Source organism: Collinsella sp. UBA1693, assembly GCF_002320115.1.
In the GTDB taxonomy this organism is placed as follows: domain Bacteria; phylum Actinomycetota; class Coriobacteriia; order Coriobacteriales; family Coriobacteriaceae; genus Collinsella; species Collinsella tanakaei.
In genome coordinates this window covers 56,841-172,183 of record NZ_DCJT01000013.1, presented here as the reverse complement: position 1 = coordinate 172,183, position 115,343 = coordinate 56,841, and the positions used below count along the sequence as shown (strand labels likewise).

General features: G+C 61.9%; 99 protein-coding genes and 2 tRNA genes (2 of these 101 cut by a window edge). 28 read left to right on the top strand and 73 right to left on the bottom strand.

Annotation, left to right across the window (positions count from 1 at the left end; translation table 11 throughout):
• The 37 genes from B3H65_RS09780 to B3H65_RS09600 form a co-directional block, all read right to left on the bottom strand.
• Positions 1 to 861, bottom strand: partial view of a DNA recombination protein RmuC gene (locus tag B3H65_RS09780; RefSeq protein ID WP_286685085.1) — the 5' portion only. Its footprint begins 489 nt before the window's first position; the window shows 861 of its 1,350 coding nt (coding positions 1-861); the start codon lies at positions 859 to 861; its stop codon lies beyond the left edge, outside the window.
• 21 nt (positions 862 to 882) lie between these two features.
• Positions 883 to 1,491 carry a hypothetical protein gene (locus B3H65_RS09775; protein WP_286685084.1) on the bottom strand — a complete coding sequence of 203 codons (609 nt, stop codon included), beginning with the start codon at positions 1,489 to 1,491 and terminating at the stop codon, positions 883 to 885.
• 68 nt (positions 1,492 to 1,559) lie between these two features.
• Complete coding sequence (locus tag B3H65_RS09770) at positions 1,560 to 2,036, bottom strand: hypothetical protein (RefSeq protein WP_286685083.1); 477 nt, start codon at positions 2,034 to 2,036, stop codon at positions 1,560 to 1,562.
• Positions 2,037 to 2,111: 75 nt separating this feature from the next.
• Entirely contained in the window at positions 2,112 to 2,888 is a 777-nt protein-coding gene (locus B3H65_RS09765) for a hydrogenase maturation protease (protein WP_286685165.1), read from the bottom strand.
• A 121-nt stretch (positions 2,889 to 3,009) separates the two neighbouring features.
• Positions 3,010 to 3,813 carry a cytochrome b/b6 domain-containing protein gene (locus B3H65_RS09760; RefSeq protein ID WP_270239702.1) on the bottom strand — a complete coding sequence of 268 codons (804 nt, stop codon included), beginning with the start codon at positions 3,811 to 3,813 and terminating at the stop codon, positions 3,010 to 3,012.
• Positions 3,814 to 5,478: a nickel-dependent hydrogenase large subunit gene (locus B3H65_RS09755; RefSeq protein ID WP_286685082.1), complete on the bottom strand. Its 1,665-nt coding sequence runs from the start codon at positions 5,476 to 5,478 to the stop codon at positions 3,814 to 3,816. It lies immediately after the preceding gene.
• Positions 5,478 to 6,851 (bottom strand): hydrogenase small subunit, encoded by a 1,374-nt coding sequence (locus B3H65_RS09750; RefSeq protein WP_117680027.1) that lies wholly within the window; start codon positions 6,849 to 6,851, stop codon positions 5,478 to 5,480. The genes B3H65_RS09755 and B3H65_RS09750 overlap by 1 nt, the downstream gene beginning before the upstream one ends.
• A 439-nt stretch (positions 6,852 to 7,290) precedes the next feature.
• Positions 7,291 to 9,066, bottom strand: a complete 1,776-nt coding sequence (locus B3H65_RS09745) for a discoidin domain-containing protein (RefSeq protein ID WP_286685081.1) — start codon at positions 9,064 to 9,066, stop codon at positions 7,291 to 7,293.
• A 30-nt stretch (positions 9,067 to 9,096) separates the two neighbouring features.
• Positions 9,097 to 10,278: a hypothetical protein gene (locus B3H65_RS09740; RefSeq protein WP_286685080.1), complete on the bottom strand. Its 1,182-nt coding sequence runs from the start codon at positions 10,276 to 10,278 to the stop codon at positions 9,097 to 9,099.
• Between the two features lie 75 nt (positions 10,279 to 10,353).
• Positions 10,354 to 11,406, bottom strand: coding sequence for a hypothetical protein (locus B3H65_RS09735; RefSeq protein ID WP_286685079.1), 1,053 nt, complete (start codon positions 11,404 to 11,406; stop codon positions 10,354 to 10,356).
• Positions 11,407 to 11,530: 124 nt separating this feature from the next.
• Entirely contained in the window at positions 11,531 to 12,673 is a 1,143-nt protein-coding gene (locus tag B3H65_RS09730) for an AI-2E family transporter (RefSeq protein ID WP_286685078.1), read from the bottom strand.
• Positions 12,663 to 13,523, bottom strand: a complete 861-nt coding sequence (locus tag B3H65_RS09725) for a glycosyltransferase family 8 protein (protein WP_286685077.1) — start codon at positions 13,521 to 13,523, stop codon at positions 12,663 to 12,665. The genes B3H65_RS09730 and B3H65_RS09725 overlap by 11 nt, the downstream gene beginning before the upstream one ends.
• A gap of 291 nt (positions 13,524 to 13,814) precedes the next feature.
• A complete protein-coding gene (gene rbr, locus B3H65_RS09720) occupies positions 13,815 to 14,354 on the bottom strand; it encodes a rubrerythrin (RefSeq protein ID WP_009141211.1) in 540 nt (179 codons plus the stop codon).
• Positions 14,355 to 14,542: 188 nt separating this feature from the next.
• Complete coding sequence (locus B3H65_RS09715; RefSeq protein WP_286685164.1) at positions 14,543 to 15,451, bottom strand: adenine glycosylase; 909 nt, start codon at positions 15,449 to 15,451, stop codon at positions 14,543 to 14,545.
• 49 nt (positions 15,452 to 15,500) lie between these two features.
• On the bottom strand, positions 15,501 to 15,989 hold the full coding sequence (locus B3H65_RS09710; protein WP_286685076.1) for an RrF2 family transcriptional regulator: 489 nt from the start codon (positions 15,987 to 15,989) through the stop codon (positions 15,501 to 15,503).
• Between the two features lie 376 nt (positions 15,990 to 16,365).
• A tRNA-Asp gene (locus B3H65_RS09705) sits at positions 16,366 to 16,442 on the bottom strand.
• A gap of 145 nt (positions 16,443 to 16,587) precedes the next feature.
• Positions 16,588 to 17,061 (bottom strand): metallophosphoesterase family protein, encoded by a 474-nt coding sequence (locus B3H65_RS09700; RefSeq protein ID WP_009141208.1) that lies wholly within the window; start codon positions 17,059 to 17,061, stop codon positions 16,588 to 16,590.
• A gap of 34 nt (positions 17,062 to 17,095) precedes the next feature.
• Positions 17,096 to 17,815 carry a LytR/AlgR family response regulator transcription factor gene (locus tag B3H65_RS09695; protein ID WP_117680032.1) on the bottom strand — a complete coding sequence of 240 codons (720 nt, stop codon included), beginning with the start codon at positions 17,813 to 17,815 and terminating at the stop codon, positions 17,096 to 17,098.
• Positions 17,816 to 17,916: 101 nt separating this feature from the next.
• Positions 17,917 to 19,275: a histidine kinase gene (locus B3H65_RS09690; RefSeq protein WP_286685075.1), complete on the bottom strand. Its 1,359-nt coding sequence runs from the start codon at positions 19,273 to 19,275 to the stop codon at positions 17,917 to 17,919.
• Positions 19,272 to 20,456 (bottom strand): glycosyltransferase family 2 protein, encoded by a 1,185-nt coding sequence (locus tag B3H65_RS09685; RefSeq protein ID WP_286685074.1) that lies wholly within the window; start codon positions 20,454 to 20,456, stop codon positions 19,272 to 19,274. Before B3H65_RS09685 ends, B3H65_RS09690 begins: the two co-directional genes overlap by 4 nt.
• Before the next feature lie 115 nt (positions 20,457 to 20,571).
• Positions 20,572 to 21,153, bottom strand: a complete 582-nt coding sequence (locus tag B3H65_RS09680; protein ID WP_117680035.1) for a QueT transporter family protein — start codon at positions 21,151 to 21,153, stop codon at positions 20,572 to 20,574.
• 93 nt (positions 21,154 to 21,246) lie between these two features.
• A complete protein-coding gene (locus B3H65_RS09675) occupies positions 21,247 to 22,503 on the bottom strand; it encodes an MFS transporter (RefSeq protein WP_286685073.1) in 1,257 nt (418 codons plus the stop codon).
• A 111-nt stretch (positions 22,504 to 22,614) separates the two neighbouring features.
• On the bottom strand, positions 22,615 to 23,349 hold the full coding sequence (locus B3H65_RS09670) for a LytR/AlgR family response regulator transcription factor (protein ID WP_286685072.1): 735 nt from the start codon (positions 23,347 to 23,349) through the stop codon (positions 22,615 to 22,617).
• Between the two features lie 44 nt (positions 23,350 to 23,393).
• Entirely contained in the window at positions 23,394 to 24,665 is a 1,272-nt protein-coding gene (locus B3H65_RS09665) for a histidine kinase (protein WP_286685071.1), read from the bottom strand.
• A 387-nt stretch (positions 24,666 to 25,052) separates the two neighbouring features.
• Positions 25,053 to 25,967 carry a zinc dependent phospholipase C family protein gene (locus tag B3H65_RS09660; RefSeq protein WP_286685070.1) on the bottom strand — a complete coding sequence of 305 codons (915 nt, stop codon included), beginning with the start codon at positions 25,965 to 25,967 and terminating at the stop codon, positions 25,053 to 25,055.
• Positions 25,968 to 26,242: 275 nt separating this feature from the next.
• On the bottom strand, positions 26,243 to 27,520 hold the full coding sequence (locus B3H65_RS09655; RefSeq protein ID WP_009141199.1) for a metal-dependent hydrolase family protein: 1,278 nt from the start codon (positions 27,518 to 27,520) through the stop codon (positions 26,243 to 26,245).
• Between the two features lie 177 nt (positions 27,521 to 27,697).
• A complete protein-coding gene (locus B3H65_RS09650; protein WP_286685069.1) occupies positions 27,698 to 29,152 on the bottom strand; it encodes an APC family permease in 1,455 nt (484 codons plus the stop codon).
• A gap of 440 nt (positions 29,153 to 29,592) precedes the next feature.
• On the bottom strand, positions 29,593 to 30,723 hold the full coding sequence (locus B3H65_RS09645; RefSeq protein ID WP_286685163.1) for an ATP-binding protein: 1,131 nt from the start codon (positions 30,721 to 30,723) through the stop codon (positions 29,593 to 29,595).
• Between the two features lie 191 nt (positions 30,724 to 30,914).
• Positions 30,915 to 32,912 carry a cation:proton antiporter gene (locus B3H65_RS09640; protein ID WP_286685068.1) on the bottom strand — a complete coding sequence of 666 codons (1,998 nt, stop codon included), beginning with the start codon at positions 32,910 to 32,912 and terminating at the stop codon, positions 30,915 to 30,917.
• Between the two features lie 274 nt (positions 32,913 to 33,186).
• Positions 33,187 to 34,149 carry a carbamate kinase gene (gene arcC / locus B3H65_RS09635; RefSeq protein ID WP_286685067.1) on the bottom strand — a complete coding sequence of 321 codons (963 nt, stop codon included), beginning with the start codon at positions 34,147 to 34,149 and terminating at the stop codon, positions 33,187 to 33,189.
• 573 nt (positions 34,150 to 34,722) lie between these two features.
• Entirely contained in the window at positions 34,723 to 36,138 is a 1,416-nt protein-coding gene (locus B3H65_RS09630; RefSeq protein ID WP_286685066.1) for a MurT ligase domain-containing protein, read from the bottom strand.
• An 83-nt stretch (positions 36,139 to 36,221) separates the two neighbouring features.
• Positions 36,222 to 36,959, bottom strand: a complete 738-nt coding sequence (locus B3H65_RS09625) for a glutamine amidotransferase (RefSeq protein WP_286685065.1) — start codon at positions 36,957 to 36,959, stop codon at positions 36,222 to 36,224.
• A 295-nt stretch (positions 36,960 to 37,254) separates the two neighbouring features.
• On the bottom strand, positions 37,255 to 40,797 hold the full coding sequence (nifJ, locus tag B3H65_RS09620; protein ID WP_286685064.1) for a pyruvate:ferredoxin (flavodoxin) oxidoreductase: 3,543 nt from the start codon (positions 40,795 to 40,797) through the stop codon (positions 37,255 to 37,257).
• Positions 40,798 to 41,446: 649 nt separating this feature from the next.
• Complete coding sequence (recR, locus tag B3H65_RS09615) at positions 41,447 to 42,043, bottom strand: recombination mediator RecR (protein WP_009141187.1); 597 nt, start codon at positions 42,041 to 42,043, stop codon at positions 41,447 to 41,449.
• Between the two features lie 29 nt (positions 42,044 to 42,072).
• Entirely contained in the window at positions 42,073 to 42,393 is a 321-nt protein-coding gene (locus tag B3H65_RS09610; protein ID WP_009141186.1) for a YbaB/EbfC family nucleoid-associated protein, read from the bottom strand.
• Between the two features lie 184 nt (positions 42,394 to 42,577).
• Positions 42,578 to 44,992, bottom strand: a complete 2,415-nt coding sequence (gene dnaX, locus B3H65_RS09605; protein ID WP_286685063.1) for a DNA polymerase III subunit gamma/tau — start codon at positions 44,990 to 44,992, stop codon at positions 42,578 to 42,580.
• A gap of 80 nt (positions 44,993 to 45,072) precedes the next feature.
• Entirely contained in the window at positions 45,073 to 45,282 is a 210-nt protein-coding gene (locus B3H65_RS09600; RefSeq protein ID WP_009141183.1) for a hypothetical protein, read from the bottom strand.
• 130 nt (positions 45,283 to 45,412) lie between these two features.
• On the opposite strand from B3H65_RS09600, the gene B3H65_RS09595 reads away from it, so the two are divergent.
• The 8 genes from B3H65_RS09595 to pknB all read left to right on the top strand — a co-directional run bounded on the left by B3H65_RS09595 (position 45,413) and on the right by pknB (position 57,880).
• Positions 45,413 to 46,054: a hypothetical protein gene (locus B3H65_RS09595; RefSeq protein ID WP_286685062.1), complete on the top strand. Its 642-nt coding sequence runs from the start codon at positions 45,413 to 45,415 to the stop codon at positions 46,052 to 46,054.
• A 355-nt stretch (positions 46,055 to 46,409) separates the two neighbouring features.
• Positions 46,410 to 47,366 (top strand): hypothetical protein, encoded by a 957-nt coding sequence (locus B3H65_RS09590; RefSeq protein ID WP_286685061.1) that lies wholly within the window; start codon positions 46,410 to 46,412, stop codon positions 47,364 to 47,366.
• Between the two features lie 339 nt (positions 47,367 to 47,705).
• A complete protein-coding gene (locus B3H65_RS09585; RefSeq protein WP_286685060.1) occupies positions 47,706 to 49,604 on the top strand; it encodes a serine/threonine-protein kinase in 1,899 nt (632 codons plus the stop codon).
• A complete protein-coding gene (locus tag B3H65_RS09580) occupies positions 49,601 to 50,641 on the top strand; it encodes an FhaA domain-containing protein (protein WP_117679882.1) in 1,041 nt (346 codons plus the stop codon). Before B3H65_RS09585 ends, B3H65_RS09580 begins: the two co-directional genes overlap by 4 nt.
• An 8-nt stretch (positions 50,642 to 50,649) precedes the next feature.
• Entirely contained in the window at positions 50,650 to 51,063 is a 414-nt protein-coding gene (locus B3H65_RS09575) for an FHA domain-containing protein (RefSeq protein WP_009141177.1), read from the top strand.
• Positions 51,060 to 52,916 (top strand): Stp1/IreP family PP2C-type Ser/Thr phosphatase, encoded by a 1,857-nt coding sequence (locus B3H65_RS09570; RefSeq protein ID WP_286685059.1) that lies wholly within the window; start codon positions 51,060 to 51,062, stop codon positions 52,914 to 52,916. The genes B3H65_RS09575 and B3H65_RS09570 overlap by 4 nt, the downstream gene beginning before the upstream one ends.
• Positions 52,913 to 55,804 (top strand): FtsW/RodA/SpoVE family cell cycle protein, encoded by a 2,892-nt coding sequence (locus B3H65_RS09565; protein ID WP_286685058.1) that lies wholly within the window; start codon positions 52,913 to 52,915, stop codon positions 55,802 to 55,804. Before B3H65_RS09570 ends, B3H65_RS09565 begins: the two co-directional genes overlap by 4 nt.
• An 84-nt stretch (positions 55,805 to 55,888) precedes the next feature.
• Positions 55,889 to 57,880 carry a Stk1 family PASTA domain-containing Ser/Thr kinase gene (gene pknB / locus B3H65_RS09560; protein WP_286685057.1) on the top strand — a complete coding sequence of 664 codons (1,992 nt, stop codon included), beginning with the start codon at positions 55,889 to 55,891 and terminating at the stop codon, positions 57,878 to 57,880.
• A gap of 710 nt (positions 57,881 to 58,590) precedes the next feature.
• On the opposite strand, the gene B3H65_RS09555 is transcribed toward pknB, so the two are convergent.
• The 9 genes from B3H65_RS09555 to B3H65_RS09515 form a co-directional block, all read right to left on the bottom strand.
• The gene (locus tag B3H65_RS09555) at positions 58,591 to 59,073 is read right to left on the bottom strand and encodes a hypothetical protein (RefSeq protein WP_117679886.1); all 483 of its coding nucleotides are present in this window, start codon (positions 59,071 to 59,073) and stop codon (positions 58,591 to 58,593) included.
• Positions 59,074 to 59,163: 90 nt separating this feature from the next.
• Positions 59,164 to 59,355 carry a hypothetical protein gene (locus tag B3H65_RS09550; protein ID WP_117679887.1) on the bottom strand — a complete coding sequence of 64 codons (192 nt, stop codon included), beginning with the start codon at positions 59,353 to 59,355 and terminating at the stop codon, positions 59,164 to 59,166.
• A 30-nt stretch (positions 59,356 to 59,385) separates the two neighbouring features.
• Positions 59,386 to 59,991, bottom strand: a complete 606-nt coding sequence (locus B3H65_RS09545; RefSeq protein ID WP_286685056.1) for a hypothetical protein — start codon at positions 59,989 to 59,991, stop codon at positions 59,386 to 59,388.
• A 67-nt stretch (positions 59,992 to 60,058) separates the two neighbouring features.
• On the bottom strand, positions 60,059 to 61,531 hold the full coding sequence (locus B3H65_RS09540) for an arylsulfatase (protein WP_286685055.1): 1,473 nt from the start codon (positions 61,529 to 61,531) through the stop codon (positions 60,059 to 60,061).
• Between the two features lie 102 nt (positions 61,532 to 61,633).
• Positions 61,634 to 63,127, bottom strand: a complete 1,494-nt coding sequence (locus B3H65_RS09535) for a sulfatase (protein WP_286685054.1) — start codon at positions 63,125 to 63,127, stop codon at positions 61,634 to 61,636.
• Between the two features lie 237 nt (positions 63,128 to 63,364).
• The gene (locus B3H65_RS09530) at positions 63,365 to 64,195 is read right to left on the bottom strand and encodes a PTS system mannose/fructose/sorbose family transporter subunit IID (protein WP_009141168.1); all 831 of its coding nucleotides are present in this window, start codon (positions 64,193 to 64,195) and stop codon (positions 63,365 to 63,367) included.
• Entirely contained in the window at positions 64,195 to 65,007 is an 813-nt protein-coding gene (locus B3H65_RS09525) for a PTS mannose/fructose/sorbose/N-acetylgalactosamine transporter subunit IIC (protein WP_009141167.1), read from the bottom strand. The genes B3H65_RS09530 and B3H65_RS09525 overlap by 1 nt, the downstream gene beginning before the upstream one ends.
• Positions 65,008 to 65,088: 81 nt before the next feature.
• The gene (locus tag B3H65_RS09520; protein WP_117679890.1) at positions 65,089 to 65,565 is read right to left on the bottom strand and encodes a PTS system mannose/fructose/N-acetylgalactosamine-transporter subunit IIB; all 477 of its coding nucleotides are present in this window, start codon (positions 65,563 to 65,565) and stop codon (positions 65,089 to 65,091) included.
• Positions 65,566 to 65,668: 103 nt separating this feature from the next.
• Positions 65,669 to 66,094 carry a PTS sugar transporter subunit IIA gene (locus B3H65_RS09515; protein ID WP_232205028.1) on the bottom strand — a complete coding sequence of 142 codons (426 nt, stop codon included), beginning with the start codon at positions 66,092 to 66,094 and terminating at the stop codon, positions 65,669 to 65,671.
• A 381-nt stretch (positions 66,095 to 66,475) separates the two neighbouring features.
• Here B3H65_RS09515 and B3H65_RS09510 point away from each other — a divergent pair, with 381 nt between their 5' ends.
• The 6 genes from B3H65_RS09510 (at position 66,476) to B3H65_RS09485 (ending at position 71,653) form a co-directional block, all read left to right on the top strand.
• Positions 66,476 to 67,243, top strand: coding sequence for a DeoR/GlpR family DNA-binding transcription regulator (locus B3H65_RS09510; RefSeq protein WP_286685053.1), 768 nt, complete (start codon positions 66,476 to 66,478; stop codon positions 67,241 to 67,243).
• 9 nt (positions 67,244 to 67,252) lie between these two features.
• A complete protein-coding gene (locus tag B3H65_RS09505; RefSeq protein WP_009141163.1) occupies positions 67,253 to 68,020 on the top strand; it encodes a DeoR/GlpR family DNA-binding transcription regulator in 768 nt (255 codons plus the stop codon).
• A 101-nt stretch (positions 68,021 to 68,121) separates the two neighbouring features.
• On the top strand, positions 68,122 to 70,209 hold the full coding sequence (locus tag B3H65_RS09500) for a serine hydrolase (RefSeq protein ID WP_286685052.1): 2,088 nt from the start codon (positions 68,122 to 68,124) through the stop codon (positions 70,207 to 70,209).
• A 216-nt stretch (positions 70,210 to 70,425) separates the two neighbouring features.
• On the top strand, positions 70,426 to 70,686 hold the full coding sequence (locus B3H65_RS09495; protein WP_009141160.1) for a hypothetical protein: 261 nt from the start codon (positions 70,426 to 70,428) through the stop codon (positions 70,684 to 70,686).
• A 139-nt stretch (positions 70,687 to 70,825) separates the two neighbouring features.
• Positions 70,826 to 71,326 (top strand): helix-turn-helix transcriptional regulator, encoded by a 501-nt coding sequence (locus B3H65_RS09490; RefSeq protein WP_286685051.1) that lies wholly within the window; start codon positions 70,826 to 70,828, stop codon positions 71,324 to 71,326.
• A gap of 3 nt (positions 71,327 to 71,329) precedes the next feature.
• Positions 71,330 to 71,653 (top strand): hypothetical protein, encoded by a 324-nt coding sequence (locus tag B3H65_RS09485; protein WP_286685050.1) that lies wholly within the window; start codon positions 71,330 to 71,332, stop codon positions 71,651 to 71,653.
• A 2-nt stretch (positions 71,654 to 71,655) separates the two neighbouring features.
• Here B3H65_RS09485 and B3H65_RS09480 read toward each other — a convergent pair whose 3' ends face one another.
• From B3H65_RS09480 to B3H65_RS09465, 4 genes are all read right to left on the bottom strand, one after another.
• Positions 71,656 to 72,750 (bottom strand): hypothetical protein, encoded by a 1,095-nt coding sequence (locus B3H65_RS09480; RefSeq protein ID WP_286685049.1) that lies wholly within the window; start codon positions 72,748 to 72,750, stop codon positions 71,656 to 71,658.
• Positions 72,751 to 73,205: 455 nt separating this feature from the next.
• A tRNA-Arg gene (locus tag B3H65_RS09475) sits at positions 73,206 to 73,281 on the bottom strand.
• Between the two features lie 5 nt (positions 73,282 to 73,286).
• Positions 73,287 to 73,658: a hydrogenase maturation nickel metallochaperone HypA gene (locus tag B3H65_RS09470; protein ID WP_286685048.1), complete on the bottom strand. Its 372-nt coding sequence runs from the start codon at positions 73,656 to 73,658 to the stop codon at positions 73,287 to 73,289.
• 82 nt (positions 73,659 to 73,740) lie between these two features.
• Entirely contained in the window at positions 73,741 to 76,533 is a 2,793-nt protein-coding gene (locus B3H65_RS09465) for an FAD-dependent oxidoreductase (RefSeq protein WP_286685047.1), read from the bottom strand.
• Between the two features lie 282 nt (positions 76,534 to 76,815).
• Between B3H65_RS09465 and B3H65_RS09460 the strand changes: the two genes are divergently transcribed.
• The 3 genes from B3H65_RS09460 to B3H65_RS09450 all read left to right on the top strand — a co-directional run bounded on the left by B3H65_RS09460 (position 76,816) and on the right by B3H65_RS09450 (position 79,094).
• Positions 76,816 to 77,457 carry a TetR/AcrR family transcriptional regulator gene (locus B3H65_RS09460; protein WP_009141154.1) on the top strand — a complete coding sequence of 214 codons (642 nt, stop codon included), beginning with the start codon at positions 76,816 to 76,818 and terminating at the stop codon, positions 77,455 to 77,457.
• 98 nt (positions 77,458 to 77,555) lie between these two features.
• Positions 77,556 to 78,530 (top strand): DUF5692 family protein, encoded by a 975-nt coding sequence (locus B3H65_RS09455; protein ID WP_286685046.1) that lies wholly within the window; start codon positions 77,556 to 77,558, stop codon positions 78,528 to 78,530.
• A 141-nt stretch (positions 78,531 to 78,671) separates the two neighbouring features.
• Complete coding sequence (locus B3H65_RS09450) at positions 78,672 to 79,094, top strand: hypothetical protein (protein ID WP_270479399.1); 423 nt, start codon at positions 78,672 to 78,674, stop codon at positions 79,092 to 79,094.
• 363 nt (positions 79,095 to 79,457) lie between these two features.
• Here B3H65_RS09450 and B3H65_RS09445 read toward each other — a convergent pair whose 3' ends face one another.
• The 8 genes from B3H65_RS09445 to dnaK all read right to left on the bottom strand — a co-directional run bounded on the left by B3H65_RS09445 (position 79,458) and on the right by dnaK (position 88,496).
• A complete protein-coding gene (locus B3H65_RS09445) occupies positions 79,458 to 79,640 on the bottom strand; it encodes a hypothetical protein (RefSeq protein ID WP_286685045.1) in 183 nt (60 codons plus the stop codon).
• A 185-nt stretch (positions 79,641 to 79,825) separates the two neighbouring features.
• Positions 79,826 to 82,432 carry an ATP-dependent chaperone ClpB gene (gene clpB, locus B3H65_RS09440; protein ID WP_286685162.1) on the bottom strand — a complete coding sequence of 869 codons (2,607 nt, stop codon included), beginning with the start codon at positions 82,430 to 82,432 and terminating at the stop codon, positions 79,826 to 79,828.
• Between the two features lie 215 nt (positions 82,433 to 82,647).
• Positions 82,648 to 82,815, bottom strand: coding sequence for a DUF6019 family protein (locus tag B3H65_RS09435; RefSeq protein ID WP_286685044.1), 168 nt, complete (start codon positions 82,813 to 82,815; stop codon positions 82,648 to 82,650).
• A 117-nt stretch (positions 82,816 to 82,932) separates the two neighbouring features.
• Positions 82,933 to 83,625, bottom strand: a complete 693-nt coding sequence (locus tag B3H65_RS09430; RefSeq protein WP_286685043.1) for an ATP-binding protein — start codon at positions 83,623 to 83,625, stop codon at positions 82,933 to 82,935.
• A 655-nt stretch (positions 83,626 to 84,280) separates the two neighbouring features.
• Positions 84,281 to 84,694 carry a heat shock protein transcriptional repressor HspR gene (locus tag B3H65_RS09425; RefSeq protein ID WP_009141146.1) on the bottom strand — a complete coding sequence of 138 codons (414 nt, stop codon included), beginning with the start codon at positions 84,692 to 84,694 and terminating at the stop codon, positions 84,281 to 84,283.
• 34 nt (positions 84,695 to 84,728) lie between these two features.
• The gene (locus B3H65_RS09420; RefSeq protein ID WP_278562619.1) at positions 84,729 to 85,694 is read right to left on the bottom strand and encodes a DnaJ C-terminal domain-containing protein; all 966 of its coding nucleotides are present in this window, start codon (positions 85,692 to 85,694) and stop codon (positions 84,729 to 84,731) included.
• Between the two features lie 124 nt (positions 85,695 to 85,818).
• The gene (locus B3H65_RS09415) at positions 85,819 to 86,580 is read right to left on the bottom strand and encodes a nucleotide exchange factor GrpE (protein WP_286685042.1); all 762 of its coding nucleotides are present in this window, start codon (positions 86,578 to 86,580) and stop codon (positions 85,819 to 85,821) included.
• Positions 86,581 to 86,606: 26 nt separating this feature from the next.
• A complete protein-coding gene (gene dnaK, locus B3H65_RS09410; protein WP_286685041.1) occupies positions 86,607 to 88,496 on the bottom strand; it encodes a molecular chaperone DnaK in 1,890 nt (629 codons plus the stop codon).
• Positions 88,497 to 89,413: 917 nt separating this feature from the next.
• On the opposite strand from dnaK, the gene B3H65_RS09405 reads away from it, so the two are divergent.
• Positions 89,414 to 89,599 carry a DUF362 domain-containing protein gene (locus tag B3H65_RS09405; RefSeq protein ID WP_009141142.1) on the top strand — a complete coding sequence of 62 codons (186 nt, stop codon included), beginning with the start codon at positions 89,414 to 89,416 and terminating at the stop codon, positions 89,597 to 89,599.
• Positions 89,600 to 89,835: 236 nt separating this feature from the next.
• Here B3H65_RS09405 and B3H65_RS09400 read toward each other — a convergent pair whose 3' ends face one another.
• The 5 genes from B3H65_RS09400 to B3H65_RS09380 form a co-directional block, all read right to left on the bottom strand.
• A complete protein-coding gene (locus tag B3H65_RS09400) occupies positions 89,836 to 90,378 on the bottom strand; it encodes a transcription repressor NadR (protein WP_009141141.1) in 543 nt (180 codons plus the stop codon).
• Positions 90,378 to 91,295 carry a carboxylating nicotinate-nucleotide diphosphorylase gene (gene nadC / locus B3H65_RS09395; RefSeq protein ID WP_286685040.1) on the bottom strand — a complete coding sequence of 306 codons (918 nt, stop codon included), beginning with the start codon at positions 91,293 to 91,295 and terminating at the stop codon, positions 90,378 to 90,380. The genes B3H65_RS09400 and nadC overlap by 1 nt, the downstream gene beginning before the upstream one ends.
• 8 nt (positions 91,296 to 91,303) lie before the next feature.
• A complete protein-coding gene (locus B3H65_RS09390; protein ID WP_286685039.1) occupies positions 91,304 to 92,758 on the bottom strand; it encodes an L-aspartate oxidase in 1,455 nt (484 codons plus the stop codon).
• A gap of 12 nt (positions 92,759 to 92,770) precedes the next feature.
• On the bottom strand, positions 92,771 to 93,727 hold the full coding sequence (gene nadA / locus B3H65_RS09385) for a quinolinate synthase NadA (protein ID WP_286685038.1): 957 nt from the start codon (positions 93,725 to 93,727) through the stop codon (positions 92,771 to 92,773).
• A gap of 201 nt (positions 93,728 to 93,928) precedes the next feature.
• Positions 93,929 to 94,510, bottom strand: a complete 582-nt coding sequence (locus B3H65_RS09380) for a hypothetical protein (RefSeq protein ID WP_286685037.1) — start codon at positions 94,508 to 94,510, stop codon at positions 93,929 to 93,931.
• Between the two features lie 175 nt (positions 94,511 to 94,685).
• On the opposite strand from B3H65_RS09380, the gene trxA reads away from it, so the two are divergent.
• The 4 genes from trxA to hypF all read left to right on the top strand — a co-directional run bounded on the left by trxA (position 94,686) and on the right by hypF (position 98,686).
• Positions 94,686 to 95,006: a thioredoxin gene (trxA, locus tag B3H65_RS09375; protein ID WP_117679909.1), complete on the top strand. Its 321-nt coding sequence runs from the start codon at positions 94,686 to 94,688 to the stop codon at positions 95,004 to 95,006.
• A gap of 356 nt (positions 95,007 to 95,362) precedes the next feature.
• A complete protein-coding gene (locus B3H65_RS09370) occupies positions 95,363 to 95,611 on the top strand; it encodes a hypothetical protein (protein ID WP_009141135.1) in 249 nt (82 codons plus the stop codon).
• 3 nt (positions 95,612 to 95,614) lie between these two features.
• Positions 95,615 to 96,061 (top strand): nickel-responsive transcriptional regulator NikR, encoded by a 447-nt coding sequence (gene nikR / locus B3H65_RS09365; protein WP_009141134.1) that lies wholly within the window; start codon positions 95,615 to 95,617, stop codon positions 96,059 to 96,061.
• Between the two features lie 84 nt (positions 96,062 to 96,145).
• Positions 96,146 to 98,686, top strand: coding sequence for a carbamoyltransferase HypF (hypF, locus tag B3H65_RS09360; protein ID WP_286685036.1), 2,541 nt, complete (start codon positions 96,146 to 96,148; stop codon positions 98,684 to 98,686).
• On the opposite strand, the gene B3H65_RS09355 is transcribed toward hypF, so the two are convergent.
• The gene (locus B3H65_RS09355) at positions 98,683 to 99,738 is read right to left on the bottom strand and encodes a ribokinase (protein ID WP_286685035.1); all 1,056 of its coding nucleotides are present in this window, start codon (positions 99,736 to 99,738) and stop codon (positions 98,683 to 98,685) included. The two genes, hypF and B3H65_RS09355, sit on opposite strands and share 4 nt — an antisense overlap.
• A 202-nt stretch (positions 99,739 to 99,940) precedes the next feature.
• The gene (locus B3H65_RS09350) at positions 99,941 to 100,933 is read right to left on the bottom strand and encodes a nucleoside hydrolase (protein WP_286685034.1); all 993 of its coding nucleotides are present in this window, start codon (positions 100,931 to 100,933) and stop codon (positions 99,941 to 99,943) included.
• 635 nt (positions 100,934 to 101,568) lie between these two features.
• Between B3H65_RS09350 and B3H65_RS09345 the strand changes: the two genes are divergently transcribed.
• The 3 genes from B3H65_RS09345 (at position 101,569) to hypE (ending at position 104,150) form a co-directional block, all read left to right on the top strand.
• The gene (locus B3H65_RS09345) at positions 101,569 to 101,886 is read left to right on the top strand and encodes a HypC/HybG/HupF family hydrogenase formation chaperone (protein ID WP_286685033.1); all 318 of its coding nucleotides are present in this window, start codon (positions 101,569 to 101,571) and stop codon (positions 101,884 to 101,886) included.
• Positions 101,883 to 102,977 (top strand): hydrogenase formation protein HypD, encoded by a 1,095-nt coding sequence (hypD, locus tag B3H65_RS09340; protein ID WP_286685032.1) that lies wholly within the window; start codon positions 101,883 to 101,885, stop codon positions 102,975 to 102,977. Before B3H65_RS09345 ends, hypD begins: the two co-directional genes overlap by 4 nt.
• Before the next feature lie 132 nt (positions 102,978 to 103,109).
• On the top strand, positions 103,110 to 104,150 hold the full coding sequence (gene hypE, locus B3H65_RS09335; protein ID WP_286685031.1) for a hydrogenase expression/formation protein HypE: 1,041 nt from the start codon (positions 103,110 to 103,112) through the stop codon (positions 104,148 to 104,150).
• Between the two features lie 41 nt (positions 104,151 to 104,191).
• Here the strand turns inward: hypE and B3H65_RS09330 are convergent, their stop codons facing one another.
• The gene (locus B3H65_RS09330; RefSeq protein ID WP_286685030.1) at positions 104,192 to 105,430 is read right to left on the bottom strand and encodes an FUSC family protein; all 1,239 of its coding nucleotides are present in this window, start codon (positions 105,428 to 105,430) and stop codon (positions 104,192 to 104,194) included.
• A 301-nt stretch (positions 105,431 to 105,731) separates the two neighbouring features.
• Here B3H65_RS09330 and B3H65_RS09325 point away from each other — a divergent pair, with 301 nt between their 5' ends.
• Positions 105,732 to 106,391 carry an HAD family hydrolase gene (locus B3H65_RS09325; protein WP_286685029.1) on the top strand — a complete coding sequence of 220 codons (660 nt, stop codon included), beginning with the start codon at positions 105,732 to 105,734 and terminating at the stop codon, positions 106,389 to 106,391.
• A 65-nt stretch (positions 106,392 to 106,456) separates the two neighbouring features.
• Here the strand turns inward: B3H65_RS09325 and B3H65_RS09320 are convergent, their stop codons facing one another.
• The 7 genes from B3H65_RS09320 to B3H65_RS09290 all read right to left on the bottom strand — a co-directional run bounded on the left by B3H65_RS09320 (position 106,457) and on the right by B3H65_RS09290 (position 113,690).
• Entirely contained in the window at positions 106,457 to 107,020 is a 564-nt protein-coding gene (locus B3H65_RS09320) for a hypothetical protein (protein ID WP_286685028.1), read from the bottom strand.
• Positions 107,021 to 107,236: 216 nt separating this feature from the next.
• Entirely contained in the window at positions 107,237 to 107,920 is a 684-nt protein-coding gene (gene pyrE, locus B3H65_RS09315; protein ID WP_286685027.1) for an orotate phosphoribosyltransferase, read from the bottom strand.
• Between the two features lie 108 nt (positions 107,921 to 108,028).
• Complete coding sequence (locus B3H65_RS09310) at positions 108,029 to 108,826, bottom strand: amino acid ABC transporter ATP-binding protein (RefSeq protein WP_349676001.1); 798 nt, start codon at positions 108,824 to 108,826, stop codon at positions 108,029 to 108,031.
• Between the two features lie 63 nt (positions 108,827 to 108,889).
• Complete coding sequence (locus B3H65_RS09305) at positions 108,890 to 109,543, bottom strand: amino acid ABC transporter permease (protein WP_117679919.1); 654 nt, start codon at positions 109,541 to 109,543, stop codon at positions 108,890 to 108,892.
• Between the two features lie 160 nt (positions 109,544 to 109,703).
• Positions 109,704 to 110,546, bottom strand: coding sequence for a transporter substrate-binding domain-containing protein (locus B3H65_RS09300; RefSeq protein ID WP_286685025.1), 843 nt, complete (start codon positions 110,544 to 110,546; stop codon positions 109,704 to 109,706).
• Positions 110,547 to 110,888: 342 nt separating this feature from the next.
• Positions 110,889 to 112,427 carry an S-layer homology domain-containing protein gene (locus tag B3H65_RS09295; protein WP_286685024.1) on the bottom strand — a complete coding sequence of 513 codons (1,539 nt, stop codon included), beginning with the start codon at positions 112,425 to 112,427 and terminating at the stop codon, positions 110,889 to 110,891.
• 222 nt (positions 112,428 to 112,649) lie between these two features.
• Positions 112,650 to 113,690 (bottom strand): branched-chain amino acid aminotransferase, encoded by a 1,041-nt coding sequence (locus B3H65_RS09290; protein WP_009141119.1) that lies wholly within the window; start codon positions 113,688 to 113,690, stop codon positions 112,650 to 112,652.
• A gap of 377 nt (positions 113,691 to 114,067) precedes the next feature.
• On the opposite strand from B3H65_RS09290, the gene cysE reads away from it, so the two are divergent.
• Together cysE and B3H65_RS09280 are read left to right on the top strand one after the other, a co-directional pair.
• The gene (cysE, locus tag B3H65_RS09285; protein WP_286685023.1) at positions 114,068 to 114,835 is read left to right on the top strand and encodes a serine O-acetyltransferase; all 768 of its coding nucleotides are present in this window, start codon (positions 114,068 to 114,070) and stop codon (positions 114,833 to 114,835) included.
• A gap of 96 nt (positions 114,836 to 114,931) precedes the next feature.
• Positions 114,932 to 115,343, top strand: partial view of a hypothetical protein gene (locus B3H65_RS09280; protein ID WP_286685022.1) — the 5' portion only. The gene runs 524 nt beyond the window's last position; the window shows 412 of its 936 coding nt (coding positions 1-412); its start codon is at positions 114,932 to 114,934; its stop codon lies beyond the right edge, outside the window.

Sequence of the window (115,343 nt, the reverse complement as noted above, 5' to 3'; positions counted from 1 at the left end):
GGCCTCTACCTTGATGCGCTGCTCGAGCACGCGACGCGCGGACTCCACAGCGGCGGCGTCCCCCGCCTCCACGGCATCGCGAAGGTGCTCGTAGGCATCACCGGGGAACTTGGAGTCGATGGGCAGCCAGATGGGTTCCGCCCCCTCCTGCGGCAGTTTAACGGCGAACTCCACGCGGTCGGCGCTGCCCGGCTTGGTTGCCACATTCTGAGCGTATTGCTCCGGCGTAAGGATATCCGCCAAAATGGCCCCCAGCTGAACCTCGCCCAAAATACCGCGCGTCTTGACATTGGAGAGCACGCGCTTGAGGTCGCCCACGCCCGCGGCGATGCTGCGCATATCGCCCAGACCGGTATAGACCGCCTCAAGCTGCTTGCTCACCTCTCTAAACGAGGTGGACAGGCGGTCGTTTAGCGTGCGCGAGAGTTTCTCGTCCACCGTCTGGCGCATGCGATCGAGCTGGATGGCGTTGTCTTGGCGGATCGCCTCGAGCTGGCGCTCCACCGTGGCGCGGACCTCGCCCAAGCGGGCATCGACCACGTCGCGGTTCTTATCCAGCCGATCCGCCGTGTCACGACGAAGACCGTCCACACGCAAGCCCATCTGAGCGGACTCGCGCGCGAGGCTCTCGTAGCGCTGCTGCGCGGCGGCGCCCTCCGCGGCGGCCCATTGCGCGATAGACCCCACGCCCGTCGACGCCTTCTCTATCGATGCCTCAAGCGAGGCCATACGTTGCACCAGAAGATCCTGCTGTCCCTGCTCGCGGCGAAGGCGAACCAGTAAAACCACGCATCCGCAACTCGCACCGGCGGCGACCAGCGCCAGCAGGGCGACCGCGAGGAGCAACCCGTTATCCATCATCGTCCCCTCTCCGTTCTTCCCCTACACGCGAACAGCCAGGTTATACCACGTGGCGAACACCGCCATGAGCACGGCGACGCCGGCGCAGGCAATGGTCCATTTGCGCTCCGCGGCGCAATACTCATCTGGCGACATGGTGGTGAGCACGCGCATGTAGCCCACATAGTTCGCCATGCGCGCATAGAAGAACATGAACGCCAGCGTTCCGGCAAGCGCCAGGGCGGCAAGCAACACGCTCGCCTGGCCGTGAATCGCCGCCCACAGCAGGTTGTCGACCATGAGCCACATGGGGTAGACCACCACCGCGAACACCTGCCCGTGGCCAGCGCCCCAAATGGGCGGCATCAAAAAGGCTCCCCAATTGAACTGGGGAATATGATAGATGGGCTTATCTACGGGCAGCTCCATGATAATCGCCATGTCGCGGCGCCGATGCCCGTGGGGATCGACAAGGCTCTTGTCCAGCTCAACAAAGCAGCGGCAAGCCTTGCAATACCCAACCAGCCTCATGCCGGGGCGGGCGCGCGGAGTGTCGCGAGCAGCACGCTCGAGCGATGGCGCCGGCGCGCCCTGCTCCATCCGCTCCACCTTGCTTACCTTGTGTCCCGTTTTCTTTGCGCGCTTAGCCATAACCCACGCTTTCCCATACCGCGACCCATATACGTGCAACCCAGTGTAGCAGCGCGCGGCCGTGCGGGTCATGACGCTGCAAGGGCCCCCGCCACAAAGCCGCCCATGCGCTCTAGCAGCGCCCCCAGCAGCCCGAGAAGTTCTTGGGGCGATGCGCCGTTAGCGATGCACGCCAGCGCGTACGCCGCGATAAACACCACCACAAGCGCTACAGGGAGCAGCAGCACAAAGAGCACCATCTTGAGCATGCCGGTCACCTTGCGCCTGCGGGCTCGCTGCTTGTCAAACGCAAGCTCGCGCTGATAGCTGTCCTGGGCAACCGAATACGGCTGCGCGGCGCGCGGCTGGGCGGCATAAGACCGATTGCCGGGACGATGCCGGGCAACGGAGTCCGGCTCATCCAAATCAAGCGAAGCGGCCATGGTCGACGCCGCACTATCCTGCACGCGAGCGATATCGCGAGCCGGAGCGGCGGCGCGCACGTAGCGCCGCTCGCGCTCAAGGCGTTCTGCAGCGCGTTGGGGCGTTTCGATAAACAGATTCATGCGATGCCTCCTTATGACGAGGCATGCGCGGTAAAAGAGGGTTCTCTAGGTGTACCCCCTGGGACACCGAGCCATTCACTCACTTGGCAAGGAGGCAAGGCAGCGGCCAATGGCATCGTCCGCCTCATAATCAGGCATCCCCGGGTACGCCAGATCCAAAAGCTGCTGCGCCTTGTCTGGGCGTTCCGCCGCATCAATCCCCGCCGCTTCCAAGGCATCCTTCATATAGTCGTGAGGGTTGGCTAGCTTGGCGCGCGTGTCTCCCGCCTCGCGCCAGCGATCAACGGCTTCGATCCCATATGCCCGCTCGAGATACCGCACAACCATGCGCGCCACCGGGCCAACGGCCGCCTGCACCTGCGGGGACAATCCGCGCTCCAACGCACCCGTACCCATGTCGACCACTTGCACGCCAAAGCAGTGGCCCGTGCACGCAACGCCCATAAAGGTCGCCGCCGCCAGCACATCTGCAAAGCGCACCTCATGAAGGGACGTTTTGCCGGTAGACACTCTCATGTCCGCAGGGTCAAAGGAAAAGATGGTTCCCGGCGCCGCGCCCGTGCCGTCGAGCGCATCGACCACCACCGCAACGTCGCACGCCTTGAGATCAGAGACGATACCGTAGCCCATAACGGCGCGGTCGAGCACCGTCACGCCCAAGGGAAACCGATAGCGATCATCCAGATAGCGCGCCACAGCCGGACCAAAGCCATCATCCAGCTGATATTCATTCCCCACGCAAATAATCGCGATACGGGGCGCGCTCGCTGCCGCCGGCACCGCCATCACAACCTCCGCATCCGTCGCCATGGGCGCTTCCGGAGCATCGTCCCCATACACTTCAGCCTCCATCTTATCCACGCACCTCTTCTCAAACGCTGCCAGCTTACCGCACCGCGCCAGGAAAAAGGGCCCCGGCGCACGTGCCGAAGCCCTTATTTGTCCTCATCCACATGAAACGCGGTGAGACACGCTATTTCTCAAAGCCGTTGTGCTGGGCATCGCCCGTGCTGATGGCCTCGTGCTCAACCACGCGAGCTCGGTCGACGGCGGCGCGCTCTTCGCTCTTGAAGGTCTCGCCGCAATCCGGCTCCTTGCCCATGCCATCGAAACCGACGATGTTCATGGTCTCGGGATCGTAGACCAGACCCGGCGTCTCTTTCCAGAAGAAGATCAACGTCGCGGGGGATACGCCCTCGATCAGCGACAGGTACACGTGGATGCACATGAACGCCAGGAAGCACCACATCATGAAGTAATGCAGGATGCGAACCTTCATAGCGCCGCCCATGAAGTTGAGTCCAACCTCGAAGATGGGCCAGCCGGCGGTGGTGCCCCACAGGCAGAATCCCGTGTAACCCGTAAAGAAGATCAGCAGCGGAATAAGCAGGTAGACGATCTTTTGCGGAACGCCCAGCTTAGCCGCGATGGGGTGCTCCTTGCGCAGGAACAGATAGTAGCTGATCCATGCCCACAGCTGGTGCTTGTTATCGCGCTGGGGCAGCCACGTCTTGTAGTCCGGAACAAGCTCGCGGGTACCCGGCGCCGGAGCGCTCTTGATGAAGAACGCCAGCACCATACGGACCACGCAGTTGATAAGCAAAACGATGCCGCAGAAGATGTGCAGGCCGCGAGCCATGGTCATCACACCGCCAAAGAGCGGGTAGTGGATGTAGAAACCCGTGAAGATCAAGAAGATCATAGCGACCAGGTTGACCCAGTGGGTCACCACAAAGGGCAGCGGATGCGCCTCGCGGTAGTGGGCCATATGCGCCATTTACATCACCCCCCAGGGAGACGTGACGGTATGGAAGCTCTTGCCCGTGGCGGGTTCGGTCACATGGCAGGCGCACGCGGTGCAGGGGTCAACGCTGTGGACGATGCGAACCGCGTCAAGCGGCTTGTCGATATCGGTGACCGTGGTGCCCAGCAGCATGTACTCCAGCGGACCGGGGTTGCCCTTGCCATCGGTGGGAGACAGGTTCCAAGTAGACGGGATGATCTCCTGGTAATGGGTCACCACGTCGTTCTCGACCTTCTCGGTATGCAGCAGGGCGCCGCGCGGAGCCTCCCACAGACCCAGGCCCTCGCCGGTGGTGCGGGCGGCGGGCGTGTAGTACTCCGCCTTGTCGTCCGCCATCAGCTGAACCAGCTCGTTGAAATTCTGCTCCATGACGTCGCAGACGTAGTCAGCCTCAAGCACGCGGGTCAGCAGGCGGCCGGCGACGCAGTCCAGCTGCGCCATGGTAAGACCGGTCTTTGCCAGGGCGTCGTCCATCAGCTTCACCACGGGCTCAACGCCGCGCACGTAGGCCGCTAGCATGCGGGAGATACCGCCTGCCTCATAGGCCTCGCCGTCGTAGCGAGGCGCCTTGCACCAGGTGTACTTGTTGCTAAAGTTCTTGCCGTCCTTGGGCCACATGGGGCGCGTCACGCCGTCGACCGGGTTGAGGGGCGCATGGTTCTCGTAGAACGCGTGGGTCACGTCCTCGGTGATCAGGCTCGCATCCACGTTGGCGATGGTCATGGTGCCGTCCTCGTTGAGCGTCACCATGCCGGCGGGCAGGTAGCGACAGTTGAGTTCGCGGCTTTCATCGTCCAAAACGCCAAAGGAGACAAAGCGGCCCTCGCCCTTGCCCATGCCCACCAGGTTGGGATACTTCTCAACGATCATGAACATGTCCGGGATCATAGTTCCCTGAATCCACGTCTTAAGCTCGCGGATGCGGAAGATGATCTCGTCCAGCTTCTCCGGCGTGGGCACAAAGGAGGTGCCGCCGGGGATGGATGTCATAACGTGGGGCATCTTGCCGCCGATGATGGCGCAGATCTGCGATGCCTTAGCCTGGTAGTCGATGCCCTCGAAGTAATGGGCGGTGCCAACCAGGTTCTCGGCGGGCGTAAGGTGGAACGCGGAAGCGCCGTCGGCGTCCTTGCAATCAAACCAGTTGCCGGAGAAGATCGACAGCTGGCCGTTCTCGGCAAACGCCTTGAGACGGGCGGACAGGCCCTCGAAGTCGGCGCCGGCGGTGCCGTACTTGCGGCAGACCTCGTAAGCGTCGGCCGGGTTGGCGTTCACGGCATCCAGCGGGTTGATGTAATCCAGACCCGCCAGGTTGTAGAACCACAAGATGGTGGAGTGCAGGATCTGGCCACCCTCGGAAAGGTTGCGGATCAGTCGCGCGGCGCTGGGGATCTTGATGCCGTAGGCGTCCTCGGCAGCGAAGCACGACGTGTGCACATGCGACACGGGGCAGACGCCGCAGATGCGCTCGGAAATAAGCGCGGCATCATAGGGCGTGCGGCCCACAAGCGCGTTCTCAAGGCCGCGATACAGGTTGCCGCAGCTCCATGCCTCGGTGACCTTGCCGTCCTCGACCTCCATCTCGATAGAGAGGTGTCCTTCGATACGGGTAATGGGATCGACAACAGAGCGAGCCATTACTCATCGCCTCCCTTCTCGGTGGATTCGCCTGCGGACGAGGATCCGCGACGCTTTTCGATCTCAGCGGCCTCGGCAGCCTCGTGGGCGGCCTTCTTAGCGGCGCGCTTCTTCTTCAAACGGTCGATGTTCTTGGGCTCCAGGCCGCGCTCGTCCAGCTCGTCATAGAGCTTGGCCGCGCGCTCGCCAGCCTGGTGCGCCTGCTCGGTGCCGTGCTTGACGTCCCAGCGGCGCTCCGCCTCAAAGTCCGCACCGCCGTCGACGCGGCCGGTCAGCTTCATGCCGACGCCGTGGACAACCAGCGCGGCAACAATAAGACCCGTGCACGCGGCTGCCGCCAGCGGGGGCTGGAAGTGAAAATCTCCCAGTGAAATGTTGCGATGGCGCTTGAGGAACGGCGTGTTCTCGTCCACCCAGTTGCGCTGGGGATGCATGGGGTTGATGACGCCGCAGCCGATGCACGGGGCGCCGGACTCCACGCACCAGGAAACCGACTGGTTCCAGCGCGTCACCGGGCAAACGGTAAAGGTCTGCGGACCACGGCAACCCAGCGGATACAGGCAGTAGCCCTTAGCCTCCTCCGCGCTGCCAAACTGGTAGACAAACTCGCCGTTCTCAAAGTGACCGCGGCGCGGGCAGTTGTCGTGAACGGTCTGGTTGAACAGCGCAGCGGGCTGGTTCTTGCTATTGAGCTTGGGCAGGCGGCCCATCAACGTGTACTCCACAATGACGGCGACCAGCCACTCGGGGTTAGCCGGGCAGCACGGAATGTTGACCACCGGGGTGGAGATTCCCTGCTCGGAAAGGAACTTCTGAACGCCCATGGCGTGCGCGTCGTTGGGACGAGCGGCCATCCAACCGCCGTCGCAGGCGCACGAACCAAGCGCGATCACGGCATCGGCATGCTCGGCGGTCTCCATAAGGGAGTCGATACCCTTTTCGCCACCGACCATCAAAACGTTGCCATCAAAGGCAGTGGGAACAGCGCCCTCATAGATGAGAACATATCCACCCGCCTCGATGGTATCGCGACGAGCCTGCTCCATTGAATGGCCTGCCGCCGCGGACAGCGTCTCGCTATAGTTCAGCGAGATAGACTCCAGCACCAACTGCGGAATGTCCGGCGTGTTTGTCTGGGCGAGTGCCTCGGTACACCCCGAGCACGATCCGCCCTCCATCCAGATCACAGGCAGAAGCTTTCCGGATTTCTCTCCGATTTCGAGGGCCTCGGCGATCTTGGGCGCCGCCGTAGCGGACATACCAAGAAGAACCGCGAGGCTGCCGCAATACTTGACGAAATCGCGACGGGTGAACCCGTGAGCCTCCAGGCGCTCGACAAGCGTCATGTCCTGCATCTGATGATCAGTAGCCATCCATACACCTCCCTGTTCTGTGCGGTGCGCATACTTTCGCGCACATAACTCCCTTGTCTGTACCTCATGCGCCGCGGGAAGTGGCGATACCGCCCGGGCGCAAATCCCCGCATGGCGAGGGCATAGACCAACTCATTATGACGGTTTTAAATTGGCTGTGCTATACATCTGTCCGCCCTCACTGGTGTGAACTTCTACTCGATTCGTAGCATCCCAATAGCCTTGCCGAATTTGGGAAGCCGTCTCAAATCCTAGCGTCACCCCCATCTCGGCATCGCTACATTCGATAACATCCCCAGCACACGGCTCCGTAAGCGCCCATATACGCCAAACGCCTGCACAGGCACCGCAAACGGCAAGCCCACGCAGGCGTTTAAGACATAAGACTCATTCGTATATTGATGCGGGATCAATCGAATGTATAAGATTTGGACGATGCCTAGCGCTTGGAGGCCCCGCCGTGCTGACGAAGACGCAAGGCCGCCCCCGCAATGATGCTGGCAACGCCCACCGTTAGAAGGGCGACCAAGGAGACAGGCGCGACATCTCCCGTTGTGGGGAGCGCGGAGTGCGCAGAGCCCAGGTCAGGATGCGTAGCCGACTCCAACTCTTCGGACGTGCTGCCCGCGTCCTCATCTTCGGCTGCTTCTCCCGCTTGGCCGCCGCCCGTGCGATCGCCGTCATCCGGACCCTCTTGATCTTCCTCCTGGCTGTCTCCCGCTCCGGTATCGGGGGATTCCTGCCCGCTGCCCTCATCTTCTGGAGCATCCGGCCCGTCAATGCCGGGAGCGTCTTCGTCATCGCCCGAGTCTTCGCCGGAGCCGTCTTCGGCCCCGCCGTCGGCACCGCCGTTAGAGCCGTCTCCGGATCCGTTATCAGAGCCGCTATTAGACCCGTCGCTCGAACCCCCGTCGTTGTCATCTCCCGATTCGCTGCCGTTTCCCAACCCGTTGTCCAAATCGCCAGAGCCGTTATCAGGCCCGTTGTCGGACCCGTTACCTGAACCATTGTCAGAGCCGTTATCAGGCCCGTTGTCGGAGCCGCCTCCAGAACCCGAACCACCAGAGCCGTTGCCCTGTTCGCTATCGGCATCTCCCCCATCGGCGTCCTCGACAACAAGCTGGGAGCTACCCGTCGACTCTTCCTCGTCCACACCGGAAATACCCAGCACCCGCGCGAACGCGTAGTACGTGGCTCCCGGAGTAAGACCGCTGAAGAGGGGGTCATCGGTCCACGCGTTCAACGGGTTGCCCTGAACCTGCTCGTCCTCTACTGCAAGAGCAAGAACGGAAGACGGCCTCTCGTTCTTCTCGCACAAAGCGTACTGGATGCGATAATCAACGCCCTCCGCACCGCTCACCGCGGCATGCAGCCTCACCGATGTCGCATCAACCTTTTCAAACCCAACTTCCACCTTTACCGGCTTTGCGGCAACCTCGATCTCCACAGGGATCTCGAGCTCGCGGCGCGACGAATCATGAGAGCCACGATAGGCGACGCGAAGCGTGGTCCTGTACGAGCCCGCAGAAAGCCCCGCCTTGGGTGCCACCTTCCACGAACGGTCAACAGCCCCCGCCTCGATGCCCTGAGCGCCCTGTTCAACGATCTCGAACGCATCGTCGGAGTCCAGGCAAACAGACTCGATAGTCACCTTCGCCTTGCCGGTGTTTGAAAGCTCGACCGTCTGCGCGGCAATGGACCCATAGCCAGCCTCGACGCGGTCGAACGCTATCGATGGAGCCTCCAGGCCAGGTTCTTGGACCTCCCAGAAATCAAACAGCGTGGCGCTGAAATAGATATCCGTGAGATGGATCTTGAAGTAGCGCGCCTTTATAGGGCCATTTGGGAATTGCAACGCACAGCTTAAGTCCGCATCGTTCCATCCAGCCATCGAGGTGCCGTTGCTGCCATAGCGACCAACTTCCACAAATGAGCTGGAGTCAATGGCGCTCCCGGCGGGAAGGCCCGTATCGGGCGCCGCGGAGACCGTCACGGTCATCCTTCCCCAACGGGGGATGCCGTTGGTGTTCAAGTTTTTAGGGCGCCAGTAGTCGATCGAGCTGATGGAGCGCTCGCGCCCAAGATCGATAACAATCCACGCATTGGCCGTTGGCTCTTTGGCTGTGATCCAAAATTCGTTTCCGGGACCGTAATAACCATCGATGACGCGATTCGCCATGGCTGCCCCGTCGCGGGACGAGGAGTACGAGTTCACGCGCATCTCCTCGTAAGGGACAAGGCTCGCCTATCCCTCGTTGGCGGTAAAGCTGAGCTCGCACTGCACCCGGCCCATAGTCGCGCCGGACGGGGCAGTGCGAATCTTCACCACTCGATCGCCCTCAAACGTACGGGTGACATCCAGGGGCTCCCACTTGCCGTCGTCCACCTTCATCTGGTAGCCGCTCTTGGGAACCTGTCCATCAAAGAAGTAGATGCGGTTGGCGCGATCGTTCGCCTCGCACTTCAAGGTTGCCTTAGCGCCCTCAAGGATATCGATGCAGTTGACCGTATTCACTCCGATCAACTGAATCATGATGTTGTTTTCCGCCGTGATAAGCTCGGCCTGCTCCTCCGTAAGCTGATACTCATACGACCCGTCGGTAAGCTCCGTCCACGTCTTGCCGCCGTCAAGGCTGAACTTCCAAGGAACCCCGCCGCCGCGCAAGTGTTCGCCAAGCTTGATCTTCAGCGCGTCCTCGCCATCGAAGGAAAACGTCGCGACGGATCCGTCTTTCTCGCCCATAAGCTGCTTGGCAACGCGAACGCACGCATCAGAATTCACCGTTTGGGACGAAGTCACGGTCGAGGAGCGCTGCAGACCGGCGAGTCGTACCGCCTCAAGGCGAACCTTCGATTCCTCGCCCGCCCGCTTCTCCATCTCCTTTATCAAGTCGTGCATGGCAAGCGGGTAGTACACCAGGTCTTCTGCGACCCCCTGGGCAAACACCTCCCAGTCGGTAGCGCTGGTACCGTTTTTTGCCATAACGTCAATCTGCATGCGAATGGCGTCGAAGTTGATCTCCTGAGCCCCGCGAGACGCCTGCGCGATCACGGAGCGGTCCTCCGCGTTCTCAAAGGTGGACGCAAGCAAGCGCGTTTCAAGACTGCGCACATAGCCGTCCCAGTCAGAAAGGGCGTCCTGAGAGTAGAGAATGTAGTTACCGGAATCGGAAGATGTGGACGAGGCGCCCCACCCGCACTGCCAATGCGCTGCGGACGGCGCTTTGCTCCTTCCCCATCCCGACACATCGTTTTGGATGCGATAGGTGGGGACCATCTTTCCGGAGGAATTTGCGCGAAGCTCATAGGTGAGTGTTGCGGCGTGACCGGGCTGGCCCACCACAAAAGACGGAACGCCAACCATACCGTTGAGATTCGCGAAGGTCTTGGCAAGGGCGCCGCACACGCCGCCCTTCTCAAACACCATCCATAAACGGTGGTACTTCGTTTTATCTTGCGTAGCGCCGGGAACCGATGAGGTGTCTCCGCATCCAATATGGAATTATTGACCCAAAGCGTTTGGGAAGTTCGCGTCGTCATACTCCAAACGGTACTTCTCTTTCCAACCGCCCGCCCACGTGCGAGGCGGCTTTCCCGCGCCGTCCGTTGGCTTCATCTCGGTCACGGGGCCCGAGAACAGCGCGTCGTCGTAGAACGCCGCGTTGCTGTAACCGTTATTGGCGGAGTAATCGCCCGTATACCAGATATAGGAATACGCGTTCAAACGACTATCCTCTGACTTTGCATCGTACGCCGAGAATCGATGCAGAGAATAGTTGGCAAGCCAGGGCAGTTCGGCGTCGGTGATCTGGTTTTCGAACACGTAGCGCATGGTCTCGACCGGAAGGTTGTCGAAAAGATCGCGCTTGAAGCGGTACCTGGAATCATCGCGGAAGATTCTCAGCGTGCGATAGCGCACCAAAGGATCGGACACAAAGCCCGGACCGCCGGTCCAGAGGCGGGAGCGACCCGAAACATCAAGCGAGGCCGCAACCATCATGCGCAGATGCACGTCGGCGTCCGCGCGCTCAAGATCGTCATGATTCTCCTCGCGAAGCCTTCGCAATATGTCCAGCGACGTAATGTAGTCAGAAGAGACGGGGCCCTTGCTGCTATTGGTCCACACCGTGCCGCCGGTTATGTAGTAGCGCAGCGCCGGCAGGTCTCCCATAAACCACGTGAGAAACTCTTTGTGCGCATCGGAACGATCGCTGTACTCGGTAAGACCATCGAAGCCGGCGCGGCGGACAAGCTCTCGCTGCAAAACCAAACGCTCGGCTTCAGGAGAAAGCGCGCCCGCGGACGCCGCGGCGGAAAGCTGGGATGCATCCCCAAGCGCCCTGATTGCAGCATCGAGGCTATCGAGCGACTGGATGGCATTGGAAGCGGCGGCATGCGCATGAGAAGGCATGAGCAACACGGGCGCTGTAACAGCCGCCGTCGCTATGCTTGCAGCTATAAGCGTTGCCTTAACAACGCCCACCGATGTACGGAAACCGGGTTCGGAAGAAGACAGAACAAGGCCTTTGCCCTCGTGCAAGTCGGGGGTGGTCATAATGCGTTCCTTTATGTTGTAGCGCGTTTAAAGTACGGCGATCGATTATACATAAAGTTACATCTGTTCAATTTGTTCTTTACTCGTCCATTTCAAACGGTACCGCCGGGTAGCGCCGAAGACTCTATTCCTCGATGGCCGTGCCCTGGCCCAAAGCGTCCTGCCCCCGCTTGCGTGCCAGCTTCGCCAGCGTGTCATCGCGCACCAAGGTGTAGATAACGCTAGCAAGCGGGATGAAGAAGACGATTCCCACCACGCCAAAGAGCTTGCCGCCCACAATCGCCGCCAGCAGCGCCCACATGGGAGCCAGGCCAACGGACCCGCCAACTACGCGTGGATAGATAAATTGGTTCTCGATAAACTGGGTCGCCAGGTAGACCACCAGGCAAATGGGCGCCTTTACGGGATCCGCCAGCAAGGTGAGCACCACGCCGGAAGCACCGGACAAAAATGCGCCCACATAAGGAACGAACGCGCACAAGCCAGTGAGGTAGGCGGTGATGCCCGCATAGGGCAGACCGAAGATCTTAAACGTGGTGTACATGAGGCAGCCCAAAATGATCGCCTCAACAAACTGGCCGGACAAGAACTTTGCATAGGTCTCGCACGCGAGATTGCCCACAAAGCGAATCTTCTGGACTACGCCCGCCGGCAGGTTTGCCCGCGCGATCATAAGGGCCTGACGTGAGAAGTTGTGCTTGCCAAGCAGCAAGTAGATCGCAATCACCATGCCAAGCATGGTGTTTCCGGCGGTCAAGATAGTCGACTTAGCGATAACGGCAGCAGACCCCACAAGCGAAGAGGCGCCATCGGCGGACACCTTCTGGCTCAGCTCGCTCAGCTGCTGAACCAATCCAGACAGATCGATGCCGTTCGCCTCTGCAAAAGCGATCCACTCGGGAATCTTCTCTTGCGCTAGAGGAATGATGCTGCGCGCAGACTCGATCAACTCGGGAATCACCAGGGCAACCGCACCCACAAACGCAAGCACAATGCACGCAAGCGTAATCAGCAGGCTCGCCACACGCACCGGAATGACCGGAAGCTCCCTGCCAAGGGACTTTCCAGCCTGGTGGAACATGCGCTCAAGACCAGACATGGGCACGTTGAGGACAAATGCGAAGATTGCACCTATCAGCACGGGCAGCAGCAGGTCGACCACGGAGGAGGCCGCGGCGAGCACCGTTGAAAGATGCGTCATGCCAACGTAGAGCACCACGCCAAATGCAATAAGAAACAGCGCATCCTTCAACTTTTTATCGTCCACGTTCTTCTCCCTCTGCCCAAGCGCGCTCTGCAGCGCGGGCGGCAATCATCATATAGTTCTTATACAGCGCGTCGAATCGACCATGATAGCCAACGTTCCATGGCTTATCCCTGCCGCAGAAGTGCAGGATCGAGGTGTTTTCCATCACCCACGCCATGGTGCTCTCTCCACCCGTTCTCACCAGGTAGTCCGTGTATTTGCGGGCATCGTAGTTCCACAGCTTGTCCGGAACCTCAAGGGTGGATGCGCCGTAGAGCGCGCAAAACAGGTCTTGATCGGGAAAGAGCATCTCCGCTTCATGGTCGCGAGCATATGCCATCATGCCCGCAGGGTCGATCGCGCGGCGAGCGACGGACATGTCCATCAAGATTACGCCCGTGTTGAAATACGCCCCCGTGGTATCCAGGCGAATCTTGTTGATGCCCGTAACGGGGTGCGCCGCATCCAAATGCGATGCCGCGGCGAACGCGCGCCCCTTAAGATCGGCCTCCACAAGAGGCCGCAAGGGATTGATTACCAGCACGTCCGGGTCAAGGTACAAGGCCCTCCCCTCAACCTCCGCAAGCACATGGGGCGCAAGAAGACGGTAATACACCTCTTGCGGATAACGCTTGCTTGCGTAGGCGCCATCAAACAAAGAGCGGTCTATGCCGTGGGCGCAAAAGTCGACGCCAAGGTAGCGACAATAGGCATCCATATGCAGCAGGCTCTTCTCGTCCACCGTGCTGTGCAGCAGGTGCAGGCAGAAGCTCTCGCCCGGGTTATTGATCACGCAAGAAGCCATGGCGCTTCGCAGCGGCGCCAGGTACGCCCCATCGCATGTTGCAATGAGCTCGATAGGTTTGCGCATCAACAATATCCCCCCTGTGGACGCCTGCGGCTACTGCACGGCCGCGCTCGCGCCCTGCTCCACACTCATACCCCGGGGCGTCCAACATATACCTCACGCTGCCGCGCCATCGCTGGATGCCAAGACGACATTCGCCGCACGCGCTTGGCCAACCCGCGCAATAAGGCCGCCCCGCCTGACACGACGTCTCAGGCGGGGCGGCCCCTATAAAGCTATGCGATGCATGCAGATAACATGGACGAGGAAGGCTGTCCCCCCATAACGCGCTATAGAGCGCGGGGACGAGAATCCCTAGTAGTTAACAACCTGCTCCTCAAAGTAAGCCTTGGGATGGGCGCATACGGGGCAGAGCTCGGGCGCCACGGGACCAACATGCAGGTGGCCGCAGTTGAGGCACTTCCACACCTTAACGCCCTCGCGGGTAAAGACCTCGCCCTTCTCAACGCGCTCGGCAAGCTTGAGATAGCGCTCTTCGTGAGCCTTCTCGACGGCTCCGACGCCGCGGAACTTGGCCGCGATCTCCTTGAAGCCCTCCTCGTCAGCGGTCTTGGCGAACTCATCATACATGGTGGTCCACTCATAGTTCTCGCCGGCGGCGGCATCCTTGAGGTTGGTCAGGGTGTCGGGCACCTCGCCCTCATGCAGGTACTTGAACCACAGCTTGGCATGCTCCGACTCATTCAACGCGGTCTCCATAAAGATGTTGGAGATCTGAACGTAGCCCTCCTTCTTGGCCTTGGAGGAGTAGTAACGATACTTGGTATGGGCCTGGGACTCGCCCGCGAAAGCGGTCTCAAGATTCTTCTTTGTCTGGGAGTTCTCAAAATCCATGGTGTACTTCCTCTCTGCGCGGACCACCGCGCACTACGCTTGCCGGATATGGCGAATAGTATCCGGCACCGTGCGGACACGCTTTTGCCGTGCCCGTCTTTGGATTATACCCCTAGCAGAGTCGCTCCAAGCACGCCATTGTCCAAATAATTAGGATTCATTCCTATCAAGTATCATAGCCGCGTTACTCACGAGCAGATGGCCCACACGTCCAAGCCCCCGCTCTCCCCGCGCACGCAAAAGCCTTCGCGCTCAAGGTCGTCAAGAATGGATGCAACCAGCTCGCACTCGACGTGCGGACGGCCCGCCTTGAGCTCCATATCATTAACCCCCGCCGCGATCTCATCAATGCCCAACAGCTCCCCGCACTTGGAGGCGTCAAGCAGCATGCGCACAATATGAGCGCGCTTTTGCCTGCGCGAACCCTCAAACGCAGACTGGCGCGTATAGGAGCTGGAGCGCCGTGAAGGATTGGGGACGGTCTTTTTAAGATGCGCACCGTAGTCCAGAAGCGCGTAATACCAAGATCGCGGCGTATCGTTCTCATCTTGAGCGATGGCAAACAAATCGCCCGCCGCATCCTCGCATGCGGGGCATGCCGCCTGAACAAGTGGAACAAGCTCGCGATCGGGCACGCCGGGCACGTCGGGAAAGAAATGATGCAGGAAGACGGTTCTCACGTTGGTCTCTAGGTACACGCCGGGAAGATCGAATGCAAACGACCGAATGCCCTGCGCCGTCGCCGGACCTATACCGGGAAGTGCGCAAAGCCGGCGGGCATCTTGCGGGATCTCGCCATCGTATTCGGCAACAATTGCCTCCGCCGCGCCCTTAAGCGCCAACGCGCGGCGGTTATACCCCATTCCCTGCCACTCCTCGAGCACGTCTGCCACGGGCGCCTGGGCAAGAGCTTGCACGCTGGGAAATCTATCCAACCATGCTCCCCAGCGCGTCAACACGCGCGGAACCTGCGTCTGCTGCAGCATGACCTCTGAAATCCAAATGCCATAGGGGTCGCGCGTGTTTCTCCACGGAAGGTCCCTATACAAACGAACCCCCTCCGCGCGAACCAGGGTGCGGAAGGGGTCACGATTCATCATGATGGCGAAGCTCCTTGTCCCTTGCGGCAAGGATCGCACATGCGGCCTATTCGGCAGCGCGGCAGCCCTCGCCACAGCTTACATACTCGTAAAAACGGTCGCGATCGGCAAACTTGGGATCGACCGCGGGGCTCAGGCGACGGTTCACCACGTCATCCAATGTGACGGAATCAAGATAGTCGTGAACCAGGGCCTGCGTACCAACCCACAGGGGATGATAGCAGCAACCGCCCATACGGGCGCAGTCAGCGGTGGGAGCGGTGCACTCGTTCATAACCAACGGGCCCTGAATTGCCTCGACAACCTGGCGAATGGTGATCTGGGCGGGATCGACCTTAAGGCGCATGCCGCCATGCACGCCGCGAAGGCTCTCGACAATGCCTGCAAGCACCAGCCCATGCTGGATCGAGCGCGCAAAAGAATACGGAACGTCAACCTTCTCGGCCGCCGTTCTCACAGAAAGGAGACTATCCCTGTCCTCTGCCAGCATCGCCAACATGCGCAGGGCGTAGTCCGTCTTCCTTGAAATGTCCATCTCTCCCCTATCCTTCTTGCTCGACCAACCCTTAGTTTGCGCGCGCGGAGAGACCACGCGCACAGATCAGGTCGGACTATGCAAACAGGTACCTGAAAACCAATGGATTTGACCTTACCATAACGGAGATTAAGTATTCAATAATCAATCGCCCCACATAACACGCAGGATTAACCTTCCAAAAGAATAATTCACGCGCTAGAGGATACCGTAATGATACAGCTGATATACCCAAGCGTCGGCAACATGCAAAACGATGCTCGTATATTCATCAAATAACACCAGCAAATCTATATCACGATGTCGCGCCGCCGGAAAAGCATTGACTTAAGATGCACTAAAAAAGCCCCACCGAAGTGAGGCTTACCATTTCAAATGGCGGGAAGTACGGGACTCGAACCCGCGACCTCCGACGTGACAGGCCGGCGCTCTAACCAACTGAGCTAACTCCCCTCAGCGAATTGCTGCGGGGACTAGTATATACAGAGGTGCGTTTTGCACGCAAGAACTTTTTTAGAAAAAGTTTGCGGCCATGCACAAGACGTCCACAACCAGCCGTAACGCAACGGTTTCGCCGTAAAAGCCGGCGCGCCCACCCCTACTTCAACGGAATGATCTCTGCCGACATAACAGCGCCATCACCTACATAGAGACGCGCGATACTCGGCGTCCTTGTCCCTCGCGGCAGCGTGGCGGAACCTGGATTGATCAGCAGGCGTCCGCAAGATCTCTCGATCTTGGAACGATGCGTGTGGCCGCACACGGCAACGTCCACGCCGGTAACGGGCAAATCCTCTTGATAGTGAGCGACGGCGAAACGCAGCCCCTCGTAGTCGAACTCGCACAGGCGCGCTACATCCGGACCGTAGTCGCGATAGTAGTCGTTGTTGCCCAGCACCGCGCGCACCGGGGCGATGCAGCACAGGTGCTCGTAATCCATCTCAGACGTAAGATCGCCGGCATGGACAATAAGGTCCGCACCGGCGATCTGCTCAAGGAGCTCCGCTGAGAGGTGTCCGTGCGTATCAGAAACAATATCGATGCGCTTGGCATGCCCTTCCTGAATCTGCATGGAAGCCTCTTTTCTATGCTCTTTCAATTCCTCGCTACAGATTGAGCGCCTTCTTGAGGGGAACCACCCTGCGACGAGAAACCGGGATACGGTCATCTACACCCGACACGCCCAGCTGAATAGCGCCAGAGGGCACCGTCTCGACGTCCTCGACGTTGGCGAGGTTAACAATGTAGCGACGGTGCACGCGAAAGAACCCAAAGTCGCCCAGCTTCGATTCAAACTGTGCCAACGAGGTGGTGGACAGGTATCGATCATCCTCCGTGAAGATGCAGGAATAATCGTCCTTGGCCATGATGTAGCGAATCTGGTCGACGGGAATAAGGACCTTGCGGCCACCCTTCTCGACGGGGATGCGCTCGATAGAGCTCTTGCTACTGTCCGATGTGGGCTTGACGCGCGCGAGCACCTTGTTGATCGCCTGATCCAAACGGGCTTCCTCAACCGGCTTCATCAGGTAATCGGTGGCATCGACATCAAACGCCTCAACGGCATGGTCGCTATAGGCGGTCACAAAGACCACGGCGGGCGGGTTCTTGAGCTTGTGCAGCGCCTCAGCGAGCTGAATGCCCGATGCGCCCGGCATGGAGATATCCAGGAACACAACGTCCACCCGATTCTCCATCAGCATTTCTATTGCCGAGCGAACGCTCGACGCCTCGTTGATCGAACCGATCTTCCCCGTCTGCTCAAGCAGGAACCGAAGCTCGGAACGGGCTGGCGCCTCATCATCAACGATCATTGCACGCAGCATACGTACATTCCTTCCAACAACAATATCCCGTGCGTCACGCCTCTCATCCAAGCACGAGCGATGAGACGGCGTTATACCATTCTACCCCGAAGTAAGAACCCTTACGCGAACATACTTTCTTGCAAATCAAGGTGCAGCGTAATGGTGGTGCCCTCGCCGGGGGTGGACGAAACCTCCGCGCTGGAGCGGGGGCCGTAGAAGCGCTTGATGCGCTCTGAAATGTTGCGCGTCGCCACGCCCGCGCCGCCGCCCTGGGGCGACTGGGAATCGGGCATGGGGAGTGACGCGTTGAACAGACGCGCAGCGGTGTCGCGATCCATGCCGGCGCCGTCGTCGCTCACCTCGATGCAAATGCCCTCGCCGCCCTCTGAGCGCACCCTCACCGTGATATGCAGCGCGCCCTCGTCCTTCATAGCGTGGCGCACGGCGTTCTCCACCAATGGTTGGATGATGAAAGCGGGCACCGGGGCGTCCTCGACCCCCTCTTCGACATCCATGGTCGCGATGATGCGGTCATCGCCAAAGCGAGCGCGTTCAAACGTAAGGTAGCGACTGGTCTGCGTGAGCTCACGCGACACGGGGATCAGCGAACCGGAGTTATCGAGCGTAGAGCGGTAAAACGCCGCGAAGTCGCGAAGCAGCTCGCGTGCGCGAGCGGGCTCCGTGCGCGTAAGAGCGGCGATGGTGTTGAGCGTGTTGAACAGAAAATGCGGGTTGATCTGCGCTTGCAGGGCGCGAAGCTCGGCGCGCGCCGTCAACTCGTCCTGGCGTTCCAGCTCATGCGTGGCCAGCTGGGTAGAGATCAGCTCCGCAAAACCAGACACCAAAGCGTACTGCGTGCGATTGACCGCGTGCGGGCTGCTGAAATAGAACTTGAGCGTTCCCACTGACTTGCCGCGAACCTTGAGCGGGGCGATGATGCCCGCCGGGATCGGCGGGGCCGTAAGGGAGTCGCTAAACGTGGGCGTGGCGTTGGTAAACGACTGCACCAAGCCGTGGTCCAAGGCATAACGCGTCGCGGGCGTATGGATGGGAGACCCAGGTGGAAACTGCTCTGCGAGCGTGCCCACGCAGGCGAGCACGCGCTCGCGGTCGGTCACGGCGATGGTCATCGCGCGGGTCTCGGGCAGCAGGCGCCGGCAAATGGCCTCGGCGCTCTCGGGCGTAAGGCCATCGCGTATATCCTCCAGCATCTCCGACGCGATGGAAAGCGTTTGCTCGGCGTACTGGGAGCGCAGGGTATCCGGGTTGAGGCAAAGGTGGGCGAAGATGAGCAGAAAGACGCACATAAGCGCGCACGCCACCAGCGTGAGAATGGATTCCGTCCCCTCGATAATGGAGTAGACAAGATAGACGGCGAGGGCAAGCGCGCACACCGCGGCGGCAACGCGCAGCAACGGAATGCTCGCCAGCAGCGCTGAACGCGCAGCCCCCCAAATAGACTTGTTTTTATCGTTCATCGGCGCTCCAGCATGGCGGCAAGCGAGATATCTCCCCACAAGCCGTCCATGATACTCGGCCAGAAGCTTTGGAATTTCAGGTATTGGTCGGCGTTGTCCGCGGCATAGCGCTCCGCATCTTCGCGACCATGGCGCCAGATATTCCAATACGCGCGGCGCTCGCGAGTGAACACGGCGCGGGCGAGGGACGTCTTGCGAACGCGCTCATCCAATCCCGGCGAGATCCACGGACCCGGATACGGCATGAGCGACGCCGGCGTTACCTGGTTGTATTCCTTCTGCCTGCTGGCATACGTCAGTTTTGCCCGTTCATAATACCAGCGGTAGACGTTTTGCATAAAGCGCGGCGCGCTCTCATGGCTCTCCGGCGGCAGGTGCTTGACCACCCATGCGTTATCAAACCACACGTCATAGCCAAACAGACGCATGTTGAACAGATAATCAAGATCCTCGCCACGGGTGATAAAGGGGTCGAACGCCACGCGCGTAAACGCCCGGGCATGCAGGGCCATGCAGCCGCCGCACACGTAGTTGGACCGCGAGATCCTCGTGGCAGAGAGGGCCTTTTTCATCCAACGGTTGAACTCGATGCGCTTGGTCCACCAGCGCTGGGTGATGCCGGCGCGCGAGGTATCCGCCAGCGGAGACCCCTCGCGATCGTAAAAGTAACCGCTCTTGGCGAGGATGGGCAGGCGCTGGCGCGTCTCCGCACCAAGCGCGTAGAGGGCTTTCTCCATGAAATCCGGGGCGAGGACCACCTCGTCATCGTCCAAAAACACCACCGCGTCATGGCCCAAGATGGCGGCGGCTGCCAGACCCATGTTGCGAATGGCGCCGTACCCGCGCAGCGATACGGCCTCGCCCTTGATCTTGGGCGCAAGCTCGTTCACGCGGTCCATGATGCGCGAGGCCTCGATGTTGGTGAGAAGCGTGACGTTAAGGTTGGGATGATGGTAGAGAATGTGCTCGATACGCAGCGTGACGTCACACGTGGCAGACAAGGGGCATATGACAAGCAAGATGATGCGTGGTAGCCCGCGAACCTGCTCGAGAGACGCAAGACAGCGCTCGAGCTCGGGGCGTTCCGCGGTAAGGCTTGTAGAGTGGTCGTAGGCACCGGGGGCCAGCGTGTCCTCATGATTGCCCGCCCAGTAGGTGGGAATCACGATCGCAGGTTTCATAGCCACTCATCCCTTTCCATTGCAGCTATCGAAAGGGGCGGCAAGCAAAAGCCGCCGCGCCAACGTGTTGGAGTGCGTACGCGTTGGCGCGGGGCTAAATGTGCCCGAGAGCCAACTACTTAGCTGTTGTACCCATCTGAGCGAGCTCGCGCTTCATAAACGGCGTATTTGCCAGCGAGCGCTGCAGCGGGTAGCCCAGCACATACATGATAACCGCTTCGCCCGCGCCCGTGGTCACAAGACCAAAGAGGTACATAAGGCCCCAGGAGCCATCTAGGGAAATCGACGTGAAGGGAATGGTGTAAAAACCAATGCCCTGCAGCAGCAGGGGCAGGTACGCCGGAACGATGAGCGCGTTGGCAAGCACGGGTCCAGCCAGCGCGATTAGCGGACGGGAGCGCATCTTCCACGTGAACAGCGCGCCCAAAAAGGTTGCCAGCGAACCAAAGACCACGTCGAGCATGCCCAGCATACCGGTGCCGGAAAGCACGATGTTGGCGACGTTGGCGATCACGCAGCCCAGCGTAAGGCCGGGGACGGCCGCGGGGGTGAAGAGCGCCAGCACGCATAGCGCCTCTGAGACGCGGAACTGGATGGGGCCCCATGCAAGGCTGCCCAAAAAGAGCATGGTCACCAGGGTGCACGCAGCGTACGCGGCCGCGATAACACCAACGCGGGCGATGTATTGAGATTTCAAATAAGGTCACCTTCTACTAAAAAACGGAGGGCTTTACTGTTGCCAGCAAGCCCTCCGTCCATAGAGAAGCGCACTCGTTGCGGCATGCGAGCTTTAGGCTGCCGCCTTCTGCATGCTGGAGAGCTTTACTAGCATGACAAAGCCCACAACCAGCAAGATCCCGATGGAAAGCACTCCTAAAGAAGGATCGTGCGTGAGCGATGTCACAACAGATACTAGCAGAGTGCCCATGACCGAAGCGTATCGTCCAAAAATATCAAAGAAGCCGTAGTACTCGTTTGAATGCTCCTTGGGGATGATCTTGCCAAAGTAGCTGCGCGAAAGCGCCTGCACGCCGCCCTGGAACATGCCTACCAGGATGGCGAGGATCCAAAACTCCGTAGCGGACTTCAAGAAGAACGCCGCAAACAGGACGATGCCCACGTAAGCGGCAACCGCCACGATGATCATGCGCAGGGTGCCAAACTTGCCGGCTGCCTTGCCGTAGATGATGGCGGACGGGAAGGCGACAAACTGCGTGACCAGAAGCGCCAACACCAGCTGCGTGGAATCGATACCTAATGCGGCACCGTAGCTGGTAGCCATGGAGATGACGGTGTGGACGCCGTCGATGTAGAAGAAAAACGCGATCATGAAGACCAGCAGCACGCGATCGTGCGCGATGCGGCGGCACGTGTCCAAAAGCCCGGTGAAGGTCTTGGCGATGTTGTGCAAGACGCCCTGCGCCCCGTGCTCGCGCTCCTTGCCGTAGCGCTGCTGGTAGGTACGAAGCAGCGGAACGGTGAACGCCAGCCACCATGCGCCGGTGATGATAAACGTCAGACGCGTGCAGGTAAGGGTATCCAGGCCCAGGATGCTGGGGCCGCCGAAGATGAGGGCGATGCACAGGATGAAGGGAATGGTGGAGCCCACGTACCCCCAGGCAAAACCGGAAGAGCTCACCCGGTCCATGCGTTCGTCCGTGGTGACATCTGGCAACATGGCGTCGTAAAACGTCATGGACGAGTTAAGGCCGATGGTGCACAGCACGTAGACAACCAGAAACGCCATAGCGGACATGGGGATGGCCTGCGCCAGGCACAGCACCACGCCTGTTAGGAAGAACCCGGTGAAGAACTTGATCTTGTTGCCCGCATAGTCTGCTAGCGAACCCAGGATAGGCATGAGCAAAGCGACAATCAGGGAGGCCACGGTCTGGGCGTTGGCCCACGCGGTCACCAGCTCGGCAGAAGACGCACCGGTGTTGATAGCGTTGAAATAGATAGGCACAATCGAGGTGTTGAGCAGGACAAGGGCGGAGTTGCCCACGTCATACATGACCCAGCTGCGCTCCATCTTGGTGAATTTCATCTATGGCTCCCCTCTTGGCGACGCTGCGCATTCATAACGAGACATGGTAGGGCACATCCGCGTCCCCGACTATCAGCTTTCGCTCAGCGTCCTGTAAAGGCGGTGCAACGTCTACGCCAGACCAAGGCGAACCTTGACCTCAGACGCGCGGCGGCGCGACACGGGCACCGAAGCATCCACCCGCTCGACCTTGAGGTCCATCAGGCCGGAACGCGACACCTCGACATCATGTACATCGTCCAGATTCACCAAAAAGCTGCGGTGCACGCGCATAAAGCCCTGCGGCGCCAGGCGACGTTCGAGAGACGAGATAGACTCGTTCACCAAATAGCTGCCAGCGGCGGTGATCACGCTGGAGTAGTCCGCCTTGGCCTCTATGTAGACAATGTCGCTCACGGGGATGAACGCGCGCTTGCCGCCGCGCTCGACCGACAGGCGCATAACGCGCTCCGCCAAGGGCGCGGGCGTGCGGGCCGACATAGCGGTAGCCACCTTGTCCAACGCCTTCTCCAGGCGCTTGGTCTCCACCGGCTTGAGCACGTAGTCGACGGCATCGAGCTCAAAGGCCGTGGCAGCGTACTCGGCAAACGCGGTCACAAACACCACCACCGGGGGCGTCTTGAGGTTCGATAGCGTCTCTGCCAGCTTGATACCGCTGGTACCCGGCATCTGTATGTCTAGAAACAGCACGTCCGGACGGCTGCCCAGGATCTTCTCGACCGCCTGCGTGGCGCCGCCCGCCTCATCCACTCTGCCAATGCGCTCGTCTTGCTCAAGCAAATAGCGAAGCTCTGCGCGTATGGGCGGTTCATCATCGACCACCAGAACGCTCCACTGATCACTCATGTCTATCCCCTCTCGAACGTGCTGGGCTCGAACGTGTTAATTGCCTAGGGCAGCAGGCTTTGCGCGGGCGCGGGCTCGTGTGGCTCGCCAATAAGCGCAACCGTGATCGCGGTGCCCTCGCCCTCTTTCGACTCGACCTTAATGCCCGATTCCTCACCAAAGAAGAAGTGGATGCGCATCAAGACGTTGCAGAGCGCAAGGCCGCACCCGCGCTTGATGGAACCATCTGCCGTCACGGTCTCCGGCTCATCTGGACGAGGAGCCTCCGGTGGGTCGAACAGGTGCTGCTGAACCTTCTCGCTCATACCTATGCCGTCGTCTGCGACCACTATCTCCAGGCCCCGGGCGGTTGTGCGCGACAAAACAAAGATCGACAGCGGCTCGACCTCGCGCATGGCGTGCTTGACGCAGTTCTCTAGCAGCGGCTGCAAGATGAAGGGCGGCACCTTGCACTCCACCGTACCTGGATCGATGCGCGTCTCCACCTTAAGGCGCCCCTCGCCATAGCGCGCCTGCATGAGGTTGATGTAGCGAATGCCCTGCTCCACCTCGCGCTCAAGCGTGGTGAGGCTCTCGGAATCAGACAGCGTTTGGCGGTAGTAGTTGGAAAAGTCGATAAGCAGCGAGCGCGCTTTCTCGGGCTCGGTGCGCACCAGCGACACGATGGTGCCGATGGTGTTGAAGAGGAAATGCGGATCCACCTGCGACTGCAGCGCTCGCAGCTCCACGCGGGCCGAGACCTCGGACTGGCGCTCGAGCTCAAAACTTGCCAGCTGCGTGGAGATAAGGTCCGCAAAGCCCGTTGCCAGCGCGGTCTGGCGCATGTCGATGTTGCTGAAGCGCGGGTAGTAAAGCTCCAGCGTGCCCACGCAGCGGTCGCGCACCGTAAGCGGCGCCACGATGCCCGCGCGTAGACGGGGGAAGAACTCGCGCTCCCGCGTGTCGTTGGCGTCGCGTGAGAACACGCTCATCACCTTGGACGAGACCACGTTGAGCGTGGTATCCAGCACCACGGGCTGGCCGGTGGGATAGCGCTCGCACCCCTCGCCCCAGCTTGCCAGCACCTGCTTGCCGTCGGTGATGCACATGGCGGACGCCAGCGTCTCCGGCAAGATGATCTGGCAGGCGCCCATGGCGGCGTCCGGCGTCATGCCCTTGCGCGTGTGCACAAAGATCTTGGACGCGATGCTAAGCGTGCGGTCCGTTGCACTAGAGGTAAGGTCATCGGGAACCACGAACACGTAGCTAAAGAAGAAGCACAGCATAACCAGGCCGGCGATGGTGACAACCGCGGGTACCGGACTGGGGTTTGCCATAAGGTCCCAAAAAAGGAGAATCAATAAAAAGGGGACGCACAGTCCCAAGAGAATGGTTGCGACGCGCTGGGCATTTCGCAATGTCCTGGTCATGTTGCGCGACGCCGATTTATGGAACACGTGAGGCTGGTTATCCACTCGGCCCTGCTTTCTCTCTCTTCTCCTTTATGCTTGCTCCCCCATTGTACAAAAGGGCGCTTGATCACCAGGCACCCATCCGACAGGCGATGCCACATCTTCGATGGGCGGGACGAGGTTTACCGATTTTGCATGCATAAAATGAACGGTATAGCCCGTGGGTTCAGCATAAATGAAGCGGCCCGAGAATAAGCCCGAGCCGCTTGCGCAAACCAATGACAGAAGCATTCAGCCAGAAGTCCAAAAAGCTTATTCCTCGCGGTCGAACTCCTCGTCCACGTCCAAGGGACGGCCGGAGTAGTTGACGTGGCCGGTGACATCGTCCATAGCGACGCCCTCGATGAAGCGGGCGGCGGCAATGGAGTAGTCATCGAGCGCACGGTTGAAGATATCCGGGAAGGACTCGTCCGACTGCGCATTGCTGAAGGGATTGGTCCACGTGAGGTGATCCAGGTTGCCGGCGCGGCGCGGAAGCTCCGCCGTGACGGGGTGCGCCAGGCTGGTAAACATGGCGTGCACCTGCGAGATGGGCGAGCCAGCGGGCTCGATGGCACGGTAGGCGAGCTTCATGTCCGCGACGGCGCCACCGTACTCGTTCGCCCCCATCTCCAGATCGTAGACGGTGCGTGCCATGTGGCTCATCAGCACGCCGGCGACCTTGTTGATGCGCTCGGTGGTGACGATCTCGCTCTCCGGTGGGTAATCGAGGACCGTGGCGTGGTCGCGCTTGAGCTGCAGCATGAGGATGTCCAGGTCGCTCTCTATGACGGCGTGGACGTGGTTTCCCTGATCCGCCAGGGTGGGGTCCGCCTCCATGATGCCCCACTGCTGGTCGTAGACAAAGGGATGCGCGTTGCGGTCGAGCGCGTAGTGGGACAGCAGGCCCAGCACGAAGGCGCGGCCCAGGGCGGCGTCATGCTTGTTGAGGCGGCTTACACCGTCGCGAAGCGCCGTGAACTGACGGGACATGCGGCAACGGTGCATGCGCTGGGCCAGGCCCATGCAATCGCGCATCTTAAGGGTGCGGACGCGGAAGAAGAACGGATCCGGTCCTTGGTTGGCCAGCAGGAACGCACAGCGCTCCTCGTCCGTAGTGATGATGCCGGCGGGCAGACGATCGATGCTCTCTTCGCCGAAGAGATGGTGGGTAATCAAAGCGGGCATAGAGAACCTTTCTAGAAGGTGACAGCTGTCTTTGATTATGCCCCTCCCCGCTGGAGGCTAACGCGTGAAATGAGACGGCTTCCACCGCTCGGCGGCTCCACCTGAAAAGGTTGCCGGACCGCGCGCCTACTCATCGGTGAACCGTGCGGCCACGCAACCCCCGGGAGCCAACCGCGAACCCCCTTGAGCTCCATCAAAAAGGACCCCGGCGGGCTGGAGTTCCGCCGGGGTCTCGATGAGGGAGTTGGTAAGGTTATCGTAGCTTGGAGGAGGTGCTACTCGGAGTACTTGTTGCCCTCGCCGAAGGTGCCGGGATCGACGATCCAGCCGTCCTTCATGATGACGTCCATGTTGTCGACGTTGAGGGTGTGGATGTCGGCAGCGACGTCGCCGTTGACAACCAGCAGGTCGGCGCACTTGCCAACCTCGAGGGAGCCGGTCTCGTCCTCGATGTGGCACATCTTGGCGCCGTTGAGGGTGGCGCAGGTGATGGTCTCAACAGGGGTGAAGCCGATCTTGTCGACGAACTCGTACATCTCCTCGATGGAGCAGGTGCCGTACGGGGTGACGAAGGAGAAGGAGTCGGAACCGATGGTCATCACGACGCCGCGCTTCTTGGCCTCGCGCAGGCAGTCGTAGTTGCGCTGCAGCTCCTTCTCGACCAGGGTGCCCTCGTACTTGTCATGCAGCTCGGGGACGTAGACGGGCGGATAGGTGGAGTACCAGGTGGGCAGGAAGGCGATCGTCGGGGTGAAGAAGGTGCCCTGCTCTGCCATGAGATCCATGGTGCGCTCGTCGATATCGAAGCCGTGGATCAGCTGCTCGCAGCCAAAGCGGACGGAATCGTAAGCGGCGGCGTGGTTGTTGTAGCAGTGGCTCCACACCGGGATGCCCACCATCTTGGCCTCGTCGATGACGGCCTTGATCTCCTCAGCGCAGTAGTGCTGGTCGCGACCGGAGTCCCAGCGCCAGATGCCGCCACCGGTAGCCCAGATCTTGATGGCGTCGGGGTTCTCGCGCAGGCGACGGCGAACGGCCTTGCGCAGATCCCACGGACCGTCGACCTGGTCGCCCCAGGGGTGGGAGTTCTTGTTCTCGAGCTGGCTGCAGTGGTGGGAGTCACCATGGCCGGCGACGCGGCAGAAGCCCAGGCCGGTAGCGAGAACGCGCGGGCCCTTGAAGACGCCCTTCTCGATGCAGTCGCGAACCTGGATGCCGAAGCGGCCTATCTCGCAGACGGTGGTGAGGCCGTGGGTGAGGCAGTCGTAAGCCTGCTTGACGGCGACGGCCTGCTTCTCGAGCAGCGGCTGCATGACCCAGTCGGTGTCATCGTCGGTGAGGTTGCCGGAGAAGTGCAGATGGGTGTCGATCAGGCCGGGCATAACGGTCTTGCCGGCGGCATCGATAACCTGGGCGCCCTCGGGCACGTCCTGCATAGCGCCGGCGTACTCGATCTTGCCGTTCTCGTCAACGAGGACGAGGGAGTTCTCGACCGGATCGGCACCAGTGCCGTCGATGAGCTTACCGCCAACGATTGCAAACTTAGTGGACATGGTTCCTCCTTATGGATCCAAATCACGGAAGCGAGGGGCCGCATATGTTGGGTAAGAGCGGCCCTTCGCAAGATAGCCTACAGATGCGTCCGAGCGCATGCGCATGGACGCGGGCAGGGTGCGGCGCTGCGGCGATAAGCCGGCGACCGCGCAGCATAGCTACCAGCTAGACAGTTGCTATGCCTTCGCCTTGGCACGGGCGTTGGTGATGAACATGAGCACCAAGCCAAGGGCGAGCCAACCGAGAACGATGATCCAACCGGTGAGGTCGAGGGACTCGGCGGTGATGGGAAGGACGATCAGGGCGATGATGATCAGACCAGCGGCGATAGCCAGGCCGATACCGAACTTGCCACCGGGGACCTTGTAGGGACGGGGCAGGTCGGGCTCGGTGAAGCGCATCTTGAGGCACGCAAGGGCAACCATGGTGCAGGAGAAGATGAACGCCAGAGCAGAGACCTTGGTCAGCGGAATGAGCATGTTCTTGCCCATGAAGGGACCAACCAGGGTGATGGCAGCGAGGACGATGCAAGCAAGCTTGGGAGCGCCGGACTTGGGATCAACCTCAGCGAACTTCTCGGGCAGCTGGCCCTTGCGACCCATGGCGAGCATGATGCGGCTCGTGGCTCCGTAGAAGGAGTTCATGGGGCCCATGGGGCCAAGCGTCGCGATGCAGAGCATGATGATGTAGAAGATGAAGTTGATGTCCTTGAGGCAGGCCAGCGCGGGCACAGGAGACTCGACGAAGGTGTGCCAGGGCAGGATGGTGCCGAAAGAGTAGATGCAGACCATGTAGAAGCCGCCGGAAGCAAGCAGGGCGAGGGAGATGATCTTGCCAAACTTGTTCCAGTTGAGGCCCTCGGCCGCCTCTTCTGCCTGCTGGGGAATGGTATCGAAGCCAGCGTAGAAGAAGGGGGTCAGCAGCAGGACGGAGAGGATACCGCCAAAGATGTTGTCGGCACCCGTCGCCGCTACGCCGCCGCCGGCGCCGGTGACCTGGGAGAAGACCTGGCCGTCGGAAAGGGCGTTCGCCGGGGAGCCGGTGAAGATGGAGATGCCCATAGCCAGCAGCATGCCGCACAGCAGCGCCTTGGTAAGGAAGGCCTGGAGCTTAGCAGCAGAGGATGCGCCGCGGAAGTTCAAGAAGATAACGTAGGCGGCAAATCCCAGGGAGATGATCGTGGGGAACAGGTAGACCTTGGCACCCAGGATCTCATAGAGCTCGAAAGCGCGAAGCCACTCGAGGCCGGGGATGGTGCCGAACATATCGGACAGCAGGGTGGAGATGGCGATAGCCTCCCACGGGCACAGGATGCCGTTACCCAGAGCCAGGAACCAACCGGTGATATAGGAAGGAACGCGGCCAAAGGTGCGGTCAACGTACTCAACGATGCCGCCCGAGATGGGAATGGCAGCCGTGAGCTCGCCGAACACTGCTCCGATGGGAACCAGGAAGATGGCTCCGATGAGGAACGCGATCATTGCGGGAACGGGGCCGCCACCGACGACCATCCAGTCGCCGACCTGAAGCACCCAACCGGTGCCGATGATCGCGCCGAAGCCGATGGTGAAGAAGTTCCAGAGCGACAGTGTTTTCTTCATTCCGCCCTGGTCTGCAGTCGTATCCGCCATATCACTCCTCCTTTCGTAATTTTGGGACGTGTACCTTCGTCCCTAGCCTTTGGGGCCGCCGTATGGCCTCCCCCTTCGCGGAGAGCGAGCCCGTACCGGCTTGCCCCTCCCCTCTCGCGCGACCGTGCGCGCTCGTTGAGTTGAACAATACGGGGAGCCGGACGGGCGGCGCGGGGCAAACCGATTGGAGGAAACGCCGCTAAAATGAACGGATGCAATTTACCGACCAACGGCGCTGCATTTGAATAAAGCTCCTGCTTGGGTGCCATTTTTACCTGCAGGTTTGTTCCCACTGTCGCACGCGTCCCCCGTGCAGTTTTTGGACGAGGAACCTCTACCGTGCGCGCAGGCGACTCAAAAACAGATCCACCCGTATGCCTATTTGCATACGGGTGGATCTATCTAGCAAAACACAAGGATGCCAAACAAATGAAACGACTCTAGTAGAACAGCTCCACATCGCCCGCGAGAGATTCTTCGACCGTACACGCGCCAGCGTCCGCACCTCCCACAACCAGTCTTTTTGCTTCTGGATGCTCATCGAGAAACGACGCCATGCCACTCTGCCCAGACTCCGCACCGCCCTTGACCTCAATAGCGGTAAGAGCGGATTCGCTGCGAATAACAAAGTCGACTTCTTTATTGCCCTCGCGCCACCACATAACCTCAAAGCCCTCGCATTCAGAGCGCGCAATGAGATAGGCACCGACAGCAGACTCAACCAAATGACCGCGAAGGTCCCCTCGTGCAAGGAATTCCTCAGGACCCCTATCGGACATCGCCGTCATGAGGAACGTGTTATGCACCATAAGTCGAGGGGAGCTACGGCGTTTTGCCACTTCCTTATCCGAAAACTTAGGAAGGGCGGAGAGCATGCCCGCTTTTCCCAGCAAGTCCAGGTAATGCGCCACTGTTATGGTGTTGCCCCGATCCTGAAGCTGACCCAGTATTTTTGTGTACGAAAGCTCTTGGCCCGAATACGCACAGCCAAGCCTAAACAACGCGCGCATAAGGGCGGGCCTGCGCACGTCCTCCATCTCCAGAACATCCTTGGAAATTGTAGGCTCCGCCATCGCATCGCGAACGTACGCCTTCCAACGCTGCTTGTCCGCGACAAGCGCCGCCGCACCCGGATAGCCACCAAAGTACAGAAACTGATCAAGCGAAAATCCAAAGGCATCCCTGCATTCCGCATAGCTCCAATGCGGAGAATGGATAAGCTCGAATCTACCCATAAGGGAATCTTCCAAGCCCTTATGAAGAAGCCGGGACGATGAGCCGCTTAGAACGGCGCGGACAGGCGTTCCGTTCATCCTGTCGCGATCGAAAAGAGATTTCACCTGTCGAGCCCAACCCGAGACCTTCTGGACCTCGTCAATGCACAGAACCACCTTCCTCGAACCGTTGCGCGTCATTCCCCTCGCAACTTGCCACTCGCGCTCAATCCACGACTCGTTTGGGTTGGCAGCGTCATCAGCACTAACATAATGCGAAATGACATCGGCAGCGCTAAGCGCCTGAGCGATCATCGTGCTTTTTCCTGTTTGCCCGGGACCAACGATGATCTGCATCGTCCAGACAGTATCTTCGACAAGGCGCTGAACAAGGGTGGAAACCTGATTCCTTTGATACATGCTCTCGCCTCTGCATACACAGTTTTACTAATTACAACTCGTATTTTTACTAGTTATAACTAGTATTTTTGGACGAGAATTGGCAGGTTCATGCGTTTACGCCCACCTCTACCTCGCCCGCATGCGCCCTACGCCAACAGATGCTCGGCCGCCTCGGTCTGCTCAACGGTGCCCATAAGGCCCAAGACATCGCCCGCCTGCAAGGGGGCGGCGGGGTCGACATACGGCTGCACAGACCCCGCACGACGCAGCGCGACCGCCTGGGCGCCGGTGCGACCGCGCACATCGAGCTGCGCCAGCGACTTGCCGGCAGCGCCCTCGCCCACGCTCGCCCATTGGATGTCGATGTCCGACATAGTAGATACCATGCGCTCAAACGCCTGGATGCGCTTGGTGCGCGACGTCTCGCCCAGCGCCTCGTAGCCGCTCTCGCGCAGGCGCTCCACGCAACCGGAGATCTGCTTGGGGCGATACCCCAGGTCGATCAGCGTATGGCGAAGCAGCTCTATGCCGCCTTCAAGCTCGGGACGAACAACCTCGTCCGCGCCGGCTTCCACCAGCGCGGCGACGCCGGCGGCGGTATCGGCACGCGTCACGATCTTGATGTTGGGGTTCGCCGCGCGTGCCTCGCTTGCGATCTTCTCGGCGGAATGCTCGTGACTCATCACGATCGCGAGCACACGGGCCTGGTCCAGGTGCGCATGGCGCAGCACTTCGGAGTTCGCCGCATCGCCCACAAGAATGTGCGCGCCGGCAGCCTGCGCCGCCTCCGCTATCTCCAGGTCGCGCTCGACCACCAAGCAGGCCACGTCCAGGCGCGTCAGCGCATCGACCACGCTTTCGCCAGCGTTACCGTAGCCGACCACTACCACATGGCCGCACATATCGCACGCTACCGGCTCGGGTGCTTTGGCATGGCGCTCGTAGAACCTCGCCAGACCCGGGCGGCTGTGGATCGCGTGCGCCGCCGGCCCCGCAATCTTGAACACAAAGGTGTTCAGTGCAATCGAAACCACGGCACCACCCAGAATAAGGCTGTATTGATCCGCGGATAAAATCCCCAGCGCCATACCGGTCTGCCCGATGATGAACGAGAACTCACCAATCTGCGACAAGCCAGACGCGATGGTAAGCGATGTCTCGACGCCCACGGAAAACGCCATGCCCAGCACCATGTTGATGAGCCACTTGCCCACCATAATCAAGGCGACCAGGGCGAGAAGCTCCGGTAGGTGCGCCGCCAAAATCGCCGGGTTGACCATCATGCCCACCGATGCGAAGAAGATAATCGAGAACAGGTCCTGGAACGGAATCGCCTCTGCGGCGATGCGGTGCGACAGCTTGTCGCCGGATACCACCACGCCCGCTAAAAACGCGCCCAGCGCAACCGACAGGTCAAACGCCGCCGACGCCAGCATAGCCGTTCCAAGCGCCACCACCACTACGGCAAGCTGGAATAGCTCGCGTGGACAGGAGCGCTCTATATGGTCGAGGAGCCACGGCAGCGCCTTAGACCCAACAACCAACATAAGCAGCACAAACGCCGCGGTCTTAGCCAGGGCGACGCCAATCTGCCCCGCAAGCTGCGCGGGCTCCACCTCGCCCGGACCAAACACCACCGGCAGCACCACCAAAATCAAGACGGTGGCAAGGTCCTCTACAATCAGCCATCCCGTAGCGATGCGTCCGCCGCGCGTTTGATACAAGCCCTCATCCGTAAGGTTCTTGATAAGGACCACGGTCGATGCAATGGACACGGAAAGACCCAGCATGATACCCGCCTGGGCAGACCAACCAAAAGCTTGGGCCAAGCCATAGCCCGCCAACGTGCCCAGCGCAATCTGGATGATGGCGCCCGGCACGGCGATACCTTTGACCTGGGCCAGGTCTTTAAGTGAGAAATGCAAGCCCGTGCCAAACATCATGAACATAACGCCCACTTCTGAGAGCTGGTTCATGGCCTGCGAATCACCAATGAAGCCGGGCGTAAACGGGCCCACCGCCAAGCCGCCCAACAGATAACCCACCAACGGGGGCAAGCGCAGGGCACGAGCGACCAAACCGCCGGCAAACGCGGCGACCAGGGCAAGGACGAACGTCATGAGCAAAATGGTGTCTCCATGCATGGGCGGCACCTTTCGAGATATATAGATGGGCAGCGAACGGGCACGAGGCGCATCCATGCACCCCGCGCACATGTCTTTTTATCCTACCCAGCTAGCGGCCAAATTTCCCGCTTTGCGACAGGCAATATCTCGGTTCATAAAATGTAACGAGCCGCGATGATGGACCCGAAGCATAGATGAAGATGCCATTTAAACGAGGACGCCCCCGCAGGGGGAGCGGGGGCGTCGAGGAGAGAGGTTAGCTTGCAGGTTGCCCTGCTGAAGGGAGACGGGGTTAGCCGCAGATGCGGGTGCCGGAGAGGCCGGCCATGGTCTCGGCGGCCTTGTCGAGGGCGCCGATGATGCAGGTGCGGCCCTTGCGGGAGCGGGCGAACTTGATGGCGGCGCGTACCTTGGGCTCCATGGAGCCCTTGCCGAACTGGCCCTCGTCGGCGAGGCGCTCGGCCTCGTCGGCGGTGAGCTCCTCGAGCTCCTGCTGGTCGGGCTTGCCGAAGTTGATGGCGACGTGCTCGACGGCGGTCAGCAGGAACAGTACGTCCGCGCCGCAGTCCTCTGCGAGCAGCTCGCCGCCCATGTCCTTGTCGATGACGGCGGCCACGCCCTTGTAGCAGCCCTTGTTGCCGTAGTCGCGGACCACGGGGATTCCGCCGCCGCCGCAGGCGATGACGATGAACTCGTTGTCGAGCAGGTTCAGGATGGAGTCGGCCTCGACGATCTTCTTGGGCTCGGGGGAGGCGACGACGCGGCGCCAGCCGCGGCCGGAGTCCTCGACGAAGACCATCTCGGGGTTCTCGGCCATGATCTCCTTGGCCTGCTCCTCGGTGTAGAACGGGCCGATGGGCTTGGTGGGGTTGGCGAACGCGGGGTCGTCCGGGTCGCACTCGATCTGGGTGACGACGGTGGCGGCGTGCCAGCGCTTGTAGCGGCGGTGCATCTCGCGGCCGATGCCCTGCTGCAGGTGGTAGCCGATGTAGCCCTGGCTCATGGCGCCGCACTCGGGCAGGTCCATGGCGGGGGTGCCGATGGCGTCGTGGGCGGCGGCGAAGGCGTTCTGGATCATGCCGACCTGCGGGCCGTTGCCGTGGGTGATGATGATCTCGTTGCCCTGCTCGATGAGGCCCAGGAGGGCGTGGGCGGCGTGGGCGACCTTCTCGATCTGCTCCTCAGGGGTGTTGCCGAGCGCGTTGCCGCCGAGGGCGACGACGATGCGATCGGGCTTGCCGAGCGGCTTGGACATGGTGGTTTCCTTTCTCACAGAGGAACATTGCTTCTTGTGCCTCTTACCACAAACGCCTAAGCGACGCCTGTGCGCTTGTCTAGGAGTATATTCTCAATATGCTTGTTTTTATTCATTTCTAGCAATAAGGACGGGTGAACGGTACTCTTTTGCCCCTCAGCGTAATCTTGGACGCTTATTTTGAAAGATACCTGCTAATCCTACATATTTCATCATAGTCGCTCATGCATATCTTCCCTGTTGGGCACTCTATATGACTATAGCGCTTGCTGCACTTTATACATCTTATGCATATTCAGCCCTCTGAGCGCTTACGAAATGAGTAAACGGCGCTCAGCATACGATACAGGTTGTTCTTGGTTTTATTCATCGGTTTGTCGGACGGTCCCCGCAACGTGCCGCCCGGCTGCCCGCACTGCCCCCATGCAACCGCGAGCCCACACAATGACATAGCGGGCCTAAACAACATAGATGCGCACAAAAAGAGAGGCGCCCTCAGGCACCTCCCCCCATCATCGTTATACAGACGGCTCGCCGCGCATCATGAACGCAGATGCCGCCGGCGCGCGATTCCTACCCGCGCAGGCGCTCCGCCACGCGCGTGCGAAACGCATCGGCCTGCTCGCCGTTAAAGATGTCATACGCGCAGAACACGCCATCGATACCGTCCAGCTCGACCATATCCGCAGCCTCCTGCTCGGTCTCAGCCAGATAAATGTTGTCCTTATCGATACCCGCCATCAGCAAACGCAGCAGCAAATCGTCCGAATTCGCACCCTGGACAATAACCTGCTTGATGGCTGGGTCCGCCAGATACTCGAAATCGGCCTGATAATACCAACCAGTGTACTCGGTCTTCTTGGGATTGGTGGCAAGGTAGTAATCCGCCAGCATCAGCACCACGGCCTTGTCGCCCGCCTCGCGGCAAATAGTCGCCAGGGCGGTCGAGGTGGCGGTGCTGTTCTCGCCCTTGGAAGCGGTGTTGACCAGGCGCATGCCCTTCACCGTCTCCTCGCTAAAGCGCGCCGCGGTGACGTTGACTTTGCCGTCCGCCAATGTGCGCTGCAGGTCCTTGGCCGAGACACCAAGTTCGCGAGCCGTCACCAACGCGGAAACCAAGTTATACAGATTGGTGATTGAGTACGTGCCGATGTGATAGGTATACTCCGGCGCCACGCCGTCTTTCGCATGGCACAGCTCGCGCACCGTAAAGTCATGCGCCTCTTTATCCACGCGGGTCACCAGATAGTCGGGCTCGGGATTCTTGAAACCGCACGACGTGCAGTGCGCGCGACCCAGATGGCGCAGGTGGCACCAGTCATACTCAAGCGCGCCGCCACACTCCGGGCACGCGGTAAGATCGCAGACAATACCCTCCGGCCCCTCAAGATCGTCCTCAAGATGGTCGATGGAAAAGTAGGTGCGATTGGTCGCCTGCGGCGCAAGGCGGCAGGAGATCAAGTCATCCGCGTTGAGCACCAGATGCGTCGAGGCGGGAATGTTCGCATCGATCACGCTAAAGATATAGTCAGGGTTAGCGTTACGGGTAAAGTTGTCGCGATACAGGTTAGCGACCAGCATCACCTCGGGAACCATATGGGGCAGCACGCGGCGCGAGGACAACTCGTCCAGCTCCATGCAGGCCACCTGGCAGCGCGGGGAGCCGCTCATACGCGCGTTCTTTATGAGAGAGCTCTCGATACCCGTGATGATGTTGCCGCCGGCGCGGTTGGTCACCAGATCGAACCCGCACGCAAGCAGAATATCGTCCAGCAAATTGGACGTGGTTGTTTTGCCGTTGGTACCCGTTACAAATACAACGCGGCGCGGCTTGGGGCAGCGGGCGAGAAAATCGGGGCAGATGGCCTCGGCAACGGAACCGGGAAGCTGGCCGCCGTTTCTGCGGGCAAGCTTAAGCGCGGCGGCCGTTGCCTTACCCGCGGCGAGCGCGAGGTAGAAGCGAGGCGTTTTGCTGGTGGAAGTACTCACTATTATGAACTCCTTGGCTAGGAGGGCGTGTAGTGCATGTTTGTGGACGAGGACAGGTCGCGGGCCTAAACCCAGCCTAGCGCCTAGACATCCATACCCGGGGTCGCGAAATCCTTGACGCGCTGGCTATAGGACCTCATCGCAACGTCTTCGAACGCCAGGGGCGCATCCGCCTCGCCCATGGTATCGAGCAACCAGCGGGTGAAAGGCGGATTGATGGTGAGAAGCGGGCCCAAAAACCAAGTGCCGATGAGGTTCTTGCGACGCACGCCCTCGTAAGCGCTTTTCTCGTTGATGCCAAAACCCTGTTTGAGCACGCAGAAGGGACATTTTTCATTTTTGCCCTCGGCCTGCGTGAATTGCATTTTGAAACCGACGATATCGATGGGGTCCGCCCCCGGCGCGGGCTCAAAGGTACCCAGGCCAACGCCGGTGAATCGCTGGGGCGTCAGTTGGTGCGTCACGATATCAAATAGCCCCAGGCCGGTGATGCCGCGGCCCTCCGGCGTAATGATCATGTTGCCCAGAAGCTCGACCGCGTTACCGGTAAAGAGCATGGGGACGCCGGCGTCTGCGAGTTCCGCCAAGCGGTCGCGATACGGCATGAGCGCCTCGAGCACACGTTCCTGCTGGCGCTCGGTCATGCCGCATAGCAGGACCAACGACAGGTCATCGCGCGTGGCAAACGCGGGAACCTCGCCAAACGCGGTTTCTATAAAGGTGGCATGAGGCAGGCAGGCGCGCAGGTACATCGCATTGCCGTTATCCCCCGCCTGGTTGCCAAATTCGGGATAGAGTATCTCAACTGTTGTTTGTGCCATTCAATTCCTCCCGTTCAATCCATCCGCATGCAATTATCCAACATGCGCGCGCATGAGGGCGGCGCAACCATATAAAGAGCAGAGCGTGCAAGAAGGCGACGCGAGAACGCCAGCTTGCAAACGGGACGGAAAACAGAGGATATACGGACGAGAATTGGCCGAAGGCAGGGCGCCGGTTCGACCATGGCCATCGTCCAAAAACAAAAGGGACCAACTCGCCCGCTAAGACGAGTTGGTCCCTTGTTCTACCGGTCAAGCGTTAAACGCATGCCCTAAAAAGCAGTCCGAAAAAGCTTTAGGCCTCGTTATAGAGGGTCTTGAGCTTCAGCAGGTGCTGGTAGCGCTCCATAGCCGCCTTCTCATTAGCAGCGAAGAGCTCCTCGGCACGCTCCGGGAAGGAACGGGTGAGGGAGGCGTAACGGGCCTCGTTCATCAGGAAGTCCTGATAACCGCCTGCGGGCTCCTTGGAGTCGAGCGAGAACTTCTTGCCCTCGTCGGCAGCCGGGTTGAAGCGGAAGAGGTTCCAGTAACCGCACTCGACAGCCTTCTTCATCTCGGCCTGGCAGTTCTGCATGCCGCCCTTCTTGATGGAGTGCATCTCGCAGGGGCTGTAGCCGATGATGAGGGACGGGCCGTCGTAAGCCTCAGCCTCCTGGATGGCCTTGAGGGTCTGAGCCGGGTTGGCGCCCATAGCGATCTGGGCGACATAGACATAGCCGTAGCTCATAGCGATCTCGGCGAGGCTCTTCTTCTTGATGGCCTTACCGGAAGCGGCGAACTGGGCAACCTGTCCCAGGTTGGAAGCCTTGGAGGCCTGGCCGCCGGTGTTGGAGTAGACCTCGGTATCGAAGACGAAGACGTTGACGTCGTTGCCAGAAGCCAGGACGTGGTCCAGGCCGCCGAAGCCGATGTCGTAAGCCCAACCGTCGCCGCCGAAGATCCAGAAGGACTTCTTGGTGAGGTATGCCTTATCGGCCAGGATAGCCTTGGCCTTGTCGCAACCGCAGGCCTCGAGCTGCTCGATGTAGGCGGCAGCGGTGGTCTTGGAGGCCTCGGCGTCGTTGCGGGCGTCCAGCCATGCCTGAGCAGCGGCCTTCAGCTCGTCGGTAGCGCAATCGCTGGCCATGAGCTCCTCGGTCTCGGCGACGAGCTTGCCCTGGACGGCCTTGTAGCCAAGCTCCATACCCAGGCCGTGCTCGGCGTTGTCCTCGAACAGGGAGTTGTTCCAAGCCGGGCCGTGACCGCCCTTGTTGGTGCAATAAGGAGCGGTGGCAGCGGGGTTGCCCCAAATGGAGGAGCAGCCGGTGGCGTTGGAGATGAACATGCGGTCGCCGCAGACCTGGGTGACCAGGCGCGCGTAAGCGGTCTCGGCGCAGCCTGCGCAGGAGCCGGAGAACTCAAGCAGCGGCTGCTTGAACTGGCTGCCCTTGAGGTTCTTGTTGATGAGAACGGGCTTCTCGGAGACGTTGGCGACGCAGTAGTCGAAGGTCTTCTGCTCGACGAGCTCGCCCTCGGCGGGAACCATGGTGAGAGCTTCCTTGGGGCAGACCTTGGCGCAGTTGGTGCAGCCCATGCAGTCAAGCGGGCTGATCGCGATAGCGAACTTGAGGCCGGTGTCCTTGGGGATCTTGACGTCGAGGGTGCGCATGGTATCGGGGCCGGCAGCGACCTCGTCCTCGGTCAGGCCGAACGGACGGATGGTGGCATGCGGGCAGACATACGCGCACTGGTTGCACTGGATGCACTTGGTCTCGTCCCAATGCGGAACCATAACGGCGACGCCGCGCTTCTCGTAGGCAGAGGCGCCCAACTCGAACTGGCCGTCGGCGCAATCCTTGAAGGCGGAAACGGGCAGGGAGTCGCCGTCCATGCGGGCGATGGGCTCCATGAGCTCCTTGACCTGCTTGGCGATGGCGCTCTTCTGATCGTCGGTGAGGATCTCAGCGGGAGCCTCGTCCGTGGCGTCAGCCCAGTCAGCGGGGACGTCGAACTTCTTGAAGGCGGTAGCGCCGGCGTCGATTGCCTTGTGGTTGGCGTCGACGATGGCCTGGCCCTTCTTCATGTAGGACTTGGTAGCGGCGTCCTTCATGTACTGCAGCGCCTCCTCGGCGGGCAGAACCTTGGCCAGCGCGAAGAACGCGGACTGCAGAACGGTGTTGGTGCGCTTGCCCATGCCGACCTGCTCTGCCAGATCGATAGCGTCGATCAGGTAAACCTGGATGTCGTTCTTGGCGATATAGCGCTTAGCGGTCGCCGGCATGTGGGAGGCGAACTCCTCGGGCGTCCACTGGCAGTTGACCAGAAAGGTGCCGCCGGGCTTGACGTCGCGGACCATCTTGAAGCCCTTGACGATGTAGCTGGGGTTGTGGCACGCAACGAAGTCGGCCTTGGTGACGTAGTAGGGGCTGCGGATGGGCTTGTCGCCAAAGCGCAGGTGGGACACGGTCACGCCGCCGGTCTTCTTGGAGTCGTACTGGAAGTAGGCCTGGACGTACTTGTCCGTGTGGTCGCCGATGATCTTGATGGAGTTCTTGTTGGCGCCAACGGTGCCGTCGCCACCGAGACCCCAGAACTTGCACTCGATAGTGCCAGGGGCAGCGGTGTTGGGAGCGTCCGGATCCTCAGCCAGGGACAGGTTGGTGACATCGTCCACGATGCCCACGGTGAACTCGCGCTTGGGAGCGTCAGCCTTGAGCTCCTCGTAAATCGCGAATGCGGAGGCAGGGGTGGTGTCCTTGGAACCCAGACCGTAGCGGCCGCCGATGACGGTGATGTCGCTCTTGCCGGCCTCGTAGAGAGCGGAGACGACGTCCTGATACAGAGGCTCGCCGATGGAACCCGGCTCCTTGGTGCGGTCCATGACGGCGATCTTCTTGACGGTCTCGGGAAGAACGTCAACGAAGTGCTTGATGGAGAACGGACGGAACAGGCGAACCTTCACCAGACCGACCTTCTCGCCCTTGGCGTTGAGGTAGTCGATGACTTCCTCGAGGACGTCGCAGAAGGAACCCATGCAGACGACGACGCGGTCGGCGTCGGGAGCGCCATAGTAGTTGAACAGGCCGTAATCGGTACCCAGCTTGGCGTTGATCTTGCCCATGTACTCCTCGACGACGGCGGGAAGCGCGTCGTAGGCGGAGTTGCAGGCCTCGCGGTGCTGGAAGAAGATGTCGCCGTTCTCATGGCTGCCGCGGGTGTGCGGATGCTCGGGGTTGAGAGCGTGATCGCGGAACGCCTGGACAGCGTCCATGTCGCACATCTCGGCCAGATCGTCGTAATCCCAAACGGCGACCTTCTGGATCTCATGGGAGGTGCGGAAACCGTCGAAGAAGTTGAGGAACGGAACCTTGCCCTCGATGGCCGCGAGGTGGGCGACCGGAGAAAGATCCATGACTTCCTGGACGTTGCACTCGGCGAGCATGGCGAAGCCGGTCTGGCGGCAGGCCATGACGTCGGAGTGGTCGCCGAAGATGTTGAGCGCGTGGGAAGCGACGCAGCGCGCGGAGACGTGGAACACGCCCGGCAGGCCCTCGCCAGCGATCTTGTACATGTTCGGGATCATAAGCAGCAGGCCCTGAGACGCCGTGTAGGTGGTGGTCAGAGCGCCAGCGCCAAGGGAACCGTGAACGGTACCGGCAGCGCCTGCCTCGGACTCCATCTCGACGACGTTGACGGGCGTTCCGAAGATGTTCTTCTTGCCCTGGGCTGCCCACTGGTCGACGTGATCGGCCATAGGGCTGGACGGCGTGATGGGATAGATACCCGCCACCTCGGTGAACGCATACGAAACGTATGCGGCGGCCTCGTTGCCGTCCATAGACTTGAACTTACGCGCCATATACCCCTCTCCTCTCGTGTGGGTGTACATGTGCGGGGGCGCGTCACCCCCGTTCGGACTCCCGCGGCGAGCGCGGAACTCCGGTGTTGCCGTTCGCATGTAGACGTGCCCAGGCGATGTCGGGAAACGCCCTCAGATCAAAATCTGCATGCAGACTCATTGTACCCCCATACTTCGGTTAGCCTTATCTAATTGCGAACGTACTCACCTCAGATGTTGAGATTCACGATTAGACGAGGTAGCCCCGCACGCCGGGGCCGCGCACGTGCAATTAGCAGTGTGCACCCAGGTATTACAGGGAACCGTTTCCGAGCTTATAAACGGTCCCCTGTAATACCTGGACGGATGCCGGCATTTTCTGAAATGACTCCTCGTAATACCGGGTATTGAAATATGCCGCTTCGAGACCCGAAAATGGTCTTCTTTAATACATATTTTGAGATTGGTATTAAAGAAGACCGCTGTTTCGATGAAAAATGGTAAATGGTAATACCCAGATTATCTGGATATTACCATTTACCATTTCTACAGCTAAAAGTAGCCAGAAGTAATACAAGTATCACTTCTGGCCAAAATGTAATCGCATGTAAGACGCGCCTTGAAACACCAACGCGACCGCCCCGAAGGCACCGCCCCTTTCCGGCTGTCGCTATAACGTGCGACGCGCCTCGATGGCACGCCCCAGGGTCAACTCGTCCGCATACTCAAGATCGCCGCCCACGGGCAGCCCACTCGCCAGACGGCTCACCGCCACGCCCAAGGGTTTAATGGTGCGGGCGAGATAGCTCGCAGTGGTCTCCCCCTCGATATTGGGGTTGGTCGCAATGATGACCTCTTGGATGTCCTCTGCGCCCAAACGTCCTATGAGTTCGCGGATGCGCAGCTGGTCCGGTCCGATCTTGTCCATGGGGCTGATGACGCCGCCCAGCACGTGGTACAGACCGTGATAGCTGCCCGTGCGCTCGATGGCGGACACGTCGCGCGGCTCGCCCACCACGCAGATGCGGGTGGTGTCGCGCGTGGAATCCGTGCAGATATCGCACTCGTCCGCCGTAGCGTAGTTAAAGCATCGACTGCAAAAATGAACCTGCTCCTTCACCTGCAAAATCGCATGGGCCAGCCGGCGCGCCTCCTCGGCGTCCGCCTCCAGCAGGTGATACGCGATGCGCTGGGCGGACTTAGGGCCAATGCCCGGGAGCCGCCCCAGCTCATCGAGGAGTATTTGCAAGCTGCGGTCTGCTGACATCTCCGTCTACTCGTCCAATCGCGCGGAAACTAGAAGGGCATGCCGGGGATATTGAGTCCACCGGTGATGGAGCTCATCTGCTTGCTGGCGACCTCGCTGACGCCGCGGATAGCCTCGTTGACGGCGGCGACGATCATGTCCTGCAGCAGGTCGACATCCTCGGGATCGAGTGCATCCGGGTCGATCTGGATGGAGACCAGCTCGAGATCGCCGTTGACGGTCGCCTTGACCATGCCGCCGCCAGCGGAAGCATCGATGGTGACGTCCTTCATGCTCTCCTGCGCCTGGGCAAGCTGCTCCTGCATCTTGCGGGCCTGCTTCATCATTTCCTGCATGTTCATTCCGGCCATGGGGACTCCTGTCTGGTCGAGGGGCGCGGGTGGCCCCGGCTTTCGCTTCTTTTACGTTTGGCATGGTACCACGCGCGCGAGGGCGCCGTAGCGCCACGTCCCCCGTAGGCGCGTCCGCAACGGAAACCGCCGGACCGCGGTAAGCGGCTTGCGATGGAAGACGGCAGCCGGAAACAAGGCGGGGCTACTCGCCAGGTTTGAACACGATACCGGGACCAAAGATGTCGCCCAACATGGACTTGGCCTCTTCCTCGTTCTTTGGAATCTGGTCCTCGGCGCCGGGGTGGGTCGCCCACGGCAGGGTTCCGGGCGCAGCCGCGGGGGCAGACGGGGCGACGGGGGCAGATGCGGGCAGCGCGGGATTTGGAGCCGCGGACGGGGCCGCCGTCGGCGCGGGCACGGACGGCGTCGCGGGCGCGTCTGCGGGCAGGTCCACGGGCGGAACGTCCGCGTCGCCCTCATAGGCGGCAATCGCGGCGTCGTCATAGGGAACCTGCTCATCCTCCCATGCCTTGCGATCCGCCTCGATATCGCGCTCGGCAACAACGGTGGGACCGCTTGTATGGTCAGCTTGGGGAGCTGCTGCGGGCACGGGGGCCGGTGCCGGAGCTGGCTGTTGCGGGACGGGAGCCGGGGAGCTCGCGGGGGCGGCGGCGGGCTCGGGGGCGGCGGCCGGTGCGGAAGGCACGGGCGCGGGCGCGCCAGCCATGGTGAACTCGACTTCGCGCTGCCCAAAGACCTGCACCGCAACGGGGATGATGACCGACTGGGAGTCCTTGCGAGCAAGCATCTTCATCGCAAAGCCGGACCCCGCGGGAAGCTCGACCACCAGCTTGGAGCCATCGTCCGAAGCCGCGTGAGCGCTCTGCAGCAGTGCGCCATGGGAAGGATGGGCGGCAACCACGCGCTTCACAACGTCCGTCCACTTTCGCTGCAGCTCGCCCGCATCGGTGACGGGCGCCGACGGCGAAGCCGCGGGCGCAGAGGCAGGCACCGGCGCAGGCTGTGACGCAACGGGCATCGGTGCGCTTACAGGCGCGGCGGCGGTACGAGGCGCAGGGGCGGCTGCCGGCTGCTTGGGTTGGGTCGGCTGCTGGGGCTGGGTCGGCTGCTGGGGCTGCACCGGGGCGGGTGCCGGCGCGGGCGCGGCCTTGGGGGCAGCGGGCTGCGACTGTACTGGCGCTGCCGCCGGAGCGACGGATGCCGCGGGGCGCTGCGCGTTTTTCATCCAAGGCAGGTCGCCAGAGCTTGATGCAGCCGGCTGGGGCGCAGGGCGCGACGGCGCAGTGGCGGGAGCGGCGGCAGACGCGCCGGCGGGGGCGGCAGCAGAAGCCGCGGGCGCCGAGGTAGCGGGGCGGCTGGCGCCGCTGGACGAAGCGGAGGCGACGGCACCGCCCAGCGCGGCGAGCGCCGCAGCGTCCATAGGCGCGCTGGGCACGCCGGAGGCGATCCTTGCCTCCAGGCGATCCAGGCGCTCGGCCAAAGCCTCAAGCGTCAAATCAGATTCCGGACGGGCCAACCTGGTGAGGGCGATCTCCAACACCAGACGCATATCGCTGGCGTTGCGCATCTCAAGCGCGGCATCGTCCAAAACCGTCAAGACGCGCGCCAAGCGGTCGGCGTTCTCAAAGAGAGAAGCCTCCTCCTTAAGCGCCGCCGCCTCCTCGGGCGTGCAATCTAGCAGCTCGGGCTTGGCGCCGGCGACAAAAGCGGTGTAAACGTCGCGCACGTGCCCCACCAGGTCGCGCGCGAGCTCCATAAGGTCGTTGCCCTCGTCCACCTGCGTGCGCACCAAGCCAAAGAGCTCAACCACGTCGCGCGACGCGATGCCGCGGGCGAACTGGGCGAGAATGGTCGAGGACACCTCGCCCAAAAGCGAGCGGGCATCTGCCAGGCGCACGGAGCCCCCACCAAAGACGGAGAGCTGCTCCAGGGTGGAAAGCGCATCGCGCATGCCGCCGCGGGCGTGCTTGGCCACAATCTCCAGCGCTTCCTCGTCATATGAGAATCCCTCTTGCTCGCACACGTAGCGCATGCGGGCCAGAATGTCCTCATTTGAGATGCGGTGGAAGTCGAAGCGCTGGCAGCGCGACAAAATGGTGTCCAGCAGCTTTTGCGGATCGGTGGTGCACAGGACAAAGACCACGTGGCTGGGAGGTTCCTCCAGCGTCTTGAGCAGGGCGTTGAACGCCTGCGTGGTCAGCATGTGGACCTCGTCGATGATGTAGACCTTATAGGTGCCGCGCACCGGGGCGAAGTTGACGGAGTTGATAATCTCCTCGCGGACGCTATCGACGCCCGTGCGGCTTGCGGCGTCCAGCTCGTAGACATCCGGGTGCGCGCCCTCGGCGATGGCCTCGCACTCCGGGCAGGTGCCATCTGGCATGCAGCCATGGTCGCCATGGGCCTTCTGACACAGCAGCGCCTTGGCCAGGATGCGTGCCATGGTGGTCTTGCCCGTTCCGCGCGGACCGCAGAACAGGTACGCATGGGACAGTCGCCCCTCTGTGACGGCGTGCTGCAACGTGGACACAATATGCTGCTGGCCCACTACGCTCTCAAACGTCAGCGGACGATATTTTCTGTAGAGCGACTCCATGGGAGCTCTCCTCCTTATAACATGCTGAAACAACGACGCGTATGCGCGCGAGGATGAACGGGAAACGCAAAGGCCTGGGGCTACAGCCCGCGCTCCGCAAGCCTGCGGTCAATGTCTCGCAGGATGGAGCGGATAGCGAAGAGCTGCCGGTAGGTGGCGCTCTTGACCTTGCCCTGGGACCTCAGCCGCTCCATCCGCTCGCCCGTCTGGGCAAGCTCGCTGCGAACATCGCGCGCAAAGGCGTCGTATGCCGCCAGGCGCGTCGCCGCCTCTGCCGAGTCAGCGCTCATATTCGTCCACCTCCCAGGGTATATACTCGCTTACCGCACCGCCGGCGCGCGACCGCGCCGGATGCGTGTTTACCCATGATACCTTTTGGCGGGCGCGGCTATACGCACGGCCGCATGGAGAGGAAGCCACATGAGCGATCTTTCGACCGACCCTTCAACCACCCCCATCGATACCGTCGCGCGCGTTGAAAATGTAGACGGGACCGCCCCCGCCGATGGCTCCGCCGAGCGCCGCCGTCCGCGCTTTATCTGCGAATACGAATACACCGACGACCTCCTCACCCGCTTCGCGCGCATGCAGGTGAGCGCAAAGCGCCGCGGGGCCCTGCTTTTGATGGGCTGCATCGAGATCGCGATTGGCCTGCTGTGGATCTTCTCGCCGCAGTCGCTGCATTGGGCCGGCTTTTTCTTTGTCGCCGTGGGCGCGTACAGCCTGTGGTACCGCTCCAACATGTACCAGAACCTCGCCCGGCGCTACATTCGCTCCATGGAGAAGGACGAGAGCGAGATGGGCGGGCGCCACCGTCGCATCGTGGTAACCGATGAAGCGGCGATCGTCTTTGCTTCCGACGATCGCTCGCAGCGCTACGAGTTCTCCGAATTTACCGATTTCCAGCACGACGACGCCATGTTCGTCGCCATCTTTGGCGTGAACGGCGTGGCGTTCCCCGTCGACTCCTTCACCCTGGGAACCGCCGCGGAGTTTGGCGACTTCCTCGCCTCGAAGCGCTATCCCGCCGGCTCCATGGGACCGGATACGCCCAACCGATAGGCGGACACCCCCGCCGGCTCGTCCAGAGCTACAGAGCTATTCAATGTTGACGACAATGTTGATGAAACGCACAGAAGGACGCTTTTCCAGCCAGTCATCATGCGAAAAAGCGTTCCTTTTGTGCGTTTTGCCGTTTGCGGAACCCCCGACATCGCGGAGACGCCGCCAACGCAGCTCGTAAAAGCAGATTGGCCGCCTATAGAGCGCACATATTAGGACAATATGCGGAAGATTCTCTGCTGCAGCATCCTCCATCCTTTATTGCGCTGCGCTTCCCATACCGTCCCCGCATGGGAAGCGCGCGATCCAGCAACACATGCATATGGGCATGCATATGGAAGAGTGAGGACGATCCATGAGTAAAGCCTATGATCGGACGCTCGATACGCTACTCGCGGAAGCCGATACGAAAGGGATGTGCCTCGCCCCGCGCGATCGCCACCTGAAAAGGCTGCTGCGCGCCCGCGTCAGCTCCGGCAGCGTAAAGGAGCCCGCAAAAGGGCTGTTCGTCAGTGCCGCCCGATGGGAATCTGCGGACATGACCAAGCGGGCGCAAGCATGGCGCATTATCCGCGGGCTGCAACATCTGCATCCAGCATGGGTCTTCTGCAGCTTCAGCGCCGCCCTGATTCATGGCCTCGAGCTCTCCAACCGCCTTCTAAAACCCGTCCACGTAATCTCGCACCGAAGCCGGATCACCAACGATATCGTCCACCACGCCGTCGACTCGTTCGAAATCAGAACCGTCATGGGATTGCGCGCCACCGACATGACCAGAACGCTATTCGATTGCCTAAAAAGCTGCACGTTCCCCCAAGGACTTGCCATAGCGGACTCCGCCCTTCGAACCACTCGGACCTCGCGCGAGGGCTACCTCCGCGCGATCGAACGGCGCTATCACGACCAGGAGGGGGTCCAGAAAGCACTCAGGACGATGTCGCATGCAAACGGGCTCAGCGAAAACGGAGGGGAATCGTACGCGCGCGGTGCCATGATCGAGCTGGGTTTCAAGACGCCTGACCTGCAAGTGCGCCTCACAGACCCGCTCAACCCCTCAATCGAGTACAGGATAGATTACGGATGGGACGTAGGTGACCACCTTATCCTGGGGGAACTTGACGGCAAGGGCAAGTATGCCAGCAAGAGCGGGGCCCCGCTCGACCTTGGCACCGTAATGGCCGAACGAGAGCGAGAGGCCCGCATTACGACGTATCGCCCCGTCATCTTCCGTTTCGCGTTCCCCCTTGTATACAGACCCGATGAGTTCGCAGCGCTGCTTGATGCGCATGGCGTTCTCCGCCTCAACTCCTGATCGCCAATCAGCATCTCCCCGCCCCCCGGCTGGCGCCGTCCCCGGCCCCCGGCCGGCGCTGTTCAGACCCGTCCGTCGCGCATTTTTCGTGAGAACCACAAATGGACGCTTTTTCCTTTGTCTCCAAGCCAGAAAAACGACCGTTTGTGGTTCTCATCGCAAGCGGAGCCGGGCCCGCCCCGTACGGGCAGGAACACGAGCGGGATGCGGGCAGACACCGCGCGGCGTGCGCGCGGCGCCTCGCGGTTCCATACCTCCACGGTTCCGCCATCTGCAGCGTGATAAAATGCGGCAACGCATGCCTTAGACACACTTCAAACGCACCAGAAAGGCATCTTCATGCCACTCTTCTCGTCACAGCGATCGCCGCAACGGGTGCAGCAACGGCCCCAACAGGGATCTCAGCAACCCCGGCGCGCCAACTTCGCGCAGGCCCCCGCCCCCGCGCCACAGCCTGCGGGCACGGCGGCATCTGCCCTGCTCAAGCGCTATCGACCGCTCGAAACCCGGGCCGCCGGCGGCTTTGGCAGCGTCGAAATCTGCCTGGACGGGCGCCTGCAGCGGCGCGTCGCCATCAAGCGCATGCCCTTGGCGTCGCCCTACACGCGCGCCACAGCGGAGACCACGCGCACCGCGCTCGCGGAGGCGCGCACGGCAAGCATGCTCCAGCATCCCAATATCGTCTCCGTCATCGACTTCACCTATGATGCCGGGTACGCCTATCTGGTTATGGAATACGTCGACGGCATGTCGCTGGAAGAGTTCCTCTCGCAGGTAGAGGGCAATTCGCTCACCTACGATGAAGCCGCCTGCATCGCAGACGCCCTGGTGCAGGCCGTCGCCTACGCCCACGAGAACGGCGTGCTCCATCTGGACATCAAGCCCGCCAACGTGCTGATCGACCGCAGCGGGCACGTCAAGATAACCGACTTTGGCATGGCGACCCTCACCAGCGCGGCGGGCTTTGGCGGGGCGCGCGGCGGCACCATCGGCTACATGCCGCCCGAGCAGCTGCGCGGCGACTATGTGGACGAACGCAGCGACATCTTCTCGCTCGCCTGCGTCCTCTACGAATCGCTCTGCGGCGACGCGCCCTTCCGCGCCGGCTCGCCCATCGACTCCATGACCCGCATCAACGAGGGCGTGGTCCTACCCGGCACCCTTTTACCGGACTTGCCGGAGCTCGCCGAGCAAGCGCTCTTGAGCGCCCTGGACCCAGACCCCGCCATGCGCATCTCCTCCGTCTTGGACTTTGGCGACCGCTTTCTGTACAACCTGGGCAATCCGCGCGAGGGCCGCAAGAGCCTTGCGCGCATGATCGACCAACTTACGTCGGACGAGGAGGAATCGCAGGACGAAGACTCCTTGACGCCCAGGCGCACCTGGGAGCTTGACCCTGCAGAAGGCCACCTGGGCAGCCGCGACCCGCGCGCCCGGCGCATCGCCATGGGCCTTGTCGCCGGCGCCTCCGTCGCTGCCGTCACATTTTCCCTCATGCAGACCGTAGGCGTTGCAAACCCGCTGGCATGCCTGCTCTCGGCGCTCGCTGTTGGAGCCGCCGCGGGAGCCGCGCCGCAAATGGGCTCCGCGCTGGCGCTCGCCGGCCTGGTCTTCACGGTCACCAGCGCCACCGCGTCCCTCGCGGGGATCCCCACCATCGTCCTCATCTTCGCCCTCGCCGCCGCCTGGTGGCTGGTGTGGGGCCGCACCGTCCCCGCCGCCTCGATGGCCTTGGCCGCGTGCATGGCCCTCTCCGTCGTCGCGAGCAGCCCCTCCGCGCTGGCGCCGGTCGCGGCCGCGGCGGGCTACTTCCTCTCGCCGGTCACCGCCGCGGTCTCGATCGCTCTTGGCACCGCGTTCTCCGCCCTCATGCTCGCCGCGTCCCAAGGCGCGGGCCAGCTTCCTATAGATGTCGCCTTTGCGGCCCTAGCCTCGCCGGACACGCTGATGGCAATCGCGGGCGCCGCAGCCCTATCAGCGGGCATCTCGCTTGCGCACCGCCTCGCCTGGAATCGATACCAAGATTCCCTCGGAACCGGCGCATTTGCACTGGCGTACGCGCTGCCGCTGGCCGTTTCCCCCGCGTTGCTGTGTCTTGCGCACCCTATGGAAATTGCCAGCTTGTCAACGGCGCAGGTCCTAACAGCGGGGGCGAGCGGAGGGCTTTCCTCTATAATCGTTTGGATATGTGCATACACACTTGGCTATAAGCATGTTCCGGAAGGTGATCGTTCGTGAACTTCCTCAATATCTTCGAAGACCGCGTCGCCGGCATCTTTGGCGCCACGCGCGCGCCGTTCTCGTTCAAAAAGCTCGCCCGGCAGGCCGCGCGCGAGATGGAAGATCAGACGCTGGTTATAAACGGCGTCAACACCGCGCCGGCGCTCTACACCATCCTTATCGCCAATGAGGACGATCCCCTCATGGCGCCCTATTACCCGCAGCTCTCTGCAGAGGTGAGCGAGCTGGTCAAGGCGCAGGCTGATAAAAAGCGCTATGTCTTTGTGGGCGAGCCCCTGGTTCGCTTTATGATCGACCCTTCGCTTAAGAGCGGCCGCTTCTCCGTCTTTGCCGAGAACGTGGACGCCCCCACCCTGGGTCGCCTGTACGAGGAAGAGCGCGCCTACCAAAAGGGCCTCACCGGCGCGCAGAAGCCCCAGCGCGTCCCCGCCCCCGTCGAGACCCGTCCGGCGACGCAGCCCGCCGCAGCCTTTGCGGGCGCGGGCTCCCAACAGGGAGACCTTGCTTCTTCCGTGCCCTCGCCCGCGGCAGACCCGTTTGCCCCCGCAGACCCCTTCGCACCGGCAGCCGACCCGTTTGCACCCAACCCCATCGACCCCGCAGCCCCCATCCCCGTACCGCAGACCATGACGCGCGACGCGATGGCCGGCCTGGGCGGAGCCGCCGCCGCAGGCGCTGCCGCCGGGGCCGCCGCCGGCCTTGCGGCATCCGTACCCAGCGTTACGTCCCCCCGCCCCCAGCAACCGGCGCAGCCGCGAGCCCAGCTGGTCGATGTGGTGACCGGCGAGGCGCTGGGCATCAACGGCGCCCGCTGCATCGTGGGCCGCGAGCGCGCCGCCGCCGACGTGGTCCTGCGCGACCCCAACGTGAGCCGCCGACACGCGCAGCTCACCTACACGGGCAGCGACTGGTCCATCGAGGACCTCAACTCCACCAACGGCACCCTGGTCAACAACCGCCGCATCTCGCGCTGCCCGCTGCGCGACGGCGACCTTCTCACCTTTGGCCTGAGCACGTTCGAGTTTAGGGGCTGAGCCGCCATATGATCGACCTGATCCTGTTTGCGGGACGCATCGTCCTGGTCATCCTGCTCTACATCTTCCTGTTTGCCGTCATGAAGACGGGCGTGGGCCTGGTCCGCGGCCAGCGTCGCGACTCCGCGATCTGGACCATCGACGTCGACAAGGGCCCGCGCGGTATCCGCGGCATCCACGTGGACATGCTGGGCCCGGTCATCGTCGGCCGCTCCCCCAGCTCCGACATCTGCATCAACGAGCCGTTTGTCTCGGCATCGCACGCCCGCTTCTCGCTGCAGGGGCCCGCGCTGGTCATCGAAGACCTCAACTCGCTCAACGGCACCCTGGTCAACGGTCGCCAGCTGGTCGAGCCCGCCACCCTCCGCGAGGGTGACGAGGTCCAGATCGGCGACGTTGTCATGAAGGTGAACCGCCGATGACGGACGAGGAGAACAACCTCACGCAGCGCCCTGCAGACGCTTTCGACCTCGAGCCCGCAGACGAGCTCGAGGCGCTTGCCGCCGCGCACGTTGCACAGGCCAACGCACAGGCGGACGATGAGCTGGAGACGCTCGCCGCCGCCCACGTTGCCTCCACGCTTGCCGCCGGCTCTCACGCAGACGCGCCCCAAGAAGACGCCCCTCGTGCAGAGCGACCCCACGCGGACCGCTCCCATGCCGAGCACTCGCACAGCGAGGACCTCTTTGAGGCGTCGGCGGAGTACGTGGGCGAGGCCCGCTCGATACCCGGCTTTCTCGAAGCGGCTGCCGGGCCCGTGGGCAAGCACGCGGCCTCTGCAGAGGATGCCGCGCCATCCGGCGACGCAGGCTCCTCCGATGCCGGCGCCGGCGCCGCAAGCTCCGTCGACGCCGCTGACGCTGCAGACGCCGCGCGCGCAGCCGCCCCTGCAGCCCATACGCCGCAGCGCGCCAATGAAGACGAGGACGACGCACAGGCGGAAACTTCGCCCGCGGACACCGCGGAGATAGACGTCGCCGCCGTCGAGGCCAAGCTCAAGGACCCCGGTTCCACCCAGAGCTTCGCCCCCATCACGGACGACCTCATCGATGCCGACTCAACCTATGACGCCGGCACCACCACGCAGCTTATGTGGGGCGCGCGCTCCGATGTGGGCTGCGTGCGCTCGCATAACGAGGATTCCTACCTGGTCCAATCGCCGCTCTTCTGCGTGTGCGACGGCATGGGCGGCCACGCCGCGGGCGAGGTGGCGAGTTCCATCGCCGTGGAGACCATCGCCAAAACAGCTCCGCATACCGCCGATCCCGCCCTGTTGGGCGCAGCCATCGAAGCCGCCAACGCCGCGGTGATCGAAGCCGCACTCAACGGCCTGGGCAAGCCGGGCATGGGCTGCACCGCCACGGCCGCCTACATAGAGGGCAACACCATCGCTATCGCCCACGTAGGCGACTCGCGCGCATACCTGCTGCACGAGGGCACGCTCATCCGCGTCACCCGCGACCACTCCTACGTGGAGGAGCTGGTAGACGCCGGCGAGATCACCGCAGACGAGGCTCGCGTCCACCCCAACCGCTCCGTTATCACGCGCGCGCTGGGCTCGGACCCCGCCATGTACGCGGACCATTTCTCCCTCAATATCGAAGAGGGCGATCGCCTTATCCTGTGCTCAGATGGCCTGTCCAGCATGATTCCCGACGGCGAGATCGAAAACATCGCCACCCAATCGTCCACCGCCCAAATCTGCACCGACAATCTAGTCGATGCAGCGCTGGCCGCCGGCGGCTCCGACAATTGCACCGTCGTGGTGGTAGACGTGGTAGACGATGGCAAGTTGCGCGAGATCTCCAAGCGTCGCCGCCGCAACGTTATCGCCGTCATCAGCGCCGTCGTCGCGCTGCTCGCCCTCATAGGCGTCATCGCGCTGGCATCCGTCGCCAACTCGGTGTACCTGGGCGTCAAGGACGACGCCGTCGCCATCTACAAGGGCGTCCCTAACAAGGTTATGGGCTTTGAGCTGCACTGGCTTGAGGACGAGACGTCCGTCATGCTAAGCGACCTGCCCGAGGACACCCAAAACCGCTTGCGCGAGGGCATTCCCCAGGAGAGCGTCGAGGCCGCGGCCAAGACGGTTTCCAAATACCGCGAGCAGATTGACGAAGACCAAAGCAAGCAGATACAGGACGCCAATGTTGTGCGCTCTGGCGTTGAGGCCGATAGCGGCAGCGCCATCCCCGGCACCGCCTCTTCAGGCGATGTCGCCAACTCGGTTTCCTCGTCCGCTGAAAACCCGACCTCTGGAGGCGATGCCCAGTGAGCAGCCGCCGCAATACCGAGCTCTTCTTGCTGATTTCGGCCGCGTTCCCCGTGGTGCTGCTGTACGCCATGTACGTGATCACCACCGGAACCGCCCTGACGTTCCAGACGCTCGCCGTGCCCCTTGGCCTGTTCGCCGCCTTTGCCGCGGCCCATATCGCCGTGCGCATCCTGGCACCCGGAGCCGACCCCGCGATTCTGCCCGTGGTCTTCTTGCTCTCGGGCGTCGGCATCACGTTTGTTACGCGCGTCAAGCCAGAGCTGGCGATGAACCAGCTCATCATCCTCTTTGCCTCCATTGTCCTTATGGTCATAACGCTTGCGCTGGTTAAAAACCTGGACGTGGTCAAAAAATACAAGTACTCGCTGGGTGCCATAGGCATCTTGCTGCTGCTGCTACCCATCTTTATCGGTACGGAGATCTACGGCTCAAAGCTGTGGATCACCATTGGCGGCTTCTCCATCCAGCCAGGCGAGTTCGCAAAGGTCTTCATCGTCCTTTTCCTAGCAGGTTATCTTGCCGAGAACCGCGAGCTTCTCTCCATCTCCAACCACGAGGTGCTGGGCTTTAAGATTCCCCGCCTCAAGCTGCTGCTGCCGCTCTTTGTGGTCTGGGGCATCTGCATGCTCATCGTTGCCTTTGAACGCGACCTGGGCAGCGCCGTGCTGTTCTACACCATCTTCCTGCTGATGCTCTACGTTGCTACGGGCCGCATCTCCTACGTCGTCATCGGCTTTGCGCTGCTGGCCGTGGGCGGTTTTGGGGCGTACAAGGTCATGAGCCACGTGCAGACCCGTTTCCAGATCTGGCTCGACCCGTTCGCCGACCCTTCCGGAGATGGCTACCAGCTGGTGCAGTCGCTGTTCTCCCTGGCAGATGGCGGCCTGGTGGGCACGGGTATTGGCAAGGGCATGCCCACGTTGATCCCCATCGTCGAGTCCGACTTCATCTTCTCCGCCATCGGTGAGGAGATGGGCCTTCTGGGCGGCGCCGCGGTCCTGTTCCTGTTCATGTTGTTCGCCGTGCGCGGCCTCACCACCGCCGCCCGCGCCAAGTCCGACCTCGCCGCATTTTGCGCCAGCGGCCTTACCGCGGCAATCTCCTTCCAGGCGTTCCTCATCGTCGGCGGCGTCACCCGCCTCATCCCCCTTACCGGCGTCACCCTGCCCTTCATGAGCCAGGGCGGCTCCTCGCTGCTGTCGAGCTTCATCATCGTTGCGCTCCTGCTGCGCGCCGGCGACGAGGCCACGGGCCGCGAAGCCGAGCTCTCCGGCACCGGCATCATGGCCGCGCAGGACGTCCCCGTCCCTGGCGGCGTCAGCGCGGCGGGCACCCGCGTCTATGGCGGCAACGCATCCGCCGCAGGCCTCACCGGCTCCGCTGGTGGATCGCACGCGCGCCCCGGCTCCCGTCTGCGCCGCCGCCTGCTCGACACACCCGAATCCGGCGTTTTGGGACGAGTCGCGCTCGCCAAACGTCTTACCGTAGCGGTCTTCGCTTTCACGGCCCTGTTCGCGATCCTTGTCGGCAACCTCACCTACATCCAAGTGTTCAAGGCCAAGGACTACCAGAACATGTCCATCAACAACCACAGCATCGCGCGCGCGGCCTACGTCAAACGCGGCTCCATCATCACATCCGATGGCGTGACGCTGGCCGAATCCATTCAGAACGAGGACGGTACATACAGCCGCTCCCACCCCAACGGCAACCTTGCCGCCAACGTGGTGGGCTATTACTCCACCCGCTACGGCACCGCCGGCGTCGAGAGCACCATGAACGAGACGCTCACCGGCTCCAAGGACTACTCCAGCTGGATGAATGCGGTGAACTCGCTCGCAGGCATCTCTCAGCCGGGCAATTCCGTCAAGCTCACCATCGACTCGCGCATTCAGTCGGCCGCCGAGCAAGCGCTCTCCGGCATGAGCGGCGCCATCGTGGTCCTCGACCCGCGCACCGGCGCCGTGCTGGCCTCTGCCACCGCGCCCAGCTACGACAACAACGACGTCGAGGCCTCGATCAGCGCAACCGAGGAATCCGGCGTCTCCATGTACGACCGTGCCACCCAGGCGCTCTATACGCCGGGCTCCACCTTCAAGGTGATCACGCTCGCCGCCGCGCTTGACACCGGCGCATCCAGCTTACAGGAGACCTACAGCGCCCCCTCCAGCATGGAGATCGGCAACGCCGACGTCACCAACTATGAGAACGCCAACTTTGGCACCATTTCGCTGCGCCGTGCCTTCGCGGTCTCGTCCAACGTAGTCTTTGGCCAGGTTGCCAACCAGGTAGGCGCCACCTCCCTGGTGCAGTACGCCAACGCCTTTGGCTACGGGCAGTCCCTTGGCCTAGACTTCTCGACCGCGGCCTCCATCATGCCCGACCCCTCGCTGATGACCGAGTGGGAGCTGGCATGGGCGGGCGCCGGCCAGCCCGTGGGCCAGGGGCACACTGCCGGCCCGCAGACCACGCCCATGCAAAACGCGGTCATGGCGGCAGCCATCGCCAACGGCGGCATCGCCATGAACCCCTACGTGGTCGCGCAGACCCTCTCGCCCGAGGGCACGGTCATTAAGAGCACGCAGCCGCGCTCCCTTGGCCAAGCCGTAAGCTCCAGCACCGCCCAGCAGGTAAAGGAAGCCATGCTCGACGTTGTTGAGGAGGGCTCGGGCGGCGCCGCGGCGGTCGCAGGCGTCAAGGTTGCCGGCAAGACCGGCACCGCAGAAACCGGTACCCACGTGAACTCCGTCTTTGTTGGGTTCGCGCCGTACGATACGCCCACCGTGGCGATTTCCGTTATGTTGGAAAACTACGACGTGCACGGCGTCAAAGCCACCTACGTAGCCAGTCAGGTACTTTCCGCCGCACTCTCCGCGCAAGGGTTGTGATAGGGTGCCTCACTAATAACTTCGCACGCATCGCATCCCGTATTGTTTGGTTAAAACGCTCAGAGGTTTAAAGGAGCAGCTCACATGGAACAGCAGAGGGTTTTGGGAGGTCGATACCTTCTCAAAGACAAGGTAGGATCAGGCGGCATGGCCACCGTCTACCGTGCGCAGGATCAGGTTTTGGACCGTACCGTCGCGGTCAAGATCATGCTGCCGCAATACGCCGGCGACGCCACGTTCGCCGCGCGCTTCAAGCAAGAGGCCCAAGCGGCGGCCGGCCTGCAAAGCCCCTACATTGTCGGCGTCTATGACTGGGGCAAGGATGGCGACACCTATTACATCGTCATGGAATACCTGCGCGGCACGGACCTTAAGAGCGGCATCCGCAGCCACGGCGCGCTGGACCCCAAGAAGGTCGCCCAGATTGGCTCGCAGATCTGCGCCGCCCTCTCTGTTGCCCACAAGCATGAAATCGTCCACCGCGATATCAAGCCGCAAAACATCATGGTCCAGCCCGACGGCAACATCAAGGTCATGGACTTTGGCATCGCCCGCGCCAAGAACAGCCACCTCACCCAGGACAACAACGTGCTGGGCACCGCCCACTACGTGAGCCCGGAGCAGACGCGCGGCCAGGAGCTTGGCCCCACGAGCGACATCTACTCGCTTGGCGTCGTGATGTACGAGTGCGCCACCGGTCGCGTTCCCTTTGACGGCGATGATGCCATCTCCGTTGCCCTTAAACAGGTCAACGAGATGCCCGTGCCGCCCAGCCAGATCAACTCCAGCGTAGACCCAAGCCTCGAGCGCATCATCCTGCGCTGCATGGAAAAGGACCCCGCAAATCGCTTCCAGTCCGCCGAAGAGCTGCGCGGCGTGCTGAACACCTACCTCTCCGGTCGCACCGTCGACGTCCCCGAGCCCACCCGCGTCATCGGCGCCGCAGCGGGCATGGGCGCTACGGAGACCCGTGTGATGAACGACTCCACCCAGATGATGGCCCGTCCCGCCGCAGCGCAGACCACCGCTCGCCCAGCAAGCCGCAACGCCGCCCGCGGCGGAGCGCCCTCGAGCACAAACGGGTTTGAGCCGGTTGACAACGGCATGGGTAAAGGCAAGATCGCCGCTATCGTAGTGGGCGTTATCGCCGTTATCGCTTTCGCCGTCTTTGCTGCCAGCCAATTCCTTGGCGGCGGCGAGACCGTCGACATGCCCAGCCTAATTGGCTGGGAGCAAGAGGCGGCCGTCGACAACCTGCGCTCTTTGGGTATCACCAACGTAGAGATCACCCAGGAATTCAATGATGAGCAGGACGAGGGCAAGGTCTGCGACCAAACCCCTGACGGCGGTAGGTCAGTCCACACTACCGATAAAGTGACCCTGGTCATTTCTAAGGGCGAGAAGCCCGCGGAGACCACCACGGTTCCCAAGCTCGTCGGTCGCACCCAAGAAGCCGCCGAAGCCGCGCTGAAGCAGGCGAATCTTAAGGGCAAGGCGGTCACCGAGGCCAACGACGCGGACAAGGGCGAAGTCTTTGAGCAGTCCATTGCCGAGGGCGAAGAGGTAGAAGTCGACACCGTTGTTGAGTACAAGGTTTCCGCCGGCCCCGATGAGCAGGCTGTTCCCGGCGTCCTGGGCATGACCAAGGCCAAGGCGTCCAACGAGCTGACCAACGCCGGCTTTAAGGTTGCCTACGCCGAGGATTACAGCGACGAGTACGACAAGGGAACGGTCATGGCTCAAAGCCACACCGGTACCGCCGCCCCTGATACCGAAATCACCATCACCATCTCTAAGGGCAAGAAGCCAGGCAGCGACGATGACGATTCGAGCGATAACTCCGGCTCCGGCAGCCAGACCGGCGGCTCCGTTTCCGTCCCCAGCCTCTCCGGCATGACCAAGGCTCAGGCCGAGAGCGCGCTGAAGAATGCGGGCTTTGTTCCCAGCTTCTCTTATGCCGATGGCACCAACGAGGGCATCCACCCCGACTACGTCATCAGCTGGAGCCCCACCGGTTCCGCCAAGACGGGCGACACCATCAACGTAGTGGTCGCCTACGGAGAACCCTCCGAGTAAGCCAACACTTCGACAGCTTGCACAAGATAATCCCCCGGCCGGCCAACCGCCCGCCGGGGGATTAATTTTGCCGAGAACAAATAGCACGTTAGAAAGTGCGGCGGCTCGCCCAGTCCCAAGCGCCTGCCGGGACCAAATAGCACGTTGGTGCGGAATCGAGGTGTGCCAAATAATGGCTTAGTGCGGAGGTTAGGACAAATAGTTAGTTAGTGCGGTTCCAAAAGTGTCAAATAGTGCATTAGTGCGGTGAAAGAGGGTGAAAGGCGGGGTACCTTATGAATAAGAACCTAACATTACCCGAGCTAGATTACTTGGACGATATTGCCTGCTGCATAAAAATCCATCGCCGGACCGCCTCCTGTCCGCACTAACGCACTATTTGTCCCAACCTCCGCACTAAAGCACTTTTTGACACTCACCCCTCTCCGCACTAACGTGCTATTTGGTCCCGCTACCTCGCCACCCCACCATCCTGCCGGACGGGCACCGCGAGCTTAATCAGCGCAGCAAGAGGCCTTCAATCGCTCGCTCCACACCCACCCCACCACAAGCGAAGCGTGCCACACGCTTGGGCGCTGCAAAATAGAAACCCGCCTTAACGCCATTCTTGAAAAGGCGTTAAGGCGGTCCGTATCAGGCATATGCCGAAAACAATAGTCGCGGGACGAGTCGAGCTGGCGCGCGAACGCACGAGGCGCAAAGCGAATGCCCTATTTGGCATTGAAGCCGTAAGACTTCCCCATCTCGCTCACAAACTGAGAGACCTCTTTGACATCGCAACCGGGCAGGCGAATGGGACGCTCGATATCCTTGATCCTAAAAGTGACAACCGGGTTGCCATGATCTTTGGCAACGCGCGCGGCATCGACTTTTGACCAAGCGTAGCGCACGCCGTCGATGTACACGCCAGTACGGCCGACGCCGTTGCGCACCGCCGCCATAAAGATGGCGAAAGCAAACAACACGGAACCCGTCGCGATCTCTTTAAGGCTCTGGCCCGCAAAGAAGTAGTAACCGACAGCGAACACAATAAGGCCGACAGATACCACATAGGTCCACGGACCGCGCGAAACCTCGAACACCAGTGAGCGGCGCTGCTCAACCAGCAGGTACAACGTGTAGACAAGCATAACGGCGCCGATGGCGAATAGGGCGTAGACTAACCAGGAATCCTTTTGAGCCAACAGATCCATACGATTCTTCTCCTTGATTTCGCTATCCGCAGACGCTGCAGATTTAGGCGGTCGATGGGCAAAAGCCAATAGAAACTTGATACCCAAACGCTAGACGCCCATGTACTTGACCATGTTAAACGCGCAGATACCCATGATAACAACCATCAAGCCAATAATGAGCTTGTCCACGGCCCGGTCATCGATTCTGCTGTTCACCTTACAGCCCGCAAAGCCGCCGCTGCCGCAGATGGTTCCGATGGCGGACGCGAAGAACGCGATCGCTGCGACAAGAAAGGTCATAGCGCGGTGCTAACCCTGTTCCTTTATGCGCTATTTCTGCAGTGCTTCAAGCGCGTCGACGGCCTTTTTGTAATAGGCATCCGCAGAAGCACTGTCGTTTCTGTTTTCATACTGGACGGCGATGAGCTGGTACAGGCGCAGGCGCTCGCCCTCGCCCGCCTTGTCGAGTCTGGCGAGCATCTGGTCGAGGTACTTGTCCGAATGGTTCAAGAAGATCTCGAAGGTCTCGCGGCTCACCTGCGCCAGCCCCTCGTCGCCCATCTTCTCAATGCTCTCCAGCACCTTTTTGGCACGGCTCTTATCTTCGTTCTCAACAAAGAATGCAAATGCCTTGCTGTACAGCGCCAACTGCTGCTCGCGGTTCATCTTAAGGCCCATCATCTCGTCGATGATGCGAGTGGCCTCGCCTACGTTCTCAAGGCCCATCTGGCAGTTGAGCCTCATAAAAAGCTGGTTATAGCGGGGGTAGACCATCTGGGTCAAAGTCTTGTCCAAAAGCGCAAGGCAGCTTGCGTAATCCTGCTCGCTAAAGTAATGCTCGATCTTGGCAAAGATGGTGCGCTTCTTAACTTCCATAAAGATGGTTCCCGCAATAGCGAGGCCCAAAATCGCAAAGCCAATGACCTTCATATCCATGTCTATCCCCCGTCTCACATCAAGGCGCCCGCGCACGCAATCGCGTATGCGGGCGCCTTGGCGGCGCTTACTGGTACAGCATGGTAGCAGGCTTTTGACCAACCACCAGCTTGCCGTCTACCACATAGCCCTCGGGACGGCCCTCAAGCTCGCTCACAAGCGCGGCGCGCAGCTGGGCGATGCGATCCGCATGCGCCTCGTCGGCGATAAGGTCATGTTCCTCGCGCGGGTCGGCGTCCAGGTCAAAATACTGCTCGCGACCGGTCTGGGTAAACCAGATGTACTTGTCATGCGGCGTCACAATGTACTGGTTTGACTGCTCCATATCACGGCTATGCTCGCCGTGCACGTATGGACGAGAAATCGCCTCGCCGGCAGTCAACTCGCCCACTAGCGAAACGCCGTCCACGTCTTCTGGAACATCGATGCCGCACAGTTCCAGCATGGTGGGCATGATATCCATCAACTCCACGGCACTGTCGCTGGTGCGGACCACGCGCGGCGCCACGTTCTTGCCCACGTGGATGATAAGGGGAATGCGCGCGCTGCCCTCGTATGGAAGCACCTTGCGGAACAAGCTGTGGTCGAAGAGCATCTCGCCATGGTCCGCCGTGAAGATGATGACGGTGTCATGGTAGGTCTCGTCGTTCTCCAATGCGGTGATCAAGCGGCCAATCTGGTGATCCAGATGCGTGATGCAGGCATAATAACCGGCTATGGCCTCGCGGCGCAGCTCCGCGTCGCGGCAACCGTGCACGCTGTCCAACACCATGCCGTCGCGTTGCGTCGCGGCCTCGTCGTCCCAATCGCCGCGGGCGGGTTCGCGCAGGTCCATATCGCGGTACAAGTCAAAATAGGACGCCGGCGCATCAAAGGGCGGATGAGGGCGAACAAAACTGGTCATGAGGAAGAATGGGCGCGTGCGGTCGCGCGTCTCCAAAAAGCGGATGGACTCGTCCACAACCCAATTGGTGGGATGCAGGCGCTCCTCATAGATCCAGGGATGCGTGATCCAGGAGTTGTTCTCGACGCCGGAACCGTTGACGTCGGCGAACTCGCCTAGCTCGTTTTTAAGGAAGCGCACGTAATCATCGCTCACCGTCTGGTGCATCCAATGCGGCAGGTTCGCCTTGCGGTAGTGCCCAATGTAGCCGTCGTGCAAGCGCATGTGCTCAAAGCCGCAACCCAAACGAGGCGGATGCACGTGCATCTTGCCCACCACCGCGGTCTGGTATCCGCCGTCGCGCATCTCCTGGGCCAGCATATGGTCGTAATTCCAATCGATACCGTCTTGGTATCCCACGCGGCCATGGTGCTGGGGCGTCTTGCCCGTAAACAGCCCGGCGCGCGCCGGAATGCAGCTGGGGCAGGCGGAATACGCGTTTTCAAACAGCACGCCGTCGGCCGCCAGCGTATCCAAATAGGGCGTCTTCACGTCCGGATGCCCATCAATCCCCAAGCAGTCGCCACGGAATTGATCGCACATCACCAACAGCACATTAGGACGATTAGAGGACGGCGCAGCATTGCTCTTCCCCATCGCACACCTCCTTCCTTATTTGGCATCTTCCAAGATATCGCAATGAGAAAGCCGGCAAAACGCTTGCGCGCCCACCGGCTTGATATCTAATCAGCTACAGGGCTATAGACCCAGGCGTTCGCGCTGCTCGGCAGGAGACTCGTGCTCCTCAAGGCCGCGCAGCAACAAGTCGATCATCTCGCGCTCTTCAGGCAAGCCCTGGCCGGCTAGGTTGTTCTTCTGACCATAGTCGCTCTCAAGGTCAAAGAGCATGGTCTGGGCAACCTCTGCCAGCGGCGCGGCGCTCTCAATCTGCGCTGGACGCTTGCAGGGAATCTTGAACAGCGGATAGGCCGTGCGGGCAAAGAAACGGCCGCACTCGATCTTCTCCGGGCAGTCGGATCCCATCTTCTTGCGAATGGTATGGGGCAGCGCCGCATACTCAAAGCAGGGCTGGTTGCCCTCAACCGGCGCACGGAAGTACGTATAGCGGCCGTCCGTAACGTTCACCGTCATGCCATGCACGCCGTACAGGGCGTAGTCGCGCGCGGGGGCGTCCGGATCCGTCATCAGCGGAACCAACGAGGTGCCCGTGACCTCGCGGGGGACCTTGCAGCCATGTGCCTCGAGCACGGTGGGCATGATGTCGATCGCCTGGGTAAGCTGGTGCGCGTGCTCGCCGGCGCGCGCGCCGCCCGGGAAGTGGACGATGAACGGCAGATGCGCCAGCTCGTTATACAGGTGCATGTAGTTCTTGCCCATGTAGTCGCGCTCGCCCAAGAAGTACCCGTGGTCGGTAGTGACCATGATCATGGTGTCCTCGAACATGCCGTTTTCGTCCAGCTTATCGATCAGCTTGCCAAACCAGTGATCGGTCATGGTGACCAGGGCCTGGTAACGGCGCTGGATGTAATCGACCGCACCGGCGTTGAGGTCAGTGTCAGAGACGCGCTTGTACTGCGGGGTCTCGAAGTAATCGCGGTCAAGCTCGCCCTTGCCACCGTACATCTCCATGTATTTGTCCGGCACGTCAAAGGGCTCATGAGGGTCAAAAGCCTCGACCATCAAGAAGAAATCATCCTTGCCCTTGTTGTCCTCCACCCAGTCGCATGCGGACTGGAAGGTCTTGGGGCTGGGCATATCTTCCTCATGCGGCCACTTCTGGCGATTCTTCTGATACTGCTCGCGCACGCGGCCGTAAAAGGTCTCCGGCATGTTATCGGGTTCGTCGATGCGGCTCACCCAGGGGTCGCCCTCCTGCCCGCGATAGTAATCCCACGTGTTGAATTCCTGCAGGTAGCCCTCGCCACCGGTGCGCAGATAGTGACAGTGGTCGGTAGTGATGTGGCAAAAGGCGCCGGCCGCGCGCAGGCATTGGGGCAGCGTCACGTCAAAGGGCTCGATGGGACCCCAGGGGCGCTCAAGAAAGTTGTAGCGGCCGCACATGATGTCGCGACGAGCCGGCATGCAGGGGGCGGAGCCAATCCAGTGGTTGTCGAACACGCACGAACGCTCTGCAAACCTGTCCAGGTTGGGCGTCTTCACCTCAGTCTGGGGGTTGTAGCACGAGAGCACGTCGCGACGCAGCGTGTCCATCAGCACCAATACCGTTCTCATGACTCTCCCTTTCAACATATACGTTGGTCTACGCGATTGTTTTTGGACGAGGACCTCGTCCAGATAGAGCGCCTTGGCACACGGCTCGGCACCAGGGCAAAAAGGTTTCGGCTCAGGACAACACGACCTGCCTGGGGGCTCGCAGGACGCGCTGTCCTGAGCCGAAAAAGACGCGCCCCCAGGGAAGGAAGCGCGCCTTGAAGGTTGGGCGCTTTGGAATAGTCGCTGAAACGGGAATTAAGCGAAGATCTTAAACGCGGGGAAGTAGAAGCCGATGGCGGCGAACACCAGCGCGAACACGATCAAGCCGATGATGATCTGGGCGGAGTTCTTGCCCTGGCCGCGCTTGAGCAAGCGGTAGCAAATGAAGGTCAGCAAGACGGGCAGCGCGTAGGGCAGCACCTTGTCCAGCTGGTCCTGGAGAACCAGCGGGTCGCCCTCGCCAAAGGCGAACTGCACGGCGAGCTTGAGCTTGACGGTGGTGGCGATAAGGCCGCCGGTGACCATGACGCCCAGGACGTTGGCAAGGTTGCCAAGACGGTCGAAGATGGCCACGCCAGCCTTCTCGACCAGATCCATACCCATCTCATAGCCCTTGTGCAGGCCAAAGTACTTCAGCGGCCAGTACAGCAGGTTGATGAGCAGGAACATGACCAGCGGGCCCACGATGGAACCGTTGTCGACGCACATGGAAGCGCCGATGGAGCCGGCAATGGGGAACCAGGTGAGGTTCAGCAGCGAGTCGCCCAGGCCTGCGAAGGGGCCCATAAGAGAGGTCTTGATGCCGACGACGGTGTCCTTCTGGTCCTCGTCCGTAGACTCCTCGATGGCGGCGGTGATGCCCAGGATGAAGGGGATCGCCAGCGGGTGGGTGTTGAAGTACTCAAGGTGACGCTGCATGGCGTGGACGCGCTCCTCCTTGGGAGCATCCTTGTAGAGCTCCTCGAGGACGGGGGCGAAGCAATAGGTCAGGGACAGGGACTGCATGCGCTCGTAGTTGTGGGCGAACTGGCAGCCCTGGGTCCTGAGCAGAACCCTATTCAGGGTGGACTTTGAAATCTTTCCCATTAGAGATCATACTCCTCTTCCGTCTCGGAGCCGTCAGCAGGCGCTGCGGCTACAGGGGCGGGCTGGTTCTTCTGGCCCTCGGTGATGACGTCCCAAACGCCGGCGGCTGCGCAGGCTGCAAGAGCGATGCCGACAGTGGGAACGTTGAGGAAAGCCGCCATGACAAAGCCGATGAGCAGGAAGATCCACATGTTCTTCTTCATCATCATGGTGAGGAGCATCGCCAGACCAACGGCGGGCATCATGCCGCCGGCGGTGGAGAAGCCGGAGAGAACCCAGGGCACCTGATTCTGCAGGAAGGCCATGATGTCCTCGATCACAAAGGAGCCGATGCCGGTCGCGATGAAGACGGGGACGGCGCGGGTGAGGAAGAAGCAGAAGGCGCCTGCCCAGAAGTACTTGTTGACGGCGTTGAACTTACCGGAGAGGACGGCCTTGTCCGCGGCGTGAACCAGCGAGACGTTGGTGGTCATGACCAGGATGTTGAGCTGCTGGACCAGGGTGGCGGTGGGGATACCGATCGCGACTGCCAGGGCGATGGCGCTGGCGGTGTCGGTGGAGCCCATGATACCCAGAGCAGCACCCACGATGGTGCCGGAGATGACATCAGGCGGAACGTAGGCGCCGATGTTGTTAACGCCAAGCCACATGAGCTCCATGGTCGCGCCAATCATGATGGCGGTCGTCATATCGCCCAGGATGATGCCGACGCCCACGGACGCCAACAGGGGCTTGCGGAAGCCCAGGTGGGGACCAAACTGGTCCCAGGTGCACAGACCCGCCCAAATGGCGAGCAAGAGTGCCTGAAGCATAAGCCTCTCCTTCCATATCTTCCCGGCACCCCAGCGCCGGGAACACCCCGAATCCCCGCGGACTCGAAGCTGATTACCAACTTAGTAATTCTTGAGCAGCTCGCTCACCGGCTCCTTGGAATCGCGCGTGGTGGTCTGCATCCAGCACTCAACGCCCAGCGCCATAAGCTCCTCAAAGGCGGCCTTCTCCTCGGCGGTGACGGACATGTTCTTGTGCAGGCGGTGGCGCTGATCGTTAAAGCGCATGCCGGAGACGTTGAGGTAATCGAAAGGCAGGCCGTTCTCATGCAGCTTCAACGCGTCCATGGGATTGGTGAACAGCACCATGGTCGCCTTCTTGAGGGTGGTCTTCTTGAGAACGTCGATGAACTTGTCCACGCCAAAGACGCTAACCTTGATCTCCGGAACAGCCAGGCCCGCGACGGACTTCTGCACGGGGTCGTTAGCGACCTTGTCGGAAACGATGATCGCGGACTCGATGCCGTAATCCGGGATCCATGTGGTTGCCACCTGGCCGTGAATCAGACGGTCATCGATGTCTACAAGCTTGAGTGCCATGGTGCGTGCCCTTTCTTATCGGTGCCCTTTTTGCGGGCGTCCTTCCATAATTGATAACGGGCCAAAGCGTTTTTGGACGAGTTCTCCTTGGCCCCACCCACTGTTAGAGATCCAGCTCGTCCTCATCCTCGTCCGCTACAACCGGAGCCTTGATCTCTGCCTGGGCCTGGGCGTGCGCCGCTACAAGCTGAGCGCGGATGTCTTCTGCAGACTCCAGGCCATCGCGAGTGAGCAGCAGCTCGACCACCACGGGCATGGACAGGCCGGTATAGGCGATCATGTCCATACCGCCGGCCAGGCAGCGGGTGATGACGTTGAACGGGGTTCCACCGTAGATATCGCACAGGGCGACAACTTGATCGCACTCGGAGATCAGCTGAGCATAGGCGTCTTTCATCTCGGCCTCGAAGGTCTCCAGGCTCTTCTCGGCGGTCAGCGATAGGGTCGCCACGTCGGCCTGCTTGCCCGCGATCATCTCGACGGCACCCAGGGCGGCCTTCGCAAACTCTCCGTGACTAGCAAGAATCACACCAATCCTCATGAACTATCCAATCCCCTCTTCTAGTTTCAAACGCGATCTTGTCTTGCTTAGATCTTGTTAGCTATTCGAAATCCCTCAAGCGCACAGGTTTTTTTGCGCTTTTAAGTTCGAAATTGTTCTTTTTTATAATCGTTGCGTGTTCAATCTTTGTCAACGGCCAATCTTGCCAATTTATGTATATATGCAGGTAGATTGCCATTTTTAGCTTATTCATCCATCTGTGAACGGTATCTTTTGGACGACAAACGGCTCATTTTCAACCTAATCCGAACATTATTTTGTTCGTTTCTATAATTTACTTGATTGAACGAACATTCAGGCTATCATCATATATAACATTTGTAGTCTTTAGTCGTTCCCGGAGTTCGCATGCTCAAAGTTGAACGTCACCAGGCCCTACTCGAGCTATGCGCGGAGCACGGCTCCGCCAGCGTAAAAGAGATCTCGGACGCCCTAGGCGTCTCAGAGATGACCGTGCGCCGCGACCTTTCAGAGCTCGCCAACATGGGCAAGCTTGTCCGCGTCCACGGCGGCGCTCGCATGCCAAGCAGCGCCCATGGCACCAAGCTTACGCATGCCCTTACCCACGTTGAAAAGATGCAGGAGCATATTGATGAGAAGCGCGCCGCTGCACGGCAGGCCGCTCTCATTATCCAGCCGGGCGACACCGTCTTTTTAGGCGGCGGCACCTCGGTTGAGTTTATGGTTGATTTTCTACCGGACGGCCCCATACGCGTTATCACCTGCAGCATGCCCGTCTTCACCGCCCTGGCGGATCGCGACAACATAGAGCTCTACCTCTCCGGCGGCATCTACCGCAGGCGCACCAGCATTCTGCGCGGCCTGCCGGGCGAGCGCGCTTTGCAATCCATTGTGTGCGACAAGGCCTTTATTGGTACCACGGGCATCTTTCATAACGAGGTCTTTGGCACGGACACCGAAGTTGGCAGCTTTTTGCAAACCGCGTTCAACCGCTCAACAGAGCGCTACCTGGTTGCAGACTCCAGCAAGATTGGCCAGCGTGACTTCTTCTCGTTCTACTCCATCGATGACGTCGACGCCATCTTTATCGATTCAAACATCACGGACGAGCAGTACCGCCAGCTCTCCGAGCACACCCGCGTTATCTGCGGTTAAGGAGTTGCCATGCTAAAGAACGAACGCCAGGCAGCCCTGCTTGACCTCTGCGTGGAAAACGGATCGGTCTCCGTGCGCCAGGTTGTCTCCGCCCTAGGGGTCTCGGAGATGACGGTGCGTCGCGATTTTGACGAGCTGGCCGGCACCGGCAAAGTCGCGCGCGTGCACGGCGGCATACGCTCCATTTCGCATGCGTCCGCACCCGCCTACTCAGAGCGCTCCTATTCCGATAAGCTCGCCCTGCACGTGCCGCAAAAACGCGCCATTGGACAGGCCGCCGCACACCTTATCGAAGAACACGACACCATCTTTATAGGATCCGGCAGCACCTGCAACGCCATCGCGGCGAGCCTGCCCTCTACCACCCTGCGCGTGGTCACCAACAGCCTGTTGGTCTTCAACACGCTCGCTCCGCAAGATAACGTCGAGCTCTGCATGGTCAGCGGCTGTCACCGGCAGCGCTCTGCATCCATTGTGGGACCCATCGCAGAAGAGATGGTCGCCACGCTGGGCATAGACAAATGCTTCATCGGAGCCAACGGGGTTATGGGGTCCGTCGCCTCGACCTCTAACATCGAAGAAGGCCGCCTGCAGTCGCTGGCCTATTCTCGATCCGCCGCGCGCTACCTGGTGGCGGACTCCAGCAAGCTGGGCCAGATGGATTTCTACAACTTCTATAACCTCGACCGCCTGGATGCTCTTATCACCGACGACGCGGCAACGCCCGAGCAGCTTGCAGCCATACGCGAGCACACACACGTCATCCTCGCCCGCTAGCGACCGGCGCGCCGCCGTTCCAAAAATGGGCGCTCAACAGGTGCGCTTTAGTGGGATAGAATAGACAGCGCTCCTATACGCACTGGTAGAGAGTTTACGTCATGCAGCACAACCACGCCCCCCTCTCCCACGCGCCCGCGGCCGCCCTGCGCAGGCTCGCGAACAAAACGCTTCGCGCCGCGCTAGCTGCCGCCCTAATCGCCGCCGTGGCCACCCCTATCGCATCGCCCATCGCCCTCTTTGCGCCCTCCGTCGCCCTGGCAGAAGACACCGGATACAACGCCGACACCCCGCCGGAGCTGCAGGCGCAGTCCGCCTACCTCAAAGACCGCACCACGGGTACGGTGCTGCTCAACATAAACTCCGGCGACCGCCGCTACCCCGCCAGCACCACCAAGGTCATGACGGCGCTTCTGGTTTTAGAGAACGCCAAACTGGATGACACCGTCACCATTGCGGAAGAGGATTTTGCCGCACTGGACGAGAACAGCATGACCGCCGGTCTCGAGGTTGGCGAGACCCTCACCGTGCGAGACATGCTCGCCTGCCTGCTTCTGCCCTCCGCCAACGAGTGCGCCTACGCGCTGGCGCGCCACGTCTCCGGCAGCGTCAACTCCTTTGTGGAGCTCATGAACGCGCGCGCCAAAGAGCTGGGCTGCAAAAATACCAACTTCGTCAACCCCTGCGGCCTACATGACGACAACCACTACACCACCGCCTACGACCTCTCGCTCATCTTTGACGCCGCCCTTCAGCTGCCCGACTTTGTAGAGATCGCCGGCTCCGCCACCTGGGAGCTGCCCGCCACCAACATGCAAGAGGCGCGCACCATCGAGTCCACCGATGAGCTGACCAACGCCAACGGTCCCGTCTACGTCGAGGGCGTGCAGGCTGCCAAAACCGGATACACCGAAGCCGCAGGTCGCTGCCTGGTGGCTGCCGCAGCCCAGGGCGACATGAACCTCATGGGCGTGGTGCTGGGCGCGCCAAACACAGATTCCGGCAGCGGGGTCACCGCCAACTTTGTCGACATGTACACCATGTTTATGTGGGGCTTCGAGGCCTGGCAGTCCGGCGCCGTCATCTCTGAGGGAGCCGATCTTGGCACCGCCCCCATAGCTCAATCCAGCGATGGGGACGAGGTTGGACTGGTTGCGCTCGAGGCCTTCAACGCCACGGTGCCCATTGACACCAAAACGTCCGACCTCACTATCACCCCCACCTGGAAAGAAGAGCTCACGGCCCCCATCTCCGCCACGCAGGAGCTGGGCACCGTCACCGTCTCTCTTGACGGCCAGGAGCTGGGCACGGTCAAGGTGGGCGCCGCAACCACCATGCGCGCGTCGCTATTCGCCAAAATTGGCGCCTTCCTCTCCAGCCCGTTCAACATCATCATCAGCATCTTGGTCACAGCTCTTGTGGGCATCCTCGCCTACGTGGGCTTCTCCGTTGTTCGCGCACGCCGCCACCAGGTTTTTGGTGGACGAGGATCGCGTCGCTACCGCCAACCCGCCAGCCGTAGCGGGCAGGGTCGCGGGCGCGGACCGGCCCACAGCCGCGTGGCCCAGGGCGGCCGCCCCATCCCCGATGCGCGCGCCGGCGCCGTGCGGCATCTTGATCCCGCAGGCCGCGGTGGCCGTGGGACCGCATCACGCGACGGCTACGGCGATCGCGCCCCCTACGGCGAGCGCTCCTCTTACGGCGACCGCACTCAACCCGGCCCCCGCGCCGCGCGCGGCGACGCCGGCCGTTACGGAGCGACCCGCTACCAGAGCGCGCAGCAGCGCGGCGGATACGCGGGCGCGGACCGCTACGGCTCCGCCGAAAGCGGCAACCCGGATGGCCGTGCCCGCAGCCGCAGCGCCTACGGGCCACGCGAACGCAGCGTCTACCCCGCCGGCTACGACCCCGATAGCCAGCCCGGATCTTCCGTAGCCGAGACCCACGGCTTCAGCGTGCGCTCGCAGCAGACCAACGGCATCCGTCGCACCGACGGCACCGTAAGGCTCGCGCGCTCCGGCGGCGGCAGCCGCCCGGGAGTCCAGCCCTCGTCCTATCGCGGCGCCGGCGCGGAGCCCGATCAAGATGACGGACAGCAGCCCAGCTACTACCACACCAACCGCTCGCGCCGTGGCGGCAGCGATACCGGTGTGGGCATGCCCCATCCGCGTGGCCGCAACGACTGGTAGGGCGTCCGTTCTCGCCCACCAACCGCCTATCGACTGCAGCCATCTGCAAGGGCGGGCAAAACATCGAACACCATCTGAAGGGACGTTGGATTTTCCAGCGTCCCTTCTTTGTCGCTTTTTTGTCCGTGCGAAGTGGATAATACTAGAACAGACGTTCGTTGAGAACTGCAGTTCGTATACGAGCAAGCAGACAGATCGAACTCAGGGGAGGCATGCATGGATTACAGGGTACCGGTCGCCGTACGCCTGCGCGTCGACACAGATGGAACGGTCCAGCCCAAGACTATCGAATGGCCGGATGGACGAGAATTCGATATCGTTCGCGTGGGTGGTCGCACCCGCACGGTCGATCGCGAGAGCGGTGAGATCGGCTGGTGCTACGAGGTCACCCTCTCGCTCATGAAGCGCGACGAGGCGCGCCGACTCTATCGATTTGGGCCCATCTGGTACGTCTACTGCCACTCGCGCTATAGGTAAGTGGCCATGACCAGCTAATTTGCCGTATTGCCAAATGAAATGGCGCATCTTCGCTAACCGGCGCGGCGATAATATCGACAACGGGCCCGCCCTCGAACCTGGCGTTGCGCCCACCAGCCCCGCGAGAAAAGGACCGACCATGATATCTGACAAGCTCTTTGCCCTGCGCCGCCGCGCCGGCATGAGCCAGCAAGAAGTCGCGGCAGCCATAGGGGTCAGCAGGCAGACTGTTTCCAACTGGGAACAAAACCAAGGTGCCCCCGCCCTCGACAAGGCTGCCGAGCTCGCCCGCCTCTACGGCGTGAGCCTCAACGACCTTGCCAGCGATGAAGTGGACGTGGTGAGCTCCGCCGGAACGCGCGCTCAATCCGACCTCCATGTACTCGAAGCATTCGTTGGAGCCAAAGACACGACCATCAGCCTTTCGGGTGACGAGGCGACCATCCAGCACGCCAAAATTCTTGAAGCGGGCGGTGGCTGGCTGCGCATCGCCGTCGAACGCTCGACCGCGCTGTTCGGCAACCCCAAAACCAAACGCGAGCATGTCATACGCCTTATCGATTTGGACGATGTCCTGAGCATCACCATGGCGCCAGCTGCGGCACCATCGGCAAAAACCAGCGAGACGGAAGGAGCCTAAACGATGGAAACCTTCGGTATGATTAGCTTCGCCCTTCTCATCTACCTCATCTGCACCGTGCCCACCAAGAAGGACCTTAAACGTTTTCTAGAATCCGCAAACGGCTCTAGGGCAAACAAGTACAGGGGAGCTCTCAGCAGTCGCATGGGAACGCGGTGCAGCGTCACCCTAGCAGACGCGACCATCGCAACCGAGGGCATCACCCTTACCGGCACGCTGCGCGATGTAGATGATGAATGGGCGCTCTTTGAGGTCGAGCAAAAGAAGGGCGGCGCGCGTCTCACGGCGGTCCGCCTCGACTCAATAGAATCTTTTGAAGAGAAGTAGGGCTACCCTATTGTTTCGAGCGCATCCTGGGCGCGCTCAGTCATCGTCCGCTTTCTCGCTCCCCTCCTAAACCATGTGCGTAGGTCGTCCAACGTTGATCCGGCAGCATAGACCTTGTGCTTGCGCCCGCTTTTCGCAGTCAGCATGCAGCGGTTGCCGCTATCGCTATCCTCTACGGCAGATATCTTCTTGATGTAGTCGCGACGAAACGCCACGATGCGGGCGTTGCTGATAGACACAAACCAGTCCTCGTCCTCAAGCTCCGTGCCCGTAGCTCCGTGGGCAGCCATCTCGCGTGCGAAACAGAAGCCCAGCTCCCGCTCCTGCCTACCGATCAGCAACACGCCGCGCAGCGGCATACTGAGCATGCAAAGCGGCAAGACAGCCCCCAGCAGGATGAATAGAAACGGAACCATGGCGAGCACGGCGATGCCCACGTTCGCGAAGACAACCATAAAGATAAGGACGAGCGAGAAGACGGCCGCCATGCCGAGAAAGACGATCGTCAACGGCTTGATAGCCGCCCAGCACAGGCTCGCCTTGGTCATGGGAGCCTGAACGGCGTCGGCGACCTCTATCCCCTCTTCGGCCAAACGGATCAGCAAGTTGGAAGAACATACGCCCTCGAGGCTAACGGAGGAGAACTTTCCTTGCTCCGTGTAAAGCGCGATCGACATCATCTGCGTATGCAACGTCGCGGCGGTGATGTGGTCAAACGTGGTGCGCTTGCGCATGCCGACTATATTACGCGCCGAGATCCCCTCGCCATCGACATCGATGCGGGGCATGCTGAAAAGCGCTAACACCGCAAGGGCCGCAAGCGCCAGGCCGTGCCCCAGCCAAACCAGCTGATGGTCCCAAATACCCAGGGAGAGGCCCTGCCAGATATAAGGGACCAACATGATGACCTCGAACGCGACAGCGCAACCAGCCATGAGGAGACGAGGAGCCCGAGGCATGCGCACCGTGAAGCGCTCGGTGCTTTCATTCGCATCGCCGCGTTCCTTCGCGCCCACGCGTGCGACCCAAGCCGTGACGGGCCCAACGATCAGGACGATCATGGCGACGCGTAAAAATGACTCGAAAAAGCTACCCATGCAAAACCGCCTCGCTGCCGTAGGAGAGTAATTGCAGCAGGCTCTACCAGAGCAGCGGGCGAGCCGGCTATGGCTTAAGGGCGCTATTCCACAAACGGATGCGAACGCAGCGTGTTCGATTCGCTTGCGGGGAAAATATTTATACAGCAATGCGCCGTAGACGGGAGTGATTATGGTCGGCATCACCGCAGCAAGACAGAGCGAGCACCTATACCTTCGCATGACTTGCGATCAATTAAAAGAATTGGAGATCGCCGCCAATTGATCCGTTGGATGAAGACGTCGCCGCGTTTTACCTCAATCACGGATTTGAACACGTGCCTGGAAGCAACCGCCTATTTGCTCGCTTTTAGCTCCAAAGCAGCAATTTTCCATCGAGACCATGCGGTGGATGCCATGCTCAAAAAAGAAAAACGGGTCGAAAGGAACAATCCCTTCGACCCGTTGCATTCTCATGGTGCCCCCGGGCGGATTCGAACCGTCGACACCCGCTTTAGGAGAGCGGTGCTCTATCCCCTGAGCTACGGAGGCACGTATCAGATGATTTTAGCACACTCGTCCTCATCTGGAACCGCGATCTCCTTGATCATGGTCTCATCGCCTTGGATAAGATAGGTGTCGCCGCTACCGCAATTGGGGCAGGTGCGCCCATGCTCCACAGTTGGATATTGGCGACCGCATGCCTCGCAGTAGGTGATGGCGGGAATCTCCTCGATGGTGAGTTCCGCCCCGCGCATAAGGTCGTTTTTGTCGCAGGCCCAGCGCCAGCAATCGGAAAGATAGTCGTGCAGGATGCCCGAGACCTCGCCCAGTTGCAACGTCACGCCGGAGACGCGATGGATGTTGTTTTGCGCCGCGACCTCCTCGACGCTCTCGATGATATGAAAGACGATGCCCAGCTCGTGCACGAGCGGCCTCCTTTTTGGCTGAGGGGCGGCCGCGGATGGATGACCGCAACCGCCCTGTGTACTATGCAGCGATCAGCTTTGGCTACTTGCTCTTCTTACCAAAGCGAATCTTGATCTCGCGCTTGAGCGCGTACTTGGCGAGTGTGGGCAGCTTCTTCTCGTACTTCACCATACGGCTTGCATCCGGGTACTCGCGATGCAGGTGGATAGCATCGAATGCGCACTTGGTAGTGCACAGGCCGCAGCCGATGCACTTGTTCTCGTCCACGATGCTTGCGCCGCAGCCAAGGCAGCGAGCGGTCTCCGCACGCACCTGCTCCTCGGTAAAGGTCTCGAGGTACTCGCGGAAGGGCTCGGCCTTCTCGCGGGCGTAATTGCGCACGGCGTCGCCGCGGCTGGCGATGTCGTAGCTGCCAAACTCGACATCGTCCTTATTGAGCTCACGGTAGGAGCGCTGGTTGCGGCCGATGGTGAGGGTGGCGTTCTGCACAAAGCGGTGCAGGGAGACGGCGGCCTCATGGCCGGCAGCGATGGCGTCGATGGCGAACTTGGGACCGGTGTAGACGTCGCCGCCCACGAAGATGTCGGGCTGGGCGGTCTGATAGGTCTTGGGGTCGGCGACGGCGCCCTGGCCGCGGCCGAGCTCCACGGCGGAGCCGGCGAGCAGGTCGCCCCACACGATGGACTGGCCGATGGAGAAGACCACGCGGTTCGCGGAGACGGTGCGGGTCTCGTTCTCGTCATACTGCGGATCGAAGCGGCCCTCATCGTTGAAGACGCGCAGGCAGCGCTTGAAGGTGATCTCGCTCACGCGACCGTCCTCGCCGCAGCGGACCTCGACCGGGCCCCACCCGCAGGAGATGTGCACGCCGTCCTCGTTGGCCTCCATGACCTCCTCGGTGCTGGCGGGCATGTCCTCGGAGCTCTCCAGGCAGAATATCTCGACGTGCTCGGAGCCCAGGCGCGCGGCGGTACGGGCGACGTCGATGGCGACGTTGCCTCCGCCCACCACGATGGTGCGGCCATGCATGGGATCCGCGGCGCCGCCATTCTCCTGTTGCTCGGCGACGCGGCGCAGGAAGTCGACCGCCACGGACACGCCCTCGGCGTTCTCGCCGGGGATGCCGGGCAGGCGGCCGCCCTGGCAGCCGATGGCCACGTAGAAGGCCTTGAAGCCCTCCTCGCGCAGCTGGTCCAGCGTGATGTCGCGGCCAACCTCGACGCCGTAGCGGAACTCGGCACCCATCTCGCGGATGATGTCGACCTCGGCCTCGATGACGTCCTTCTCGAGCTTGTAGCTGGGGATACCGTAGGTAAGCATGCCGCCGGGGCGGTTGCTCTTCTCGAACACCACGGGCTTGTAGCCCTTCTCGGCCAGGTAAAAAGCGCAGGACAGGCCGGCGGGACCGGCGCCGATGATCGCGATCTTCTCATCAAAGCCACCGCTGGTGGTGGGGGTCACCACGGGCGGAACATAGCGGGTGTCCGCATCCAGGTCGCGCTGGGCGATGAACTTCTTGACCTCGTCGATCGCGATCGCCTGGTCGACGCGTCCGCGGGTGCAGGCATCCTCGCAACGGCGGTTGCAGATGCGGCCGCAGATGGCGGGCAGCGGGTTCTCGCGCTTGATCAGGGCCAGAGCGTCGGTGTAGCGACCCTGGGCGGCGAGCTTGAGGTAGCCCTGGACGGCAATGTGCGCGGGGCAGGCCGTCTTGCAGGGCGCGGTGCCGGTGTCATAGGTCTCGATGCGGTTCTTGATGCGGTAATCCGGGCTCCACTTCTCCGGGCCCCACTTGACCTCGTCCGGAAGCTCTTGCTTGGGATACTCCGGCACCTTGCCGGTGCTCGACGCGCAGAGCTTCTGGCCAAGCTTGACGGCGCCGGCAGGGCAAACCTCGACGCAGCGACCGCACGCGACGCACTTCTCGGTCTCGGTGCGGGCAACATAGGCGGAGCGGGAGAGGTTGGGCGTGTTGAACAGCTGCGAGGTGCGCAACGCGTAGCACACGTTCACGTTGCAGTTGCAGATAGCGAAGATCTTGTCCTCGCCGTCGATGTTGGTGATCTGGTGTACAAAGCCGTTGTCCTCGGCGCGCTGCAGGATCTCGTAAACTTCGTCGCGCGTGATATAGCGGCCGCGATCGGTCTCTACGATGTAGTCCGCCATATCGCCCACCGCGATGCACCAATCGCTGGGATCATCGCCGCAGCCCTGGCCCAAGCGGGCACGGCTCATACGGCAGGAGCAGGGGCTGGCGGCGTACTTACCCTCGTACTTGTCGAGCCAATGCTCGATATGCTCAACGGACACGGACTGGTTCTCGGTCTCGATAGCCTTCTCGACGGGAATGACGTGCAGGCCGACGCCGCCGCCTCCCAGCGGAACCATAGCGGATGCCTTGGCCAGGGCGTTCTTGGAAGACTGCTCGAAGAACTTGGCCATAACGGGATGCTCGTCCAGCTGGCTCTGGCGCATGTTCATGAACTCGGCGGATCCGGGCACCAGCATGGGCAAAACCCACTGCTTGGTGCGGGTGGGATTCTCCCAGTTGTACTCGAGCAGGCCGATGTAGCTCATCTCGTCCAAAAGCTTCTCAAGCGGTTCGGCATCCATGCCGGTCGCCTTGACGGCCGCCTCAAGCGTATAGGGCTTGCGCATCTTCATCTTCAGCAGCACGTCGGCCATCTCATCGGTCGCGGCGGCGTCGAACGCCCAGTACTCATACGGCAGCAGCTCATCGCGCTTGAGCATACGGTTGGTGCAGTGCTCGCACAGCGCGACGATCTTGGGACGAGGGTTTTTTGGCAGCGGCGGAACAAACTCCGCTCCGATATCGTCCTCGCGAAGCGAGATTCCGGGTCCGTTTACGATCATGTGGCTCCCTCTCTAGCGCACCGCATTCGACAGCATGCGATGCACGGTGCTGCACGGCGCGTGCAACGTACAATCCTCAACGCCGGCACGGGGCGCCAACCCCGCGGGGCCCATTCCCCAAAGCCGGTCGGGCACAAGACGCCTGCGCCACACCACCCTTAGGCCCTGCCGTAACCGTTCATCGGCTGATATTGACGCTTCGTCAAAAATTAATATTGACGGTTTATCAACAATAATCAAGACTATATCGGCGAGATACCAACAACTTGACGGAGGCGGTACGTGGACCAGCAAGTTTCCCATGAGGAGTCAAGACGTCACGAGCGCCATGCCCACGACGACAGGCGCGAGGAGATTCTCGCGGCGGTTCGGGACGCATGCGCCGAGGAGGGCGTGAGCAGGTTCTCAGTCTCGTCCATCACCAAGCGCGTGGGATGCACCCGCTCGCTCTTCTACCACTACTTCCCCGATAAGGAGGCCGCGCTCAACGCCGCGCTGGACGACATCATCGAGTCCTTTATCGAGCGTCTGCAGGCATGGAACTCCGATCGCGAGCAAGGCGATATCGAAGGCGCCCTGGACGATGCGGTCGCGCTCATGAAGCATATAGTGCTCGACGAACGCGACCCGTCCAAGTCGCTGGCCACCGGCGGCAACGCGGCGCTCTACACCGCGTTTGTGCACCGCGTGGCGGACCGTACGGCGCGCTATATCTGCGACTCCACCGTAGTCGACTTCGCCCGCTACCACGAGGTGCGTATCGACCACGTCTACGAGACCTTTTACGTGCTCATCACCGGCCTGGTGATGTACATCCGCACGCACCCGGACGCGCCGGACGACCTTATCAAGGACATAGTCGCCAGCACGCTCCACATCGAGGGATACACCGAGAAATACAAAGATCGTCGCCCCGAGCGCTAGGCGCATCGCCCACGCTCAAGGCTCGATATATGGACATCGTCTTTGGATCAAAGGGATCGCCTTTCCTCGTCCAAAGACAAAAAGAAGGGAGTTTGTCCATGTTGTTCCAGGTATATGGCGAGACCGCCATGTTCCAGTGGCTGGGTTGGGTCGCGGTATTCGCGTGCCTGATCCTGGCCAACGAGGTCGCGCGCCGCTCTAAGGCCGGAGGCATTTTCTGCTTCCTGGCGCTGCCCGCCGCGCTGACCGTCTATTTCATCAGCATCTACGTGTGCGCCGGCATGGGCATGGAGTGGGCGCTTAACAACCCCACTTACGTGCACATGAACAGTTGGTTCCACTACGCCAAGCTTTACGCCGCCACGGCGGGCTGCATTGGCTTCATGATGCTCAAGTACCGCTGGGGCAAGCTGGGCAAGGCCGAGTGGTTTAAGGCGTTCCCGTTCGCCATCGTCGCCATCAACATCCTGATCGCCGTGGTCTCCGACTTTGAGAGCGCCTTCCGCGCCTTTGGCACCACCTGGGTCTCCTCTGAGGGCGTCACCCTTATGGGCGGTTGGCACAACGTCTTCAACGGCTTCGCCGGCTTGATCAACATCTTCTGCATGACCGGTTGGTGGGGCATCTACGTCTCCAAGAAGAAGGACGACATGCTTTGGCCGGATATGACCTGGGTCTTCATCATCGCCTACGACCTGTGGAACTTCTGCTACACCTACAACTGCCTGCCCACCCACGCCTGGTACTGCGGCCTGGCGCTGCTGCTGGCCCCCACCGTGGCCAACTTCTTCTGGAACAAGGGCGGCTGGATCCAGAACCGCGCGAACACCCTTGCCCTGTGGTGCATGTTCGCCCAGGTATTCCCCATGTTCCAGGACTACAGCGTGTTCTCCGTCGACTCCGTCAACAACCCGCAGATCAACCTGGTTGTCTCCGTCATCGCGCTGGTCGCCAACATCCTCGCCCTGGGCTACATCATCTACCGCTCCAAGAAGCTGGGTGTGAACCCCTACAAGCACGAGGTCTTCCGCGGCACCCGCGACTTCGAGCAGGCAATGGCCCGCGCGGAGTAGCGCCCACGGCGATACCCAACCGCACGTTCGCCCGAGCGCTTGGCATGAGCTGGAGTTATGCCAGGCAAAACGGGTATAGTAACAGGCGGCTCGCAGATTTGCGGGTCGCCTTTTTGTATACCTCGCCTATGGGAGTCACGCATGTCGCAAAACAGAAAGCTACTGAAGGTATTCAGCCTCATCCAAGTCCTTGTCGCCGTATTCGCCCTGGTACTGGGCTTTGTAACCATCGGTAGCTCCGAAGCTGCAGCGGGCACCACCGTCGACGTCTTTGGCATGCAGCTCGAAGGCGGCATGTGGACAATGCTCTGCGGCGGGCTCTCCATCGCCACCGGCGTTCTTACCTTTATCTCCGCCGCGCTGGGCATCCGCGGAGCCAACCGCCCCAGCTCTTTGGGCGGGCACGCCCCGGCGAGCGTTTTGGCCGCGGTCTGCGGCATCGCATCCGTTGTTCTGGCGATCTCTGGCGGCCTGCTTACCTGGATCGTCACGGCGGCTGCAGCCATTCTGGCAGCTCTCGCCGCCATTTTCGATGGCCGCGTTCGCAAGGAGCTCGACCGCTAACGCGGCGGAGCGCTCTGGTTGCCATAGAAACTGAAAACGGGGGGTGGCTCATATGGGCCGTCTCCCGTTTTCATGCCTCGATTCGCAGCGATCCGCCCGCGCGGCGCGCCCCGGAAACCCTCTGCCTGTGCAAAAGCGAAGGTTAATTGCATCGATTCTGGAAAATGTCGAGTAGACCCCCTCTTCACGGCCCAAAAGCCCAAAGCGGATTAATTGCTATCATTTCGGTATACAAAAGCTTTCTCGATTTCGATGTGATTATCCTTCGCTTTTGCGCAGGTGCCGTCGCGAGGACCGGAAGAATCCCGCGTGAAAAGCAGGAGCCTGGCCCAAAGAAACCTCTTCTGAGAGCGATAGCATCCTTTACGCCCACGGGTCGTGCTGAAACAGAGGCTCCTTGGCGGGACGACGATCGGAATAGGGATCGTAGCCGTCGTCATCTTCGTTCTCCGCACGCACAAACGGATCGCGAGAAGCCATCTTGCGTTCGCGGCGCAGCTTCTCCTCGAGCGCGCGTTTAATCTCTTCTTCAGAGCTCTTCTTCATGGCGATTCCTTCCGTTTCCTTCGCCACCATTATACGAATCAGACATAGGCCCTCATCGCGCACGCAAGCTTTCTAAAGAAGCATCCGCACCGGCAGCATAGAAAAAGGGAGCCGGGACACAATGCCCCAGCTCCCCTAGCGTCTCTGCTTATCCAGCACCCTTATCGATGCCCTTCGGCAGCGCGCTACTCGACTTCATACGTCACGTTCTCCGCGTCGGCGACAACAAAGTTGTTCTCCGCATCCACGTCCACCGTGACCTCGTCACCCTCGCGCACGCGACCATCGATGATAGCACGCGCTATCGCGTCGACCACCTCGCGCTGGATCAGGCGTTTGAGCGGACGGGCGCCGAACACCGGGTCCAGGCCGCCCACCGCGAGCATCTGCTTGGCCGTCGGGCTGATAACCAGCGTCATGCGCTCCTTAGCAAGACGACGGCGAACGTCTGCAAGCTGGATGTCCACGATCTTCTCGATCTGGGCCATACCGAGCGGATGGAAGACCACGATGTCGTCGATACGGTTCAGGAACTCGGGCCTGAACGTATGGCTCATGGCCTCGTCCACCTGGCGGCGCATCTCCTCATCATCCCTGCCCGCGTACTCGGCGATCGCCGTCGAGCCCACGTTGCTGGTCATGATGATGATCGTGTTCTTGAAGCTCACCTGACGGCCCTGGCCATCGGTCAAGCGACCGTCGTCGAGCACCTGCAACAGCACGTTGAACACGTCCGGATGCGCCTTCTCCATCTCGTCCAGCAAAATGACGGAGTAGGGCCTGCGGCGCACCGCCTCGGTAAGCTGGCCGCCCTCGTCGTAGCCCACGTATCCCGGAGGGGCGCCGATGAGGCGTTGCACGCTGAATTTCTCCATGTACTCGGACATATCGATGCGAACCAGCGCGCGCTCATCGTCAAACAGGCACTCGGCCAGCGCCTTGGCGAGCTCGGTCTTGCCCACGCCGGTGGGGCCAAGGAAGAAGAAGCTGCCGATGGGGCGGTCGGGGTCGGAAAGGCCCGCGCGGCTACGGCGAACGGCGGCGGCGACCGCGGTCACGGCCTCATCCTGGCCGATAACGCGCTTGTGCAGCTCGTCCTCAAGCGTCTTGAGCTTATCCAGCTCGCCCTGCATCATCTTTGACACAGGTACGCCGGTCCACGCGGACACGACCTCGGCGATCTCGTCAGAGGTCACCTGCTCGTTCAAGCCCTCGCCGGAAGCCTTTTGCGCCTCGAGCGCCGCCTCCGCATCGGCGATCTCGCGCTCGAGCGAGGGGATCACGGAGTAGCGCAGCTCACCGGCGCGCTCGAAGTTGCCGTCGCGCGTCGCTCGCTCAAGCTCGCCCTTGGCGTCATCGATGCGGCTCTTGAGATCCTGCACGTGGTCGATGGCGTTCTTCTGGTTCAGCCAGCCGGCCTTCTGCACGTTCAGCTTCTCTTGGACCTCGGCGATTTCCTGGCGCAGGGTCTCCAGGCGCTCCTTCGAAGCGTCGTCGGACTCCTTCATGAGGGCCTGCTCCTCGATCTGCATCTGGGTGAGCTGACGGGTGATGGCGTCGATTTCCACCGGCATGGAATCAAGCTCCATGCGCAGGCGGCTTGCGGCCTCGTCCACCAGGTCGATGGCCTTATCGGGCAGGAAGCGGTCGGCGATGTAGCGATCCGAAAGGTCCGCCGCCGCCACCAGGGCGCCGTCCGTGATGTGCACGCCGTGGAAGATCTCGTACTTCTCCTTAAGGCCGCGCAGAATCGAGATGGTGTCCTCCACGGTAGGCTCGCTGACCATAACCTGCTGGAAACGACGGGCCAGCGCCGCGTCCTTCTCGATGTACTTGCGATACTCGTCCAACGTGGTGGCACCAATGGCATGCAGGTCGCCGCGGGCAAGAGCAGGCTTCAAGATGTTGCCGGCGTCCATGGAACCTTCGGTCGCGCCAGCGCCCACAATAGTATGCAGCTCGTCGATGAACAGAATCACGCGGCCATCGGACTTCTGCACCTCCTTGAGCACGGCCTTGAGACGGTCCTCGAACTCGCCACGGTACTTGGCGCCGGCCACCAGCGCGCTCATGTCGAGCTCGATGATGTCGCGATCGCGCAGCGTGCTGGGTACGTCGCCGGCGACGATGCGCTGGGCGATGCCCTCCACGATGGCGGTCTTGCCCACGCCCGGCTCGCCGATGAGCACGGGGTTGTTCTTGGTACGGCGGCTGAGCACCTGGATGGTGCGACGGATTTCCTCGGTACGGCCAATGACCGGATCGAGTTTGCCGGCGCGCGCCAAATCGCAGACGTTGCGGCCGTACTGCTCCAGCGCCTCGAACTGCATCTTGTCATCTTCGCTGGTCACGCGATCGTCGCCGCGCAGCTCCGTGTAGACCTCCTCGATGCGGGCGCGCGTCACGCCGGCCTGCGACAAAATCTGCCCCGCCTGGCCCTTGTCCTCGGCCAGCGCCATAAGCAGGTGTTCGGTCACCACAAAGTTGTCCTCCATCTTGGAGGCGAACTTCTCGGCCTTGTTCAGAACGCGCGTCAGCTCGTTAGAAAGCCCGATCTGGGCCTCGCCGCTCACCTTGGGGGCACCGTCTACCGCCTGCTGCGTCGCGCGAGCAAGCTGCTTGGGGTCGGCGCCGATGCGCTCGATAATGACCGAGATGTTGCGCTCGCCGCTGGTGAGCAGCGCGCTCAGCAGGTGGACGGGCTCCACCGCGCCGGCGTTCGCGTCGCCCGCGATACCAATTGCCGTCTGCAGCGCTTCCTTGGAGGTCATCGCCAGCTTGTCGATCCTCATATTCATCACCTCTCCTGGGTTGCGCGCGCCGGCGCCCCGGGCTTGCGACCCCTAGCGCCGTTGCGCACGCAGGCCACCCTACGGGGCGGCCCATCGTTTAATCGAGGCTATTGTTTCCGACCAGACTGGTTTCTAAACACAAATCTAAGTCTCCATATATAAGATTTCTTAAGCGCTTATATAACAGAGGTTACTCCGGCATTTGCCGAACCGCCCTATGCCCGGCGCTCCATATCAAGGTCGCGCATGGCTTCCTTCACGCCGTTTTTGACCGCCGCTTTGATGAGGAAGTAACTCACCACAAACGCCAGCACTATGGGGACGATGAGCAGCAGCGCCCACGTCAGCACCAACACGGTCTCCGTTACGCCAAAGCCGGACATAAGCTCTCCAATCTTTTGCAGTGATATACCAGCGGTGTGCCCAGAAGAGCGCGCAAGATGTAGCAAAGGGCGCACGGCATCCGCCACGCGCCAAAATACAGCGCTCAAAACTATGAGCTACAGCTCCTCGCGAAGATAGCTGTCAAACCCGGGAATGTCGAACCACACGCGACCTCGCCCGCGCTCTCCAATCACGCCCTGGTCAATAAGGCGCAAGCGGTATTGAGATGCGTAGCTCGAGCTCACGCCCATACGCCGAGCCACGTCCGCCATCCTGCTTCCGCCTTCGTCTTCCAGCGTCGCCTGAAGAAAATCGATATCTTTTGCCGAAAGGTCTCGCAACGTGCTGCGATACACGCCGTCCCTCATGTCGTAGCCAGCAACCTCGATTCCACGCGCCACGGCGTCGGCATCGATAGCTCCGCCATCCTCGCTGGACTCCCAGGCATGAAAACCCACCAGCTGCATCATGTAGGGAAAGCCGCTGGACGCTTTTTCAGCAAGATCAAGCGCTTCCCGCTCGATGCTCCTGCCACCGCCTTCTACCGTCTGCCGAATCGCAAACGCCATGTCGGCATCAGAGATGCATCCCAAGCGATACTGCTTTGCCCTGCGCAAGAAGGAGGCAGATTTGTTAGACAGCAAGCTCGATACGTTGTTTGGCAACCCAGCCATCAGTAGGGCGACGCTGCGTCCCTCCCTCACAAAGTGCTGGTATACAGCTGCAAACTGAATCATCTCATCAAGATCGGACGTGACCTCGTCCACGGTAATCAACAAGCCCGTGCCCTGCGACTCCAAGGTATCCAAAACACGATACATCCTTGTTCGCCAGCTACCCTCGGGCTCGTCCGGCAGCTCCCATGTGGCTCCAACCGCGCTTCCTATTGTCAGCCCGGTCAGCCCAGCGCCTTTGCCATCGTCCAGAATATCCGAGGCCTGCGCAACAGCGCGTTGGTATATATCTTCAAGCATCCCCGGAAGAGCCGTTACGCTAACGCACGCCCACCCGCGTTCCTGCGCAATACCTGGAATGATATTGAGCAGCGCGGTTTTACCCGTGCCTCGTGCACCGACAACAATTAAATTCAAGCGCGGATCGCCCGTTCCGTTTTCATAGCCGCGCCGCATGCCCTCGATGATGTCTCGGCGACCAGCAAGAACAAGCGGCTCGCTGCCAAAACTTGGAGTAAAGGGGGTTCTTCAACGCAACCAGCTCCTTCTATCGCTCACCTTTGTTCGTTCGTTCTCGCCCCCGTCCGCTTGGATCCTTTTAGCAAGTTTTAGTTTCTTTTAGCAAGTATTAGCAAACAGTCGCCTCCAATCTAGCACATGCAGATGTGGACGATAAAATCTGGACGAGAACCCTCAAAACGCGAAAGGGCGCCTGGCATGCAGCCAAGCGCCCTTTGTTGTTCAGTTGCCGCCACCCGTAAAGGCGGCCATATTTGCGGCAAGCAAGCGCCTACAGCGAGCCGCCGCCCAGAAGGCCGCGCAGCACCTGCTCCGGATTCGCGCTGCCGTCGCGCGGAGCCAAGGCCGTGATGCGCTTCTGCATCTTCAGCTCATGCAGCTCGTCCTGCGCGCGGCGCAGCTGCTCGCGCAGCTTCTCGTTCTCGCGCTCGCGCTCCTCAGCCCGCTCCTTCATATCGAGGATGCGGACCACGCCGGCAAGGTTGATGCCCTCGTCCGTAAGCTGGTTGATAAGCTCCAGGCGCTCGATATCGCTTTGCGAGTACAGGCGGGTGTTGCCGCCCGAGCGCTTGGGATTGACCAGGCCCTTGGACTCGTAGACGCGCAGGGTCTGCGGGTGCATGCCCGTGAGCTCAGCGGCCACACTGATCATATACAGCGGCTTGTCGCGTCCATCTTGGGACATTGTTAACTCCTCACCCTAGGCGTGCTGGCAGCTCTTACATCTTAGCGCGGAAACGGTCGACCTTCTCGCGATAGTCGCGCTGGTCGGCTTCCAACAGGGACTCAAGGCTTTCGCGCTCTTGGTCGGAAAGACGCGAGGGCGTCTGCACCACGATCTTGACCAGCAGCGCGCCGTTGCGACCGCGATGCTTTACGTCCGGCGCGCCCATATCCTTGAAACGGAAGGTCTTACCCGTCTGCGTACCCGCCGGAACCTTAAGGCGAACCGTGGCGCCGCCCGGGGTGGGAACGTCCACCTGGCAGCCCAGCGCCGCCTCGTAGATGGAGATGGGCAGGTCCATATTCACGTCTGCACCCTTGCGCTTGAACAGCGGGTGCTCCTCGACGTGCGTGGTAACCACCAAGTCGCCGCGCTCGCCGCCGCCGGTGCCGTACTCACCGCGCCGCTTGTAGCGCAGCTTGCCGCCATCCACCGCGCCGGCGGGCACGGAGACCGTTATGGTCTGCTGTTCGCCGGTGGAAGGAATGCGGTAGGTCACCTTATGCGTCACGCCGCGAAACGCGTCCTCCGCCGTAACGTCCACGGTCAGGGACAGATCGCTGCCCTTGCGGCTGCGCGCACGCGCCCCCGCGGCGCCGCCCATGCCACCCATGCCGCCGCCAAACCCCTGGCCCCAATCAGAGCCGAAGGCGCCCTCGCCACGCAGGATGCTGTCGAAAATATCACCCCAGCCCGCACCGGCGCCTCCCGTGTAGGTATAGCCGCCGGCACCGCCGGCGCCGGGCATGCCGCCAAACATCAGCAGCTGGTCGTATTCTTTGCGCTTCTTCGCGTCAGACAGGGTCTCGTACGCTTCGCTGATCTCTTTGAACTTCGCCTCGTCGCCGCCCGCATCCGGGTGATATTTCTGGGCGAGCTTGCGAAACGCCGTCTTGATGTCCTTGTCGGAGGCGTCGCGTGATACGCCGAGGACGTCGTAGAAGTTCTTACCCTGTGGCATCGTCTGCCTCCTTTCTTCAAAACGAAACCAGAGCGCGTCGCCAAGAACCCCAAGTGGGTCCACGACAACGGCTCTGGTCCCGCAAAGGGCTCCGGTCGCGATCAGCTTCCGAAGCCCTGTCTACTTACTCGTTGGCGTCCTGGGCCTCATCGGCCTCGGGCTCCGGCGCGGGGCGCTTCTCGCCACCGTAGGTGACCGTCACCATCGCGGGACGCAGGACCTTGCCGCCCATGCGATAGCCCTTCTGGTACACGTCGTTCACCGTCTCGTCGTACTGGCTGGCGTCCTCAACACGGCCCACCGCCTGGTGGACGTTGGGATCGAACGCCTCGCCGGCAGGATCAATGACCTCGGCGCCCTCATGCTCCAGCACGCCCATGATCTTGACGCGGACGGCATCCACGCCATCGACAAACTGGCTAAAGCTCTCAGAAAGCTCCTGGGCGCGAGCGTGGTCAAGCGCGCGCTCCATGTCATCGATCGCAGGCAGCAGCGCCATCACAAGCTTCTCGGTCGCGCGATCGCGCTCCTCGTTGCGCTCGCGGGCGGTGCGGCGACGATAGTTCTCCCAGTCCGCCTGCAGGCGGGCGTGGCGCTCGACGGCGTCCTTCGCCTTTTCTTCGGCGGACGAGGCGGCCTCGGCAGCTTCCCCCAACTCGTGACGAACCTGCTCCAGCTCTTTGACGGCCTTTTCGTACTTGAACTTAAAGTCGTTCTCGGCAGCCTCTTCACCGGCGCGGATGGCGGCCTCGACCATTTCCTCCTCAGTCATGGCCGGAGCCTCCGCCTCGGCGTCGACAACTTCCTCGACAACCTCGGGCGCTACGGTCTCTTCTTCGGTCTCGGGTGCATCAACTTCCTCAACCGACTCAACAGGGATCTTCACGTCCTTCTCCTTACGCGGGGACATCGTTAGTTGTTGGAATCGTCGTCAACGACCTCGTAGTCGGCATCGACCACGTCGTCGTCAGAGGAGGAACCATCGGCAGCGGAAGCCTGCTGAGCGTCAGCGTAAACCATCTGAGCGAGTTCGTAGGCAACGGACTGCAGATTGTCGCCAGCGGACTTGATGGCGTCGATATCGGAGCCCTCGAGTGCCTTCTTGGCGTCGGCGATAGCGCTCTCAGCCTTGCTCTTGAGGTCGCCGGAAACCTTGTCGCCCAGCTCGTTCAGAGTCTGCTCGGTGGAGTAGCACAGGGAGTCGGTCTGGTTGCGGGCCTCGACCTCTTCCTTCTGCTTCTTGTCCTCCTCGGCATGGGACTCGGCATCCTTGACCATGCGATCGACTTCCTCGTCCGAAAGGGCAGTGGAACCGGAAATGGTGATGGACTGCTCCTTGCCGGTGCCCTTGTCCTTAGCGGAAACCTTCACGATGCCGTTGGCGTCGATGTCGAAGGTAACCTCGATCTGAGGCACACCGCGGCGGGCAGCCGGGATGCCGGAGAGCTGGAACTTGCCCAGGGACTTGTTGTCGCGTGCAAGCTCGCGCTCGCCCTGCAGAACGTTGATCTCGACGCTGGTCTGGTTGTCGGCAGCGGTGGAGTAGACCTCGGTCTTGCTGGTGGGGATGGTGGTGTTGCGGTCGATCATCTTGGTCATGATGCCGCCCATGGTCTCAACGCCCAGGGACAGCGGGGTCACGTCGAGCAGCAGGATGCCCTCGACGTCGCCGGTGAGAACGCCGCCCTGAACGGCAGCGCCGTTGCAGACGACCTCGTCCGGGTTCACGGACATGTTGGGCTGCTTGCCGGTCATGTTCTTGACCAGATCCTGAACGGCGGGCATACGGGTGGAACCGCCGACCAGAATGACCTCGTCCACCTCGTTCAGCGAAACGCCGGCGTCGCGCAGGGCCTTGGTAACGGGCTGCTTGCAGCGCTCGAGCAGGTCGCGGGTGATGCGCTCGAACTCGGCGCGGGTCAGGGTGTAATCAAGGTGCTTGGGGCCGGTGGCGTCAGCGGTGATGAAGGGCAGGTTGATCTGGGCCTGCTGAGCGGAGGAGAGCTCCTTCTTGGCGTTCTCGGCCGCCTCCTTCAAGCGCTGCAGAGCCATGGCATCGCCGCGCAGGTCGATACCGTTGTCCTGCTTGAACTTGTCTGCCATCCAGTCGATGACGCGCTGATCCCAGTCATCGCCGCCCAGGTGGTTGTCGCCGTTGGTAGCGAGAACCTCGAAGACGCCGTCGGCGAGGTCGAGCAGGGACACGTCGAAGGTGCCGCCGCCCAGGTCGAAGACCAGGACCTTCTGCTCCTGGGTCTTCTTGTCCAGACCGTAGGCCAGAGCGGAGGCGGTGGGCTCGTTGACGATGCGCTTGACGTTGAGGCCAGCGATGCGGCCGGCATCCTTGGTGGCCTGGCGCTGGGCGTCGTTGAAGTAGGCGGGGACGGTGATGACGGCGTCGGTGATGGTCTCGCCCAGATACTTCTCGGCGTCGGCCTTCATCTTGGACAGGGTCATCGCGGAAATCTGCTCGGGGGTGTACTCCTTACCCTCGATCATGACGACGCAGCGGCCGTTTGCGCCTTCCTTGACCTCGTAGGGAACGGTCTTCAGCTCGTCCTGGACCTCGGAGAACTTGCGGCCCATGAAACGCTTGATGGAGAACACGGTGTTCTTGGGGTTGGTGACGGCCTGGTTCTTAGCGGCCTTGCCCACGATGCGGTCGCCGTCGGCGCGGAAGCCCACGACGGACGGGGTGGTGCGGTCGCCCTCTGCGTTCACGATGGTAGTGGGGGTGCCGCCCTCCAGGACCGCCATGGCGGAGTTGGTGGTACCGAGGTCGATGCCGAGGATCTTGCTCATAGTAATCATCCCTTCTTGGGGTTGGACCGCGCTCCCCGAGTCGCCGTGAAGCAGCGGTGCCTTTTTCGTTCGGTAGTACTATATCCCCTTAAGTATCGCGATATACAAAATCTAAGTCAATTCATATAAGATTTCTTATTTCGTCCGCCCTAAAGTTACTTAAGTGAGCACGCCACGTGCGCTGAGCATGGGATTCTCTAGCCGGTGCTCTTGTTTTGGCCACATCGGCGGACCTCCGTCATCTTCACATTGCTCCACAATCATGCAAGTGGGCTTCATGACGCCGCGCTTTGGCGCGTCTGCTGAAATCGCGCTCCAGTTGGACTTGCGCGTCCGCTGAAAACGAGCTCCGGTCGCGCCCGTTTGCTGAAAATGCGGTTCAGTTGGACTTGGCGCTGCTGGAAATGACCTCCAGTTGGAGTTGGGCGCTTAGGCACAACAGATCTCTCCAGGGAAACTGCAGGTAATGGCGCCGCAGCCACAATCTCCTCGCTGGCGCAACTCCAACTGAAGGCCGTTTTCAGCAGTCGAGCGCGCACGGAGGCATTTTTCAGCAGAGCGCAAGTTCAACTGAAGGCAAAAAACAGCAACCGCATCACGCCCAGCCACGTGGGCGCCTCAAAGCCGGCGCTCGAGCAATCAGCCGCTGCCCAAACCGGTGCCGCTCTTTATTAAAGATACTTTTCCTAGGAATGCATCCCAATTATTAGAAGTGAGAGTATGGGCGCAGGCAAGCCCTCTACCTGCATGTTTTCAACCCATAGCAAAAGCAATCTCTAGTAAGCCATAGCTGACTCGGTGAACGGTATGAAGAAGCTCACCGCGAGGACTTGCAAACCCCTTTACTCGCGGTATATTTGACCCGACCGACCGATGCCTGTCGCCTAAGCGCATCGGACTATAGAGAGGAAACTACCATGGCTCATCCCGTAATTGATGCCGACGAGTGCATCGCTTGTGGCGTTTGCGTTGACGCTTGCCCCGCTGGTGTTCTGGAGCTCAACGACGTCGCTACCGTCGCTGACGAGGATTCCTGCGTTGCCTGCGGCGCCTGCCAGGACGCTTGCCCCGCTGGCGCGATCACCGAGATCGTCGACGAGTAACATCGTACGCGCACCCGCGTGCTAAAGAGAACCCGACTCGAAGCGGATAATCCGCCGAGCCGGGTTCTTTTTTATTTCACCCCTAGACAACGAAGCCGCAGCGGGTAAGCCGCAGCGGGATGCTGCAGGCAACCCCGGCGAAGCGGCCCCACGGGCTTACCCGCCGGGTCCCTCCGCCATCGCATGAAGCCCCGCCGCGACATCGGGCTCAACGCCGCGCCGCCACGCCAAAGCCGCTACGCCAAATCATCCTCATAGGGCATAACCTCTGCCAGGTAGCCCTTCTCTGCAAGCGATGCCTCTATCTCGTCCAGCTCCTCCTCAGAATCCGCCACGATGCGGTGGAAATGATAGCCGCTGGTAACGGTCATAAGAGGAAAGCTCTTGCCCGTCTCGATACCCTTGATATAGCGGGCGACGTCGCGTCGGTTGCGCACGTCCAGATCCGCGGTGATCTTGCCGTAAACGCGGTGGTTGACCATCACGTTGGTGACCGCGCCGCCCAAGTCGACAATGGTATTGAGCTCGTCCTCAACATCGTCCACCGTGTGATGCACCTTCACCAGGCGCGTGGGCAGCTCGGCGACCGCGCCCTCGCGCAGAACGTAGCCGCGCGCCGTGGCGACCACGTCATGGCCGTTGGCGCGCAGCAAGGCGATGTCTTGGACGATGACCTGCCGGCTCACGCCCAGGGCCCGCGCCAGCGCGCTGCCGGAGACGGGCGAGGCGGCACGCTGCAGCTCGCCCATAAGCTCGAGCCTGCGTTCGCGACCTTTCATCACTTGTCCTCACCCGCATGCAGCGCGATATCGGCAGCGCCCGCCGCCACGCCTTCGTCCTCGTCCTCGATCATGCGCAGGTGCTTGAGAGACAGATCCAAAATGCCGGCCGAATGAGTAAGCGCGCCGGAAGAGATCACGTCGACGCCCAGGTCCGCCAGCTCGCGGATGCTATCCAGGTCCACGTTGCCGGACGCCTCCACCACGGCGCGCCCGTCGATAAGCGCGATCGCCCGGGCCATGTGGTCGTGATCCATGTTGTCCAGCATGATGATGTCCGCGCCGGCGTCCACGGCCTCGCGCACCATGTCGAGCGTCTCGCACTCCACCTCGATTGTGCACGTAAACGACGCGTGAGCGCGCGCCGCCGCGACCGCCTGCGCAATGCCGCCCGCCGCGTCGATGTGGTTGTCCTTGAGCATGACCGCGCTCGAAAGGTTGTAGCGATGGTTGGCGCCGCCGCCCAGGCGCACGGCTTCCTTCTCGAAGATGCGCATGCCGGGCGTGGTCTTGCGCGTGTCTGCCAGCACGGTCTTGGTACCCGCCAGCGCGTCCGCCATGCGACGCGTGTAGGTGGCGATGCCGCTCATGCGCTGCAGGTAGTTCAGCGCCACGCGCTCGCCGGACAGCAGCACGCGCGCGTCGCCATAGACCATGGCAAGTAGCTGGCCGTTCTCGACGCGGTCGCCGTCTTGCACGCGGGCATTCACGCGCGTCGAGGGATCAAGCAGCGTAAACGCGCGCTCAAATACACCCAGGCCGGCAATGACGCCATCCGCCTTGGCAATCAGCTGCACTTGCGCCTCGCGGCGGGCGGGGCACACGGACATGGTGCTGATGTCCTCGCTGGTAATGTCCTCTTGCAGGGCGCGGCGAATATACTCGTCCGCCACAAGGTTCATGGTAATGGGGTTCATGGGTCCTCCTAGTTGGCCTGAGATAATTTGGACGAGGATTCGCCACGCACCGGACTCGCGGGATCAGATGCGTTGGGCGCGGAACTCGCGGGCGCCGCGCACAGGCGGTCGATCGATGCGTCGATGCCGGTTGCGCGGTGCGCCCCGTCTAGCGCCGGCTCCCCCGTAGCCTCAACTTCAAGCGAGCGGCCCGTGGCGATGTTGTACGCTGCGCGGCGCGCGAACACCAAAGCCTCCAGCAGGCTGTTGCTTGCCAGTCGATTGCGTCCATGTACGCCGTTGCAGCTGGTTTCGCCCGCAGCGTACAGGCGGGGCATGGCAGTTGCGGAATCGCAGTCCACCCGCACGCCACCCATGAAGTAATGCTGCGTGGGCACCACGGGGATGGACTCGTCCAAAATATCGCGGCCCTCTTCCAAGCAGCGCTGGCGAATGTTCACAAAGTGCTCGCGCACCACCGCAGGGTCCACGGAGGCGAAGCTCAGCCACTCGTGCTCCGAGCCGTCTGCGCGCATCTGCTCGCGAATGGCAGCGGCCACCACGTCGCGCGGCTGGAGCTCGTCGACAAAGCGCTCGCCTGCCTGGTTGAGCAGCACCGCGCCCTCGCCGCGGCAGCTCTCAGAGATAAGAAACGTGCGCCCCGGTCGCTGCGAATACAGGCCGGTGGGGTGAATCTGCACGTAGTCCAAATGCTCCGTCTCAAGGCCATACTTGGTCGCCAGATACACTGCGTCGCCCGTGAGCTGGGGAAAGTTGGTGGAATGCTGGTAGACGCCGCCAATGCCGCCCGTCGCCAGCAGCGTGGCGCCCGCATGGATCTCAAAGGCGGGGGCGGGACGGGCGCCGGCAGCGGGCTCGCCGGCAGCGGGGTCGCCGGCCGCGGGGTCGCCGGCAGCGGGGGCGGTCGCGTCCTCTGGCATAAGCTCGTCGATGGTCTGGACGGACTGCTCCTCCGTCACCGGGCAGGCCACAACGCCGCGGCACTCTCCCTCCTCAACCAGCAGATCGATCATGGCCGTGTGGTCCAGAATCTCCACGTTGGGCAGCTGCTGCACGCGCTCTAGCAGCTTGGACGTAATCGCCTTGCCCGTAACGTCCCTGTAAAAGGCGATGCGCGGACGGGCATGCGCGCCCTCGCGGGTAAACGCCAGCGAGCCGTCCGCCTCGCGATTGAACTCCACGCCCAACGCCACCAGGTCGTTGATGACCGAACGGCTGGAGCGAATCATGATGTCCACGCTCTCGCGGCGGTTCTCGTAATGCCCCGCGCGCATGGTGTCCTCAAAAAAGGAATCGTAATCGTCGCCCTCCGGCAGCACGCAGATGCCGCCCTGGGCAAGCATGGAGTCGCACTCGTCCAGCTCTCCCTTTGAAAGCATGACCACGCGCGAGGTGGCGGGCAGGTTCAGCGCGGCATACAGGCCGGCCACGCCGCAGCCCACAATGACAACATCGCAGTCCATCTGCTCCCCTTTCTAGCGGGCCGCGTACTCAAGCATGCGGTCGAGCGTCAGCTTTGCCTGGGGCGCCGCGGCGGGGTCGACCGCGACCTCGCCCAAACCCGTCTCCAGGCACGCCGCCACCTTTTCCAGGGTGACCATGTCCATATCGCGGCAGGTGGGAGGCGTATGAGTGAAATAGAATCGCTTGGAGGGGCAGCGTCGCTGCAGCTCATAGAGGACGCCGCGAACCGTGACCACGATGAACTCGTCCGCGTCGCTCGCCTCCGCGGCCGCAATGATGCCGGAGGTCGCGCCTATGTAGTCGGCCTCCGCCAGGACCTGCTCGGTGCATTCTGGATGCGCCAGCACTCGCGCGGCGGGATGCTGGGCCTTGAGGTCGCGAAGCTCGTCCAAAGACACCTCTTCATGGCGCGGGCAGCAGCCCTGGTTGAGGATGATGTGCTTGCCCGGAACCCGCTCGGCCACATAGCGGCCAAGGTTACGGTCGGGAATAAACAACACGTGATGCTGCGGCAGCTCGGAGACAATCTTGACGGCGTTGGACGAGGTCACGCAGACGTCGCTCCAAGATTTGACCTCTACCGTGGAGTTGACGTAGCAGGCGACCGCGAGGTCGTCGCCGTATTGCTCGCGCGCGGCCTCCACCGTTTCGCGCTTGACCATGTGAGCCATGGGGCAGTCCGCCGCGGGCTCGGGCAGCAGCACGGTCTTGGACGGATTGAGCAGCTTGGCGCTCTCGCCCATAAACTCCACGCCGCACAGCACAATGGTCTGCTGCGGCAGGCTGACGGCGAGCTTGGCCAGGTAAAACGAGTCGCCCACGTAATCTGCCGCAGCCTGGACCTCCGGCGCCACGTAATAGTGCGCCAGGATCACGGCGTCGCGATCCTGCTTAAGCCGGGCGATGCGCTCAAGCAGATTCTGCGCATCGGCGTCCTTAGCGAGATCGCCATTCAATTGTCGATTCATTATTGTCTCCCCCTGTTTGACGCGCCCGCGCGGACGCGCTCTCAATCGTTGGGGAAAGTATGGCACCAGACCATACACCTGACAAGACAGGTGTAAAGACTGTTAACGTTTCATGCACATGAGGCGCCACCGACCCGCGGCGCGGACGGGCTCGCCCAGAACATGGCGCAGACTTGCCGTGAGGCGGCCGGGAGCGAATCTCTAGTACGGAGCGGCGGCGGGACGAATCTGCTTGAGGTACGCCCACATGCGCTGCTTGGCCGCGCGATCCGCAAGCGCCGCTTCGAATCCGTCGAGCGCCAGCACGCGGCGACCCAGCACGGGGGCCACCAGACCCGGCATAAGCATCGCCGTGTTAAAGTCCTCGATAGCGGCAAGGGCGTCCGCATACGCCTCGCGCATAAGCGCCGTCGCGGCATCGTCCAGCAAAATCACGGCCTCCGGATCGAACGCCTCTACGGCCTCGCGGAAAAACTCAACCGAAAGCGGGCCGCCCGAGGCGCCGGCAGACGCGTCTGTGCCCTCACCATACACGGCAGCCATACCGCAGAAATCCTCGGGCGCAAACCCCACCGCGGAAAGGGCGGAACGCAACGCGTTGCCGTCAGCGCCCGCCAAGAGCTCGCCGCCCGCGATCTCGGCCGCGTTAAGATCGCCCTTTACCAGCAAAACGGGCGAAAACCCGTTGCCCACGGCGCGCAGGCCGCGCGACACCAGAGACTCAAGCTCCTGGTTCGCTTGATTATGCAGGGCGGATTTGCGATCGGCGGTAGAGATGTTCATGGGATTCCCTCTTTCTCTTATGCCGCACCATTCTACCGCGCGGACGGCGTCTCGCAATGTCGGTAACCTTGTCACATAAACCGTTGCAAGCATTGGCGCAACTTGGGTATAACGCTTGTCGATGAGATAAACCACCGCGCGCCGTAGCGTCGCGGGCACGCCAATAGGAGGAACCATGGCAAACATCACCGAGGTCACCATGGCCAATTTTAACGATCTGCTGAACGAGGACGCCCCCGTCCTGGTCGACTTCTGGGCACCGTGGTGCGGCCCCTGCCGTACGCTCTCCCCCATCGTCGACGAGATCGCCGATGACCTTGCCGGCCAGATCAAGGTCGCCAAGTGCAACGTGGACGAGAACCAGGATATCGCCATGAAGTACGGCGTCATGTCCATCCCCACCCTGGTTCTGCTCAAGGGTGGTCAGGAAATCGCCCGCACCGTGGGCGCCATGCCCAAGGCCAAGCTCATGGCGGAGCTGCAGGCGCACCTGTAAACCCCGCCCCTCCCGCGAGGGCAAACCAACAGCCCCCTTCCGCCCCGGCGCCCTCCCCTTCTGGCGCCGGGGTTTCTTTTTTGCCCCGCCTGTCCAATAACAACACGCATGAAGACAGGCGCAGCCGTCCCGCTGCGCAGTTCTTGAGGATAATTGCATCGATTTTAAAAAATGCTGAGTAGACCCCAGTAACCTAACGCCGCTACCTCGAATTTCGATATGTTATTGATTTGGTATACAAATCAAATCTCAAAAGTAGTGCAATTATCCGTAAGAACCGTGAAAGCCCCGCCGTAGTACACTGAACCAACAGCGACACAACCGTCCGTTTTTTGGACCTACCCCAGGAGGAAGCCATGCATGACGTGGGAATGAACATGAGCCAGCTCGCCATGAGCGTCAAGCAGGTCGACGACACCATCCAGCTTGCCCATGAATGGAGCCACCAGCTGCTGCACGCCACCGAGAACTTCGACATGGAACGCATCGGCGCCAAACTCGAAGCCGCCATGGCCGCCCTGCACGAAGCCCACGATGCACTCGAGGGCTACGAGGACGCCATAGAGGCCGACCACAACTCCGTTGGCTCCGTAAAGCTGGTGTAGGCGGTGGCCACCACCCCGGGCGCAGCCGCCGAGCTCGCCCGCTTCTCCATCGCCGTTCCGGAGGACCTGCTCCGCGCGTTCGACGAGCAGATCAAGCGCCGCGGCGACAACGCCAACCGCTCGGAGGCTATCCGCGACCTCATCCGCGCCTCGCTGGTCGAGGATGCGCAACGCACGCCAGACGCGCAGGTCATAGGCTCGCTCACCATGATCTACGATCACCACACCGGCGACCTCACCCGTCGTTTGGACGAGGTCCAGCACGACTACACGGACGAGATAGTCTCGACCATGCACGTGCACCTGGACCACCACAACTGCCTTGAGATTCTCGCCCTCAAGGGCCGCGGCGAGCGCGTCTACGAGCTCGCCGACAAGCTACTGGGCCTGCGCGGCGTCTCCCATGGCGAGCTCACCTGCGCGGCGACCGACTCCAGCCTCGAGCTGTAGCGGCATCCGTCGCGCAACGCCCGCTGCGGCGCAGCCCGCACCGCGCCGCGCCGCGCGACGGCACCCCAAAAGTTAGGAACATGTATGACCGACGCCCTCATCCATATCACCGGCATTGTCCAGGGCGTCGGCATGCGCCCCTTTGTCTTTCGCGAGGCCGTTGCCAACCGCATATCCGGCTGGGTGCTCAACGCCGGCGACGGCGTACACATCGAGGCCCATGGCGCGGACGAGGATATGCGCAAGTTCGTGCGCGCGCTTTCCGCCCACGCGCCCGCCGCATCCCGCATCGAGCGCGTGGCGGTAACCCCGCTCGACAACCATCCATCCCGCAGCGGCGACGCGGCTTCCGCCCCCGGCGCACCCGCGTTCATCATCCGCGCGTCAGAGGATGAGACAGCGCACACCACGCTGGTCTCGCCCGACATCGCCACCTGCCCGGACTGCGTCCGCGAGCTCTTCGACCCCACAGACCGGCGCTACCACTACCCCTTCATCAACTGCACCAACTGCGGACCGCGCTTCACCATCATCCGCGACCTGCCCTATGACCGCGCCATGACCTCCATGGACCGCTTCCCCATGTGCCCCGCCTGCGCTGCCGAATACGCCGATCCGCTCGACCGGCGTTTCCACGCCCAGCCGGACGCCTGCTTTGAGTGCGGCCCGCACATCACGTGGCGCGGGCGCGATCCTCAGCCCGGCACCGCGCCCGACGCCGGACCAGTCCCCGCCATTGGGCGCACCCGCCAAGAAAGCGACGCCATCATCGAGCGCTGCCGCGAACTCATCGCCGCAGGGAGCATCGTCGCCATCAAGGGCTTGGGCGGCTTTCACCTCGCCTGCGACGCCGCCAATCAGGCCGCGGTGCTCGAACTCCGCCGCCGCAAGCGCCGCTCTAACAAGCCGCTCGCCATCATGGTGCGCGACATCGACCGCGCCCGCGCCCTTTGCCATGTGGACGAGGACGAGCAGCAGCTGCTCACAGGATCGGTACGGCCCATCGTCCTGCTGCGACGCCGCAAGCCCGCGCCCGGCGCCCGCCCGGCAGCAGCGCCCGCGGTCGCGCCGGCAGTCGCGTTCGACCTGCCGGAGCTGGGCGTCATGCTGCCCTATACGCCCCTGCAGCACCTGCTGCTGGCGGCCTGCGAGAAGACCGGCGTCACCGCGCTAGTCATGACCAGCGGCAACGTCAGCGAAGAACCCATCGAAACAGACGACGAGCTTGCCTGGGAGCACCTGGTCGCCGCCGGCATCGCCGACGCCCTGCTGGGCAACGACCGCGACATCCTCTCGCGCTACGACGATTCCGTGGTGCGCATCGTCGACGGTACCGCCATGCCCGTGCGCCGCGCCCGCGGGTACGCTCCGCAGCCCCTTCCGCTGCCCGTACGCCCATTGCCGCCCGCCACCCAAAACGCCCCCATCGCGCAGGACGCCTGCATCCTGGCGTGCGGAAGCGAGCAGAAGGCCACGCTCGCCCTCACGCGCGAGAACGCGGACGGCTCGGCCAGCTGCTTCTTGTCCCAGCATATCGGCGACATAGAGAACGCCGAAACCCTCGACGCGTGGCACGCCGCGCGCGAGCGCCTCACCGGCCTCTTCGACCTGCGGCAAACCACCATCGCGTGCGACCTGCACCCCACCTACCTTTCAAGTCAGTGGGCGCGCCAGCAGGCAGCGCAGCACCAAGCCCCGCTCGTAGAAGTCCAGCACCACCACGCCCACATCGCCGCCGTCATGGCCGAGCACTCCCGCAACGACCGCGTCCTGGGCTTGGCGTTCGACGGTACCGGCGCGGGCACGGACGGCACCGTGTGGGGCGGCGAGCTGCTGCTCTGCGGCTTTGGCGGCTACGCTCGGGCGGGATCGCTCGCGCCGTGGCGCCTGCCGGGCGCGGCGGCATCGGTGCGCGACGCCCGCAGAAACGCCCTGTCCCTCCTTTACGCTGCCGACTTGCTGGACCACCCCGGTGCGGCGGCAGCGCTCGGCAAACTTGATCCAACGATGCGCGAGGTCACGCTGCAGATGGTCGAGCGCGGCATCAACAGCCCGCTTACCAGCAGCATGGGCCGCCTCTTCGACGCTGCCTCGGCCCTGCTGGGCATCTGCGGCACCGCCACCTACGAGGGAGAACCCGCAACCCTCTTGGAGGCCGCCGCATGGCGAGCCCACGACCGCAACGCGCCCGCCATCGACCTGCCCCCCTTCGCGCTGTCCTGTCAAGGCCCCGCAGAACCAGACTTCCAGACCCGCTCGCATATGGCGCGTGTGGACGAGGAGCTTCCGAAACGCCGTCTGACGCTCGATCCCGCACCTGCGCTGCAAGGCGTTCTCGATGGACTTCACGCCGGCGCGCCTACGGATGCGCTGGCCTTAGCGTTCCACCAATCCGTCGCCCGCTCTGCTTGCGCCGCCGCGGAAGACATCTGCCGCGATGCCGGCATCCATGCCGTCGCCCTCTCCGGCGGCGTCTTCATGAACCGCTTGCTGCTGCAGTTTATCCGTGATGGGCTTGAGCGCGCGGGGCTTGAAGTGCTTATCCCGCACAGCGCCCCCGTCAACGATGGGTGCATCGCTTACGGGCAAGCAGCGGTCGCTCGGCAGCGCTTGAGCCTGGCCTAAACCAGCTGCTCGGCAGTTCCGTCTACGACGATCAAGTCCGCAGCACCCTCGTCCGCAACAACAGCCCCGTCCGCAACATCCTCGTCCGCAGCGGCAACCTCGTCCGCAGACGGAATCGAAGCGGCAGCGCCCGGGCGCGAGACAGCGATCGACGCCGCGCGTGCAGCCGTAGCCATGGCCGTAAGCGCGCTGTCACCCAACGCGATTCCCGCCAAGAAATAACCCGTGAACGTGTCGCCAGCTGCCGTGGTGTCCACCGCCTTGCAAGGGCATGCCGGCACGTGCGTGCACGCGGCGCCGTCAATAAGATAGGCTCCCTGCGCCCCCAGCGTCATGACGATGCACGTGGAGCGGAAGCGCTCGCCCAGCGCGCGGGCCACCGCTGCCCAATCACCCGCGGTCGCGTCAGCCCCCGCGGTCGCGGTGGCCTCTCCAGCCCCGATATCGGCACCGCCCACAGAAGCGGCGCTCAACGCTTTGAGCAGCTGCATCGCTTCGATTTCATTCACCAGCAGGTAGTCGACCTTATCCAAAGGCAGGTCCATAATCGACGCATCGAAGGGCGAGGGGTTGAGCGCGACCTGCATGCCGCGGTCCGCCGCCTGGTCGATAACCTCGTCCACCAAATTAACCTCGTTTTGCAGCACCACCATGTCGCCGGGCCCATAAAACGCCAGCGCCCGACGAACCAGCTCGGGCGTCACACGGCGGTTGGCGCCGCCGTACAAGATGATGCAGTTGTCGCCCGCGTCATCATTTTGGATAACGGCGAGCCCGGTTCGCTCGTCCTCAAGTACCTCCACGCGGGTCACGTCGATGCCCGCCGCCTCAAGCTCGCCCAGCAAAAACGCGCCGTCCGCCCCCACGCAGCCGGCGAACGCCACGTCCAGGCGCCCCGCCGCGGCGCGCGCGAGCGCTATCGCCTGGTTTAGACCCTTGCCGCCGGCGCGACGAACCACGCTGGTCGCCGCCAGCGTCTCGCCGCGCGCAACCATATGAGGCACGCGATACGTGTCGTCGATGTTTGCAGATCCAAAGCACAAGATGCTCATGATGCCTCCCGGGCGCCGCGGCCAGCGCAATCTATGGTCGCTTGGATGGGATTTCTCTTTGGGATTATCGCACGGGCAGGGACGCCGCGGGCTGCATTTGCACGGCAGCGAAGCGCGGCAAGGGGCCTGGAGCGGCGCCTTCTGTCCCAAGCCGGGCGCTAGGCCATACACCCCAAGCCGCCGCGCAGGCATCCAAAAGCCGTTAGCGAACCGCTTGGAGCAAGTTGCCCAGGACCTTCTGGAATCCCAGCGCGTCCACCAGGCTCAAAACCAACGCATTAGACGGTGTCACATCCCCCGAGACCTTCGCGGCGCCAGCATCCGCGCCGTCGTCCGCAGCGACAAGCCGCGTCTCGCCACGGTCGTCCTGGCCCAAGCCAATCTCAACAACGCCGCGCACTCCTTGAAACAGGTCGGGCGCAAGCACGTAGAGCAGCGGCACCGCATCGTGCACCACGCACACGCCATGCGGCCACGAGGCGGGATCGCCCTTGTAAAAGGACAGCATACGAGCCAGCGCGCAAAGGCGTTCGCTATCGCCATCGCGCATCGATGTCAGCTGCTCTGCGGACAGCCCGCTTCTGAGCGTGACGTCCAGCCCGCACATCACCACGGGCACGCCCGACGCAAAGACCATGTGCGCCGCCTCAGGATCCGCCCAAATGTTGTACTCCGCCCGCGGGGTCACATTGCCGCCGCAGGTAGACCCACCCATAATGACCACGTCTTGAATGCGGGCAACATCATCTGGAAACGCGCGCAGCAGCAGGGCGATGTTGGTGAGCGGCCCCGTAGCCACCAGCCTTATGCGGCGCGCGGGCGCCAGCAAGCAAATGGCCTTGTGCATTGCCAGCACTGCAGAATCGTTGGCAAGAGCTCGGTCGCCCGCGGGGACCTCGACCTCGCCCAGGCCGTTCGCCCCGTGCACGTGGGCGGCATCGCACGCGGCGCGCACCAAGGGGCGGTTCGACCCGCGGGCAACCGGCACGTGTGGAAGCGCCAAATAAGAGGCTAGTGCCAGCAGATTCGCCGTCGTCACGTCAAGCGACATGTTGCCCGCAACGCTCGAAAGCCCATGCAGACGCACGCGCCCCCGCCCAACCGCGCCGGAAAGGGCGGCCAGCATCACGGCGTCATCGATGCCGGGGTCACAGTCAACCCACACATCGCTTACAACATAATCTTCCCAGGTCATGGCACCCCTCTTCTTCTGCAGCGAGCGCACCCGCGCGCTCTTGCGTTCCGCACCCATCATACCCACGCCAGCCGGCGGCGCGTGTCAGCCAGCGGCGCGTGTCAGCCAGCGGCGCGTGTCAGCCAGCGGCGCGTGTCAAAAAAGCCTTTAGTGTGGAGGTTAGGACAAATAGTGCCTTAGTGCGGTCCGGAGAGATCTCGAAGCGAATTCATTATGCATCAAGCCCCACCGTCCAAGCCATCTACCTCGACCGATACAGATACCGTATTCATAAGGTACCAATCTATCACCCTTTTTCACCACACTAACGTACTATTTGACACAATCCGAACCGCACTAAGCGATTATTTGTCCTAACCTCCGCACTAAGCGATTATTTGGCACACCCTCCATTTCGCAGTAAGGCGCTATTTGGCTCGGAGCCCGCTTGGGGCGGCCCGCCCCTCTCGCTCGGCCCCCACTCCCCAGGACCACCCCCGCACCCCGGATCTGTCGCTCCCCAATCCGCGTCCAAACCAACGCTTGTCATTGGCGATGCCGCGCCAGCGGGGTACCATCTAGCAAGAAAACAATTCGCGCGCCCGCTCCGCCCAACACCGTGCGCGGCGGACGCCCCTACCCGTAAAAGAGGTCTTATGTGCCTTGCAGTTCCCGGTAAGATCCTGCAGATAAACCCCCTTGGCCGCGCGACGGTCGACATGCTGGGCGTCCAGCGCGAGGTGTCGCTGCGCCTGGTACCCACCGCGCAGGTGGACGATTACGTGCTGGTGCACGCCGGCTTTGGCATCCAGGTCATCGACCCTGCAGAGGCGGAGGAGACACTGCGCCTGGTGCGCGAACTTCCCGACCTTTTTGACGAGGACCTGGCGCAGGCGGGCGCCATGCAGACAGCCACCGCGCAAACAGCCGCCGCGCACGCGGAGCCCTCGCTCGACGACGGCGGTGCCGCATGAGCGATATCGACTTCGGCGCCTTCCGCGACGCCGCGCTTGCCCGCCGGCTCATCGACTCCATCCATGCCATGGCGGGCGATCGGCAGATCAACCTTATGGAAGTCTGCGGCACCCACACGGTGAGCATCGGGCGCTATGGCTTTCGCTCCATCATGCCCGCCGGCGTGCACCTGCTCTCCGGCCCCGGCTGCCCGGTCTGCGTCACCTCCAACCGCGACATAGACCACGCTATCGCGCTCTCGCGCCTAGACGGCGTGGTCATCGCCACCTTTGGCGACATGATGCGCGTACCCGGATCGACCACGTCGCTATCGCGCCAAAAGGCCGCCGGCCGCGACGTGCGCATCGTCTACTCCCCCCTAGACGCCGTGGAGCTCGCCCAGGCAAATCCGCACCTGCAGGTCATCTTTATGGGCGTGGGCTTCGAGACCACCACCCCCGCGATCGCGGCGACCATCCTCGACGCGCACGACCGCGGCATAGAGAACTTCTCCGTCTTCTGCGCCCACAAGACCACGCCGCCTGCGCTTCGCGCCATCGCCAGCGATCCGCAGACGCGTATCGACGGCTTCATCCTGCCGGGCCATGTCTCCACCATCACGGGCGTGGAGACCTACCGCTTTTTGGTGGACGAGTTCTCTACCCCGGGCGTTGTCACCGGCTTCGAGCCCGTCGACGTGCTCGAGGGCATCGCCATGCTGGTCCGCATGGTTGCCGAAGGCGCGCCGGACATCCAAAACGCCTACCGCCGCGGCGTGAACCAGGGCGGCAACGCCGTCGCGCGCCAGCTGGTGCAGCAGGTCTTCGAGCCCGTCGACGCCACATGGCGCGGACTGGGTGCCATCCCCGCCTCCGGCCTGCGCATTCGAGACGAGTTCGCGCACCTGGATGCAAGCCGTCGCTTTGACGTCGACATCGAACCCACACGTGAGGCCGCCGGCTGCCGCTGCGGCGACGTGCTACGCGGCGTCATCACCCCCGGCGGCTGCCCGCTGTTTGGGCGCGCCTGCACGCCGGAAAAGCCCGTGGGCCCTTGCATGGTCTCAAGCGAGGGCAGCTGCGCTGCCTACTATCGCTATCGCGAGGCATAGGCAAGCCGGCAAGGCGCAAAGACCCGGCAAGACGCAAAAACCACGCCGGCGCCCGTCCTCGTCCGCATCAACCCCGCCCCGGCGGCCCTGCCGCCCCGGCGCCATCGCAACCAAGAAAGGGTGACCTTCACCATGGATACCTCAACAGACGCAACCGTCCTTCTTGGCCACGGGTCGGGCGGGCAGATGATGAAACGCATCATCGATGAGCTGTTTTTGGACGAGCTCGGCTCGCCAGAGCTCCTCGCCGGCAACGACGCCGGCGTCGCTCAGCTTGCCCCCACCGGTCGCATCGCCATGTCAACGGATAGCTTTGTAGTCACGCCGCAATTCTTCCCCGGCGGAAACATCGGCAGGCTCGCCGCATGCGGCACCGTCAACGACGTCGCCACCTCCGGCGCGCGCGTGCGCTACCTCTCCTGCGGCTTCATCCTGGAAGAGGGGTATCCCATGGCGGACCTGCGAGCGATCGTCCACACCATGGCGCAGACCGCGCGCGAGGCGGGCGTCGCCATCATCACCGGCGACACCAAGGTGGTCGAACGCGGCGGCGCGGACGGCGTCTACATCAACACCGCAGGCGTGGGCGAGGTGCCCGCGGGCGTTGAGCTCTCCGGAGCGGCCTGCCGACCCGGTGACAAGGTGCTGGTCAGCGGCACATTGGGAGATCACGGCATCGCCATCATGAGCCAACGCGAGGGCCTGGCGTTCTCCACCGCCATCGAGTCCGACGCCGCGCCGCTCAATCATCTCATCTACAACGTGCTCGACGCCGCACCGCATGCGCGCTGCTTCCGCGACCCCACGCGCGGCGGCCTTGCCAGCACCCTCAACGAATTCGCCGCCGCATCGGGCGTGGATATCTATGTGGACGAGGACTCCATCCCCGTGCGCCCAGAAGTCCGCGGCGCCTGCGAGATGCTGGGATACGACGTGCTGCAGGTTGCCAACGAGGGAAAGATGGTCGCCGTTGTCCCCGCGGACGAGGCCGACGCCGCGCTTGCCGCCATGCGCTCCAGCCGCTACGGCGAGAGCGCCGCCATCATAGGCGAGGTTTGCGAGGCGGCATCTACCGGGCGAGACGCACGCCCCACGGTTCGCGTCCGCTGCGGTTGGGGCTCCACGCGCGTGCTCGATATGCTGGTTGGCGAGCAGCTCCCCCGCATCTGCTAGCGCGAATCGCGGCCGCAACCGCCCAGCTCCTCAAAACAAGCCTATACGGCGGTCTCGCCATCGGACGCAAGGCGGCTCATGCCGCGATTGAACGCCACCGAGAACGCCGCCACCACCGCGGCGGCGATCAGGCTGTCCGCGATGCGCCAAAACGCCGCCCCGCCCATGCCAAACATGGTCTGCGCCAATAGCATCGCCCCCATGGTATTGAACGCCTGCGTCCAGTGGTATTTGCCGGATAGCCCGCAGCACATACCCACCACCATGCCAAACACGGCTTGAACCAGGGGCGGGGCTGCCGGGTAGACCAAGCAGAACAGCCCCACGCCCACCGCGCTGAACCCCACGCGCCACCAGATGCGGTCGCGCACGGCCGTCGCGTACGGGGTCAGCAGGCTCGATCCCACCAGGCCCATCCACATAAGGCGCTCCACGCCCAACACGTCGCCCGCAAAAAATGCAAGGGAGATACCCAGCGCCGCCCTGATATGGTAGCGGGTCTTGGGATTTTGCAGCGATGCCTCGTCCAAGGCTTGGACGATGGTTCTATACGGGCGCTCCTCGCCGCGCTCGCGCGCTGCCGCTGCCGCCTGGGCCTCGGCCGTGCGGTTGCGGCAGCGCCAATAGACCGCCGCGCACAGCGCAAAGCCCGCGGCCATGGTTGCCAGTCGAGCGGGAACCTGCCCGACAGAAAGCGGGGCGTCGTAGGAAGCACCCACCAGCAGGGCGTAGCCAAAGCCGTATGTGCTGCCGTTTCCCATGCGCGGGTCGTCGACGCCCACCACCATAACCACCGCGAGGCCGGCGATGTTGAGCGCCAGCCGCGCAAGCGGGCCCGCCCCCTGCCCCAGCAGCGGCACCGCCGTGAGAACGGCGAACACAACCAGCAGGGCCAGCAGGTTCTGGCGCGGAGCGTAGTTGAAGCCCACAAAGCGCACGCACAGGATGAAGACAAAGACCGCGACGGCCGGAATGGAGCTCTGCGGTCCAAACGCGGCGCCAAAGGCGGAGATAAACAGCACCGCAGACGCCACAATAAGGGCGGCGCGCACCAGCAGGGCGGCGTTGACCGTGGCGCGGCACGCCCGGCAGCCAGCGGACTCGCGCAGACCCTTGAGGTCGCGCACGCTCAGCTGCAGCATGCCGTAGAATCCAGGAAGCCGATTGGCCCTATGGTCACGATGGGGCTTGTTTGCGCGTGCGGTAGCAACCTGCTTGCCTTGGGGCATGCCGGACTCCTTCTCATCTGCTCTGATGTACTGGTTCCCCCACGCCGTCATGACAGGCCCGCCCTGCCGCCGGGCAGTCGGGCAGTCGGGTCGCAGGGCCGTCGGGACGACGCGGCCGGGCGCGGTGCGCAGGCGGCCGTTCAAATTTGGGTGACACAGTATCGCGAAAACTCGCCTCGCTGCCCACCCCCGCGACCGCAAACACACGATAAGCGCAAATATACCCACCCGCCCTATGGTATGGTTGCCAAAGCAGTATCCATCATGCCGCGGCGAACCCGGCAAACGGCGCCGGCCCGCTGTCCCCCGCACCGCCCCGCGCGATGCGTCTCAAATAACCCACGGGGGTACTATGGAATTCAAGCACGTAATCTTTGACCTGGACGGCACCATCCTCGACACGCTGGAGGATCTCGCCCTTGCCGGCAACCATACCTGCGATCTGCACGGATGGCCCACCTTCGCCGTCGACCAATACCGCTACAAGGTCGGCAACGGTATGCTCAAGTTGGTCGAGCGCTTCATGCCCGCGGAGTACGCCGGCGACGGAATGATGTTCCAAACCGCCCTGGCAGAGTTTCGCTCCTACTATGGCGAGCACAAAGAGGACCATACCGCGCCCTACCCCGGCATCATCGACATGCTCGACGCCATGCGCAAGACGGGCATCACGCTCGCCGTCCTCACCAACAAGGACCACGCCGCCGCCGTCCCGCTGATCGAGCGCTATTTTGGACCGGACCGCTTCGCCGTGGTCCAGGGACGCATAGACGCCTATCCACCTAAACCCGCCGCGCCCGTCACCCTCCATGTTCTGGAGCAGCTTGGGGCCGACCCCTCGTCCACGCTCTACGTGGGCGATTCCAACGTCGACATCCAGTGCGGGCACAATGCCGGCATGCGCGCCGCCGGCGTGGCATGGGGCTTCCGCGGAACGGAGGAGCTTGAGCGCGAGGGCGCGGACTTTATCGCCCACACGCCAGACGACCTGCTGCGCATCGTCCAAGGCTAGATGCAAAATGAAGGGCGCCCCGCACATGCGAGACGCCCTTTCAAAATCATCTTCGGCAAAGCGGCCTACGCCATCATCGCGCCCATCAGCGCTGCCTCGGCGGAGTCGTCGACCTCCCACTCGCCGTCCTCGTTCTTGGTGTAGCCCATCTCGATCTCAGAGTCCTTGGGCTCGGCGGCATCCGTTACCTCAAGCAGGATCTTGCCGCCCTCCTTGTAGAGCTCGGCCTCGGTCATAGACGCAAGATCCATGGATCCCAGGCGCTCCGTAAAGGCCGTCTGGAAGTTGGTCATGATATCGGTCATCGACTTGATGGTGATGGACACCTTCGCCACGGCCGTGCCGGCCTCTTCGTCCACCGTGATCTCGCCTACCTCATAGGCAAAGCCGTCCAGGTACGACGCCATATAATCTTTGGACGATATTCCCAGTTGCTCGATCTCCTCGCCCGCAACCTCGTCCAGGCTGTCCATCAATTCGCTATCATCCGCATTCACGCGGTCAAACTGCGAGGTCAAATCCGTTTTGATCTGCTCTTCAACGGACGGACCGCCGCCGCAGCCGTACAGGCCAAACAGCGAGGCGACCATAACGGCCATCAGAGCAAGCAGCGGGAGCCTCTTCTTCATAACAACCTCCAAGGGGCTCATGGGTCCAGCGCCACGCGCCGTCGCGCGCTTGAGATACGCCCGCGGGCGCGTCTTTCCGCTCAGTGTACGCGAGACAAAAAGATGCCGCCCGACCCATCGCCAAGCGGCACCCCTTATTCAACCAATGGCTCCAGTGAGCGGCAATTCGCTTGCTTTTTTGGACGATGCAAGCGCCCGTCCCCGCAAGCGCCCCGCCTACTCGCGCGCGCCGTACTGCTCGTAGTACGCGTCGATAGCCGCCTTGATCTGATCATCGATCACCACGCGACCCTGAACCTCGCGGTTGTAGAGGCACTCGGTGACCTCGGCCATGCTCACGATGGAGGCAACGGGGAAGCCGTATTTGGCCTCGACTTCCTTCTGGGCGGTGGTCACGCCGCCCTTGCCGACCTCCATGCGGTTGAGCGAGACGATAAGGCCCTTGACCTCGACGTCCGCCGCGGCCTTGAGCTTGGGATAGGTCTCATCGATCGACTTGCCAGAGGTGGTGACGTCCTCCACCATGATCACGCGGTCGCCATCCTTGAGCTCGTAGCCCAGCATGCCGCCCTTGTCGGCGCCGTGGTCCTTGACCTCCTTGCGATCGGAGCAGTAGCAAACCTCCTTGCCGTACAGCTCGGACAGGGCGATAGCGGTCACCACGGACAGCGGGATGCCCTTGTACGCGGGACCAAAGACAACGTCGAAATCCAGGCCAAAGTTATCATGGATGGCGCGGGCGTAGTACTCGCCCAGGCGCTTGAGCTGCTCGCCCGTCACGTACGCGCCCGCATTCATGAAGAAGGGGGACTTGCGCCCGCTCTTCAAGGTGAAGTCGCCAAACTTCAACACGTCGGACTCGACCATGAACTCGATGAACTCGGACTTGTAAGCCTCCATGTGCATTCCTTTCGCTGGGGGCGCGCAGACGCGCGCGGTCGCGGTGCGGACAGGGCCGCGCGCCGCCTCGACACAGATCGCTTTTAGTGTAATGCAATCGCCGACCGCCTAGCCGCTAAAGCGCGACAGGAACTCTCGTGTGCGCTCGTGCGCCGGAGCGTCCATCACCTGCTCGGCGGGGCCCTCTTCCACAATAACGCCGCCGTCCATAAAGACCACGCGGTCGGCGACGTCGCGGGCAAACGCCATCTCATGCGTCACCACGATCATGGTGGTGTCCTCGGCCGCCAGCTGCTTTAACACCTTCAAGACCTCGCCGGTGAGCTCGGGGTCCAGCGCAGAGGTGGGCTCGTCAAAATACAGCAGCTGCGGGTTCATGGCAAGCGCACGGGCAATGCTCGCACGCTGCTGCTGGCCGCCGGAAAGCTGGCAGGGCACCTTGTCCTCGCAGCCCGCCAGACCCATTTTTTGGACGAGGCCCCGCGCCTGCCGCTCAACCTCCGCGCGATCGCGCTTTTGCACCACCAGCGGAGCGTCCATGATATTGCGCATCACGCTCATATGGGGAAACAGGTTGAAACTCTGAAACACCAGGCCAAAGCGCTGGCGCGCCTGGGCAAGCGTGCCCTTGTCGCCGTACACCGCGCGGCCCCGTGGATCGCCGCCGGCAGGGCGCGCCACCACGAGCTCGCCGTCCTCGCCCGCAGAAAAGCCGCCGTACCACAGGCCGCCGCCGTCCAGGCGCTCCAGCAGCGTCATGCAGCGCAGCAGCGTGGACTTGCCCCCGCCCGAGGGCCCAATGATCGCCACGACCTCGCCCGGGGAAACGGAAAGCGAGATGTCATTCAGCACCTGGTTGCCGCCAAACGCCTTACGCGCGTGCTCCAGGCGCACCACCGGGTGCATCGACGCAGCCGACGCCTTTGCCGCGGGCCGAACCCCTGTATTCATACGCTCCATGTTCGCCTCCTAGTCGTGGTAGTAGTCCATCTTCTTCTCAATGCGGCCAAGAATAATCTCGACCAAGAAATTGAAACCCCAGTAGAACAGCGCGGAGATGGCGAAGGGCATCATGCTGCGCTGCGAGGCCACCAACGCTTTGGCGGTAGAGAACATCTCGGCCACGCCGATGGCAAAGGCAAGCGAGGTGTCCTTGACCAGGGTGATGATCTCGTTGCCCATAGCGGGCAAAATGCGTTTGGCCACCTGGGGCATCACGATGCGCGCAAACGTCTGCATGCGCGAGTAGCCTAGCACCTCGGCCGCCTCGTACTGGCCGCGCGGTATCGACTGAATACCAGAGCGGTAGATCTCTGCAAAGTACGCCGCGTAGTTGATGATGAACGCGATGATGCACGCCTGCCATTTGGACTGCGTGGTGAGCTGGATACCAAACACGTAGTAGGGCGCAAAGTACACGGCGAACATCTGCAGCATCAACGGCGTGCCGCGCATAACGGAGATAAACGCGCGGGCCAGCAACTGCAACGGCTTAAAGCGCGACAAACGCGCCAGCGCCACGGGAATTCCCAGCGGAATCGACCCTAGCAGGGTGAGCGCGAACACCTGGGCGCTTACGCCAAACCCCTCCAACAGCATGCCCGCCATGGTCGAGATATCCATGCCGCGCCTCCTTTCCAACCACCTTGCGCTCTCGCCCGCGCGAACGCGCCGTCCGCATTCCACCGACGCGCCCGCAGCCATATGGCGCCGCGGGCAAGAGCGTAAAGCCCCCGGCCCGCAAACACGAACCGAGGGCACCTCATCTATCCTGTTCGGCGTCTTACTTGATCAGCCAGTTGTCGTAGCTCACGCCGTCGTCCGCGTACTTGTCGCACAGCTCTTTAACAAAGCCGTCCTCATCCATCTCTTTCAAGGTCTCGGTCACCTTCTCGGCAAGCGCGGTATCGCCTTTCTTAAAGCCAACGGCGTAGTGCTCGGTAGAGAGTTGCTCGTCCAACTGCTTATAGGTGTCCTTGCCGGCCAGCTGGTACTGTGCGATGGAGAGGTCGCAGGCAACCGCATCGACGGCACCGCTTTCAAGCTGCATAAACGCGGTGTTGTAGTCGCCAATGGTCTCCAGCGAGGCAAACGTGGCGGTAAGGTCGGCCATATCGCCGTTAAGCACTTCCTCCGCAGCGGAGTCAACCTGGGTGATCACGGTCTTGCCCGCCAGATCCTCAAAGCTCTCGATGCCGCTATCGGCGCGGACCACCACAACCTGGGCGTTCAGCATATAGGGGTCGGAGAACGTGTAATCGTCCTCGCGGCCCTCCATGGTGAAGCCGTTCCAAATGCAGGTGATGGCGCCAGAGTTAAGCAGCGTGTCCTTGGCGTCCCAGTCGATGGGCTCAAGCTTGAGCCCCCAGTCGTTGCGTTTGGCGACCTCGGCCGCAAGCTCCAGATCAAGACCGGTGAACTCGCCGTCATCGCCCACGTAGCCATAGGGCGGGTAGGCCTGGTCAAAGCCAACCGTAAGCGTGGTGATCTCGCCGCTGGCATCAGCGGACGAGGATCCGGCAGAGCCCTGGTCGCTGGCAGCGGGCGAGGCGCCGCACGCTGACAGGGCCAGCGCGGCGACCAGCGCCACCGCCGCGGCAACGGGAACAAAGATGCGCTTCTTCATATCAGTTTCCTTCCCCATGTCACAAATCCTCGTCCACCCGCGCCGCCATGCACCCATGCGTCGCGCGCGCCATGGCAAGAGATCCGAGCTTGCATAATCGCCTTACAACGAGCTAGTACTTTACTATGATGCAGTGTCAGGGGCAACCTTTATTCATTTGGACAAGCCCTCCGTAATGCCCGCGCAACAAACCCCCTGCCGTCTTGACGCAGCGGACCGCCCGTGCACCCTGGCACCAAAAAGGCCCCGCGCCAAAACGCGGAGCCCTAAAAGCAAGCTGTCTTGAATTGGCCTGGGGTCGAATACCGCCCCGCGCCAAAGGTAACGGAGACTCGGTCGCCGTTAGATATTCGCGATGTTACAGAGGCTTCGCAGCATGGCGGCGAATTCGCAGCGATATGCCGTGCCCTGGGGGTTCAGCCGACCGTTCTCGCCGTTGATGATGCCGGTCGCCACGGCCCAAGACATGGCCTGGGCGCCCCACGGGCTCACTTCATCGTCGTCGGGATACGCGGAGAGGTTAGCGCGGGCAGAAGTGTCAAGACCGCGCATCTGGGCGTAGCGCATCAAGAAAATCGCCGCCTCCTCGCGCGTCACGTCCTGATCGGGGCGGAACGTGCCGTCGCCGTAGCCGGAGACAAGACCGTTCTGCACGCCCCAGGCGATTGTGCCGGAATACCACTCGTTACGGGATACATCCGGGAAAGCGAGCGAGCCCACGTTACCGGTCGCACCACCGGATACGCGGCACAGCATGGTCACCACCATGGCGCGCGACGTGGTGCCGTACGGAGCCATCTGGGTGGTGCCGCTCAAGCCGGACATAAAGCCGCGCTGCGCCACCCATGCAATCGACTCCACGTACCACTGGCCGTAATCGATGTCGCTATAGCGAGAGCTCAGGTACTGGCGCTCGTCCTCGGCCACATACCCCAAAACAACCTTTTGCTCTTTGCGGTAACGGTTGATGTAGCCGGCAGCATAGGTATGGTCTTTGCCGTCGCCGGTGGAGTAGTAGGTGACGATCGCGTTGGTAAGGCGCGTGGCGATCTCGCGGTCCGTCATGGCGTTGTTGATGTTGGCCGCCTTGATGAACTTCTGCATACCGCCCGAGCCAAACAGGTTGCACATGCCCCACGCCAGGCCGCGCACGGCGTCCGCGCGGTTGTCGATGGTGATGCCATAATAGTTACGGAAGATGCGCTCGGCCTGCTTGTAGTAGTTCTCGTACGCATAAGAATCCTGAAGCGCGGAAAACTCCGCGGAGTCCGCTTTGTATGCGGCGTGCCACGCGCTGTTGACCAGCCTGCCAAGGTCGCTCAAGCCGTCTTGGGACGAGGAGTCGCGAAACGGATTGACCTTCTTGGAGGGATCGTCCGGATAGTTGGGGTCCTGGGCGCCGTTGATGATGGTGTCGCCCTGGGCGATGACCTCTTTGAACATGGCATATTTGGTGGGATTGTAGTTGTAGACCGCAGTGATAAAGGGCACCAGCGCGTAGCGGCGGTCAAACTGGTAATAGCCCATCGCATTGTAGCCGTCACCGTAAGAGAGGCCCTGGTCGTAATTGTGACCGCTTTCATAGATGGCGAAATACAGCATCTCATCAGAAAGCTTCACGGGAGAGAGGCGAGCGGTCGAAAGCAGCGAGACCGCATCGGCCGTGTCGTCGGCTGCGGCGGCGAGCGCAGCGAGCTCGTCTGCGGAAAGCTCCTGGTAATCTGCACCGCGATCGATCGCGATGGCATCACTGGCGGCAGGTGCAGAAGCCTCAACGGATGCAGAGATGGAAGCGGATGCTGACACGGGCGCTAAAACGGACCCGGTAGCCAGCACGGAAACAAGCCCTATTGTCAGGGCGCGGTGACGAGGCTTGGCCATTCGTCCTCCTTGGTTGTCGCCCCCTTACGGGGTGGTGCGTTTACATGTGCGTTTGCGATATAGCAAGGTACCTGCCCAGTATGAACGAGGATGGGCCGGCGCGCAACATCGCCGACCCGCCGCCGTCGTCTCGTCCACAAAAAAGCACGCACCCCGCTGCGGAGATGCGTGCCGTATATGCAAGCTATCGCGTGATGTAAAACGATGCCGGCAACATTGGTGCTAGCAGATCTCGAAGACCCAGTTGTGCTTGTCCTCAACGGCGCCGTCCTGGATGCCGGTAAGGGTCTCGCGGAGCTTCTTCATGACGGGGCCAATCTCATCATGGCCCGCCGGGAAGGAGACCACGGTCTCATCCTCGTGGATCTCGCCCACGGGGCTGATAACGGCGGCGGTACCGCACAGGCCGCACTCTACAAAGGCGCCGGACTTGACCTCTGCCCACTCGACCGGACGCTGGACAACGGTGATGCCCAGGTCCTCGGCCACCTGAACCAGCGAACGGCGGGTGATGGAGGGCAGGATCGAATCGGTGTGGGACTGGGGAACAACCAGGGTGCCGTCCTTGGTGACAAACAGCACGTTGGCGCCGCCGGTCTCCTCAACGTAGGTGCGGCTCTGGGAATCCAGATAGAGGTTCTCGGCAAAGCCGGCGCGGTGGGCATCCATGGTGGGCTTGAGGCTCATGGCGTAGTTAAGGCCGGCCTTGATGTTGCCGGTGCCGTGCGGTGCAGCGCGATCGTACTCGGAGATGCGCAGCTTGATGGGCTTGAGGCCGCCCTTGAAGTACGGGCCCACGGGGGTGACCAGAATGCGGAACTGATACTCGTCCGCAGGAGCAACGCCAATGACGTCGCCGGTGGCGATCATAAGCGGGCGCACGTACAGCGTGGCGCCAGAACCAAAGGGCGGAACCCATGCGGCGTTGGCGGCAACAACTTGCTTGACCGCGTCGACAAAGCGATCGACCGGGAAGGGCGGCATCTCCAGGCGCTCGGCAGACTCGTACATGCGCTGTGCGTTGAGGTCAGGACGGAAGCAGACGATCTTGCCGTCTTCGGTGGTATAGGCCTTGAGGCCTTCGAAGCACGCCTGGCAATAATGGAAAATGCCCGCGCACTCGGACAGGTTGAGGCTGTGGTCGGCGGTAAGGCCGCCCTCGTCCCACGCGCCATCCTTCCAATTGGAGACGTAGCTAACGTCCGTCTTGCGGTAGCCAAAGTCCAGGCTGCCCCAGTCCAGGTCCTTTTTCTCAACTGCCATGGCATTACTCCCATCGACGCGTGCGGGCAAGCGCTCGCCCTGATTGACTGGATGTGATTCTACTCCGCACCCCGCTCGCGCGTAAAAGCTTTCTTTTGTTAAGTAAAGCAATTTGCCATCGCGTAACAATTAGATTCACAGTTGTGCCCGTGCCGGGACCGCTTTGCGCGTCGCTCGCACGACCCGGGCGCAACCCCGCGCTACGGGGTGCCCCGCGTCCCGGCCGCCCCGCGTTAGGCGGCACTACGTTGCACGGCGCCACGTTAAACCCTAGCGTTTCTCTAGACTTAACCACGGACGATGGCTACTATGACAGCATTACCGATTACGCCGGGCACCTGCAGCGCGCCGCGGCAACCTATCCGGCGGGAGAGCGGATGAGCTTCATCACCACCATACGCGAAGACATCAACACCGTGCAGACGCACGACCCCGCCGCGCAAAACGGCTTGGTCATCTTTTTGTCCTACCCCGGCCTGCACGCCAAGTGGGCCCACACGCCGGAGCATTGGCTATGGAACCACGGCCTTCACAGCATTGCGCGCGTGATGTCCCAGTTCACCCGCTTTATGACCGGCGTCGAAATTCATCCTGCAGCTCAGATTGGGCGCCGCCTTTTTATTGACCATGCCATGGGCGTGGTGATTGGCGAGACCACCATTGTGGGCGACGACTGCGTGCTGTACCAGGGCGTCACCCTGGGCGGCACCGGCAAGGAGTGCGGAAAGCGCCACCCCACGCTGGGCAACCGCGTGACCGTGGGCACCGGCGCCAAGGTGCTGGGCAACATCCGCATTGGCGACGACGTCAAGATTGGCGGAAACTCCGTGGTGGTTAAGGACGTGCCGAGCAACTCCACCGTGGTGGGCGTGCCCGGTCGCGTGGTCCGCCGCGCCGGCTGCCGCGTACTGAACGAGAACATGGACCGCCGCGAGCATCGCGAGAGCATGCCCGACCCCGTGCAGGAGCAGTCGCTGCTTAACCGCGAGGGCATTGTGGGCAACCAGCGCCGCATCGAGGAGCTTGAGCAGCGCGTGGCAGAACTGGCCGCGCTGGTCGAGGCGCTCGCGACGCAAGGAGCCGACCAGGAGCGCGACTCGTCCATGCCCCCGAACGCTCCGTCCGCGGACAATACCCGGCCCTAGCGGCGCCGCAGGCGCAGCGTCACGCTACAATAAACCGCGTTCTCGCGTCGCCCGCCTGGCTCGCGGCACGTTTTGGCGCCTTTACTTGGAGCTCGTATGGCCATCCCCTCCAACATCGTCCCTTTTGTAAAGCCCCAGAGGCGCGACGGCGCGGACGACGTCCAAGGCCCTATCGAAGAGGCGCGCGGCAGCCGCGAGGGCCGTAGAGCCAAGCCCGCGAGCCGCGTCTGGATCATCGTCCTTCTCATCTTGCTGTTTGGCGGTTTCGCGCTCATCTTTGGGGGCGAGTGGGGACCCAGCACCGGAGCCGCCGGCCTTGCCATGCAGGCATGCCAGGGAGTGGGGCTGATTACGTTTGGCATCAGCCTAGCCATGACCGCGCGCCTTCTGCATCTGCAGCACCGCACGAAGACCACGGGGACCCCTGCCGCGCCGAACGAGCGGACTCGCGACGCGCTGCGCCGCGAATACGTCCAAGAGCTCGTCATGCTTGCACCCGCCGTCGCCG

What these genes read in the sequence shown, in the direction of transcription:
- B3H65_RS09770 (WP_286685083.1), bottom strand. Translation starts at nt 2,036, where the DNA reads ATGAATCTGTTTATCGAAACGCCCCAACGCGCTGCAGAACGCCTTGAG.
- nadC (WP_286685040.1), bottom strand. Translation starts at nt 91,295, where the DNA reads ATGAACCCCATTACCATGAACCTTGTGGCGGACGAGTATATTCGCCGC.
- rbr (WP_009141211.1), bottom strand. Translation starts at nt 14,354, where the DNA reads ATGGATTTTGAGAACTCCCAGACAAAGAAGAATCTTGAGACCGCTTTC.
- B3H65_RS09760 (WP_270239702.1), bottom strand. Translation starts at nt 3,813, where the DNA reads ATGGCGCATATGGCCCACTACCGCGAGGCGCATCCGCTGCCCTTTGTG.
- B3H65_RS09480 (WP_286685049.1), bottom strand. Translation starts at nt 72,750, where the DNA reads ATGGGTAGCTTTTTCGAGTCATTTTTACGCGTCGCCATGATCGTCCTG.
- B3H65_RS09570 (WP_286685059.1), top strand. Translation starts at nt 51,060, where the DNA reads ATGACGGACGAGGAGAACAACCTCACGCAGCGCCCTGCAGACGCTTTC.
- B3H65_RS09765 (WP_286685165.1), bottom strand. Translation starts at nt 2,888, where the DNA reads ATGGAGGCTGAAGTGTATGGGGACGATGCTCCGGAAGCGCCCATGGCG.
- B3H65_RS09400 (WP_009141141.1), bottom strand. Translation starts at nt 90,378, where the DNA reads ATGAAAGGTCGCGAACGCAGGCTCGAGCTTATGGGCGAGCTGCAGCGT.
- pknB (WP_286685057.1), top strand. Translation starts at nt 55,889, where the DNA reads ATGGAACAGCAGAGGGTTTTGGGAGGTCGATACCTTCTCAAAGACAAG.
- B3H65_RS09310 (WP_349676001.1), bottom strand. Translation starts at nt 108,826, where the DNA reads ATGCACCCGGTGGTGCGCCTGGAGCACGCGCGTAAGGCGTTTGGCGGC.
- B3H65_RS09590 (WP_286685061.1), top strand. Translation starts at nt 46,410, where the DNA reads ATGAGTAAAGCCTATGATCGGACGCTCGATACGCTACTCGCGGAAGCC.
- B3H65_RS09325 (WP_286685029.1), top strand. Translation starts at nt 105,732, where the DNA reads ATGGAATTCAAGCACGTAATCTTTGACCTGGACGGCACCATCCTCGAC.
- B3H65_RS09425 (WP_009141146.1), bottom strand. Translation starts at nt 84,694, where the DNA reads ATGTCCCAAGATGGACGCGACAAGCCGCTGTATATGATCAGTGTGGCC.
- B3H65_RS09345 (WP_286685033.1), top strand. Translation starts at nt 101,569, where the DNA reads ATGTGCCTTGCAGTTCCCGGTAAGATCCTGCAGATAAACCCCCTTGGC.
- B3H65_RS09670 (WP_286685072.1), bottom strand. Translation starts at nt 23,349, where the DNA reads ATGAGTGATCAGTGGAGCGTTCTGGTGGTCGATGATGAACCGCCCATA.
- B3H65_RS09715 (WP_286685164.1), bottom strand. Translation starts at nt 15,451, where the DNA reads ATGAATCGTGACCCCTTCCGCACCCTGGTTCGCGCGGAGGGGGTTCGT.
- B3H65_RS09435 (WP_286685044.1), bottom strand. Translation starts at nt 82,815, where the DNA reads ATGTCCGGCTTTGGCGTAACGGAGACCGTGTTGGTGCTGACGTGGGCG.
- B3H65_RS09405 (WP_009141142.1), top strand. Translation starts at nt 89,414, where the DNA reads ATGGCTCATCCCGTAATTGATGCCGACGAGTGCATCGCTTGTGGCGTT.
- B3H65_RS09755 (WP_286685082.1), bottom strand. Translation starts at nt 5,478, where the DNA reads ATGGCTCGCTCTGTTGTCGATCCCATTACCCGTATCGAAGGACACCTC.
- B3H65_RS09540 (WP_286685055.1), bottom strand. Translation starts at nt 61,531, where the DNA reads ATGGGGAAGAGCAATGCTGCGCCGTCCTCTAATCGTCCTAATGTGCTG.
- B3H65_RS09530 (WP_009141168.1), bottom strand. Translation starts at nt 64,195, where the DNA reads ATGGGAAAGATTTCAAAGTCCACCCTGAATAGGGTTCTGCTCAGGACC.
- B3H65_RS09740 (WP_286685080.1), bottom strand. Translation starts at nt 10,278, where the DNA reads ATGGTGTTTGAGAAGGGCGGCGTGTGCGGCGCCCTTGCCAAGACCTTC.
- B3H65_RS09525 (WP_009141167.1), bottom strand. Translation starts at nt 65,007, where the DNA reads ATGCTTCAGGCACTCTTGCTCGCCATTTGGGCGGGTCTGTGCACCTGG.
- B3H65_RS09300 (WP_286685025.1), bottom strand. Translation starts at nt 110,546, where the DNA reads ATGAAGAAGCGCATCTTTGTTCCCGTTGCCGCGGCGGTGGCGCTGGTC.
- B3H65_RS09645 (WP_286685163.1), bottom strand. Translation starts at nt 30,723, where the DNA reads ATGCAGATCATCGTTGGTCCCGGGCAAACAGGAAAAAGCACGATGATC.
- B3H65_RS09305 (WP_117679919.1), bottom strand. Translation starts at nt 109,543, where the DNA reads ATGGATATCTCGACCATGGCGGGCATGCTGTTGGAGGGGTTTGGCGTA.
- B3H65_RS09350 (WP_286685034.1), bottom strand. Translation starts at nt 100,933, where the DNA reads ATGACCTGGGAAGATTATGTTGTAAGCGATGTGTGGGTTGACTGTGAC.
- hypD (WP_286685032.1), top strand. Translation starts at nt 101,883, where the DNA reads ATGAGCGATATCGACTTCGGCGCCTTCCGCGACGCCGCGCTTGCCCGC.
- B3H65_RS09640 (WP_286685068.1), bottom strand. Translation starts at nt 32,912, where the DNA reads ATGCATGGAGACACCATTTTGCTCATGACGTTCGTCCTTGCCCTGGTC.
- B3H65_RS09520 (WP_117679890.1), bottom strand. Translation starts at nt 65,565, where the DNA reads ATGGCACTCAAGCTTGTAGACATCGATGACCGTCTGATTCACGGCCAG.
- hypF (WP_286685036.1), top strand. Translation starts at nt 96,146, where the DNA reads ATGACCGACGCCCTCATCCATATCACCGGCATTGTCCAGGGCGTCGGC.
- B3H65_RS09710 (WP_286685076.1), bottom strand. Translation starts at nt 15,989, where the DNA reads ATGGACATTTCAAGGAAGACGGACTACGCCCTGCGCATGTTGGCGATG.
- B3H65_RS09665 (WP_286685071.1), bottom strand. Translation starts at nt 24,665, where the DNA reads ATGGCAAACCCCAGTCCGGTACCCGCGGTTGTCACCATCGCCGGCCTG.
- B3H65_RS09610 (WP_009141186.1), bottom strand. Translation starts at nt 42,393, where the DNA reads ATGGCCGGAATGAACATGCAGGAAATGATGAAGCAGGCCCGCAAGATG.
- B3H65_RS09625 (WP_286685065.1), bottom strand. Translation starts at nt 36,959, where the DNA reads ATGGCACAAACAACAGTTGAGATACTCTATCCCGAATTTGGCAACCAG.
- B3H65_RS09750 (WP_117680027.1), bottom strand. Translation starts at nt 6,851, where the DNA reads ATGGCTACTGATCATCAGATGCAGGACATGACGCTTGTCGAGCGCCTG.
- trxA (WP_117679909.1), top strand. Translation starts at nt 94,686, where the DNA reads ATGGCAAACATCACCGAGGTCACCATGGCCAATTTTAACGATCTGCTG.
- B3H65_RS09495 (WP_009141160.1), top strand. Translation starts at nt 70,426, where the DNA reads ATGGATTACAGGGTACCGGTCGCCGTACGCCTGCGCGTCGACACAGAT.
- B3H65_RS09585 (WP_286685060.1), top strand. Translation starts at nt 47,706, where the DNA reads ATGCCACTCTTCTCGTCACAGCGATCGCCGCAACGGGTGCAGCAACGG.
- dnaX (WP_286685063.1), bottom strand. Translation starts at nt 44,992, where the DNA reads ATGGAGTCGCTCTACAGAAAATATCGTCCGCTGACGTTTGAGAGCGTA.
- B3H65_RS09555 (WP_117679886.1), bottom strand. Translation starts at nt 59,073, where the DNA reads ATGGATCTGTTGGCTCAAAAGGATTCCTGGTTAGTCTACGCCCTATTC.
- arcC (WP_286685067.1), bottom strand. Translation starts at nt 34,149, where the DNA reads ATGTCCAAGCCGCTCGGCAAGCCCGATCGCATCGTCGTCGCCCTCGGC.
- B3H65_RS09500 (WP_286685052.1), top strand. Translation starts at nt 68,122, where the DNA reads ATGCAGCACAACCACGCCCCCCTCTCCCACGCGCCCGCGGCCGCCCTG.
- B3H65_RS09355 (WP_286685035.1), bottom strand. Translation starts at nt 99,738, where the DNA reads ATGAGCATCTTGTGCTTTGGATCTGCAAACATCGACGACACGTATCGC.
- B3H65_RS09380 (WP_286685037.1), bottom strand. Translation starts at nt 94,510, where the DNA reads ATGAACATCTCTACCGCCGATCGCAAATCCGCCCTGCATAATCAAGCG.
- B3H65_RS09700 (WP_009141208.1), bottom strand. Translation starts at nt 17,061, where the DNA reads ATGCAGATTCAGGAAGGGCATGCCAAGCGCATCGATATTGTTTCTGAT.
- B3H65_RS09695 (WP_117680032.1), bottom strand. Translation starts at nt 17,815, where the DNA reads ATGCTGCGTGCAATGATCGTTGATGATGAGGCGCCAGCCCGTTCCGAG.
- B3H65_RS09290 (WP_009141119.1), bottom strand. Translation starts at nt 113,690, where the DNA reads ATGGCAGTTGAGAAAAAGGACCTGGACTGGGGCAGCCTGGACTTTGGC.
- B3H65_RS09575 (WP_009141177.1), top strand. Translation starts at nt 50,650, where the DNA reads ATGATCGACCTGATCCTGTTTGCGGGACGCATCGTCCTGGTCATCCTG.
- B3H65_RS09655 (WP_009141199.1), bottom strand. Translation starts at nt 27,520, where the DNA reads ATGTCCACTAAGTTTGCAATCGTTGGCGGTAAGCTCATCGACGGCACT.
- nadA (WP_286685038.1), bottom strand. Translation starts at nt 93,727, where the DNA reads ATGAATCGACAATTGAATGGCGATCTCGCTAAGGACGCCGATGCGCAG.
- B3H65_RS09675 (WP_286685073.1), bottom strand. Translation starts at nt 22,503, where the DNA reads ATGAAATTCACCAAGATGGAGCGCAGCTGGGTCATGTATGACGTGGGC.
- B3H65_RS09320 (WP_286685028.1), bottom strand. Translation starts at nt 107,020, where the DNA reads ATGAAGAAGAGGCTCCCGCTGCTTGCTCTGATGGCCGTTATGGTCGCC.
- B3H65_RS09690 (WP_286685075.1), bottom strand. Translation starts at nt 19,275, where the DNA reads ATGAACGATAAAAACAAGTCTATTTGGGGGGCTGCGCGTTCAGCGCTG.
- B3H65_RS09330 (WP_286685030.1), bottom strand. Translation starts at nt 105,430, where the DNA reads ATGACGGCGTGGGGGAACCAGTACATCAGAGCAGATGAGAAGGAGTCC.
- B3H65_RS09550 (WP_117679887.1), bottom strand. Translation starts at nt 59,355, where the DNA reads ATGACCTTTCTTGTCGCAGCGATCGCGTTCTTCGCGTCCGCCATCGGA.
- B3H65_RS09455 (WP_286685046.1), top strand. Translation starts at nt 77,556, where the DNA reads ATGTTGTTCCAGGTATATGGCGAGACCGCCATGTTCCAGTGGCTGGGT.
- clpB (WP_286685162.1), bottom strand. Translation starts at nt 82,432, where the DNA reads ATGAGGATCGACAAGCTGGCGATGACCTCCAAGGAAGCGCTGCAGACG.
- hypE (WP_286685031.1), top strand. Translation starts at nt 103,110, where the DNA reads ATGGATACCTCAACAGACGCAACCGTCCTTCTTGGCCACGGGTCGGGC.
- B3H65_RS09510 (WP_286685053.1), top strand. Translation starts at nt 66,476, where the DNA reads ATGCTCAAAGTTGAACGTCACCAGGCCCTACTCGAGCTATGCGCGGAG.
- B3H65_RS09370 (WP_009141135.1), top strand. Translation starts at nt 95,363, where the DNA reads ATGCATGACGTGGGAATGAACATGAGCCAGCTCGCCATGAGCGTCAAG.
- B3H65_RS09445 (WP_286685045.1), bottom strand. Translation starts at nt 79,640, where the DNA reads ATGAAGAAGAGCTCTGAAGAAGAGATTAAACGCGCGCTCGAGGAGAAG.
- B3H65_RS09660 (WP_286685070.1), bottom strand. Translation starts at nt 25,967, where the DNA reads ATGCCCGCTTTGATTACCCACCATCTCTTCGGCGAAGAGAGCATCGAT.
- B3H65_RS09735 (WP_286685079.1), bottom strand. Translation starts at nt 11,406, where the DNA reads ATGACCACCCCCGACTTGCACGAGGGCAAAGGCCTTGTTCTGTCTTCT.
- B3H65_RS09450 (WP_270479399.1), top strand. Translation starts at nt 78,672, where the DNA reads ATGTCGCAAAACAGAAAGCTACTGAAGGTATTCAGCCTCATCCAAGTC.
- B3H65_RS09685 (WP_286685074.1), bottom strand. Translation starts at nt 20,456, where the DNA reads ATGAAACCTGCGATCGTGATTCCCACCTACTGGGCGGGCAATCATGAG.
- B3H65_RS09775 (WP_286685084.1), bottom strand. Translation starts at nt 1,491, where the DNA reads ATGGCTAAGCGCGCAAAGAAAACGGGACACAAGGTAAGCAAGGTGGAG.
- nifJ (WP_286685064.1), bottom strand. Translation starts at nt 40,797, where the DNA reads ATGGCGCGTAAGTTCAAGTCTATGGACGGCAACGAGGCCGCCGCATAC.
- B3H65_RS09465 (WP_286685047.1), bottom strand. Translation starts at nt 76,533, where the DNA reads ATGATCGTAAACGGACCCGGAATCTCGCTTCGCGAGGACGATATCGGA.
- B3H65_RS09505 (WP_009141163.1), top strand. Translation starts at nt 67,253, where the DNA reads ATGCTAAAGAACGAACGCCAGGCAGCCCTGCTTGACCTCTGCGTGGAA.
- B3H65_RS09600 (WP_009141183.1), bottom strand. Translation starts at nt 45,282, where the DNA reads ATGAGCGCTGACTCGGCAGAGGCGGCGACGCGCCTGGCGGCATACGAC.
- B3H65_RS09490 (WP_286685051.1), top strand. Translation starts at nt 70,826, where the DNA reads ATGATATCTGACAAGCTCTTTGCCCTGCGCCGCCGCGCCGGCATGAGC.
- pyrE (WP_286685027.1), bottom strand. Translation starts at nt 107,920, where the DNA reads ATGGAGGCTTACAAGTCCGAGTTCATCGAGTTCATGGTCGAGTCCGAC.
- B3H65_RS09485 (WP_286685050.1), top strand. Translation starts at nt 71,330, where the DNA reads ATGGAAACCTTCGGTATGATTAGCTTCGCCCTTCTCATCTACCTCATC.
- B3H65_RS09545 (WP_286685056.1), bottom strand. Translation starts at nt 59,991, where the DNA reads ATGGATATGAAGGTCATTGGCTTTGCGATTTTGGGCCTCGCTATTGCG.
- B3H65_RS09390 (WP_286685039.1), bottom strand. Translation starts at nt 92,758, where the DNA reads ATGGACTGCGATGTTGTCATTGTGGGCTGCGGCGTGGCCGGCCTGTAT.
- B3H65_RS09535 (WP_286685054.1), bottom strand. Translation starts at nt 63,127, where the DNA reads ATGAGAACGGTATTGGTGCTGATGGACACGCTGCGTCGCGACGTGCTC.
- B3H65_RS09595 (WP_286685062.1), top strand. Translation starts at nt 45,413, where the DNA reads ATGAGCGATCTTTCGACCGACCCTTCAACCACCCCCATCGATACCGTC.
- B3H65_RS09420 (WP_278562619.1), bottom strand. Translation starts at nt 85,694, where the DNA reads ATGCCACAGGGTAAGAACTTCTACGACGTCCTCGGCGTATCACGCGAC.
- dnaK (WP_286685041.1), bottom strand. Translation starts at nt 88,496, where the DNA reads ATGAGCAAGATCCTCGGCATCGACCTCGGTACCACCAACTCCGCCATG.
- recR (WP_009141187.1), bottom strand. Translation starts at nt 42,043, where the DNA reads ATGTCAGCAGACCGCAGCTTGCAAATACTCCTCGATGAGCTGGGGCGG.
- B3H65_RS09725 (WP_286685077.1), bottom strand. Translation starts at nt 13,523, where the DNA reads ATGCGCAAACCTATCGAGCTCATTGCAACATGCGATGGGGCGTACCTG.
- B3H65_RS09295 (WP_286685024.1), bottom strand. Translation starts at nt 112,427, where the DNA reads ATGGCCAAGCCTCGTCACCGCGCCCTGACAATAGGGCTTGTTTCCGTG.
- cysE (WP_286685023.1), top strand. Translation starts at nt 114,068, where the DNA reads ATGAGCTTCATCACCACCATACGCGAAGACATCAACACCGTGCAGACG.
- B3H65_RS09650 (WP_286685069.1), bottom strand. Translation starts at nt 29,152, where the DNA reads ATGGCGGATACGACTGCAGACCAGGGCGGAATGAAGAAAACACTGTCG.